A 112,217-nucleotide genomic window follows, 5' to 3' on the forward strand; every position below is an offset into this window, starting at 1 on the left:
GGGCCAGGCCGATCGTGCCGGCCCGGTGCACGCTGCCCTCGTCGGGCGCGATCAGTCCGGCGAGGACGTGCAGGAGCGTCGTCTTGCCCCGGCCGTTCTCGCCGACGACGGCGAGCCGCGCGCGGGCGGGGACGGTGACCGAGACGCCGTGCAGAACGTGCCGGGCTCCGCGGGTGACGGTGACGCCTTCGGCTCGGACGTGTGCGCTGCCGCCCGCCTCGACGGGCAGGGACGGGGTTTCGGGGGTGGGCGTGAGGTTCACGGGGTGCTCCGAGCTCGCAGGGAGCCGGGCAGCGCACAGCGGCCGCCCGGCGGGAACCGGGACGGCGAGCGCGGATTCAACAGAGGGCGCCGCCGTCAGCGGGCGGAGCGGACCTTCTGCGACCAGATGCCTCGTGCCATGTCGATCACGGTAACAAGGGGGGCTCCCCGGTTCATCCGAATGTCCGCCGGTCATGGCGCGGCTCCCCATACGTACGGGTCACGCCGCGGCGCACGCCCGCGGAAACCCGACGAACGGCCGTGGTGGCGCGGGCCCCCGCGCTGCACCCTGGTCGCTGGATCGCCGCATCCGGACGGCGGCCGCGGGTGGAGAGGCAGGCACATGGGGCAGGCATTCGGTTCCTACCAGAACGAGATCTACCTCGAAGGGGCTGGCGGGGTCCTCCCGCGCTTCCCGATGGGCTTCGCGGGGTGGGAGGCCAGGGCAGAAGCGGCGCTGCCGCCCTCGGTGTGGTCGTACGTCGCGGGCGGGGCGGGGGACGAGCGCACCCAGCGCGCCAACGTCACCGCGTTCGACGGCTGGGGGCTGGTCCCGCGCATGCTCGTCGGCGCCGCCGAGCGCGACCTGTCCGTCGAGCTGTTCGGGACGACGCTGCCCTCGCCCGCGCTCATGGCGCCCATCGGCGTGATCGGTCTGTGCGCGCAGGACGGGCACGGTGACGTGGCGACCGCGCGGGCGTCCGCCCGTACCGGCGTGCCGATGATCGCCTCGACGCTGTCCGTCGACCCCATGGAGGACGTGGCCGCCGCGCTCGGGGACACTCCCGGCTTCTTCCAGCTCTACGCCCCGACCGACCGCGATCTTGCGGAGAGCCTCGTCCGCCGTGCGGAGTCGGCCGGGTTCCGGGGCATCGTGGTCACCCTCGACGCCTGGGTGACGGGCTGGCGTCCGCGTGACCTGAGCATCGGCAACATCCCCCCGCTGCGCGGCCACTGCCTCGCCAACTACTTCTCGGACCCGGTCTTCCGCGCGCAGCTGAAGCGGCCGCCGGAGGAGGCCCCGCAGGAGGCCGTCCGCAACTGGGTGCGCGTCTTCGGCAATCCGCTCACGTGGGCGGATCTGCCCTGGCTGCGCTCGCTGACCGAGCTGCCGCTGATCCTCAAGGGCCTCTGCCACCCCGACGACGTGCGCCGGGCGAAGGACGGCGGGGCGGACGCCGTCTACTGCTCCAACCACGGCGGCCGCCAGGCCAACGGCGGGCTGCCCGCCCTGGACGCGCTGCCCGGCGTGGTGGCGGCCGCCGACGGACTGCCGGTGCTCTTCGACTCCGGCGTCCGCAGCGGTGCGGACATCGTCAAGGCGCTCGCCCTGGGCGCCACCGCCGTCGCCATCGGCCGCCCCTACGCGTACGGGCTCGCCCTCGGCGGCACCGACGGCATCGTCCACGTGCTCCGCTCGCTCCTCGCCGAGGCCGATCTGATCATGGCCGTCGACGGCTATCCGACGCTGGGCGACCTCACTCCGGAAGCGCTCCGCCGCGTGGCGTGACACGACCGCGTGTCGAGCCGGGGAAGCGGGGTACTGGGGTTCTCACGCCGTCTCGATGACGACACCGCGCGGTCGCGTCGAGCAGGGCGGCTCCACGTCCGGTGGCCCGCGCCGCCGGACGCCCTCCCCCGACGACACAGCCAGTACGTCGCCCCGGACCAGCCGGTACGGCATGACACCGGCGGGCGCATACTGGAACATATCCGCACATTGGAGGACCCAATGATCGCGATCGGTCTCGTACTGCTCGTCATCGGCCTGGTGGCCGGTGTCTCGATCCTCTGGACGATCGGCGTCATCCTCGTCGCCGTCGGCGCCGTCCTCTGGCTCCTCGGCGCCGTCGGGCACGCGGTGGGCGGGCGACGTCACTACTGGTAGCAGCGCACCGCACGGCCGCCGCGCGCTCCCTGGGGCCGCGGCGGCGCCCGCACCCGGCCCCCGAGGGGAACCGCCATGCAGCGCACCGCAGTTGTCGACGAGTCGTACTGGCTGACCACGACGCCCGAGACCCGCTACCCGGCCCCCGACACCGATCTGACGGCGGACGTCGCGGTCGTCGGCGGCGGCATCGCCGGTCTCTGCACCGCGTGGGAGCTCACCCGCTCCGGCCTCGACGTGGTCGTCCTGGAGGCGGACCGCATCGCCGCGGGCGTGAGCGGCTACACGACCGCCAAGCTCAGCGCCGCGCACGGCCTGCGCTACGCGCGCCTGGAGGCCGAGCACGGCGCCGACGACGCCCGCCGCTACGCCCTCTCCCAGCAGGATGCCGTCGAGCGGACCGCCGACCTGTGCGCGGACCTCGGCATCGACGCGGACCTGGAGGGCGCACCCGCCTTCACCTATCTGCGCGAGCCCGAACGCGTCCACGAGCTCCAGGAGGAGGCCGCGGCGGCGCGCCGGGCCGGGCTCGACGCCTCCTTCGTGACCGACACCGAACTCCCCTTCGCCCTCGCGGGCGCGGTCCGCGTCGAGGGCCAACTCCAGTTCCACCCGCGCAAGTTCCTCCTGGCCCTGGCCGAGCGCCTCACCGCGGCCGGGGGCCGCGTCTTCGAGCGCGCCAGGGTCACCGCGCTGCACGACGGCCACCGCTGCCGCCTGACGACCGAGTCCGGGGTCACCGTGGAGACGCGTGACGTGGTCATCGCCACGCACTACCCGGTCTTCGACCGCACCCTGCTCTTCACCCGCCTCACCCCCCGCCGGGAGCTGGTGCTCGCCGCCCCCGTGCCGACGGCCGCGGCCCCCACGGGCATGTACCTCACGCCCGAGGACGGGGTCCGCTCGCTGCGCAGCGCGCCGTACGACGAGGAGCGGCGCCTGGTCATCGTCACCGGGGAGTCCTTCACGCCGGGGACGGGCGACGTGCGGGAGCGGTACGCCCGGCTCGACGCCTGGGCCCGCGCCCACGTGCCGCACTTCGACCGGGCGGACACCGGCTACCGCTGGGCCGCGCAGGACAACGACTCCCTGGACCACCTTCCGTACGTCGGCCACGCCCACCCCGGCACCCAGCACGTCTACGTGGCCACCGGCTTCGGCGGCTGGGGCATGAGCAACGGCGTCATGGCGGGCGGGCTGCTCGCGGCCCACATCACCGGCGGGCCGCGGCCCGACTGGACCGAGCTGTACGACCCGCGCCGACTGCCGCCGGTGCGCGAAGCGGGCCACCTCGTCGCCCAGCAGGCGGCCGTGGCCAAGCACTTCGTCGGCGACCGGCTGCACACCGCCCACGTCGACTCGGTCGCGGACATCCCGCCCGGCAGCGGAGCCGTCGTCCGCCTGGACGGCCACCGGTGCGCCGTCCACCGCGACGCGAGCGGCCAGGTCAGCGCGGTCTCCGCGCGCTGCACGCACCTCGGCTGCCTGGTGCACTTCAACGACGCGGAACAGGCCTGGGAATGCCCCTGCCACGGCTCCCGCTTCGCGACGGACGGCTCGGTCCTGCACGGCCCCGCCACCCGCCCCCTCGAACCGCGCGAGATCCCGGGCCCGCCCGCCTGACGCCCCTCGCCCCGGGGTCCGGGCCGCTCGCAAGCCGTCCCGGCGAAAGGTTGTACGCGACGCACGTGGCGATCACCACGGTGATGAAGATGTGGTGAAGACCGTAAGGTCACTTCGTTCACATCTATCGCCGGGCAGCGCTCGCGTCCCGGCACCATCCGTGGGGGACCAGTCATGCAACACCGCACTCGCATCGCCGTGTTCGGCTCCGTGCTCGCCGCGGCCGCCGTGGGCTTCACCGCCCCGGGGGCCCAGGCCACCGCGCCCGAGGGCATCTCCATCACGAACGTCACGGTGAACGACGGCAAGCCGGTCGTGCTCGGCACCACCGCCGGCAAGACCTTCAAGGTCTCGGTGACGGCGGACACCGACTCCGCGATCACCGAGTCCGACATCACCCTGTTCGGCCCGAACTCGAGCGTGGCGCAGCCGCAGACCACCCCCAAGTGCGCCACCGAGGGCACGAAGGCGACCTGCACGGGGACGTTCACGATCGACCCCGACGTCGACTTCTTCGACAACACGCCCGCGGGCACGTGGTACGTCAACCCCCTGCTGGTCTCCGACACCGACAGCATCTACGCGGAGAAGGCCGGGAAGTTCAAGCTCCAGCGCGAGGCGAAGCTGACGGCCGACGCCGCGCCCGAGCCGATCAAGAAGGGCAAGACCCTGACCATCACGGGCGCGCTGACCCGTGCCAACTGGGAGACCCACAAGTACTCCGGCTACAGCGGCCAGTCGGTGACCCTGGAGTACAAGAAGAAGGGCGCCAGCGCCTACTCCGCGGTGAAGACCGTCAAGACCGACACCAAGGGCAACCTGAAGACCACGGTCAAGGCCTCGGCCGACGGCTCGTACCGCTACGCCTTCGCGGGCAACTCCACCACCGGGGCCGTCAAGGCCGCCGGTGACGCCGTCGACGTGCGTTGATCGCCACGTCGTAGGCATCGGGTGAGCGGCGGGCGCGCGGGGCACGACGCGCGCCCGCCGCGCCGCTTCACAGGGTCGGCCGCTCCTGAGCCCACGGAGCGGCCGATTCCAGTTGTCCGGCGAGGGCGAGCAGCAGCCCTTCGCTGCCGAGCGGCCCGCCGAACTGCACCCCCAGGGGCAGGCCCTCGGGCGTGCGGTACAGCGGGACCGACATGGCGGGGCGGCCCGTGATGTTGGCGAGCTGGGTGAAGGGGTTGGGCGCGAGGTTCTGGACGACGGCCTGCTTCCACAGCCTGGTCCTGCTGAGCCTGCCCGCCACCCCCGCCTTGAGCAGCGCCTTGCCGACCTGCCGGGTCAGCCAGGGCGTGTCGAGTTCGCCGATCCGCACCGGCGGCCGGGCGAGCGTCGGCGTGAGCAGCACGTCGTACGTTTCGTGGAACGCGGTCAGTTGACGGGCGTAGGTGTTCCAGCGCGCGTGCCGCACCGCGTGCTCGACGGCGCCGACCGCGCGGCCCGCGGCCGCGATGAGGTGGGTGTCGAGCTCGAACCGGTCGTCGCCAGCGCCGGTCCTGTGCTTCAGCTCCGCCAGCGTCGCGGCGTTCTCCACCGCGTACATCGTCATGAAGTCGTCGGCCATGCGCGGGCCGTCGACGGCGGGCTCCGCCTCCTCCACGTCGTGGCCGAGGCCGGTCAGGAGCTTGACCGCCACGTCGACGGCGTCGACCGCCTCGCGCGCCACCGGGGTGCCGATCGGCGAGCGGGTGCTCACGCCGACGCGCAGCCTCGGTGGTGTGCGCCGGGCCAGTTCGGCGTACGGCGCCTCGGGGCGGGCCGCGAGGTAGGGGCCGCCCGGGTCGGGGCGGGCGGTGAGGACGTCGAGCAGGGCCGCGCTGTCGCGCACGGTGCGGGAGACGACGCCGTCACTGGCCGCGCCCGCGAGCAGCTCGCCGTGCGCGGGGCCCGCGGGCACCAGGCCGCGCCCCGGCTTGAGGCCGAAGAGGCCGCAGCACGCGGCGGGTATGCGGATCGAGCCGCCGCCGTCGTTGGCGCCCGCGGCCGGGACGATGCCCGCGGCGACGGCGGCCGCGGAACCGCCGGACGAGCCGCCCGGGGTGTGGCCGAGGTGCCACGGGTTGCGGGTCGCGCCGCCTGCCTCGGGCTCGGTGATGCTCTTGATGCCGAACTCGGGGGTGTTCGTCTGCCCGAACACGACGAGCCCGGCGTCGAGCCACCGCCGCACGGCCTCGCTGTGGCGCGCCGCGACGAGCCCCGCGGCCGCGCGGGAGCCGCGCCCCGTGGGCCGCCCCGCGTAGTCCTGCATCAAGTCCTTGATCAGGAACGGGACTCCGGCGAAGGGTCCTGTGAGCTCGCCCGCGGCGCGCTCGCGCGCGATGCTCGGCATCGGGCGGACGATGGCGTTGATCTTCCCGTTGACGGCCTCGGCGCGCGCGAGTGCCGCGTCGAGGAGCTCCGTCGGTGACGCGTCGCCCCGCGCCACCAGCTCGGCGAGCCCGACCGCGTCGTACTGCTCGTAGTCCTCGTAGTCCACCGCGCACCCCACCCGACTCGGCGTCATGGATCCCCGGGAGGGTAGATCGTCCGCGCCGTGGGCGGCAACGGGGCCGAGCGGGCCCCGGCACGAGGGCCGACCCTTGGGTGCGTCAGCCGGGCACGCCCATGCTCTGCGTACCGATCACCGAGAGCAGCCGCAGCGCCTCCTGTGACGGCGAGCCGGGGACGGCGCTGTAGATGAGGACCCGCTGGTCCCGGTCGGTGATGTCCAGGACGTCGCCGCGTACGGGGACGGGCCCGACGATGGGGTGCGCGAAGGTCCCGCAGAACGTGGGCCGGTCGGCCACGTCGTGCGTGGCCCACAGGCGGGCGAACTCCGCGCTGCCCGCGAGGAGTTCGTCGACCAGGCTCCGCACCTCGGTGTCGTCGGGGTAGCGGGCCGCTGCGGCGCGCAGGTGCCGGGCCGCGGTCCGGGCGAATTCGTCCGCGTCCGAGAGGCCGTACAGCCTGCGGCCGTGCCGGTGCGGGCCGAGGTAGGCGCGCCGGACGAGGTTGCGGTCCCGGCGCGGGAGCGCGGAGAAGTCCTCCATCAGGGCGGCCGCGAGGTCGTTCCAGGCGAGGACCTCGTACGTCGCCGAGAGGACGACCGCCGCCGCGTCCGGCATCCGCCGCAGCAGGTCGACGATGCTCGGCCGCACCTCCCGCGACGGGCCCGGCGGCTGTGGCGGGGCACCCGCGAGCCGCAGGAGGTGGTCGCGCTCGGCCTCCGTCAGCCGCAGCGCGCGGGTGACCTGGGCGAGGACCTCCCGCGAGGGATGCGGGGCGCGGCCCTGTTCGAGGCGCGCGTAGTACTCGGCCGAGATGAACGCGAGCTGCGCCACCTCCTCGCGGCGCAGCCCCGGGGTGCGGCGGCGCGGGCCCGCGGGCAGCCCCACGTCGGCGGGGGTGATGCGCTCCCGCCTGCTGCGCAGGAAGTCGGCGAGCTCTCGTCGTTCACGTTGATCCACACGTCCAGTGTGGACGGTCGGCGAGGTGCTCATCCAGGCACTGCCAGTGCCTGGATGAGGGGGGCGGGCGGCCGCAGGCTCGTCGGCATGAACCACACACCGATGACCTCCACCACCACCACGGGCCTGCTCACCGGCAAGGTCGCCCTCATCACCGGCGCCGGGCGCGGCATCGGCGCCGCGGCGGCCCGCCTCTTCGCCCGGGAGGGCGCCCGGGTGCTCCTCGCGGCCCGCACGGAGACCGAGCTCGAGGCGGTGACCGAGGAGATCGGGGCGGCCGGCGGCACCGCGGCGCACGTGGTGTGCGACCTGGCGGACCCGGCGAGCGTCCGCGCCGCCGTCGACCGGTGCGTGGAGCTGTACGGCAGGCTCGACGCGGCCTTCAACAACGGCGCGACGGGGCAGCGGCCCGGCCCGATGGACCAGCTCCCGGAGGCCGACTTCGACCACGTCTGCGCCGTGAACCTCAAGGGCCCGTGGCTGGCCATGAACGCCGAGGCCGCCGCCATCCGCGCCACCGCGGGGCGCGGCGCCGTCGTCAACACCTCCAGCGTCGGCAGCCTGATGGCCAACCCCGCGCTGCCCGTGTACGCCGCGACGAAGGGGGCCCTCAACAGCCTCACCGCGTCGGCGGCCGCCACGTACGGCCCGGAGGGCATCCGCGTCAACGCCATCGCGCCCGGCACCACGCTCACCGAGATGCTGATGGAGTGGGACGCCGAGTCCCCCGGCACCATCGAGCAGCTCAACTCCCTGACCCCGCTGGGCCGCGCCGCGGCGCCGGAGGAGATCGCCGAGGCCGCCGCCTGGCTCCTCAGCGACCGCTCCTCCTACGTCACCGGCACGGTCCTGCGGGTCGACGGCGGGATGCGGGCCTGAACCGCCGCCGGTCCGGGGCGGCTACGTGCGGTCCGCCGTGGCCCGCGGGCCGTACTCCCGCTTGCCGCGCCGGTAGGCGATCTCGCCCAGCAGGACGTCGACCGCGATGAACGCGGCCAGCGGGATGCCGAGCAGCGGCACGAAGTAGCCGAGCACCGCGATCGCCGCCATCAGCGGGACCAGGACGTACGCCGGGACGTGCTGCCAGGCCCCGCGCGGCAGCGGGCGGCCGAACGCGCCGCCGCTGCCGCGCAGCCACCACATCCGGTAGCCCCACACGATCAGCAGGACCAGGGCGAGCGCGAGGGCGGCGAGCGCGATCTGGTTCGCGAGGCCGAAGAGGGTGCCGGAGTGCGCGTCGATGCCCCAGCGGGTCAGCTTGGCGAGGACCGGGAAGTCGTCGAACCGCAGGACGTCGGTGACCTGACCGGTCTTCGCGTCGACGGCGACGGAGTCCTGCTTCTCGGGCCAGCTGCGCTGGATCTGCTTGACGACGTAGCCGGAGGAGGCGTCGGCGGGCGGCACGATCTCCACCGGGTTCGTGAGGCCCTCGGCGCGGGCCGCCTTGAGGACGGCGTCGAGCCCGACGTCCCCCGCGCCGCCGGAGCCGCCGGTCGCGCCGCTGCCGCCGTGCCCTGCGTGCTCCCCGGCTCCCGCCCCGGCCGCGCTCGCCGACACCGCGGGCGTCGTCTGGCCGAGGGCCTCGCGCAGGTCGCCGATGCTCTCGCCCGCGTACGTCGACCAGGTCAGGCCCGTGGCGGACAGGAAGAAGAGGCCTCCGGCCGCCCACACGCCCACCGAGCCGTGCAGCGCGAGCAGGCGCCGACGGCCCGTGGTGCCCCGCAGCCCGCGCCGGGCCCGGCGGCGCCCGAACCACAGCACGACGCCGCCGCCCGCGATCACCCACAGCCAGCTCGCGGCGAGTTCGCTGTACAGCCGACCCGTCTCGCCCAGGTGCAGATCGCGGTGGAGACCGGAGATCCAGGTGCGCAGCGGCAGCGAGCCGTTGGAGCCGTAGCTCTCCTCGGCGCCGCGCACCTCGCCGGTGTACGGGTTCACGAACACGGCGAGGGTGCGGTCATCGGCGACGCCCGGCACCCCGGCGAGCAGCACGCGGGTCGTCGCGCCGTCCTCCGCCGAGGGCCGCACCGCGGCGACCGTCCCCTCGGGGTGCGCCTTGCGGGCCGCGGCGACCTGCCGCTCGATGGGCAGCTCCCGGTCCCCCACGGGCACCGTCAGCTGATCGGCGTACACGACCTTCTCCGCCGTGTACGAGGCGGCGTACAGGAAGCCCGTCGCGGCGGCCACGAGCAGGAAGGGGGCGATGAGCACCCCGGCGTAGAAGTGCAGCCGCAGGACCAGCGGGCGCAGCAGGGACCGGACGGACCGCCGCGGGGCGGGCTCCGCCGTGGCGGCGGGCCGCCCGTCGGGCGGGGCGGGGGCAGGGGGTGCGGCGGACATGTCGTGCTCTCCTGGTGCCGGTCGGTGGTACGAGGTGCTCCGGTGCTGACCGGACCGGTCCATGGGTCGAGCGGCGCGCAGGCCGAGTTCCCGGATGCCTATGTGATCTATGACACTCCCGTGCGGTTCTGCGGTACGACAACACCGCACGTCATCGGCACGGGCGGGTGACACGGTCCCTCCCCTTCCGCTCGGCCGGGAGGCAGCCATACCCTTGCTGACCTCAGGCGCGACCACGGGCCCCGCCCTCCGCAGGGAATCAGCTTGTGAACAGGGGTAGTTCGCAGGGTGAAATCCACGCGACGATGGGGCGCATGACGGCGGCGCAACGTGCCATGGCCCAGCTGGAGTCATGGCCGAACCTCGTGAGCGGCTCCCCCCGGTGCGCGGTGGGACGCTCCTACGGCACACCCGGCACACCCGCGCGAGCGGGATACGAACTGGTCCACTTCCACTGCGACGACGCCGCGGACGTCTGCCTCACCCGCGCCGCCGTCGACCGGCTGCGGCCGCAGCTGAGACACAGCTCCGCGATCCGGGTGCGGCCCGGGGCGGCCTGGATCACGGTGCTGCTCGACTGCGACATGGACATCGCCCTGCTGCTCACGCTGGTCAGCGTCGGGCTCAAGGCGCACGACGACGCGCTGGCCGTGCTCCGGGGGGAGGAGCAGCGGGGCCGGTCGGCCGACCGCCCCTCTCCCCCGTGCGACTGGGAGGCCCGGGCCCAGCCCGTGCCCCTCGTCCCGCTCGCGCCGGTGGCACCCCCGCCGTCCGCGGAGGCCCACCGCGGCCTGCGCGCGACGTGGCGGGCGGTCGGGCGGCTCATCCCGCACGGACACTGAGCCGCGCGGCGCCGCCCTACGCGTTCTCCTTCCGTGCCCGCCACGCGGGCGCGAGCACCGACCAGATCTCCTCGTCGTGCCGCACGCCCCGGTACAGATAGCTCTCCTTGAGCACACCGTCGCGCGTCATGCCGAGCCGCCGCGCCACGGCGATGCTCGGCGCGTTGCCGGACGAGACCCACCACTCCACGCGGTGGATGCCGCGCTCCTCCACGGCCCAGTCGATGAGGGCGCGCGCGGCGCGGGTCACCAGGCCCCTGCCCGCCGCCGCGGGCTCCAGCCAGCAGCCCGCCTCCGCGGTGCCCTGCTCGACGTCCATCCGGCGCAGGATGACGGCGCCGACGAGCCTGCCGTCCCAGTGGATGCCACAGATCCGCCCGGCGTCGGCGGCGGCCTTGTCCGCGTACGCCTGGAGGTAGGCCCGGCTCGACGCGAGGTCGGTGATGATGTCCGGCAGGCCGTTGTGCCGCCCGATGAACTCCCGTCCCCGGTCCACGTGCGCCAGGAACTCCTCGGCCTGCCACGGCTCCAGCGGGCGCAGCTCCGCGCCGTCGTCGCCCAGGGATATCGCGTACATCGTCACCTTCCGCCGCCGGTCGTGAGGAGGGAGAGGTCCATCGCGTCCGCCATGGCCGCGAAGCCCGCGTCGTTGACGTGGAGGCCGTCGCCGCTGCCCAGGTCCGGGTGGATGCGCTCCGGGTCCCGCGGGTCGGCGACCGCGGCCGCGGTGTCGACGTAGGCGTCGTAGGGGCTGTCCGCGCCGCGGATCCAGGCGTTGACCTCGCGGGCGACGGCCTGGCCCGCCGGGCTGTCGTAGCCGTCGAAGATCGTGCCCTTGTAGGGGCCGATGGTGGTGGCGATGGCGGTGAGCCCGGCCGCGTGCAGCCGGTCGGCGAGGGTCGTCAGGCCCGCGATGAGCGCGGCGGCGGTGGGCGGGGCCGCGGGTTCGGGGTGGGCGAGCTGGCCGGGCGTGCCCAGGTCGTTCACGCCGAGGTGGACCAGGACGTGGGTGACCCCGGGCACGGAGAGCACGTCGCGCTCGAGGCGGTTCAGGGCGCTGTCGCCGACCTCGTCGGTGAGGAGGCGGTTGGCGGACAGGCCCTGGTTGACCACCCAGCCCGCGCCCTCGGGGAGGCGTGCGTTCAGCAGATCGGTGAGGCGGCGGTCGGTGTCGGGCGTGCTGCCGAAGCCTTCGAACCAGGAGTCGCCGAACGCCACGGTGACGGGCGTCCCGGCCGGGGCGAGGACGTCGACGCCGGTGACGTAGTGCCGGGTCACCAGGAGTTCCAGGCCCTCGGCGCTGTCGAGGGACGCGGTGGCCAGGGCGTTCCCGGGGACGGCGTAGCCGGTGGTGTTGGGGACGGCCGCGTAGGTGCTCAGACCGGTCTCCTCGGGCAGGTACAGGCTCAGCGCCCACTCCTCGCCCGCGCGCACCGCGCGCTCGACGGCGTCGCTGATCACTTCCGCGCCCGGCGCGACGACGACCTCGGTGGCGCCGTCGAACAGGACGGGGGTGTCCGTCGCGGTGTCGACGGCGCTGTGCCGGGTGCGCCGCGCGAGACGGGCGCCCGCGACGCGCAGCGGGGTCTTGCCGTACTGGTTGCTCAGGCGTATGCGCAGGGCGCTGCCGCCCCCGGCGACGCGGATGACCTGACGGACGGTCTGGTCGGCGAAACCACGGCGTTCGAAGAGCTCGATGGACTCATAGGGGCTGAGGACCGCGGAGCGGAAGGCGGCGGTCCAGGCCGTCTGCGCGGCGGACGGGTCGAGCGGTGCCGGTGGGGGCGCGGTGGATCGGGGGGTGTGCGGTGCCGGGGTCTCTGCGTTCATGATCGACTGAACCGGAACGGGTGGGGAGTTATTTCCCCACAGGACTCCGTCCACACAACCCGTTCGTATGATCGTCGGTGACTCCTTGATCCGTTCGGCGGTTGGGTACGACGAGGGGGCCGGAGCAGCCGGTCCGCCGGGCCAGGTGGGTCCCCTCGGTTCAGACGAGGCAAGGAGCAGGGTGTGAACGGCAGTCGGGTGAGGAAACTGTCCCGCTGGGCGCTGGTGGCCGCGGTCGCCGTCGGACCGGTCGTCGTGTCGGCCGGTGCGGCGCACGCCGACGAGACGCACCGCGACTCGCACAACGCGCCGGTGGTGGCGCTGATCAACACCGGTCAGATCGACGACCCGATGGAGGACGTCCTGGAGCACACCCTGAACTTCGGGGACGGCTACAAGTGGGACTGACGCCTCACCCCGCAGGGGCGCGGGGAACTGCGCGACCGGCCACGACGGGCGCGCAGACGCCCACCGGCACGGTGCGGCAGATCCAGCGAAGCGCCTAGGGGACGCGCCGCGGGTGAGGGCCGGACGGCAACGCCGTCCGGCCTTCGCGTTCCCCAGGAGCCTCGCGGGCGGTCCGCCCCGTCGGCGCGGTCCGGTGGGCCCGTTCCACCGCCTGCCCCCAGTACGTGCCCACGACCATCAGCCCCGCGCCGAGCGCGGCGAACGGCGTGAAGCGCTCGCCCCCGAGGCCGATGCCGACCGCGACGGCCCACACCGGCTCGGTGCCGAGCAGCAGACTGGCCCGGCTCGCCGAGCTGTGCTGCACCGCCCACGTCTGCGCGAGGAACGCGAACACGCTGCAGAACAGGGCCAGATACACGAGCTGCCCCCACACGGCGGCGTCCGCCGAGCCCAGCGTCGGCAGCCCGTCCGCCGCGGGCACCGCGAACACCGCCGAGCCGACGACGGTCTGGACCGTGGTGAGGTGCAGCGGCCGCACCGCCCGGCCCGCCGTCAACCGCCCCACCAGGGCCACGTGTGCCGCCCGCACCACCGCGGCCGCCAGCATCAACAGGTCGCCACCGCGCAGCCCGTGGAAGCCGCTGCCGGACATCAGGAGCCCGACGGCCACCAGGCACACCCCGGCCGCGGCGAAGAAGCGCGGCGGCAGGCGCCCCGCGCCGGACGTGCGGTCGAGGAACGGCGTGAGCACGATGGTGAGGCTGATGATCAGGCCCGCGTTGGCCGCGCTGGTGTGCGCGACGCCGTACGTCTCCAGGACCAGGACGGCCGCCTGGGTGAGCCCGAGGAGCCCGCCCGCCGTCAACTCGTCCCGGGTGAAGCGCCGGTCCCGGCGTCGCACGGCGACCAGCGGGAGGCAGACGGCCGCGGACAGCACGTACCGCGCGCACAGCACCACCATGACGGGCAGCACGTCGACGGCCGTCTTCGCGGCGAGATAGCTGGAGCCCCACACGAGGGCGACGAGCAGCAGGACGGCGTCGGCGCGACGGGCCGGGAATCCGAGGTTCTGAGGCACCCCGCACACGCTGCCCGCTCGTGATGTTGAAGCCAAGAGCGTGCTTCTTCAGCAACAGTGAAGTAGCGCTACATCGTTGTCTACGATGGGCCGATGAACGAGCGGCAGCTACGGATCCTGCGGGAACTCGGCGAGTTGGGCAGCGTCACCGCCGCCGCCGAGGCCCTCCTGATGACGCCCTCGGCGGTGTCCCAGCAACTGCGGCTGCTCCAGCGCGCGATCCCCGTGCCCCTCACCGAGCGCGCCGGGCGGCGCCTCGTCCTCACCGACGCCGGGCAGGCCCTGGCCGACGCGGCGGCCGGCGTGGAGAGCGCGCTCGCCCACGCCCGGCACACCATCGACGCGTTCCTCAACGAGCCGGACGGACCGGTGTCCGTGGCGGCCTTCCACAGCGCGGCCGGAGCGTTCTTCCCGCTGCTGCTCCGCGATCTCGCGGGCCCCGGCAGCCCCCGGCTCGCCCTCGCCGACGAGGACGTGGCGCAGGACCGCTTCCCGCTGCTCACCCGGGACTACGACCTCGTCCTCGCCCACCGCCTGGACCCCGCGCCGCCGTGGCCGCGCTCGGTCACGGCCACCACGCTGCTGCGCGAACCCCTGGACGTGGCCCTGCCGGTGGACCATCCGCTGGCCGCCAAGCGCCGCCTCACCCCGCACGACGTGGCGGACAAGCCCTGGATCACGGTGCACGACGGCTTCCCGCTGCTCGCCACCATCGAGGCCATCGCCACGGCCGCCAACCGGCGCCTCGACATCGTGCACCGCGTCAATGAGTTCACGGTGGTCGCGGAGGCCGTCGCCGCGGGCGGCGGCCTGGCCCTGATGCCCCGCTGGACCACGCGCCCGCACCCGGCGCTGACCCTCAAGCCGCTCAGCGGCGTGCACGCCCGGCGCCACATCGACGTGCTGCACCGGCCCGAACGCGCGGCGCGCGGTGCTGTGCGCACGGTGCTCGCCGCGCTGCGCCGCGCCGCCGCGACCGTCCGGGACCGCGACACCGCGTCGGCTTCCCCTTCGGGCCCGCGGCACGGTCCTGCCGGGGCCGGAGAAGACCCGGCTCTACCCCCCGGTCTGCGGCGGCACGCTACCGCGCGCCCTTCCAGCCGTACGCGTACGCGGCGACCCAGGTGATCTCCAGCTGAGCGCTGCTGCCGGGGGCCGCCGACGGGCCCTCCAGGGCGCTCTCGTTCTGGAGCACCCAGGACAGCGGGCGGTCCGGCACGTTCCGGGTGTCGCGGCCCACTTGGCGGCCGTCGACGAAGAAGCGGACCTGGCCGGGCGTCCACTCGGTGGACACGGTGTGCCACCGCGTCCAGTCGTCGGCCCCGTGGAACGTGCCCTGTTCGCCGCCGCCGCAGGGGTGGTGGAAGGCGGTCAGGGAGCCCGTCCACTCGCCCTCGGGGTGGTCCATCTCGCAGCCGCCGCCGTAGTGCAGCCACGCCGACTTGTACCCGGCGGCGGGCTTGGTCACCTTGATGCGGGCGCTGTACTTGCCGTACTTCATCTGCATCACGGCGCGCGGGACCACCGCCGCGGCGTGCACGGGCCCGCCGTCGGCGGGCCGCCACATCCGGATGCGCATGCGGCCGTCCCCGTCGGCGGCGGGGCCGACGCTGACGGTGTCCTCCGGGTGGTAGACCCCGGCCACGCTGCGGCCCCGCTGCCGCTCGTTGGCCGTGTCACGCCAACCGGTCGGGTACGCCCACCAGTTGTCGCGGTACGCGCCCCGCAGCCCGCCGCAGTAGGCGGCCGAGGTGTCGACGTGGTGGGCGCAGTCGCTGAACCCGCCGAGCGGCACCCGGTCGCCGTTGAAGTCCTCCGCGAGGACCTGCCAGTAGGGGCCGCAGTCGCCGCGCGGCATGGTGGCACCCGCCGTGCGGCAGGCGTCGGCGGACCGGGGCGCCCCGTCCGCGCGCGGGAGGCCGAGCAGTCCGGCCAGCAGGGCGACGCCCACGGCCGCGAACAGCGCGGGCCTGCGGCGCCGGTGCGGTGCTGCGTGTGTCCCCATGGCAGTGCGCTTCCTCCTGGGCACGGGATGCGGCTCCGGCGCGCTGGTGTCGGTGGTGCGCCGGGGAGAAGGGCATCCTTGCCGGACGGGAGGGAGGGCGCCATCCCCCGAGACGGCTCATTTCACGCCTTGTCCCGCCGCCCTTTTCAGGTGTGGGATACACGCGACGCTCGGGTGCGGACACGGGTGCCGGGCCGTGACCGCGGACGACTGGTGGTGGTTCGCGCCGACACGCACCAGCTCTTCCGCCACCGCGGGGGCACGTGGCGGGCCCGCCGGGGAGACACCGTCCGGCGCGGCGACCCGCTGCGCGTACGCAGGGCGTACAGGCCGCCGTCGACGCCGCTGGCGTACCTCGATCCCCGCGCCGCGCCCGGCCGCGTCCGCACCGAGCTACCGGTCCCGGCCCCCCTCCGCCGCCGTCCGCCGGTCCCGTCGACGGCGTACCCGTCGTGGTCGTTACCGCCGACGTGCGCCACGTCCCGTCACGGGGTGTCCCCGCGCCAGTCCCACAGGCGCTGCGAACCGGCGCGCGGTCCGTACTCGGCGCGGCCGCCCGGGCCGTACCGGCCGATCTCGGTGTCGAGCAGCGCGCCCTCGGCGAGCCGCTCCGCGGTCCAGCCGGTGACGTCCAGGAGCAGGCCGTCGAGCGGGCCGCCGACGAGCTCGCGGTAGTCGTGGCCCGGCTGCGGGCCGGGGTCCGGTGCGTCGTGGTCCGTGCCGTACACGCGGCGACGGCGTATCACCTCGTCCATGCCCCGAGCCTCGCATCCGGCACTGACAATCGCCCGGCCGGGGAGGCGAGGCCCCGGCCGTCACCACCCCCTGTGGGTCAGATCACGATGACCCGCGGGACGCCCGCTCCTACGATGCGTGGCCAAGGCACCTATCCCCGCGCCTTCCCGCCCCGCCCCGCCAAGGAGATGCATCCCGTGACCACCGGCGACGTCGCACGCGAGAGCTACTACGAGCGGACGGGCGAGGACCTCTACAAGCCCACGGCTCACGCGGGCGGCGCGTGGAGCGCGGACGAACAGCACTTCAGCCCGCTCGCGGGGCTCATCGCGCACGCGATCGACCGGCACCTCGCGCGGCACGCGGCGGCCGCGGCGCGGCACGCGCCCCTGGCCCTCGCGCGGATCAGCTACGACATCCTCGGCCGCATCGCCCTCGACGAGTGCCGGGTCACCGTGGAGACCGTGCGGCCCGGCCGGACCATCGAACTCCTGGAAGCGACCGTGGTCATCGGCGGCCGCCCGGTCGTCCGGGCCCGCGCCTGGCTGCTCGCGTCCCTGGACACCTCGGCCGTGGCCGACAGCCCGCACGACCGGATGCCCGCACCGGAGGCGCTCGCTCCGTGGGCGATGAAGGAGGAGTGGCGCGGCGGCTACATCTCGTCCGTCGACGTCCGCCGGACGCCTCCGTCCCGCAGGGGCCGCGCGGCCGCCTGGGTGTCCTCGCGCCTCGACCTGGTCGCGGGCGAGTCGAGCACCGCCCTGGCCTCGTACGTCGCGCTCGTGGACACCGCGAACGGGATCGCCGTGCAGCAGGACCCCGCCGCGTGGATGTTCCCGAACCTCGACCTGACGATCCATCTGCACCGGCAGCCGCGGGGGCCGTGGACCGGCCTGGACACGACCGTCACGTTCGGCCCGTCGGGGCAGGGGCTCACCAGCAGCGTCCTGCACGACCTCCACGGGCCCGTCGGCCACGCCGAGCAGATCCTCACCGTCCGCCCGCAGCCCGGCGGCTAGGGAGACCACACAAATCGGGTGGACCGGTCACAGGCGCGGAACTTACACTCGCGGCGCTGCGGGGAACGACGGTGCCGGTACGGCGCGTCGACCCCGAACCAGGGGCGCCGGATGCCGTGGGGCCGCCCCGTGCGCACAGACGAGGAGGTGTCGCCGTGAAGCGGCGAACCTAGCCGCCCGCCCGGAAGGTCCGGGAGCCCGGGCGGCGGTTCCGATGGGAACACGATGTCCCGCACGGACAAGACCAAACCCCTCTGGGTGCGCCACAAGGAGCACCGCCCCCTGCCGGTCCACGACCACCGCCACGGCCCCTGCGACCTGCCGCCGCGGCCGACGCGCGAGGAGGCGGACACCCGCTGCCGGTGGGAGCACCCCGGCACGCTGCTGTTCGGCCACACCTGCTGCTCGGGGTGCGCCCGGCGCGGCTGCGTCACGGAGCGCCGACGGGAAGCCAGGGCAAGCAACCGCAAGGCGCGCTACGCGGGTCGGCGCGAGGCCCGCCGCCGCGCCGCCGAGGACGACACCGCCCGCTCCGCCGCCCGCCGCGCTCGCCTAGGGTGAACGCATGATCGATCTGCCCCTCTCCGCCCTCGAGGTCTCCCTCGTCGAGGAAGGCGCCACGCCCGCCGACGCGCTGCGCAACTGCCAGTCCGTCGCCGGGGAGTTGGCGCGGCTCGGCTATCACCGCCTGTGGTTCGCCGAGCACCACCACTCCCCCGCCATCGGCGCCTTCCCGCCCGCGCTGCTCGCCGCGGACACCGCCGCGACCACCGCCGTGATGCGGGTCGGCTCGGGCGGCGTGCTCGCCCCCAACCACGCCCCGCTCACCGTCGCCGAGCAGTTCGCCACCCTCGCGGCCCTGCACCCGGGCCGGGTCGACCTCGGCATCGGCCGGGGCCCCGGCACCTTCCACGAGCCGACGGCCCGTGCGCTGCGCCGGGGCGCCGGGCCCGCCACCGACGCGGAGTACCGCGCGGACGTCGAGGCGATCCTCGGCTTCCTGGGCGAGGAGAACTTCGGCGAGCTGCCCGAGCCGTGGCTGCTCGCCTCCAGCGACGCCGGGGCCGAGCTCGCGGCGGCCCTGGGGCTGCCGATCGCCTTCGCCCACCACATCCGCCCCGACAACACCCTGCGGGCCCTCGAGCGCTACCGGTCCGGCTTCCGCCCCTCGCGCTGGAGCGCCGCGCCGCGGGTCCTCGTGTGCGTCGAGGCCGTGTGCGCCGACACCGAGGAGCGGGCCGCCGAGCTCGCGCGGCCGATGGACGTCATCAAGGCGGGGCTGCTCAACGGCCTCGCCGAGACGCCCTTCCCGACCCCCGCCGCCGCGGCCCGCCACGAGCTGGGCGAGCGGGACCGCGAGGCCGTGGCGGGGTTCGTGGCGCAGCAGGCCCGCGGGACGAAGGAGTCGATCGCCCCGCAGCTCACCCGGATCGCCGCGGCCACGGGCGCCGACGAGCTGATGCTGGTCACCCCGGTCTTCGACCCGGCGGCCCGCGTCCGCTCCTTCGAGCTCATTGGGGACCTGCGCACGAGTGGCGCGCATCAGCCCGCCTGAGTACGCAGGCGCGCTGATGCGCTGGACCGGTGGCGGGCCCCGGGGCGCCCGGGTCCCGCCACCGGAGTCATCAGAAGTGGACCTCCGCACAGGCGCGGCCGCGGGACTCCATGCGGCCGCCCATGTGCTCCCAGCCCTCGGCGCACAGCACGGCGCCGTTGGGCAGATCACGGTGGACGGGCACCGTGAACTTCTGGTGGTAGCCCCAGAAGCCGGTGGCGCTGTTCTGGTCGATGCCACCGCCCCAGATGTGGAAGTGCCCGGTGAAGTCACCGTTCCACGTGGTCGCCGCCTGCACCGTCTCCACGCGCAGGCCGCTGCCGTCCACCCGGATGCAGGTCCGCTGGTTGCAGCCCGAAGCCCCGGCGAACGCCGACGGCGCGGCGGCTGTCACAGCCGCCCCCAGGCAGACGAACGTCGTCACCGTCCGTACCAGCCACCGCGCCTTCGCACCCATACCGTTCACGTGCCACCTCTCACAAGTCGTCAGCCATGTCGACAAAGCGTGACGATCTTGGCAGTGACGGCGGGCCGGACCGGCACTCCCGCGCGCCGGTCCACCCTGACGGGGGATCAGGGGCGTTCCGTGTGACTACTGCGGCACGTTCAGGACGAAGTCGAACTCGGCCTCCTTGGTGTTGCCGACGTCCCGTACGTTCATGAGCAGACGGGAGTCGAAGATGGGGTCGGTGTTGTTGCGGGGTTCGTTGGGGAAGTAGAGCTGGGTCGTGAGCACGGGGCGGCCGGGGGCCTGGAGCTTCACGTGGATGTGGCGGGTGCGGCCCGGGTACAGGCCGGGGAACACCGTGGTGAGGGTGAAGGCTCCCTGCGCGTTGGTGAACTGGTGCCCGCGGAGCTTGAAGCCCCTGTTGTCGTACGCGCCCCTGCTGTCGGCCTGCCAGAAGTCGAGGAGCACGTTCCCGATCGGCTTGCACCTGCGGCCGAAGACGTAGCCGGTGACGGTCAGGCGTATGCCCTGGGTGCCGGGCTCGATGAGGTTCGTCCGCAGCGGGGAGTTGGGCTTGAAGTACGGTCCCTCGGTCTGCGGCGGGGTCGGGTCGTCGCCGTCGTCACAGGGCGGGGTCAGCTCCAGGGGCGCGCTGGTGCCCGCCTTGGAGCGGGCGAGGGCGGGGGCCGCCCCCATCGCCACCGGTACCGCGATGCCCGCGGCCAGGGCCGCGCGCAGCACCGTCTTGCGGCTCGGGCCCGGGCGGGGGGTGCCCGCGGCGGCGCCGGGGCCTTCGCCGCCCCTGGGCTCGTCCGCGTCGTGGCCGTTCACGTGGGTCTCGCCGTCCATCGCTCCTCCTGGGGGTGGGGGGATCGGATCGGCTATGAAGCTATGCGGAGGACCGGGCCCGGGCGATGGACGGAAGTCGGTGGTCGTGGTGAATATCACCACCGCCGCGACGGAAGTCGCCGGGGCTGGTCCCGGTCTCGCGGCGGAAGAACCGGCAGAAGTAGGCGGGGTCGGCGAACCCCACCCGGTGCGCGACCTGTCGCACCGTCAGCTCGGTGCGGACGAGCAGCCGCTTGGCCTCGTGGGCGCGGGCCTGGCGCAGGAGTTCGCCCGGCGTGCGGCCCATGGCCGTCTTCACCGCCTCGTTGAGGTAGCTCACGGAGACGCCGAGCCGGGTGGCGCACTCGCGCACCGACCACAGCGGCGTCTCGGCCGTGTCCACGAGCGTGACGAAGTCGGCGGCGACCGAGGCGGGGCGGGCGGGCGCCGCCTGGCGGACGGCCCGTTCGGGGGCGAGGAGGCGGGCGGCGCGTACGACGAGGACGTGCAGCAGCGCCTGCAGCACGCTGGGGAAGCCCTCGGCCCCCGTGCGGTACTCGTGGTCGAGTTCGCCCACGAGGTGGTGCGCCCAGGCGGCCTCCGTGTCGGAGAGTTCGAGCCAGGAGCGGCGGCCGAGTCTGCGCAGGGTCTCCTGATCCCCCGGGTTCTCCAGGAGGAAGTCGTCGGTGAACAGGATCAGACAGCCTTCGAGGTCCCGGACGCCGTCCCAGTAGTGCACCTGCCCCGGGGCGATGAAGCACAGGTGGGGCGGGCGCAGCGTGAACCGGGCCAGGTCCACGACGTGGCTGCCGGTGCCGCCGGTGACGTACACGATCTCGTGGAAGGTGTGCCGGTGCGGGAAGGAGGCGCGCGACATGGGGCCGATGGTGTCGAAGGTGCCGATCGCGAAGGGCAGCGCGTTCGGTCTCGGCACCTCGAGGCGGTGGATCGGCAGCCCTCCCCTCTCCGGCTCGCTGCCGTTCGTCCGGCCGCCGGGCAAGATGGTGGTCCCGCGCATGGTTACGCTCCTCACCCTGACGCGGCCCGTCGCGATCACACGACCCTTGTCAGGTCCAGACCAATCGATAGGTCCACGATGACACGCGGGACGGAGCGCCTCCCACGCATCTCAGGCCAATTTGCGGCTCAACGAGCTTGACTGCCGCGGCCACGGCCGTACCCCCGTACCGGTCGTGGCCGCAAGCAGCCGCCCGTGTCCGCGCGGTCGGCGCGACGGATCAGTGCCGTCGCGGCGACCGCGCGGGGTCTCAGTGCCCCATGCCCGCGCCGCCGTCGACCGGGATGACGGCCCCGGTGATGTACGCGGCGTCCGGCGAGGCCACGAACGCCACCGCCGCCGCGACCTCCTCGGGGCGGGCGAGGCGGCCCAGGGGGATCTGCCGCACCAGGCTCTCGCGCTGCTCCTCGGTCAGGGCCTCGCTCATGGCGGTCTCGGTGAGCCCCGGCGCCACCACGTTCACCGTGATGGAGCGCGAGCCGAGCTCGCGGGCCAGGGAGCGGGCGAAGCCGACGAGGCCCGCCTTGGACGCGGCGTAGTTGGCCTGGCCCGCCTCGCCGCGCAGGCCCACGGCCGAGGAGATCACCACGATGCGGCCGCCGCGGGCGCGGAGCATGCCGCGGGTGGCCCGCTTCGCGACGCGGAAGACCCCGGTGAGGTTCGTGTCGATGACGGAGGTGAAGTCCTCCTCCGTCATCCGCATGAGGAGCTTGTCGTTGGCCACGCCCGCGCAGGCCACCAGGACCTCGACGGGCCCCTGCTCCTCCTCGACCCGCTGGAACGCGAGGTCGACCTGGTCGGCGTCCGTGACGTCGCAGCGCACCGCGAGCAGGCCCTCGGGGGGCTCGCCCGAGCGGTGGGTGACGGCGACGCGGTCACCGGCGGCCTGCATGGCGCGGGCGATGGCCAGGCCGATGCCGCGGCTGCCGCCGGTGATCAGTACGGAGCGGGACACGGAGTACCTCTCTGGTCGTGGTGGGGGGACGTGCGGTGGGCGACGGCGTCCCGTGGGGCGGACGCCGACCGCGGATCAGCCCGCGTGCCGGACCCGGGTCCGGGTGAGCAGGCCGCTCATGGAGGCCGCCGTGTCCATCACCGCGTGGACACAGCGGGTGCGGGTGACCGCGCCGCGCAGCTGCCGCCGCGGTGCGACCAGGGCCACGGCCCCCGCGAGCACGGAGCCGCGCCACACGGGGGCGGCTATCGACTCCCACTCCGGGAGCGGCGAAGGACCCACCGCGTGACCTTGCTCACGGATGCGGTCGAGCGGCGCACCCGGCGCCGAGGCGCCGTCGAGACAGGCCAGGATGGCCAGCCCCGCGGCGTCGGCGTCCAGGGGCGCGCTCCACAGCCGTCGCAGCGCCGCCCGGGGCGCCGCCTCGAGCGTCGCGGCGTGCGCGCCGACCGCCCGGTCGATGCAGAACCGCAGTGCGGCACCCACCAGCAACGGAGCGTACAGGAGCGACACTTGCCCGGTACGTGACTGTAGAGTGACGAGTTCAGCACGCAACGCAGGCGAGGTCTGACCGACTTTAGTATCCGTGACCTCATCGACGAGGTGGGTGGATCGGTGCGGTGTCTCCGTCAGCGCGTAGTGGCCCCGAGGACCGCGCTGCTCGACGGCCCCTTCCCTGGCGAGGGCCCGCACATAGCGGTGGGCGGTGGGCGCGGGCAGCTCCGCGCGCGCGGCGACGACCGCCAACGGATGCGCTCCCGGGCCCAGTTCCCGCAGCGCGCGGAGCACGGCCAGTGTGCGGGCCACCGCACTGCCGGCGGGTTCCCGCACCGCCGTGGTGGCCACCGGTCGCAGCACCGCGCCGTCCTCCTCACTGGCACGGCTCGTCGCCGCGCCCCGCCTGCTCAGGTCCTGACGCCATTCTCGCGGCCGGACCGGGAGGATCACCAGGCCGTGATTTTTCCGGTCCGCATTTTTCAGGAAGTTCAACTTCCGATGAAAATGCTTCCTACGGAACGGCGCGAGCGACCACCCCGCACAGCGCGGAGAAAGGTTGGAAATTGAACAACAAGGAGGCGCTGCAGCAATTGCTGCAGTTCAAGCGCAGCCAGATCAGCCCCACCGAACTGGGTTCGCCGCGCCGCACCGGGCGCGGCCGGCGCTCGCGCGGACTCTCGCAGGCCAGGGTGGCGCAGGAGCTGTTCGTCTCCGAGCGGACGTACGCGCTCCTGGAGCGCGGAGAGATGGCACAGCCGTCGGCCGAGTTCCTCGACAACGTGGCCACGGTGCTGCGGATGGAGGAGCCCGAACGCACGGCGCTGTATGTCTACGCGCTCGGATATGAGCCGCCCTTCCCGATGGACCCGCTGGCGGGCACGCACGTGGGCCCCGCGTGGCTGACGGCCGTGAATCGGGTCAAGGGCCAGCCGTGTTACATCAACGACGTGGCCTGGAACGTCCTGGCGTGCAACGACGATTTCATCCGCATGTTCCCCCAGGTCCCGGGGACGACGCCCCAGTTGCCCGAGCGCAATCTGATGCGGTGGATGCTTCTGTGCGAGGCGGCGCGGGAGTGTCACCTCGTCGACTGGGAGGAGAACTGGGCGGTCAAGGTGTCGGCGCAGCTGCGCACCGCGATCGCCGCGCACCCGCACAACAAGGACCTCCAGCAGATCGACGAGGAGGTCAACGACGACCCCGTGGCGGGCCCCATCTACCGTCGGCACGACGTGGCCTACGTCCACCCCGACGGGGACGCGCGCCCCATGCGGCACGCGGGGATAGCGTCGCTCGGCGTCGACCGGGGCGACGCCAGCCGGTGCTGCGCGCGGCACGAGCCGTCCGTCCTCGGCTCGGTGACGATGTGCACCGCCCAGCCGCTGAAGTCCCCGGGGTCCCGCTTCTTCTTCCTCGTCTTCGCTCCCACGCTGCCGGGTGAGAATGCATGACCATGGAATCTGATCCGCGCCTCGTCCCCCTGGCCACCGGCGTCCACGTGTGGTCGCCCGACGCGGCGGGCGCCTGGGGGCTCGCCAACTGCGGCCTGCTCACGGCCGCCGGGGAAGCGGCCCTGGTGGACACGCCGTACACCCTGGACCGCACCGACGACTTCCTCGCCGCGGCGCGCGCGGCGACCGGGCCCGGCACCCGGATCTCCACCGTGCTCACCACGCACGGCAACGGCGACCACGGCTGGGGCAACCAGCGGGTGACCGGCGCGGAGATCGTCTCCACCCGGCGCACCCTGGAGCACCAGTGCTTCGAGCCGACGCCCGAGCAGCTGCGCTTCCTGGTGGAGGACACGGACCCGGGCGAGCCGCTCGGCTGGTACTTCCGGCGCCACTTCGGCCGGTTCGACTTCCGCGGCATCACCGTCCAGGAGCCCACGCGGACCTTCGAGGGCCGCCTCGACCTCCGGGTCGGTGACATGCCGGTGGAGCTGCACGACGTGGGTCCTGCGCACACCGTCGGCGACATGGTCGTGCATCTGCCGAAGGAGCGGATCGTCTTCGCCGGTGACGTGGTGTTCGCAGGTGACCACGTGTGCCACTGGGCCGGTCCGCTTCAGCGGGTCATCCTCGCCTGCGAGCGCGTGCTCGGCTGGAACCCCGAGCTCGTCGTCCCGGGCCACGGTCCGGTGCTCGACCAGGAAGGCCTGCGGGGGCACGTCGCCTATCTGCGGGACCTGGCCGAGCAGGCGCGGTCCCTGCACGCGCGCGGCCTCACGCCGACCGAGGCCGCGCGGCACCTCATCGCGGAGGACCGCTATCCGGATCTGCATCTGCCCGAGCGCATGGTGATCACCCTGGCGTCGGAGTTCCGGCATCTGGACCGGGCCGACGCGGAGCCCGACATCCTGGCCCTGATGACCGACTGCTCGCGGATCGCCTGGCAGCGGGGCGGCGGCGAGCAGGCCCTGTCCGCCGCTCCGGCGAGCTGAGGTCGTACGGTGGCGGACGCGCCGCGGGAAGGCCCTTGGATTCCGGCTGCCGGAATCCAAGGGCCTTCCCTTCCGTCACGTGAAACGCGCGGGCGTCCGGCGGGGCCGCGGTGTTGCGCGGTGGCGCGCGGCGGGATGGGGTGAGGCTGTCGGCAGGCCGCTACAGGTTCCAGCGGGCGCCGACCGGCACACCGGGCAACGGTTCTCCCCCACGTCCGGTGTGCGCAGGGGCGGCGGGACGCCGTCGGCCCTGCGTGAGAATGCCGTCGCCGATCCCCCGGCGGCGGCATTCGTGCGTACCGGCACGTGCCCGTCCCCTCCCGTGCGGGAGGGGACGGGCATGCCAGGCCGCGCGCTGGTTCACCGGCCCGCCATGGGCCGTACCACTGACCTAAGTGCTGGGCGCCGCACCCGGCCCCGGGGGTCGGGTGCGGTGTGCTCCTGGTGTCGGATTCGGTGTCGGGACAGGATCCGGTCGGCTCGGTCCTCTCTCCGCACGGGGTGGCGCCCCCGTGTGCGCCGCTCAACCGGCGGCCGCGTGGCGGTGGTTCACACCTCGACTTCGAGGCAGACCAGTCGCTTCTCCTGGCGGGCGGCCAGGGCGGCCTCCCACATGGGTTTGACGAACGGCGAGACCAGTGACGCGTCGACGCGCTGGGGCGGGGCGAAGCGGTAGCAGACGTCCCCGTCCTCGCACCGGGTGAGGGTGCGCCGCTGTTCGGCGTCCACCTCGCCCGCGTCGAAGATGTAGCAGACACGGGGCATGGGCCCGCCGGAGTCGACCCAGGCGACCACGAGCAGGTCCCCCATCGTCACGTCCAGGCCCAGCTCCGCGCGGATCTCACGAGCGCACGCGGCGCTCGGATCCTCCCCTCCCTCGACATGCCCCCCGGGCAGATTCCAGTACGCCGTGTAGAGCGGCTTCACCATCAGCACATCACCGTGCTCATCGGTGATGATCGCCCCGGCCGATGCGGCCAGGGTCGTAGCAGTAGCATCCATGGCATCTTCCTGAATTAGCCCCGTCATGATCTGAGCACCGGCTCATCAGGAACGGGCAGCTCGGCGAGCGGAGTCCCCAACTCCCCCCGACGGGTACGCGCGCAGACGTCGCGTGCACCCCCCGGCAGCGGCTCGGCTCTCCGGGCCAAGGCGCCCCCGCGCCCCGGAGGGAACCATGACCGCGGCCGTGTCCAAGGCCGTACTGCCAAGGAGCGCGCCGACGGCAAGCGGTGTCGCCACCAGTCCATCGCTCCTCCCCTGCACCACCGCGGTCCGGGTCGGGCCGCAGCAGCCCCTGGCATCACCTGATAGAACGCTCGTTCCATTCGCAGGGGCCAACCAGTCCCCGGGGGTTGACTCCGCGGCGTCGGGTGGGCAACCCGTGGCCACCGCGGGGCGGCATCGCTGCCTTCCGGGGCATGAGCAGGACCGTCGGCCGCTTACCGAGCACTCCCGCCCCCACGGGAGAAGTCACGACAGCGACCATACGGACGAATGGAACATCCGGGCAGGTTTCCTTCCCCGTCAGAGCCAACCTGCCCCTGGCTCTGGCGTAGACAGATCCTGATGCACTATCACAGGCGGTGTCAACGATTGAGAACGACGCATGTCATGGCGCTGGCGACTGAGGCAAGTCGGTACAGAGCACCGCACAGTGTTCGGTGCGGAGCGCCGCACGGTGTACGGTGCCGCGCGGCAACGCGCGTAGCGCCCCGCCCGGCGAACCCCGACCCGGCCCGGGCGGACCCGCCGCCCGGACCCGGGCGAGCCGGTCCACCGGGCCTACGCGGACCCGTCGCCCGAGCCGTGACCCTCGTCGGGCTTCCGCTCCTGGATCGCCCTGACCAGCTCGTCCAGGGCGGGCAGCAGGTCCCGCAGCGTGTCGATCTGCGCCCCGTCCGCGGTGCTGCGCAGGGCGACCGACCGGGCACCGAGCTCCTGGAGCACCGCGTGCGTCGCCAGCTTGGGCAGGTCCTCGTGCACCATGCGCCGTAAGTAGGCGACCAGGGCGGCGCCTTCGGTGCGGGAGCAGAAGCCCTCCGGCACGCGGAAGAACAGTTCGAGGCGGGCGGCGTGGTCGTGGTTCGCGCCGCGCTCGCCGTTCAGGAGGTTGGACACGTGCTGGGCGGAGATGCCGGTCGCGCGCGAGATCTCCCTGAGCCCGTACGGCTCCCTGCCCGCCGGGGTCTCCTTGAGCCGGGTGCGCTGCAGGAAGCGCAGCCGCTGCTGGAAGAGCGCCTTGCGGAACGTCTCGCGCGCGTACTTCTCGTGCGGCTCGTCCTCGGGGGGCTCGCCGTTCAACAGGGCCCGCACCCGCTCGGGTTCGATCCCCGTCGCGCGGGAGATGAGCGTGAGGTCGAGGAGCCGCCCGCGCGTGGTCCCCAGGCGCGCGGCATAGGCGTCGACGTCATCGAGGAGACGGGCGATCACGTGTCCGGGCGCCGCTTGGTGGTCGGCTGCGTTCACCTGAGGGTCTCCATGGGCCACGGAACTCGTTGGGCGCCCTGAGAGTATCCGTCCGAACCATCCCCGGCCAGCACTGTCTTCAATTGTTGACACCATAACCGGCCGTAAAGCGTTCGACTTTCGGTCAAAACTGGCAGTCGCACGGCAGCAGCTTCCGTTTCGTGCTCTCCCCCGTGTCCTGCCGGCCGTACAAACGGGCGCCCCGTACGCGTCACCGCGCGGCCGATACCCACCAGCGCACTCGCTACTCAACTCACCTCCGCACCACGGGAAAACACCACATTCGTACTGTCGCAACGCCAGCCGACGCCGCCGTACGAAATCAGCCTGATAATGTCCCAGCGCAGGTCAGCGGGCACACGTCTGTCACAGGGGCGGAACGGGGAGTGTGAAGGGCCTATGAGAACCGCCAGCGCACGGGCACCGCGCCCGCGTCTCGCGACGCGCCCACGAAGAACCGTGCCCGGGCCGGGAATCGGCCCCGTGCCGCACCCCTCACGGCCGACCCGGGAGCGCTGACCCGTGCTGTTCGCGGGCGCCTCCACATCCTGGCGCCACACCGGCGAGGTCCGCGTCACCGACGCCCCGGCCCGCATCCTCGACGCCGTCCGCAGGCGCCGCGCCTGGGGCCGCGCGCGGCGGCGGGCCGTCCGCATCATCCACGACGACCTCGGGCTGCGCCCCGGCCAGGGCCTGCAGGAGCTCCTCCAGGCCGTCGTCCGGCGGCGCCGCAGGCCCCTCACCGTCCTGCGGGTGCCCCTGCCCCCGCACGTCAGCGGCTTCTGTGTGCGCGGCGACGCGGAGGACACCATCGTCGTCACCGCCCTCACCAGCGAGCGGCAAGGGCTGCACGTCCTGCTCCACGAGCTCTACCACCTGCTGTGCGGCCGACCGCCCGCCCCGAACCCGTACGCCGTCGCGGCCTGCGACCTGCTCGATCTGGGCGCCGTGAGCGCGCAGATGCCCTCCCTGCCTCCCGCCGTGGTCGAGGAGGTGCTCTTCCGGCCCGCCCGGCCGCGCACCGGGACGCCGGTGGTGCGCGAGGACGCCGCGGCGCCCGCGGAGCACGGGGAGGACGAGGAGTGGGCCGCCGAAGTCTTCGCCACCGTGGGCCTGTTGATGCTGTGCCTCGACCCCGCGGTGAGCTATGCCGGCGCCCTGACCTCGTCCTTCGCCCACCGGCGCGCCGACGTCTGATGTGGCACGCCCTGCTGTCCTCGGTCAGCCTCACCGTCGCCGCCGTCAGCCTGGCCCTCGGCACCGTCAAGGCGCTCGCGGCCCGGCGCGAACCGGCCCTGGTCCTCAAGCTCACCGCGTCGTCCCTGTTCCACTCGGCGGCGCTCTTCCTCCTCGTCACGCCCGCCGTCTACCACGCCGTCGGCGAGCTCACCGGCGTGCCCCACCTGGCCGCCCTGCTCATCGACTGCGCGGCCCTGCTGCGCGTCGGCCACGCCCATCTCCTGGCGCACCTGTGGCATCCGCCGGACCCTGGCGGCGTGCCGCTGCGGCACAAGGTGCGGGCCTGGGCGCCGCTGTACGGGGGCACGCTCGTCGTCCTCACGGGCCTGTTCGCCCTGACGGACTTCGACGGGCCCGCCCGCCCCTTGCTGTTAGCAACCGACCACGCGCGCGTGCCCCAGATCGTGGCGCTGCACGTGGTGTACTTCCTCGCCCTGTCGGCGGCCGTGACCGCCACCGTGCTCAAGTGCCGCGCGCTCCTGGCCCTCGGCGCCCCCGGGCTCACGCCCGAACTCGACCGGTCCGTACGGGGTTTCGCGGTGGCCGTCGCCCTGGACCTGGTGCACGCCGTCTGTCTGCTCGTGGCCATGGCGGGCGCCGCGCACGGCCGCGGTCTCGACGCGCTCGCCGAGGGCGCCTGGCTGACCACGGCGGCCAGCGCGCTCGTCGCCACCCACAGCCTCGTCCGCCTCTCGGTGCACGCCCGCCGCCAGGAGCGGCGCGACTACTTCGCGCTGCGGCCGCTGTGGCAGACCGTGGTGGGCGGCGATCCCCGGCTGGTGCTCACGCCGGGCCTCGCCTGGGACGGCTGGGACACGCGCATCGCCCTGTCCCGCAGGCTCGTCGAGATCCGGGACGGCGCCCGCGGCCTGAGGCCGTGGATGAGCGCGGCGCCCGCCCACGCCGTGGCCCAGCTGGCCCGCGGGGGCGCGCACCCCGGCGTCGACGTCGTCGCGGCGCAGGCGGCCGCCACGCTCCTGTACGCCGCCGGGCGGCGCGGCGCGGGCCAGCCGCCCGCCCCGGCCGACTCCGGCTTCCCCGAGCTGCCGGGCGAGGACGTCCCGGCCGCCGGGGAACGGGCCCATCTCGTCCTGGTCGCCCGGTACCTCGACCATCCGATCGTGCGGGAGGCCCTGACGCTGCCGTGCCGTCGGCCCCGGGCGATGTGCGACAGCGGGCACGCGTAGCCGGACGTCCTGAGTCCCTTACGTCCTAAGTCCCTTACGTCCCTTCGGTGACCGCCGCGTCGAGGAGCGGGCCGAGTTCGGCGACCGCCGCCGTCAGGGCCCGCGCGTCCCGTTCGGCGCGGGCGATGAGCAGGGCGCCCTCCAGGGTGCTGATCATGAGGGTCGCGAGGGGCTCGGCGCGCGCGGCGGGCACGCCCATGTCCGTGAGCGCCCCGGCCACCGCCCCGCTCCAGCGGCCGAACGCGGCAGCGGCGGCGGCCCGGGTGGACTCCGTGGAGCCCCCGCGGTCGACGACGGCCGCGGCGACCGGGCAGCCGGTGGCGTCCGGGGCGGACTCCAGCTCATCGGTCCACTGGCGGACCATCGCGGCGAACAGGCCGCTGGGCGAGGGCGCGGCGAGGTCGGCGACGAACCGCCGCACGCGCCCCGCCGCATAGCCGCCGCCCCACTCGACGGCCTCGTTGACCAACTGCTCCTTGCCGCCGGGGAAGTAGTGCTGGAGCGAGCCCCGCGGCGCGTTCGCGCGCGCGGCGACGTCCCGCATCCCGGCGGCGGCGACGCCACCGCCGCGCAGCAGCTGGGCCGCGCTGAACACCATCCGCTCGCGCGGCCCCCGCTCGGACCCCATCGCCGCTCTCCTCTTCTCGTTCTCGTACCGCCTGCCGACCGCCCCCGCGCGGGACTACTATGACAGCCGTCATAGCTATGACGGCTGTCATAACCGTGGCCGCGAGGCCGGAGTACGGGGGTGCGCGCGTGGACGTGGGATTCGTGGGACTCGGCGTCATGGGGCAGCCCATGGCACTCCGCCTCGCCGGCTCCGGCGCCGAGCTGATCGTGTGGAGCCGCACCGCGGCGAAGTGCGAGCCGCTGCGCGCCGCCGGGGCGCACGTCGCGGCGGACCCCGACGAGGTCTTCCGGAAGGCGCCCGTCGTGATCCTGATGCTCGCGAACGGCGACGCGATCGACGCCGTCCTCGGGCGGGGCGCGCCGGACTTCGCCGCGCGCGTCGCCGACCGGACCGTCGTCCACATGGGCACGACGTCGCCCGAGTACTCCCAGGGCCTGGCGGCCGACGTCCGCGCGGCGGGCGGGCGGTACGTGGAGGCCCCGGTCTCCGGCTCCCGCGCGCCCGCCGAGGCCGGGCGGCTCGTCGCGATGCTCGCCGGGGAGCCGACGGACGTGGCGCGGGTGCGCCCGCTGCTCGCACCGCTGTGCCACGAGGCGTTCGTGTGCGGGCCCGTCCCGAACGCGCTGGTGATGAAGCTTTCGGTGAACCTCTTCCTGATCACCACGGTCACCGGGCTCGCGGAGTCCTTCCACTTCGCCGAGCGGCACGGCCTGGACACCCGGCAGTTCCTGGAGGTCCTCGACGCCGGGCCGATGGCCAGCGGCGTCTCGCGGATGAAGGCGCCCAAGCTGCTCGCCCGGGACTTCGGCGTCCAGGCTGCGGCCCTCGACGTCCTGAAGAACAATCAGCTCGTCGCGGCCGCCGCCCGCGCGACCGGTGTGGCCTCGCCGCTCCTCGACGTCTGCCACGAGCTGTACGCGGACACCGTGGCGCTGGGCCACGGGGGCGCTGACATGGTCGCCGTGCTGCACGCCATCGAGGCACGGACCGAGCGGGGCGGGGCGGCCCCGCCGCTCTCCGACGGGCACCGGGCCGCGTTCTGAGCGTATAAGAGTTGCCTTATATAAGGCAGGGGTGGCATGCTGGGGCCGTGCACGCATTCGACGTGCTGGGCGATCCGGTCCGGCGCCGCATCCTGGAGCTGCTCGCCGAGGGCGAGCAGAGCTCCGGCGCGGTGACGGCCGCGATCCGGGAGGAGTTCTCGATCTCCCAGCCCGCCGTGTCCCAGCATCTGCGCGTCCTGCGCGAGAGCGGGTTCGCCACGGTGCGCGCCGACGGCGCCCGCCGGCTCTACGCCGTGGACGCGGCGCCGCTGCGCGAGGTGGACGCCTGGCTCGGGCGCTTCCGCGGCTTCTGGGAGCAGCGCCTGGACGCGCTCGGTACGGAACTGGCCCGGGGCAAGCGGGCCCGGCGGTCGCACGGCAGCACACCAGGGGGTGGTGAGCGCGGTACGGAACCTCGTACCGCCACGGAAGAGAGCGAGGAGACCTCCGATGGCTGACATCGTCGACCTGATCAACGCCATGCACCGCCAGGTGCACGACACCGAGACCCCCCAGGGCACCGGCCGCGGCATCGTCATGCGCCGCACGTACGACGCGCCCGTCCACGACGTCTGGGAGGCCTGCACGGACGCGGAGCGCCTGGGGCGCTGGTTCCTGCCCGTCACGGGTGAGCTGAAGCCCGGCGGGCACTACCAGCTGGAGGGCAACGCGGGCGGCGAGGTGCTGCGCTGCGAACCGCCCCGCCTGCTGCGGGTCAGCTGGATCTTCGGCGAGCCCCAGGAGGACGGATTCAGCGAGGTCGAGGTGCGCCTGACGCCCGAGGGCCAGGAGCGCACCCGCTTCGAGCTGGAGCACGTGGCCGTCGTCGACCCGGCGTTCTGGAACACCTACGGCCCCGGCGCCACCGGCGTCGGCTGGGACCTCGGCCTGGTCAGCCTCGGCAGGTACCTCGCCGAGGGCGAGGCCTTCGACCGCGAGGCGACGCAGGCCTGGAGCGAGTCCGAGGAGGCGCGCGCGTTCCTGACGGCCAGCAGCGAGGCCTGGGGGAAGGCGAACGCGGCCTACGGCACGCCCGCGGCGACCGTCGCGGCGATGACGTCGGCCACCACGGACTTCTACGTGCCGCCCGCCTCCGGCTCCTGAGCGCGCCCCGGGATCAGTACGGCCGGTCGCCCGCGATCGCCACGCGCTCGGCGACCCGGCGGGCGGCCCCGTAGTCGGCGACGGCGTAGTGCTGGGTGGCGCGGTTGTCCCAGAACGCGACGTCACCCGCCCGCCAGCGGAACCGCACCTGGTACTCGGGCACATGGGCCTGCTGGAACAGCAGCCGCAGCAGCCGGTCGCTCTCCGTCCGCTCCACGCCGAGGATCCGGGTGGTGAAGGAGGCGTTCACGAACAGCGTGCGCCGACCGGTCCCGGGGTGCCTGCGCACGACCGGGTGGCGCACGGGCGGGAAGGCCTCCTGCCACCGGGCGAGCCGCTCGGGCCCGTAGAACCGCCGGAAGCCGGGCAGGAAGTCGTGCTCGGCGACGGCGCCCTCGACGCGCTCCTTCACCTCGTCCGCGAGGTTGTCGTACGCGGCGGCCATGTCGGCCCACAGGGTGTCGCCGCCGAACGGCGGGACCTCGCGCAGCTGGAGGACGGCGCCCAGCGCGGGGCGTTCGCGGAAGGTCACGTCCGCGTGCCAGACGTTCTCGAAGGTGGGCACGGACGACGCGCCCTTGTCGAACCGCGCCACCTCGTCGCTGTCGCCGCGCTCCAGCAGCGGATTGGTCTCCAACTCGCCCCAGTGGCGGGCGAACGCGCGCTGCCGCTCGCCGCTCAGGTGCTGCCCCCGGAAGAACAGGACCTTCCATTCGAGCAGGGCCCGGTCCACCTCCTCGCGCAGGGCGGGCGACAGCGGCCGGGCGAGGTCGACACCGTGGATCTCGGCGCCGATGGTGGCGGCCTGCGGTACGACCTCGAACAGCTCGTAGGGCCGGTCCTGCCAGCCCTGCGGGGTGCGGCGCAGCACGCGCCGCCCCTCGTACAGGCCGTCGGCGGGAATCCGCGCGGGGCGCAGCGGACCGGGGTCGGCGGGGTGCGGGGCTTCCGCGACGGACATGGGGCACCTCCGGAGCGCAGGGGGCCCGCACGGCGGACGGCGTACGGGGGCGGGCGGCGAGGGACCTGGGGTCCGCTACAAGCCGCCGCGCGCGCAACCACATCGGTCCGGCACGGTGGCCGGTCCGAACGCGTGGGCGCGGTGCGTGGGCATGCCCTCATCATGCGCCCCGTGCAGCACCGGATCAAGGCCGGGGCCCGAGCCGTGCGGACGCGACCTCAGGAGACCAGGGTGCCCAGGACCGCCACGCCCTCGCGGATGTCGGTCGGCGTGCTCGCCGCGTAGCCGAGGACGAGACCCGGCGGCTGGGGGCGCTGGGCGTGCCAGGACAGGGGCTGCACCTTCACGCCACGCTCCAGGGCCGCCGCGGCGAGCTCGGTGTCGGCGCGGTCCGCGGCCCCGCGCGGGAAGGTCACCATCAGGTGCAGGCCCGCGGCGGCGCCGTGCACGACGGCGCCCGGCAGCCGCGTGCGGATGGCCTCGATCATGGCGTCGCGGCGGGCGCGGTGCCGTCGGCGCAGCAGCCGCAGGTGGCGCTCCAGGTCCCCGGACTCCATCAGATGGGCGAGGACCAGCTGCGGCAGCGCCGCGTTGCCGAGGTCCGCGAAGCGCTTGGCGTCCACGAGCGCGGCGTGGTGTGCCCGGGGCGCGAGCAGCCAGCCCACGCGCAGGGCGGGCGCGAGGAGCTTGGACACGCTGCCCGCGTACGCGACGCGGTCGGGGAGCGTGGACCGCAGGGCGGGGACGGGCGGCCGGTCGTAGCGGTGCTCGGCGTCGTAGTCGTCCTCGATGATCAGGCCGCCGTCGCGGGTCCACCGGGCGAGTTCGCGCCGCCGTCCGCCGCCGAGGACCACGCCGGTGGGGAACTGGTGGGCCGGGGTCAGCAGGACGGCCGGGGCGCCGGTGTCCCGCAGCGCGTCCACGCGGATGCCGTCGGCGTCCACGGACACGGGCGGCGCCTGGAGGCCGGACACGCGCAGGTGCTGGCGGAGCCCGAGCGAGCAGGGGTCCTCCACCGCGACGCGGGAGATCCCCACGCCCTGGAGCACGGTGGCGAGCAGGCCGAGCGCCTGGGCGGTGCCCGCGACGATCAGCACCTCGTCCGGGTCGGCCGCGATGCCCCGGTTGCGGGCCAGCCACCGGGCGACGGCGCGGCGCAGGGCCGGGGTGCCGCGCGGGTCGCCGTAGCCGAAGTCGGAGGGCACGAGCCCGGCGAGCACGGACCGCTCGGCGCGCAGCCAGGCGGCGCGCGGAAACGCGGCGAGGTCCGGCAGGCCGGGCGACAGGTCGATCCGGGCGGGCGCGGCCCGCAGCGCGTCGAAGACGTCCGTTCCGGGCGGCCGCCTGAACAGCGGGCTACTGCCTGACGGTACGTCAAACCCCTTGGTGCTGGGCACCGTTGGCGAGGCCAGTGGCGCGGCCACGACCACGGTGCCGCCCCTCCCCCGCCCGGCCACGTGCCCGTCCTCCGTCAGCCTGCGGTACGCCTCTGTGATCACGCCGCGGGAGACGCCGAGCTCCGCGGCGAGCACCCGGGTCGCGGGCAGTCGGCTGCCGACCGGAAGCAGGCCGTCGGCGACCGCGCGCCGGACTTGGCGGGCCAGCCAGTCGGCCATGCCGCCCCGCGGGGCCTCGGCGGTGTTCAGCTGGAGGAAGTCGGAGGCGGCGGTGGGCTCGGGCGCGCCGACCGCTTTGGACCTGTCAGGGGGAGATCCATTGGACCTGTTCACCGAACCATTGTGACGACAGAGTCAAGCCATGGAATTTCTGCTCACCACGCTCGTGATGACCGTGACGCCCGGCACCGGGGTCCTCTACACCGTCTCGGCGGGCCTCTCGCGCGGCCCGCGCGCCAGCGTCGTCGCGGCCGTCGGCTGCACCCTGGGCATCGTTCCGCACCTGCTGGCGGCGATCACGGGCCTGGCCGCGCTGCTGCACACCAGCGCGCTGGCGTTCCAGACGCTCAAGTACCTCGGTGTCGCGTACCTCCTCTTCATGGCGTGGAAGACGCTCCGCGACCGCAGCGCGCTCACCGCGGAGCGGGACGACGCGCCGCGCTCCTCGGCCCGGGTGATCGTCGACGCGGTGCTGCTCAATCTCCTCAACCCCAAGCTCACCCTGTTCTTCTTCGCGTTCCTGCCGCAGTTCGTGCCCGACGGCCATCCGCACGCGGTGCTCCGCATGCTCGAACTCAGCGGCTACTTCATGCTCCTGACGTTCGTCGTGTTCGCCGCGTACGGACGGTTCGCGGCCGCTATGCGCGACCACGTCATCGCGCGGCCCGCAGTGGTGACGTGGCTGCGGCGCGTCTTCGCGGGCGCGTTCGCCGCGCTGGGCGCGAAGCTCGCGCTCTCCTAGCGGGCCCTCGCCTTCCCCCTTTCACCCTCTCCTGATCGGAATCACCGTGTACTTCCAGCATGATCCCGGCCTGTGGCGGGACTTCCCGGCCCTGGTCCCCGGCGTGCTCCACGCCCGTGGCATCACCCCGGACGTCCCGGTCGACGAGCCGGTCGCCCGGTACGGCGCGGCGGCGGCCGAGCGGCTCGCGGCCGCGCCGGAGAGCCAGTTCCCCGAAGTCCAGGCCTGGCGGCGGGCGTTCGCCACGCTCGGGATCAAACCCACCCAGTACCGCTGCGCTTCGGAGTCCCTGCTGCGGCGCTTCCGCAAGGACGGCTCGCTGCCGCGCATCCACCCGCTCATCGACCTGTGCAACGCCGTGTCCCTCGCGTACGGCATCCCGGTCGGCGTCTTCGACCTCTCCCGCATCAGCGGGGACCTCGACGTCCGGTACGCCACGGGGGACGAGGCCTACGAGACGTTCTCCGGCGGCGTCGAGCGGCCCGACGCGGGCGAGGTCGTCTTCGCCGACGGCCGGGGCCGGGCCCACGCCCGCCGCTGGACCAACCGCCAGAGCGGTCACTCGGCCGTGCGGGCCACCACGTCCGACGTCCTGATCATCGCGGAGGCCCTGCACGGCACCGCCGCCCAGGACGTGCCGAAGCTGGTCTCCTCGCTCGCCGACGAGCTGCGCGCGGCGTGGTCGGTCGAGCCGACGACGGGGGTGCTGACCCGGGAGGCCCCCGGGTTCACTTGCTGAGCGCGTACGACCGGCTCCCTGGGGTCAGTCGCCGTACTCGACCAGCTCGGTGGGGAGCACCACCCGTCGCGCGGCCGTGACCGGGCCGTCGGCCGGGGCGCGCTCGCGCATGCGGTGGCGGAGCAACCGGCCCGCCTCGCGGCCCAGTTCGTCGCTGTCATAGGCGACGAGGGTGAGGGGCAGGCCGAGGGCGTCGGCGAGTTCGAAGTCGTCGAAGCCCGCGAGGGCGGTGTCGGTGCGGCGCGCGCGCAGGGCCCGGAACGCCCCTATGGTGTTGCGGTTGTTGGAGCAGAACAGGGCCGTGGGCGGATCGGGCAGGCCCAGGAGTTCGGTGGCCGCGCGCTCCGCCTGGCGGGGCCGGGTCTGCCCCTGGCGGACGTGCCGCTCGTCGCCGGTCAGGCCCGCGTCCGCGAGGGCGGAGCGGTAGCCGCGCAGCCGCTCGGTCCCGGTGTAGACGGTCGGCGGCGAGCCGAGGAAGCCGATGCGGCGGTGGCCGCGTGCGATCAGGCGCGCGGTGGCGGCGCGGGCGCCGCCGAAGTCGTCGACCAGGACGCAGTCCGCGGCGAAGCCCTCGGGCGGGCGGCTGGCGAGGACCACGGGGACGCCCTCGGCGGCCGCGGCGGCGAGGTGGCGCTGGTCGTCCCCCGCGGGCACGGCGATGATGCCGTCCACGCGGCGGCCCACCAGGTCCTCGACCAGGTCCCGTTCGGCGTCCAGGTCCTGCCCCGTGTTGCCTATCACCGTCTTGAGGCCGTCCGGGGCGAGCACGGAGTCGACGCCGAGGGCGAGCCGGGAGTAGAAGGGGTTGGCGAGGTTGGTGACCACCAGGCCGACGAGGCCCGTCCCCCGGCCCAGGCGCAGGCGGCGGGCCAGTTCGTTGGGCCGGTAGCCGAGCGCGGCGGCGGCCGCGCGGACCCGGTCGCGGGTGGCCGGGTGGACCCGGGGGTCGTCGCGCAGCACCCGCGACGCGGTCATCGCGCTGACCCCGGCGCGTTCGGCGACGTCCCGGAGGGTGGCCTTGCCGCTCCTGGACTCGCGCGGGGCGGGGCCGCGCGCGGGCGCTCCCGTCCCGCCCTCGGACTCGGGCTCCCGCGGAGTTCCGGGCATCCGGGCCTTCCTTTCCTCTCTCCCCGCCGCACGGTGTCTCCTGTGGCCGCGCGGTGTCCCCCGGCGCGGCGCGGCCGCTAGCGCTGGCGCGCGTACAGCGCCGCCCCCACGAGTGCCGCGTCCTCGCCGAGCGCGGCCGCGCGCAGCGCGACCGGGGTGTCCCCGAGGCCGTCGCGCAGCGCGGGGCCGACGAGGTCCCAGGACGCGGCCATGCCGCCGCCCACGATAAGCGCCGTGGCCCCGAAGTCCCGCACGTACGGGGCGAGGACGGCGCCGAGGGGGCGCAGGGACGCGTACAGGACGCGGGCGGCCCGGCCCTCGCCCGCGCGGGCGCGGGCGGCGATGTCCCGCACGTCCGCGGCGCGGTCGCCGTAGCGGGCGATGACGGCACGGCGCGAGACGGTGTCCTCCAGCGGGCGGCCCTCGCACCGGATCAGGTCGACGCGGCCCAGCGGCGGCACGCCGGGCCCTTCGCGGCACACGGTGCCGTCGGCGAGGAAGGCCGAGCCGACGCCCGTGCCGAGGGTGATGCCGACGCATCTGCGGTGGCCGCGCGCGGCGCCCGCGTGCCACTCGCCGAGCGCGAAGGCGTGCGCGTCGTTGAGGAACGCCACGCCCGCGGGCCGGGGCCAGACGCCGTCGAGCAGGACGGAGCCCACGTCGATCCCGTACAGGTCGTCGAACTTGCCGACGCCCTCGTAGCGGGCCACGCCCTTGTCGTAGTCGAAGGGGCCCGGCAAGGCGACGCCCCACACCTCGCCCGGCGCCGCGTCCAGGTCGGTGGCGCAGCGCACCACGGCGCTAAGGACGTGCTCGGCGCTGCCACGCGCCTCGACACCGCGGCGCACCCGGCGCACGACGCGGGCGGCCTCGACGAGGGCCGCCGTCACATGGGTGCCGCCCAGTTCGAGGACGGCCCTCACGAGCGGCCCGCGGCGGGCGGCCGGACCAGCGCCTTGACGACCCGCGCGGGCCCGCCGCGCGCGGCGACGCGGTACGGGCCGACCGCCGCGGGCACCGTCAGGGTCTCCGCGTACGACAGCGGATGCGCGGCGCCCGCCGCCGTGCGGATCTCCACGCCCTCGCCCTCCACCACGTTCAGGACGTGGAAGCGCCCGGCGGTGTCGTCGGTGGCCTCGGCACCGGCGTCCAGGGTGAAGCGCCGCACCTCGTAGAACATCTCGTCGAGGGCGCCGATGAGGTCCTCGCGCCAGCCCGGGCCCGTGCGCAGGGCGCGCGGCTCCTGGACGAGGTCGCGGGCGACGGCGTCGCCGCGCCGGTCGGTGTCCAGGTTCGCCAGGCCGTGTTCGTAGGGCAGCGCGCGCGGTCTGCCGTCGGCGTCGGGGCGCAGCCAGTCGTAGAAGCGCAGGCTGTACAGGTACGGCGTGGCGCTGATCTCCAGGACGAGGTTGCCCGCGCCGCTGGCGTGCGGGGTGCCCGCGGGGATGAGGAAGAGACGGCCCTGCTCGGCGGGGAAGGTGAGGACGTGGTCCTCGGGGTCCATGGGCACGCCGTCCCGGGCGGCCTCCTCGACCTCCTTGCGGAACAGGACGGGGTCGGCGTCCTCGCGCAGGCCGAGGAACACGCGCGTGTCGGGGCCGCCGAGCGTCAAGTAGTACGACTCGTGCTGGGTGTAGGGCCAGCCGAACCGCTCCCGCATGTACCGCTCGCGGGGGTGGCAGTGCACGGAGAGGTCGCCGCCGTCGACGGTGTCCAGGTAGTCGAAGCGGATCGGGAAGGAGGTGCCGAAGCGGGCGTGCGCGTCGGCGCCGAGCATCTCTTCCGGGTGCAGGACGCACAGGAGCTGGAAGGGCACTTCGGCCTGGCGGTCGGGGCCGGTCCCGATGAGGACGCCCGATTCGGGGGCGATGAGTTCGTAGCCCAGTGCCGTGTTGCGGGCACCCGCGGCGAAGCCGAGCCGCCGCTGCGCCCAATGCCCGCCCCAGGGCGTGGAGTTGAAGTACGGGCGGGTGCGCACAGGACCGCGGGCGAGGCGGGCCAGGGTGGCGCGCAGGCCGTCGCCGTCGAGGTGGACGGGCCGGTCGGGGTCCTGGACGTCGAGCCAGGCGTCGACGCGCGGGGCGAGCGCGTCGCGGTGCCGGTCGAGCACGGGCCAGTCGACGTAGAAGAGCCGCCGCAGGTCGCCCGGTGCGTGCGGCAGGCCCAGGTTGCGGCCGGTGCCCGCGGCGACGGCGGCCTCCGCGTACCGCTTGGGCACGTCGGCGTACCACAGGACGTCGTGCGGGACGAGGGAGGCGCCCGGGCCGTACACGAGGCACAGGGTGTCCGGCGCCCCGGCCACGTGCGGCAGGGTGTCGAAGAGGTCGCTGAGGGGGTTGGCGGCGAGCTTGCAGTAGTACGGGTCACCGGCGCCGTCCTCGGTGCGCTCGCGGACCGAGGACGGCGGCGCGTAGTGCGCGCGCACGTCCAGGGTCCGCACGGGCGCGGCGAGGTGTGCGGCGAGCCGGGCGGCAAGCCGGTCGAAGTCCACGGACGGGGGCCCCTCCACGGCCACCGTCCGCGGACCGCTGGGCAGTTGTGCGGCCACGGCGGGCCAGCCGGTGGCCAGGACGGCCCCGGGCGCGGGGCCGTAGCGCGGATCGAGCCGGTACACACCATCTCCTTACCGCTGCGACAGCGACGTGCCAGCTCTCACTGGCGCACGAACAGCACCGCCGCCGTGCCGAGGGCGGGCACGTCGACGCTCACCTCCCCGTCCTCCAGGGGGAGTTCGGGTCCCTTGCCGCCCAGGTAGCCCGCCCGGTGGGCGGTGCGCGCGGGGAAGCCGATCCGCACGCGGCACGCCACCGGCTCCTCGGCGAAGGACTGCAGCCGCAGCAGCGTCTCGCCCGCCCGGGGCGTGGTGGCGCCGACCAGGCGCACCCGCGGGTCGTCCAGGGCGGCGAAGCAGTGCGTGGCCGGGGCGTCCCCCGTCGCGCCCCGGGCCCGCACCGCCCGCAGCGGCCTGCTCCACGCCGCCGCCGTCCGGGTCCCGAGCCCGGCCGCCGACGGACCGCAGGCGACGCTGTAGCGGAAGGTGAACGCGAAGCCCTGCTCGCTGGGGAAGTTGGTGTCCCACAGGTTGTTGTGGATCCAGGAGAAGACGGTGGCGGGCTCGTCGTGCCCGAGGGTCTTCGGGAACGGCGCGTACGGCAGCGCGATGTTGCCGAACTGCACCAGCGGCGCGTCCTGCGTGGACCAGGCGACCGCGAGCCCGTCGTCGGCGAGGGTCACCCAGCGGCGCACGGCCCGCATGTGCCGCGCCGAGCCCGGCACCACCGGGAGGCCGGTGCCGGTGGCGCCGCCGGAGGCCTCCATGCGCACGACGGGGTGGTCGAAGGCGAAGGGGAAGGCGAAGTAGGCGCTCTCCTTGCCGAGGGTCCGGTCCTTGTCGAGGCGGTTCTCGACGTCGAGCCGGGGCACGCCGCGCGGCAGCGTGAGGGTGACCCGGAGGCGGTTCGCGCCCGCCGGACGGGTCTCGTACGTGACCGACTCCGCGGTCGCCGTGGAGGTGCGGTCGATGAGCGCGGCGGGCGGGGCGACGGCGCGCCGCCCGAGGTGCTCCAGGCGCTCGGACGCCGTGGTGCGGCTGGAGTTGTGGTTGAAGGCCCCGGCGGTGGTGTAGCTGTCGTGGACGTATCCGTTGAAGCCGACGATCGCGTCGGCGCGCACGAGCTCGCGGCCGGTCGACTTGTCGATGACGGAGGCGACGCAGGCCTGGGCCAGGTCGACGCGGACCGCCAGGTACTCGTTCTCCAGGAGCGTCGGTTCGGGGTGGGCCGCGGCGCGCGCGGCCCGCTCGGCGGGGTCCTCGCGCTCGGTGCCGCCGGTGGGGTTCCAGCCGGTGGCGGCCTTGACGACGGGGTGCGCGTCGCGTCGCCCGGCCCGCCCGGCGTCGGCCCGTACGTCCAGGCGCACCGAACCCGCGGACGGCACCTCGTCCACGCGGGCCAGCAGGAAGCGGCCCGCGTCGCGGTGGTCGTCGTTGGTCTGGGGCCGCTCCTCGTGCGCCAGCGCACGGCCGTCGCGGGCGTCGTGGACGGTGACCCGCTCCTCGAGCGGCACCGTGCTCTCCGGCAGGAAGATCCGTACGACGTCGGTGCGCGGCCAGGAGCAGGTGTTCACCACGTGGTACGAGGCCAGGGCGCCGGGCGCGGCGGCGAGCCGCTGGCCGAGCCGGGCCGAGGCCCGGCGCAGCAGCGAGGCGCCGTCGTCGTGGGCGCGCAGGGCCTGTCCGTACTTCCAGTGCCACTGGTGCTCGCCGGAGTGGCCGCCCTCGTCGCCGTGCGTCCACGGGTCGCCGGCGCCCCAGGTGTGCTCGTCGAAGAGCGACACCGCCTCGTACACCCCGGCGGCGTCCCGCGTGTCGTCCTCGGCCCCCGTGGCGTCGAGGAGAGCGGCGAACGTGCCGATGGTCTGGGCGTCGGCGACCGTGGACTGGGCGGTGCGGGCGAGCGACAGCGGGCGCGCGCCCGCGCCCACGCCGTCCACCCACCAGTCGGTCCAGTCGCCCTCGAAGGTGCGGATCTCCCCGCCGATCCGGGCCTCGGCGTCGCGGAAGAAGTCCTCGTTGCGGGAGAGCCTGAGGCGCGGGTACGCCCAGGTCTCGTTCCAGCGGCGCACGGTGTCGGCGATGACGCGGCGCGGCGGCGCGTTGTCGCCGAACTTGCCCTGTACGCGCAGGTGGAGCACGTCCCACGGGTACGGCTCGCGCTTGACGTCGACGTGGTCCATGGCCCAGCCGAAGATGCCGCCCCGGTAGGGGTAGGGGTGGGTGGCCAGCGAGGTGAGGTAGGCGGGCAGCAGGTCGTCCACGTCCGCGTACGAGGTGTCGAAGCCGAGCAGCGGGCCCTCCATGTAGGCCAGGCCGTGCGGGGTGTCGGTGACCCACACCAGGACGCTCGCGCCGCTCGGAGCGCGCCAGCGGAACAGCCGGGGCAGCCGCTCGCCGCCGACGAGGTGCGGCACGGAGCGGCCCGCCCAGTTGTGCGCGACGGACAGGTAGCGCACGCCCGCCTGGGCGAGGGCGTCGACGAGCCCGACGACCGCGCCCGGCACGTCGGTCTGCATCGCGGCGGTGAGGGTGACGCCGTGGGCCTCGCGGATCTCGTGGGCCGGGCGCAGGAGTTCGTGGAGCTCGTCCGTGGAGCAGGTCTCGGTGTGCAGGTTGAAGGGCATCGCCGTCAGCTCGATGCGGCCCTCCCGCACGCGGCGCATCAGCTCCTCGACCTGCTCGGCGGGCCGGGCGGCGGCCCACTGCCGCAGCGACCACAGGGACTCGACGCACCAGCGGAACCGGGACTCGGACGGCCAGTCGTCGGTGGCCCGGGTCAGCTCCAGACAGGAGTCGAGGAACGACAGGTGTTCGTTCAGGACCTGGCCCTGGGGGTCGGTGTAGCCGATGTCGAGGTGCGAGTGGTGCACCAGGTGGATGGTCCAGCGGCGCTGCGGGGTCAGCTGGACGGTGATGCCGTGGTCCCCCTGCGGCAGGCCGACGGTGAGGCGCGTCGCGGTGTCCACGGCGGGCACGAGCAGCCGGGCGCCGCCGCCGGGCCCGGCCACGCGCTCGGCGCGTACCGCCGTGCCCGCGCCGGTGCGCACGGCCAGTTCGGCGGGGACCCGGGAGCCGCCCACGGGGTCGATCCGCAGCGACTGGAGCAGGGTGCCGTCGGCCGCCTCCCGCAGCAGGGGTTCCTCGCTGAGCCGCAGCGCGGCGCCGTCGAGGGTGCCCTCGGCGCCGACCACGCCGGAGCGCAGGCTGGCGCGGACGCGGTCGTTGTCCCAGTCGGCGGTGCGGACCAGGGCCCGTGTGGTCATGCGGATCTCCCCGGGTGGCGGGCGGTCAGCGGACGGACGCGGCCATGCCGCGCAGGAACAGGCCGCGGAACACCAGGAACAGCAGCAGCGTGGGCACGGACACGACGAGGGCGCCCGCGAGGATCACGGGCGGCCCGCTGGAGGCGTAGGTGGCGCGCAGGGTGGCGAGCGACGCCATGACCGGCTGGACGTCGTGGCTGCGGCTGAGGGTGAGCCCGAGCAGCAGGTCGTTCCAGACGGCGGTGAACTGGAAGAGGAAGGCGGCGCCGAGCCCGGACCGCATCAGCGGCACGTGGACGCGCCAGAAGATGCGGGTGAAGGAGGCCCCGTCGATGAGTGCCGCCTCCGTCAACTCGGGGGGCATCGTGGTCATCTGATTGCGGATCAGGAAGAAGGCGAACGGCACCGCCCAGGCGACGTACACGAGCATGAGGCCGAGCCGGGTGTCGTACAGGTTGGCGTCCGCGTACAGGCCGAACAGCGGCGCGAGGAAGATCTGGAGCGGGAACAGCGTCCCGGAGTAGATCAGCCAGAACCAGAGGGCGGGCCGCGGGATCGGCAGGACGACCACCGCGAACGCCGCCATGGCCGCGACGAGCACCGCGAGGAGGCCGCACACGACGGCGTACAGGAGCGAGGCCTGGAAGCTGTCGCCGATGCCCGCCTCGTCCCAGGCGGTCCTCACGTTGTCCACGAGCGCGAAGCCCTGGAACGTCCAGTCGGGCTTGCCCTCGTACGCGGCCACGGGGGTCAGCGCGTTGACGACGAGCAGGTACAGCGGGAGCAGCCAGAGCGCGACGCACCCGGCGACGAAGGCGTGCAGTCCTATGCGGCTAAACCGCCGCCGCTCTCGCGGACCCCACTCCCACCATCGTGGTTCCTCAATTGATGGTTGCGGCGCATCCGCCATGAAAAATCCCTCCCTCAGGCCCTCGACCAACCCGTGTCGGGCATCTGACGGCTCAGGTAGAGCCAGGACGAGGCGACGACGACCACGGAGAGCACGAGGGCGATCGCCGAGCCGTAGCCGACGTGGAAGAGGCGGAACGTCTCGCGGTACATGGTCAGGGCGAGGGTCTCGGAGGAGCGGGAGGGGCCGCCCTGGGTGAGGATCCAGATCATGTCGAAGGCCTTCAGACTGTTGACGATGGCCATGCCGACCACGACGACGGTCACGGCGCGCAGCTGCGGCACCGTGATGTACCGGAACATGCGCCAGCCGCTTGCGCCGTCCAGCTGGGCCGCCTCGACGGTGTCCCGGGGGATGGCGCGCAGGCCGATGGCGAAGAGCACCACGTTCAGGCCGGTCGCCTGCCAGGTGCTCGCGACGATCAGCGCCAGGGTGTTCTGCGGCCACTCCAGGAGCCAGGTCTGCGCCCACGCGTCGAGGCCGACGGCGCGCAGGGCCTGGTTGACGGCGCCGTCGGAGGTCAGCATGAAGTACCACAGGGCCGCGGTGGCGGTCCCGGAGATCGCGAAGGGCAGCACGATCACCAGCTGGGCGACGCCGCCCCAGCGCAGGCGGTGCGTGGCCAGGGCGATGACGAGCCCGGCGAGCACCGGCAGGAGCAGCGTCCCGGCCACCCACATCAGGGTGTTGAGCAGGGAGCGGCCGAAGATGGGGTCGTCGGCGAGCCGGGTGTAATTGTCGAGGCCGGTGTAGCTGCTGGTGAAGCCGTTGTCCTCGAAGAAGCTGCCGTACACGCTGCGCAGGAAGGGGTAGACGAGCAGGACGCCCACGAACGCGAAGGCGGGCAGGGCCCAGGGCAGCGCGGTCAGAGGCCCGCCGAGCCGGGCGCCGGGGCGCGCGGCGTGGTGCGGGGTGCGCAGGGGCACGCGCCGCCGGACGCGGCGCTCGCGGGCGCCGGGCGCGGGCGCCCCCGCGGGGGTCACGGTCCCGGTCATGTCTCGCCCGCCTCCCGCCACACCTTCCAGGCCTCGTCGGCGCGGTCCTGCATGGTGCGCAGGACCTTCCGGTACGAGGAGGGGTCGAGCAGGAATCCGGCGAGGTCGTCGACGGTGGCCTCGACGAGTTCGGGCGGGCCCTGCTCCCAGAAGCGGTTGAGGAGCCACAGGCGGTCGCCGCGCACCTTCTTCTGGAGTGCGGCGATCACCGGGTTGGCGGGCGGGACCCGGGGGTTGGGGCAGCCGTCCTGGAGGGTGTGCGAGAAGGCCTTCATCACGGCCGGGTGCAGCCAGGCGCCGGTCGCCTGCACGGCCTCGTCGTGGTCGGGTCCCTTGACGGTGGCGACGAGGGCGCTGGACTCGAAGACGACGCTGGGACGGGCCCCGGGCTCGGCCATGGGCAGGACGAAGGCGCTCATGTTCCGGCCGGGCTCGGCGCCCGCGGCCACGAGCGTGGAGCCGAGCCAGGTGCCGCAGGGCACCATGCCGACCTTGCCGTGCACGAGCGCCGCGGCGGCGTCGACGTGGTTCATGTCCATCGGTGTGAACCAGTCCCGGTCGAAGAAGGACACCAGGGTGCGCAGGGCGCGCTCGGCACGCGGGTCGGTGTAGCGCGCGCGGCCGTTCATCAAGTCGTCGTAGAAGCGCGGGTCCTGGCGGCTGAGGACCTCCTGGAACCAGATGAAGGCGGGCCAGCGGCCGTCGGCGGTGCCGTGCAGCGGCGTCACCTTGTTGCGCTTGAGGCGGGTGCAGGCGGCCAGGAAGTCGTCCCAGGTGCGCGGCGGCTTCAGACCGTGCTCGGCGAACACCTCGGGGTTGTGGAACACCACCCAGTACGCGAGGTTCATCGGCAGGCCGTAGACGCGGCCCCGCTCGGTGAACGCGGAGCGCAGCGCGGGGTCGGCCCAGCCCTTGCGCTCGGCGCGGTCCCAGGTCGCGGAGAGGTCGACGATGCCGCCGGTGCGGGCCAGGTCCTTCAGGCGGTAGCCGGACCAGTACTTGAGCATGTCCGGGGTCTTGCGGGTGCGCAGCGAGGACTTGACGACCTGCTCGAAGGATTCGAGGAGCGGGTTGACCTCGGGGACGAGCCGCAGCCCCGCGACGTCCTGCATGGCCTTGCCCGCGGCCGTCATCGGCGCGGCCCAGGCGGCGCTGTCCCCGAACACGCCCACCTTGCCCCGGGGTTGGCCGGTGGCGGTGGAGCAGGCCGTGGCGAGGGCTCCGGTGGCGGCCGCGGCGGCGCCGGTGATCAGCGTGCGGCGTGCCAGAGCGGGTGGCGCGGTGGGCGTGGTACCTGACATGGGCGGCCCCCAGGTGGGTCCCGTGCGTCCCGGGTCGTCTCCCGGGTTGTACCGGCGTGTACCGAGCGGCACCGGGTGCGCCCGGGGCGTGCCCCGGCCCGGTGTTAGCGTTAACACGAGCGAGTTGGAGCGTCGCGGCGGCGGGGGCGGATGTCAAGGCCCCGCGTACCGTTCAGGCCACGCGCAGGCCGTCGGCGCGCCGTCGCGCGAGGCCGCGCCCGGGCGTGAACGGACTGCGCCCGCACCCTCGTGGCCTGACGGCTTTCCCGCGGTCCGGCTCTTCCGGTAGCTCCTCGCGGCGCGGGCGAAAAACGGTTGCCCGGCCCCCGGTCGGGGCCGCAAGCTCGGCGCATGTCCTTCGCATCGACACCCACCCCGCTGCCGCTCGCCCCCGCCGACCGTTCGGCGCGTGGCCAGCAGCAGCCCGGCTGTCCGTGGAGGTCCGCGCCGCCGCTGCGGTGAGGGGGCACCTGGTCGCGGGGCTCGTCGCCGGGTATGGCATCGCCATGCCGGTGGGGGCGGTCGCGACGTATCTGGTGGGGCTCACCGCCCGGACGTCGTGGCGGGTGGGGGCGTGCGCCGCCCTCGGGGTGGCGACAGCGGACGGGCTGTACGCCCTGGTCGCCACCGTCGCGGGGGCCGCCGCGGCCCCTGTCGTCGCTCCAGTGATGGGCCCGCTGCGCTGGGTCTCCGCCTGCGTCCTGGTCGTCCTCGCGGTGCGCGCGGCCACGGCGGCCGTCCGGCGGCACCGCGCCCCGCACACGGCCGCGCCCCGCGACGGCGGCCCGCCGAGCCCGGCCCGCGCGTACACCGCCTTCCTCGGCATCACCCTGCTCAACCCCACCACCGTCGTGTACTTCGCGGCGCTCGTGGTGGGCAGCGGGTCCGGCGCGGACGCGGACCGCCTCGGGCAGGCCGTGTTCGCCCTCGCCGCCTTCGCGGCCTCCGCCAGCTGGCAACTGCTGCTCGCCGGGGGCGGGGCGCTCCTGGGCCGCGCCCTGACGGGCCGCCGGGGCCGCCTCGTCACGGCACTGACGTCCAGCGCGGTGATCACGGCGCTGGCGGTGCGTCTGCTGGTGGCGGGGTGAGTCCCGCTCCCGCCCGCGGGCCCAAGGCCCGTCATGGCCGGGCGGGAGCCGGATGGTTGTACCTACTAGTATGTACACACATCCGGCCCCGCCCCGGGCGCCCCGCACCTCCACAAGGAGTCCCGCCATGCCCCTCGTCCGCATTGACGCCCTGCGCGCCGACGGCGCGCGCCTCGACGCGCTCGGACGGGCCGTCCACGACGCGCTGGTGGAGACGATCGGCATTCCGCCCGAGGACCACTTCCAGATCCTGACCAGCCACGACGGCACCAGCAGCACACTGCGGCACGGCACCTATCTGGGCGTGCGCCGCGACGACGGGATCGTCTACGTCGCGATCACCATGCGGGCCGGACGCACGCCCGACCAGAAGCGCGCCCTGTACCGGCGGATCGCCGAACTCGCCGAGGAGTACGCGGGCACCGAGCCGCGGAACGTGTTCGTCACCGTGCTCGAGAACGCGTCGCCCGACTGGTCGCTCGGCCACGGCGAAGCCCAGTACGCCCCGGCCGATTAGCCCCGCCCCGAGGCGCCCCGCCTCACCAGAAGCGCGCCAGCGCACCCTCCGCGTAGGGCTCCGGGCTCACGCTGATCCCACCCGCGAACGGGCGGTCGAGGACCAGGACGAGCAGCAGGCTGAAGCCGATGAGGGCGGTGATGGCGCCGACGAACAGTAACCGGACCTTGCGGCTCCGGTTGCCGTACAGAAAGGTCAGCGGGATGATCACCAGCGCGCCGCCGTACACCAACACCTGGAGCAGCAGGGGCAGTTCCTGGTGGGACTGGGTGAGCCGGGCCCGGCGCTGGGCCACCACGTCGTTGAGGTGCGTGATGGACTCGCGGTAGAAGGCCCGCCGCGGCCCGTCGTCCGGCTCGTACGCCTGGAGGACGGCGTAGATCCCGTCGATCTGGCGCTGGGTGACGGAGTGCTCGGCCTTCCCAGCGCGCATGAGCGGCCACTGCCGCTCCACCACCGCGTGGACGTACACGCTGACGGCGGCCTCCATCTGGCTGCGTTCGGCGGGCGGGAAGGCCCGTACGTTCCGCACGACCTGCTCCAGGTCCGACGCCTCGGTGGAGACGACCGCCTCGGCCTCCTCCAGCTGCGTCCAGAGCGTCACCACGACGAACGCGAGGATGATGCCGTAGATCGCGCCGAAGACGCTGAGCACCACGCCGACCATGTCGTTGTGCGCGCCCTCGGCGAGGGAGGGCCAGCGGCGGTGCGCCAGTTCGCTGCCGACGAGCGACAGGGCCAGGATTCCGCCGACGACCATCGCCACGAGCGACAGCATGGAGAAGTTGTTCAGGAGCCAGACTCCCACGGGCGCTCCCACGCGGCAGGCAACGGTGGACGTCCCGTTGTTCTGCGCCGGGCCCGCCGCCGGTATGCGCCGCCCGCCCCGCACCACCCGTACGGGGACGGCGCGCGCGGGGCGGGCCCGCGCCGGGGTGGCGCCGGGTCAGTGGACGCGGGGGGCGCCCCGGTGCGTCGGGCCGTGGCCGCTCAGGCAGTGCGGGGCGGCGGAGGCGGGCGGCGTCGCGGCGGCGTTCGGGTCCTCGTGGTCGATCTGGAGCGTGGTGTGCGTGAGCCCGTACGTGTCGGCGAGGCGCTTGTCCAGCTCGCGCCGCACGGCGTGGCAGTCGCCGCCGGGGTGCACCAGGACGTGGGCCGACAGGGCGGGTTCGCCGGACGTGATGGTCCAGATGTGCAGGTCGTGGACCTCGGCCACGGAGGGCATCCCGGCGAGTTCGTCCCCGATCGCGTCCGGGTCGAGGCCCGCGGGCGCCGCCTCCAGGAGGATGCGGCCGGAGTCGCGGAGCAGCCCGCAGCCCGCCTTGACCATGAGGGCCACGACGAAGAGCGTGGCGATGGTGTCGGCGCGGGCGAAGCCCGTGGTCATGACGATGACGCCCGCGACGGCGGTGCCGATGAAGGCGTACAGGTCGTTGAGGATGTGCTGGTAGGCGCCCTCGACGTTCAGCGAGGAGCGGTTGGCCTTGGACAGGCACCAGGTGGCGGCGAGGTTGACGGCCACGCCGGAGAGCGCGGTGGCGAGCACCATCCAGCCGGTGACCTCCGGCGGGTGCAGCAGCCGCTGCACGGCCTCGAAGCCGAGCCAGGCGGCGGCGAGCAGCAGCGTGAGCCCGTTGGCCTGGGCGGAGAGTATCTCCGCCCGCTTCAGGCCGAAGGTGTACGTGCCCTTGGCGGGCCGCGCGGCGAGCCGCATCGCGACGAGCGCGAGCACGATGGAGAAGGCGTCCGTGAGCATGTGGACGGCGTCGGATATCAGCGCGAGGGAACCGGCCAGGAAAGCGATGACCGTCTCGACGGCAATGAAAACGCCAATCAACACGAGTGCGAGCGAAAGCCATCGCCGGTCGGCGTCGGCGGAGACGCCGTGACTGTGTCCGGCATGGCCTCCGCCGTCATGGCCGTGTCCGTGCTGATGCGTATGAGCGTGCCCCACGGAGTTTCCCCCCACGTGTGCCGACGGTGGCTGCCGCAGGGGAGTCAAGCGCAATTCCGCCACCACCGCAAAGGCTGCATCGGTGACCGTTTTCAATTCCGCTTCGCGCCCTGCTTCTTGGCGCCCGGTGTCTGGAATTGCGGGCCGGGGTCGGCTCAATTCAGCGCGTTTGGCCGCGAGAACGGGCGCGTGCGGCCCAGCCCTCCACCGCCTCGCCACCCGCCCTTCCCCGGCGCGCCGTCTGGACTTCGCATCGACTGTCCGATCCAGCTGTCCGATCCAGCTGGAGAGGAAGTGGGGCAAGTGGACTCAAAATGCCTGAAGAGGAGAAAGCGGCGCTATGTACCCCACTTCCCCCCATCGCACTCCTCAACTTGTGACTCACGCCACGCCGAATGGTTAAAGGATCTTGTTCCGCGTATCCACACGGCGGGATCCCGTGTGCCACGATGCCAGCGTGATGCTCGACCACTCAGGAAATCGACCACTGAATCAGTGGCGAATCCACTGATGACTTCTTGAACGTTCGGCTGGCCGTCATACGGGGGACGAGAATGCCGACCATCATCACCATCGGGTATCGGGACGACCTCGATCGGGCGCTGCGGCGCCGGGGCCTCGATCCCTTCTACATCGTGCAGCAGCCGACGCGTTCGCTCCGCGGCGTCGACTTCACCCGCGTCACGGACATCGAGAACGCCCAGGAAATCCTGCGGGCGGTGCTCTCCGCACGCGTCCGCGATGCCGCGGGAGTGCTCACCGTCCATGAAATGGGCGTGTTCGGAGCCACCTTTCTGCGGCAGCAGTTGAGCCTACCGGGAAACACGGACTCCAGGACGGTCCCCTACTTCCGGGACAAGTACCTGCAGAAGAGCAGACTTCCCGCGGGCATCGCGCGGGCGCGCTGTCGATACGCCACCCCGGACACCACGTTCGCGGAACTCGTCGACGATCTGGGCGACACCTTCGTCGTCAAACCCGCGACGGGAGCCGGGTCCCTGCGCACCAGCGTGGTCCGCTCTCCCGAAGAATACGCACGCGCTCTGGAACCGTTACCCGGCGACTCGGACGTCGCCGTCGTCGCGGAGTCGTTCATCGCGGCGCCGGAAGTCTACATCGACGGCATCTGGGAGAACGGCGGCCTTCGGTGGTCGTCGATGACGCGCTATCACGACTCGCCGCTGCGCGCCGCGCGAGGCGGCGTCCTGGCCGCGCACCTCCTGGACAAAAGGCGGCACGAAACCCTGTTCTCCCAGGCGGAGACGCTCGCCCGGCAGGTGCTCACCCACCTGGACGCGCCGTCCTGCGTGTTCCATCTGGAGGCGTTCGTCCAGGAGTCGGGGCTGACGTTCGGCGAGTGCGCCATCCGCCTCCCGGGGGCGCTCTCCCCGCAGATCAACCAATTGACCTACGGCGTCGACCTCTTCGACGCCGAGATCAGCCTCGCGCTCGGGGAGGGAGTCACCCAGACCCTCGACGACCGTACGCCGGACCGCTTTCACGGCTATCTGCTGCTGCGCCGCCCGAAGCGGGGAAGACTCACCCGCGAGGACTTCGAGCGGAGCTTCCTCTTCGACGAGATCGAGTACTCTTCCGCGCCCGATACGCCGCTCGGACCGTACGGCAAAGTGGGCCACGCCATCGTGTCCGACCACGACGAGCTGAAACTGCGGCAGACGATCGAGGAAATCGTCCACTTCAACGAGGGCGCCTGACACCGTTCCGCTTGGAAGCCTCGGCTTCGCGGGCGCTTCCGCGCACAGCCCAGCGCACCCCGACCACGTCATCCGTGCGGAGCACACGTCATCCGTGCGGTGCCGTCGCGGCTACGCCCTTCCCCTTTTCCTTCTCATTCCTTCTCACCGCATGCGCTCACGGCTCTTCCGCGCTGTTTTGGCTGGAGGTTCGTTCCGATGCTGGATCAACGTTCTTCTGTGACTGCTTCGTATGTGACTGTTGCTCATGTGCTCGAGCGTGCGGCTCATGACACGACTCGTGGTGTCACCTTCGTCGGCGGCTCCTTCCTCTCCTACGCCGAACTGTGGGAGTCCGGCCGCCGGATCGCGCGGGGGCTGCGCGGTCTCGGCGTCGCTGCGGGCGACCGGGCGCTGCTCGCCGCCCAGGACCCGGAGAGCTTCGTCCGTGCCTTCTGGGGGTGCGTGCTCAGCGGTGTCGTACCGTGTCCGGTCGCGCCGCCCGCCGACCCCGCACGCCGCCACGCCCACCTCGCGCAGCTGCGCGCGCTCCTGGGCGATCCGCTGTTCCTCGTGCCCAAGGCCGCCCACGGGGACCTGCCCGAGACCGGGCTGCGGACCGTCGCCGTGGAGGAGCTGAGCCAGGCCTCCCCCGAGGACGGCCGGGCGCACTCCCCCGCCGCCGACCCCGCCCCCGACGACCTCGCCCTGCTGATGCTCACCTCCGGGTCCACCGGCGCGAGCAAGGCGGTCGAGCTCACCCACGCCAACCTCCTCGCGGCGGTGGCGGGCAAGGCCGAGGCGCTCGGCCTCGGGCCCGACGACACGATGATGAACTGGATCTCGGCCGACCACATCGCCGCGGTCGAGGCGCACCTGCTGCCCATGTCCCTGGGCGCGGAGCAGGTCATCGCGACGCCGGAGACGGTCCTCGCCGACCCGGTGGAGTTCCTCAGGCTGCTCACGGCACACCGGGTGCGCGTGGCCTTCACCCCCAACTTCCTGTTCGGGCAGATCAATCAGGCCCTCGCGCAGGGACCCGCCGAGCGGCGGGACATCGACCTGTCGCAGGTACGGCACATCATTTCCGGCGGCGAGGCGACGGTGACCGCCACCGTGCGGACCTTCCTGGACACCCTCGCCCGCCACGGGCTGCGCGAGGACGCCGTCGTGCCCGCCTTCGGCATGACGGAGACCTGCGCGGGCAGCGTGTTCAACCGTGACTTCGCCGCCCGCGACCAGGATCCGGAGTTCCCTCCGCTCGGGCGTCCGGTACGGGGGCTGCGCATACGGATCGTGGACGGCGAAGTGCAGCTGCGCGGCACCATGGTCACCTCGGGCTACTTCGGCGACGAGCAGGCCACCGCGCGGGCGTTCACCGCCGACGGCTGGTTCCGCACCGGCGACCTGGGGCACCTCGACGCCGAGGGACGGCTGACGCTGGTCGGCCGCGCCAAGGACTCCATCATCGTCAACGGCGTCACCTACTACAGCCACGACCTGGAAGCGGTCCTGGACGAACTCGGCGAGGTGCGGCGCGGCGAGGTCGCCGCCTTCCCGGTGCGGCCCGAGGGGGCGGACTCCGAGCAGCTCGCCGTCGCGTTCGTACCAGTCGGCGCCCCCGACGACGAGGCGGCCGACGCGGCCCTGTACCGGGCGATCGTGGCGATCCGCAGCTCCACGGTGCTGCACTGGGGGTTCCGCCCCCAGCTGATCCTCCCCGTCACCGCGGCCGACATCCCGCGCGGCAACCTCGGCAAGGTCCAGCGCGCGCGGCTGCGCGCCGCCGTCGAGGCCGGGCGGCTGGACGGCGCGGCCCGCCGGGCCGAGGAGGTCAGCGCCCGGTTCCTCGGCGCCCACGCGGCCCCGGAGTCAGAGGCCGAGTCGACGCTCGCCGCCCTGTACGCCCGCGTCCTGCACACCAGCGAGGTGTCCGCGACCGCGAGCTTCTTCGACCTGGGCGGCACCTCCCTCGACGTGCTGCGGCTCAAGCTGGAGATCCAGACCGCGTTCGGCATCGACGACGTACCGATGGCGACGCTCCTCCAGGCCCCGACGGTACGGGCCCTCGCCGCGCGCCTGGCCGCCGGGCGGGGCGGCGGCGACGCGGCCTACGACCCGCTGGTGCCGCTCCAGGTGACCGGGGACGGCACCCCGCTGTTCTGTGTGCACCCCGGCCTCGGCGAGGTCCTGGTCTTCGTCAACCTCGCCAAGTACTTCACCGGCGAGCGGCCCTTCTACGCGCTGCGGGCGCGCGGGTTCGGGCAGGGCGAGACCCACTTCGCGTCGTTCGCCGAGATGGTCTCCACCTACGTGGCGGCGATCCGGCGGGCCCAGCCGCGCGGCCCGTACGCCGTCGCGGGCTACTCCTACGGCGGCGCGGTCGCCTTCGAGATCGCCAAGCGCCTCGAGGCCGAGGGCGAGGAGGTCGGCTTCGTGGGCGTCTTCAATCTGCCGCCGCACATCTCCGGCCGCATGAACGAGATCACCTTCACCGACGGCGCGATCAACCTGGCGCTCTTCCTGGAACTGATCGGCGCCGCCGACGTGGAGCGGCTCACCGCGACCCTCCGCCCCCTGCCCGAGGCCGACCAGCTCGCCTACCTCGTCGCGCACGCGCCGCGGCGCCGTCTGACCGAACTCGACCTCACCGTCGAGCGGTTCACGGCGTGGGTGCACCTCGCCCAGAGCATGGTGCGCCTCGGCCGCACGTACGAACCGTCGGGGTCGGTCGGCCAGGTGCGGGTCTTCTACTGCACGCCACTGCGCGGCACCAAGCAGGAGTGGCTCGACGACCAGCTGCGCCACTGGGACGACTTCACCCGCGGCCCCAACGAGTACATCGAGGTCGCCGGGGAGCACTACACCCTGATGAGCCCGCAGCACGTGCGGACCTTCCAGGCGACCTTGCGGCAGGAACTGACCCGCGCGCTCGGCCGATGAGCCCGGCCCCGACCCCCGCCACCGCCGACACGAGCAGGAGCCACTGACCATGCGAGGCAAGAAGATCCTCATCACCGGGGGGACCGGGCAGGTCGCCCGGCCCGTCGCCGAGGCGCTCGCCCCCGACAACGAGGTGTGGTGCCTGGGCCGCTTCGGCGACCGGACCGCCCGCGAGGAGCTGGAGGGACGCGGCGCCCGCACCTTCACCTGGGACATGGACTCCGGCGACCTGGACGGGCTGCCGCACGACTTCACCCACGTCCTGCACTCGGCGGTGCACCGGGGCGAGAGCGGGGACTTCGACGGCACCGTACGCGTCAACTCCGTGGGCACCGCGCGCCTGATGACGCACTGCTCCACGGCGGAGGCGTTCCTGTACGTGTCGTCAGGGGTGGTCTACGACCGGACCGACCCCGCCCACCGCTACCGCGAGAGCGACCCCCTCGGCACGGGGGCGCCGTGGCTGCCGACGTACCCCGTCGCCAAGCTCGCCACCGAGGGCCTGGTGCGGGGCCTGGCCGAGGCGCTCGCGCTGCCCGCGGTCATCGCCCGGCTCAACATCGCCTACGGCCCGTACGGGCACGGCGGCGTGCCCATGATCATGTTCCGGGAGATGCTGCGGGGCCTGCCGTGCGCGGTGCCGCGCGAGGGCCAGAACTACTGCAACCCGCTGCACACCGACGACATCGTGCGCCAGGTCCCGCTCCTGTGGCAGACGGCGCGGACGCGCGCGCGGGTCGTCAACTGGGGCGGCGACGAGGAGGTCGGCATGACCGACCTCCTGGAGTACATGTCCGCGCTGACCGGCGTGCCGCTCACGCTGGACCGCGGGGACCGCAGCCGGGGCACGGCGGTCTTCGACCACACCCTGCGCCGCAGTCTCATCGGCGACTGCGCGGTCGGCTGGAAGGCGGGCATCGCCCGCACCCTGGCCGAGCTGTTCGGGGAGTACCGCGACCGCGTCGACGCGTACGTCGGCACGGGCGCGGCCCGGTGAGGGAAGTCGGGGCGTCCCGGCCGCCGGGACGCCCGGTCGAGCGGGAGAAGGACGTGCCCCCGGTGACGAAGAGGAGTGCCTAGCGTGCGCAGGACCGCAGACATCGACGCGCTTCAGGACGTGCTGTGCGCCGCCCTCGGCTCCCGCGAGCCCGTGTGCTCGCTGGGGCACCTCGCCCAGGACACCGCCGCGTTCGCCACCCTGGACCCGGCGGTCGTGGAGCGTCCCACCCTGGTCAGCGGCGGGGTGCCGTACGCCCCGACCGGCCCGGTGCCCGCGCTCCCCGCGCTGGATGAGCTGCTCGGGCGGGCCAAGGCGCTGGGCGTGCCCCAGGTCCTGGTGGCCCAGGTGCGCCGCGGCGACGACACGAGCGGGCTGCGGCGGGCCGGTTTCGTCCCCGTCGCCGTGGACCCCGAGTGCGTCTTCCGCGTCGCCGGGGACGTGGACGAGGCGCTGCGGACCCGCGTCGGCGCCGACCGGCTCGGCGAGCTGCGCCGCCGCCGCGCCGAGGCGGCCCGCGAGGTCCGCTGGGAGCGGGTGCCGCTGCGGGGGCTCGGCGGACGTGCCGGGGTGCGCGAGGCCTTCGTGGCGCTGCACGAGGACACCGGCCTGTACACGGCCGACGCCCTCGACGCGCTGGCCCGCGGCCCGTTGGCGGAGCGCACCGAGATGCTCGTGGCCCGCCGCGGGAGCACCGTCGTCCAAGCCGGTCTCCTGACGCGGTCCCACAACGGCCGGGGCGTCTACTGCCTGGCCCTGGCCACGCACGACGACGCTCCCGGTGCGGCCCGCGACCTCCAGGAGGCGGGCCTGTACGGGGTGTACCTCGACGCCCAGCGGTCCGGTCTGGCCTGGGTGCACCTCGGCCGGGGCGACGCCGGGCGCATGCGCGGCCTCGGGGCCGATCTGTTCGTGCCCGTCGACCACTGGCTGCGGGCCCCGGGCCTCGCCCCCGCCGAGGCGGACGCGGACGCGGGCGAAGCGACCCTTTCGGCCTTCGCGGCGCCGCAGGTGGCCGCGGTGCCGGTGCCGGGCCCGGCCCGGTTCCGGCGGCAGCCGCGGTTCGACGTGGTCGACCTGTCGAGCAACACCAATCCGTTCCTGGGGGCCGCGAGCCACTACCCCGAGCTCGACACGGCGGAGCTGGCCCGGACGTATCTGTCGACGGTGGCGCGGCTGCCCGGCCACCCTGGGGTCGGCGCGCTCACCGCGGACCACGTGCTGTTCTCCAGCGGGGCGGTCGACGGCGCCCTGCTGCTCCTCTCCGCGCTCGCCTCGCCCGGCGAGCGCGTCTGCGTCACGTCGCCGACGTTCCCGCTCTACGACCACTTCGCGCGCGTGCTGCGGCTGCCGGTCGTCGACGTGCCGCTGCGCGGCGAGGACCTGGACGAGCTGGACGTCGAGCGGATCCTGGCGGCCGAGCCGCGGGTGACCCTCCTGTGCGATCCGAACAACCCGGTCGGGACCAGGCTCGACCCGGCGCGGGTGCACGCCCTGGTGGCGGGCGGCCGAGGGCTCGTGGTGATCGACGAGGCGTACGTCGAGTTCAGCGAGAAGCCCTCGTACGCCGGACTCGTCGCGCGCTACGACAACCTCGTCGTGCTCAGGACGCTGTCGAAGGCGTGGGGTCTCGCCAGCGCGCGCTGCGGTGTCGTCCTGGCCCGGCCGGGCGTCGTCGAGGCGCTGCGGCGGGTGCAGGTGCCCTTCGGGTTCACCGACGCGTCGCAGCGGGCGGTGCGGGACCGGCTGACCGACGCGGCGCGCGTGCTCTACAGCGTCCGGCGCGTCCGCGCCGAGCGGGAGTGGATGGCGGCCGCCCTGGCCGACCACCCCGCGGTGGAGCGGGTCTTCCCCTCGGAGACCAACTTCCTGCTGGTGCGGCTGCACAAGCACGAGCGGGTCATGGACCGGCTGCGCGACGCGGGAATTCTCGTCGCGGACACCGGGCGCGCGATTCCCGACACCTGCCGCGTCTCCATCGGCGAACGGCGCGCCAACCATTCCCTCCTCGCCGCGCTCACCGCCGCTCTGTGAAGAGGTCTTCTATGACTCGGTGAGTTCCAGGGGTTCGTTGGGCCCGTCCTTTTCCTCTATCACCAGGAAGGACAGGACTTCGTCGCCGATATTCCTCATGTCGTGGAGGTGGGACGCGCCTTCGGCGATACGGAAACGCTGGGTGTGACCCCGTTCGTACGCGATCTCGCGGCTGGACCCGTCGCCCAGGTGCTGACGGGCCCGGCCGCTGGTCAGGGCTATCCAGACGTAGTCGAGGACGTGCCGGTGGACGGGGATCCGCTCGCCGGGACCGAGGCGGGTCTCCCAGATCCGTACGGATTCCGTCTCGGCCAGGAGCGAGGAGCCGACGCGGCCGTTGTGGGCATTCCTCTTGAAGTCCTCGTGCAGCGGCGGACTCCAGCGGTCGAACGCCTCGGCCACCACGGTGCTCGCCAAGGGGAGAACGGCGGGATTTCCTTGACCCATGAACCGGATCCTTTCGGTTTCGGGCGTGCGCCGGTATTCCTGGAACGGGCGGCCGACGGTCCGGCCCAGGCTATCCCCGGTGGAATTGCGGCGACAAGAATCAGTCGGGGAACACATACAGGACCTGTGGCTCGCCCCAGGCCACGAAGTGGTCGGCGGGGGTGGCGCCCAGGCTGTCCAGGAGGTGCCGGGAGCGGGTGTTGGCGCGCTGGGTGACGGCAACGACGCCGGGGACGGCGGAGCGCATCGCCTGCCGGGCCCAGCCGACGACCGCGTGGACCGCCTCGCGGGCGTAGCCCTGGCCCCAGTGCTCGGGCAGGAGCTGGTAGGAGACCTCGGTGCGGCCGTCGTGGCCGTCGGGCTCGGCCACGACCAGGCCGAGCACGGCCCCGTCGTGCCGCTCGACGGTGAACGCCCCGGGCACGCCCACGCAGTGCTGCTCGCGGGCGCGGACGACGTCGGCGGTCACGGGCCCGCCGAGGTGCCGCCGGACCTGTGGGTCCGTCCACAGCCGGACGGCGTGCGGCACGTCCGGCTCCGCGACCGGGCGCAGGGTCAGGCGCGCGGTCGCGAGCGTCGTCGGCCAGTCGGGCACCGGGCGCTCCGGGGCCTCGTCCGGTGCTGTGGGTCGTTCCGCTGTCGTGCCCCCATCGGATGTCATGAGCCCATCGAAGCAGAGGCAAGATCGTGGTTCACAGGGGCGGTGTCGCCGGGGCCGGGCCCAGGGTGGTCGTCCCGGGTGCGGCGCGGTGGCCGAGGCCCGTGCGGTAGGCGTCGAGGGCGGCCTCGACGCGCCCGGTGCGCCGCAGCAGGTCGCCGAGCAGCCGGCACAGGTCGGCCAGGTCCCCGGCCGCGCTGGAGCGCTCCAGGAGGGACAGGGCCGCGCAGTAGTGCTCCTCGGCGGAGTCGGTGTCGCCGCGCTCCTCCGCGATCAGGCCGAGCAGGCGGTGCGCGCCACCCGCGTGCACGGCCCCGCGCTCGGCGCCCAGCGGCCCGGTGTCGGCGCCGTCCGCGCCGACGACGAGCAGCGGCCTCAGCAGGGCCTCCGCCTCGTCCGCCCGGCCGCGCCGCCGCAGCACGTCGGCGAGCTCGACCTCGACCTGCTCGGTGAAGAGCGCGGCCCGCTTGGAGGCGAGCATGTCGCGGGCCGTGCGCAACTCGCTCTCGGCGCGGTCGAGATCGCCGTCCTGGGCGTGGACGTAGCCGCGCATCCAGTGGCAGTGGGCGAGTTCGGTGCGGATGTGCAGCTGGCGGTAGAGCTCCTGCGCCTTGGCGAGGGACGCGTCGGCCTCGGCGGTGCGGCCCTCGGCGATGAGCGTACGGGCGACGCCGCGGTGCATGTGGGCGACGAGCGCGGGGTCGCTGACGCTCGGGGCGAGGGCGAGGGCCAGCTCGGCGGCGTGGGCGGCGCGGGCGTGCGCGCCCATGTCCATGTACGGCGCGATGGACGCCGTGTAGAGGAGCAGCAGCGCGTCGGGGTCGTGCAGGCCCGCGGCGTTGAGCTCGTCGAGGGTGGTCTCCAGGAGGTAGCAGGCGTAGCGCAGTTCGCCGGTGAGCAGGTGCGCGGTGGCGCGGCCGCGGATGGCGGGGACGCGGCGCGGCAGCGGCTCGTCGGCGAGGAGGCGCTCCACGGCGGCGAAGCAGTCGCGGGCGTCGGTCAGCTCGCCGGACTCCAGGAGGCAGTCGCCGAGGCCCTGGAGGGCGGTGGCCTGCTCGGGCGGCAGGGCGTGGGCGACGGCCTCCTCGTGCAGGGCACGGAAGAGGGCGGCGGCGTCCTCGGGCGCGCCGGTGGCGAGGGCGCGCCGGGCGTCGGTGAGCCGCAGCCGCAGATCGGTGGCCAGGCGGGCGGGCCGCCCGGTGGCCAGCTCCTCATAGCCGACGCCGAGGCGTCCCGCGAGGTGTCTGAGGGCGGCTTCGGAGGGCCGTACCTTGCCGGACTCCAGGGTGGACACGTACGCGGGCGTGTAGGCCGGTTCGGCCAGCTGCCGCTGGGTGAGCCCCCGTTCGGTGCGCAGCCGCAGCACGCGGCGGCCGATCTCGGCCGGGTCGTCGAGCCGCGCCCCCTCGGGGCTGTTCTCCGCCACCTCTCCCCCTCCGTGGATCCTCCGTAGGTCCGTGACCTGAGCTAAGTCGATGGGCGCGGGGGTTGGATAGGGGCCGGACGGGTTTGCCCGGTGGCGTGAAGTCACCCTCAACCCAACCGCCTCAAGTGGAACTTCACGTACGCATTGCCTCTTCCGTCACGGCCCCCTACGTTGAGCGGCGCGTTAATCCTACTTAACTCGCCGCTTAACGCGCGGCCTTGAGGAGGCCCCCACATGACCAGCGACACATCCGGCATATCAAGCCGAACCAGGAGAAAGCGGCTTCGAGTCGCCCTCGCAGCGGGCGTCACGCTCGCGGCGACCCTCTCCGCCACGGGCGGGGCGGTCGCCCACCCGGAGCCCTCCGCCGCCGAACCCTCCCGGAGCGTCGAGTACTTCGGCAAGGACGGCCACCCGCGCCACACCGAGGTGTCCGCGCCCGCGCCGCTCACGCGCGAGGAGCGGTCCCGGATCGCGGGCGGCGCCGACGGCGACGTCGTGCCGATCGTGCAGAACGGCCCCGTCGGCACCAAGGCCGACGTCGTCTTCATCGGCGACGGCTACACCGCCGCCCAGCAGGAGGACTTCCACGCCGACGTCCGCACCAAGTGGGCGGAGGTCTCCAAGGTCGAGCCGTACGCCTCGTACAAGAACCTCTTCAACGTGTGGGCGGTGGACGCCCACTCACGGCAGTCGGGCGTCTCGGGCGACCCGACGAGCGACGTCCGCAAGGACACCGCGCTCGGCTCGTCCTTCTACTGCGACAACATCGAACGCCTGCTGTGCGTCGACACCAACAAGGTCGAGGCGTACGCCCGCAAGGCCGCCGACCCCGACGTGGTGATCGTGCTCGCGAACTCCACGAAGTACGGCGGCGCGGGCTACAACGACATCACCTCGCCCTCCGGCTACGACGGCATCGCCACCGGCTCCTCCGACAACGCCCAGTCCTCGCAGGTCGTCGTGCACGAGCTCGGCCACTCCCTGGGCAAGCTCGCGGACGAGTACTGGTACGACGAGTACGGCACCTACACGGGCGCCGAGCCCTCGTGGCTGAACAGCAGCAAGCTCACGGCCGCCCAGCTCACCGCGCAGAAGAAGAAGTGGTACCGCTGGATCGGCCAGGCGTCCCCCGACGGCGGCACCGTCGGCGCGTACGAGGGCGGCAACTACTACCCGCGCGGCCTGTACCGGCCCACCGACAACTCGATCATGCGCACGCTGGGGCGGCAGTTCAACCTGCCCGGGCGCGAGGCGATGATCGCGGGCTTCCACCGGCACGCGTCGGTGGCGACCAGCACGACGCCCACCGGCAGCGAGGTGCGCCGCAAGCAGCGCGTCACCGTCGAGGCGGGCGACGGCGTCCGCCTGCGGTGGTACGTCGACGGCCGCCCGGCCAAGAAGGGCGACGACGCGCGGGCCGTCACGCCGCGCTCCCTCGGCGTGCCCGCCGACGGCCGCGCGCACACGATCTCCGTGCGCGCCAAGGACACCACGAAGGCGGTCCGTGACCCCGCCCTGCGCAAGCTCCTGACGACCGAGCTGACCTGGCACGTCACCCGCTGAGCCGTGGGCTCCGCATGACGGCCCCCCGGGCGGGGCAGCCTTCTGGCCCGCCCGGGGCGGCCACCTGCCGCCCCGCCCCGTTCACCGGAGGTGGCACGTCATGACCGCCGACGACCCGCGGCCCCTGCTGACCCAGGCCCGTGAGCTGCTGCCCGGCCTCGTGGCCACGCGGCGCGCCCTGCACCGCGCGCCGGAGCTCGGCCTGCGCCTTCCGCGTACGCAAGCCACGGTCCTGGCCGCCCTGGAGGGCCTGCCCCTGACGGTCACCACGGGGCGGGCCCTCAGCTCCGTCGTGGCCACCCTGGAGGGCGCGCACCCGGGCCGGACGGTGCTGCTGCGCGGCGACATGGACGCGCTGCCGCAACACGAGGACACCGGCCTGGAGTTCGCCTCCGAACTGCCGGACGCCATGCACGCCTGCGGGCACGACCTGCACACGGCGATGCTGATCGGCGCCGCCCGGCTGCTCGCCGGGCGCCAGGAGGAGCTGCGCGGCCGCGTCGTGTTCATGTTCCAGCCGGGCGAGGAGGGCGACGGCGGCGCCCGGCACATGATCGACGAAGGCGTCCTCGGGACCCGTGGAGAGGGCGGTGTGGACGCGGCCTTCGCCCTGCACGTGTCGACCCGGCTCGCATCCGGCACCGTGCACCTGCGGCCCGGACCCGCGCTCGCCGCCCACGACACGCTGCACGTGACCGTCCACGGCCGCGGCGGCCACGCCTCGGCGCCGCACCGGGCCCTGGACCCCGTGCCGGTCGCCTGCGAGATCGTGCAGGCCCTGCAGACGATGGTGACGCGCACGGTCCACGTCTTCGACCCCGCCGTGGTGACCATCGGCAGGATCGAGGCGGGCACCACCACCAACATCATCCCGGAGACCGCCGAACTCCACGGCACCCTCCGTACGCTGACCCCCGCCACGCGACAGCTCCTGCGCGAGAACGTGGCCCGCGTCGCGCACCACGTCGCGGCCGCGCACGGCGCCACGGCCGAGGTGGAGCTGCCGGAGGGCTATCCGCCCGTCGTCAACGACCCGGACCGGACCGCGGCCGCGCGCGCCGCCGCGACCGCGCTGCTCGGGCCCGACCGGGTCCACGAGCTCGCCGAGCCCGTCATGGGCGCCGAGGACTTCTCCTACGTCCTCGAACGGGTCCCCGGCGCCATGGCGTTCCTCGGCGCCTGCCCGCCGGGGACGTCGCCCGAGGAGGCACCCGACATCCACTGCAACCGGGTCGTGTTCGACGAGGACGCCATGGCTGTCGGCAGCGCCGTCCACGCGGCAGTCGCCCTGCGCTTCCTGGGCGACTGACCGCGCGGACGGCCGGTTCGACGGGCCTCAGACCACCGCGCCGTCACCGCTCCCGCGGCGCCTCGCCTCCAGCGGGCTGCGCGGACGGGGGCCTGCCGAAGGGCGTGCCGGGCGCCGGGGCGCCGGGCTCCGCCGCTCCAGGAGGACCGCCGCGGGCACCGCGACGGACACCGTCGAGGCCATGCCGAGGACGACACCGGCGATCAGCGCGAGCGAGAAGTCCGCGAGCGAGTCACCGCCGAGGACGGCGAGGGCGGCCAGGACGAACAGCGCGCCCATGCCGGTGTTCACCGTGCGCGGCAGGGTGCGGATGACGGCCTTGTTGGCGAGGTCCGCGAGATCGGCCCGCGGGTCGCGGCGCCGCGCCTCGCGCACCCGGTCGAACACGACCACCGTGTCGTTGACGGAGTAGCCGATGACCGTGAGCACGGCCGCGAGGAAGACGCTGTCGACGGTCTTGCCCAGCCAGGCGAACAGGCCGACCACCAGGAGCACGTCGTGGACCATCGCGGTGACGGCGGCCGTCGCGAACGTCCACCGGAACCGTACGCTCAGATAGATCAGCTGGGCGGCGACGGCGATGCCGAGCGCCACCAGCGCCTTCTGGCGCAGCTCGGCGCCGAGGCTCGGGCCGATGCGTTCGTCGCGTTCGACGGTCACCTCGCCGCCGGGGCCCGCCAGGGCCTTCTTGATGCGCTCCTGCTCGCCGTCGCTGAGGTCCCCGGTGCGGACCGTGATGTCGTCCTCGCCCGACTCCTGCACCACGGCGCGCGGGAAGCCCGCGTCCGCGACGGCCTCGCGGGCGGTGTCGGCGTCCAGGCGCTGGCTGGTGCTGTACTCCACGAGGCGTCCGCCCGTGAACTCGACGCCCAGGTCGAGCCCGCGCACCACGATCCCGGCGACCGCCACGGCCACCAGGAGCGCGCTGACGCCGAGCCAGCGGCCCCCGTGGCGCACCAGGCGGGGGTTGCGCCGCGCCAGCAGGGTGCGCACGCGGCCCGTGGTGGCCAGGCCGGTGAGCCGGGGCCGGGCGCGGACGGAGCGCCGGCGCACGGCCGCCTCGGCGAGCGCCCTCGTGACGACGAAGGACGCGACCATCGACACGAGGACGCCGATCGACAGGGTCACCCCGAAGCCCTTGACCGGGCCGGTGGCGAAGAAGAACAGCAGTCCCGCGGCGAGCAGCGTCGTGACGTTCGAGTCGACGACGGCGCTCCAGGCCTTGGTGAAGCCGGTGTGCAGCGCCTTGGCCATGCTGCGCGGGGCCTCGGCGGTGCGGGGCCCTCCGTCGGGACGGAGCGCGCGCGGGCCCAGGTACTCCTCCCGCGCGCGTTCGAAGACGAGGACGTTGGCGTCCACCGCCATGCCGATGGCCAGCACGAACCCGGCGAGGCCGGGCAGCGTGAGGGTGGCCCCCACCGCGAGGAGCGCGGCGTACGACATGAGTCCGTACAGGGCGAGCGCGAGGGTGGCGAGGGCGCCGAGGAGCCGGTAGACGACGATGATGAACAGGCCGGTCAGGACGAGGCCGATGACCGCGGCCTGGGTGCTCGCGTCGATGGCGGCGGCGCCGAGCGTCGGGCCGACGGTGCGCTGTTCCACCACGTCGACGGGGACCGGCAGGGCGCCGCCCTTGACGAGGGCGGCCAGGTCGCGCGCCTCGCCCTCGTCGAAGCCGCCGGTGATCTGGGTGCTGCCGCCGGTGATGCCGGTGCCGCAGCGCACGTCGGCGTTGACGCCCGGCGCGGAGATGACCTTGCCGTCGAGGACGATGGCGACGCGCCGCTGCGGGGCGTCCTGCGGCGCACAGGCCGCCTCGCCGGTGACGCGGGCCCAGTCGCCCGCGGCCTTCGAGCGGAAGTCGAGGGTGACGTACCAGCCGTTGAGGGTCTGCTGGTCCAGGACCGCGTCGGCGTCCTTCACTCCGTCGCCGGTCAGCGCGGTCGGGCCGAGCCTCAGCTGGCCGCCGGGCCGGTCGGGGTCGGGCAGGGTGCGGGAGCCGTCGGCGGCGGGCGCGGCCTTGCCGGGCCGGTCGGCCGCGCCGGTCACGGGGTGCACGGTCAGCTGCGCGGTGCGGCCGATGACTTCGGCGGCCTCGCGGGGGTCGCGTACGCCGGGCAGCTCGACGACGATCCGCCGGGCGCCCGCCTGGGCGAGGCTCGGCTCGGCCACGCCGAGGGCGTCGACGCGCTGGCGCAGGACCTCGACGGCCCTGCGGGTGGCGGCCTCGTCGGCCTTGACGGTGGGTGAGTCCTTGGTCTCCAGGACGATCTGGGTGCCGCCCCGCAGATCGAGGCCGAGGCGGGGCGACTGGGTGAGGGCGAGGAACAGCGAGGCGGCGACGGCGACTAGCGCGACGATCGCCCGCCACAGAGGTGCGCGGGGCATGGGTGTACTCCACATCCACGATGAGGGCATGACGAAGGGGGACGGCGCGGCGGCCGGGCGCGCGAAGCGCCCGTCAGGCGGCGTCCTGAACGGCGTCGTTGCTCATCCGTGGCGGTGGGCCGCGCGGCCGGGGCCCGGCGTCGGCGTGCCGCCGGGCCGGGGCCGTGCCTCCCACGGCCGCCGTGGGCCCGCCGACGGGCCGGTGCGGCGCGCGGTCGGCGGCCGTGGTGCCCGGGTACGGCGGGTGCGGGAGGTGCGCGTGGTGCGGGTGCGCGACCGTCGCGTGGACGACGCGCGGCAGGTCCGGGGCGCGGGGGCCCACGCTGTCGCTGTGGGAGCGGTCCGGGGCAGCGGCCATCGCCGTCGGGACCGCGGGGACGGCCCCCGGGGCGCGCGACGGCACGGCGAACGCCAGCACCGCGACGACCACGGAGAGGACCGAGGCGGCAAGCCGGGCGGACCGGGCGCGGTACTGCACGCGGGCCTCCTGGCCGGGTCGGCGATCATCGGGGCCCGCGGCCGGGGCGGCCGCGTTCGGGGTGCCAATCGCTCAACGCGGAGGGGGGCGAGCAGGTTCCCGCCCGGGGGGGGCGGGGGTCGCGGGGCTCGGGCCACGCGGGGTTCACGGGGCTCGGGCCACCCAGGCTCACGAGGCTCGGACCACCCAGGGGCCCGGGGCCCGGGCTTCTGGGGCTCACGAAGCCGAGGCCACTTGGGACTCACAGACTCGGGCCTCCCAGGGCGCACGGGGCCGGGGCCTCCCAGGGCCCACAGGGCTGGGACGCCCCGGGACTCATGGACTCGGGACCTTCCGGAACCCACCAGGCCGGGGCCTCCCGGGACCCACGGACTCGGGCCCCGCGGGGCTCAAGACACGCTCCTCGGCGGAGCCGGGCCCCCGTCGAGGGCCTCGGGCGACACCAGCTACGCGCTACGCCAGCCGCAGACGGCCTCCTCCCGCGCGCAGCCCCGGGCGGCGCCAGCCCCCTCCGCTTCGCCAGCGGCAGAACGTACTTCGCCCATGGCAGAACGTCGCCCCCGCGACCCCCCGCGCTCCTACGCTGAGGCCGTGACCAGCCATGCGACGAACGCCTCGCCCCCTCCGCCGCGGCCGGACCGGGACGCCCGCGTCATTCCCCTGCGCCCGGCCGCGCCCGCTCCCGCCGCCAAGGAGCCCCTGTGGCGTGACGTCGTCGGGGCCGTGCTGCGGCGGGAACGCCTGGCGCAGGAGCGCACGTTGAAGGACGTAGCGGACGCGGCGCGGATCTCGGTGCCGTATCTCTCGGAGGTCGAGCGGGGCCGCAAGGAGGCGTCGTCGGAGGTCCTCGCGGCGGCGGCGCACGCGCTCGGCCTCGGCCTCGGCGACCTGCTGGGTCTCGCGCACCACGAGCTGACGTCCGCCGGGCGGCGGGCCCGCAGCGGCCTGCGCGGCGCGGGAGCGTCCGTGGTGTCGCGCACCGCCATGCCGCAGGCGTCCGTGGCACAAGCCTCCATGTCGCGGCTCAGCAGCGGCGCACCGCTCGGCGGCGGTGGCCCGCACCAGGGCCAACTGAGGCTGGCCGCCTGACGCGAAAGGGCCCGTGGGGGCCCGCGTCCCGCCGTCGGGACGCGGGCCCCCACGGGCCCGGAAAAGGGCTAGGCCTTGGGCCACCACGGAGCGCTGGTGTCCCGCAGCGTGTTGGTGCCGCAGTGCACCTCGCCCATGCCGATGTGGTACGTGTACCAGTCATCGATGTAGGTCGTGGTGAATCCGGCCTTGGCGTACACGGAGTTCACGGCCTCGGTGAAGATGTCCTTGCCGCCGATGACCGGGCCCCACTGCTGGGGCGCGAGGTAGCGGGTCGGGCTGAGCAGGACGCCGTTGACCGCGCCGGGGATGTAGGCGCTGTTCTGCCAGGCCGCGGCGGCCGTGCGGGCCTTGCCGCCCGCGTCGGCGCGGTTGTCGTCGCCGCGCAGCTGGTTGAACTTGCGCAGCGAGTCCGGGCCGAGGCGCCGCAGCTTCCGGCTGTTGCTCAGGCCGCTGCCTCCCTGGCCGTCGCGCACGTACAGGCCCGGCACCCGCACGATCTCGGCGTCGGTGACGCCGGTCTCGCGCTTGAGGGTCGCCAGGTTGGCCTCGATGCGCTCGGCGGCCAGCTTGTTGTCCGCCTTGAACTTGGCGGAGCCGAGGACCTTGTCGATGGTCTCCTTGGGCGCCGGGACGTCGGCGCCGCGCGGCACCGAGAACATCTTCTTCGCGCCGTGGCCCTCGCGCTGGGCCTTGCGGAGGAGCTCCACACCGGCCTTCGGGTCGGCCACGCCGACGCGCCAGCCGCGCTCGGTGTCGGCGGGCAGGAACTGGACGAACTCGTCCACGTGCCCGACCGACAGCCAGGACGTGTCGAGCAGCAGCGGGTCCTGGGCGCCCTGCGACTTCAGGAACGTACGCATGGACTTGGCGGGCTTGGAGCCGTTGTCCTTGCGGTAGCCCTGGATGATGCGCCCGGCGGGGTAGTCCTTGTTCCCCAGCTTGTACGGCGGAATGGTCTCCAGGTTGCCCATGGAGTTGAGCGTCCACTCCTCGTTGGCGCCCGCCTTGGCGACCTGCACCACGCCGACGTCGGGGCCGCGCAGCTTCTCGAACAGCTCGCGGCCCGCCGGGCGGTCGAGCTGCGCGGAGCGGATCAGCACCCGCATCGTGCGCGGCTTGCCGTCCGGGCCCGGCATGCTGGCGTAGCCCGGCTCCACGAAGTCCTGCGCCCAGATGTCGCCGTACTTGGTGAAGGTGGTCAGCGGCTTGCTGATCCCGGCGTCCTTGACCTGCTTCGCCAGGTTCTTGACGAACTTCTGCTGGGCCTTGCTGTAGGGGTCGCGGCCCGACACCTTGGTCACCAGGACTTCCTGGGCCTTCTGCAGGTGGTGCTGGGTGAGCACGGGCGCGGTGCGCAGCACGACGTCGTCGGAGCGGGACGGGCCATCGCCGCCGACGGTGAACCGTACGGTGATGTCGCCGTTCCACTGGGCGGCGTCCCGCACCACGTCGGTCGCCTCGACGCCCAGCTCGACGCCGGAGCGCAGCTCCTTCGCGGTGAGCTTGTCGGTGGGCTTCAGCAGGACCCAGCGGCCGTCGCGGTGGAGGAACAGGCGGGCCTTCTTGGCGCCCGCGCCCACCGCCTTCACGGTGCCGTGGCTGCTCGCGGTCGCGTCGGGCAGGGGCACGGTCCGCAGCCGGGCCAGGTCGAGGGCGTCCTTGGCGCCGTTGACCTTGGTGTCGGACGCGTCGTTGCACTGGGCGAGCTTGGCGTTCGACAGCGGCCGTCCGTTGCCGTCCTTGACGGGACAGCGCTTGGCGTCGTCGTCGATGTTCGGCAGGACGATCGCGCCGCGCTCCCGCGTCCAGGTGTCCTCGCCGTCGCTGTCGCTGTCGCCCTCGACGTCCACGCGCCCGTCGCGGTTGACGTCCGCGCGCAGGTCGGGCTTGTTCGCCGGGGCCGGGGTCGCGGCGTCGGCCATGGCCGTGGCCCCCGTCGCCACGAGGACCCCGGCCGCGCCGGCCGCCAGGGCTATCTTTCTCCAGCTGTGCGTGTGCACAGTTCCCCTCTCCTTGTCAGGGCCCTCTGGTCGGTTGGTCGGTCGGCGAGGGCCACTGCTGGAGAAGAGTCCGCGCGGGGGCGGCGGGTTGCCCGGAACCGGAGGGCATCGGGCGTGACCCGTGCGCTCACTTCCCCCGACAGCCGGACCAACAGGCTGATATCAGGCACCGGGAATCCCCGGGTGGCCGTCGGGCGTCCCCGACAGCGGCCAACCGGGCATCCCGCACAGCGGCCGTCAGATGGACCCGAGGTCCGAGGAGATCCACCGCTGCGGGCGCAGCCGGACGACGATCTGCTCGCCGTGCGCCTTCCAGGCCTCCTCCACATAGCCGTCGACCTTGTCGGCGGGGAGGTAGCGGGCGGAGATCTCGTGCAGCTGCTCGCGGGTCGCGGGCTCCGTCGCCACGACCGGGCCCTCCACCGACACGTACCGGACGGACGGCTCCACGCGCTCGACCATGAGCGTGAACCGCCCCGCCGCAGCGATCAGTTGCGCCTTGCGCGACTCCTTGCCCGTCATGATCCAGATCTCGCCGCCGGGCTCGTACTGGTACCAGATCGGGACGGTGACCGGCGCCCGCCCCTCCTCTCCCGCGTCCACGGACAGTGCCGCGATGTGCGCCTGCGCCAGGAACTCCTCGCGCTCCTCGGGTGTGAGGGCCATCTGCGTCTCCTTCGTACGTACGTCAGGACCGTGCGGTCGGCGCCCCGGACGGCGGGGCGTGCCGCGACATCCCTACCCCGGCGAAAGCCCGTTTGATTCCCTCTCCGGCCGGTGTTCGCGAGGACGGCGCGGCGGAGCGCGGCCGTCAGCGCTTGGGCGGGGTGAGGCCGTAGCGCCGTACGACGTCGTCGAACCAGTCGGGGTGGCCGTAGGTCAGGCCGTACTTCTCGGCGAGCGCGTCGAAGGCGCCGCGGTCGCTCGTGCTGGCGGCCACGAGGTCGGCGAGTTCCTGGAAGTAGCGCTCGAAGCCGCCCGGGGTGATGATCTCGATGATGCGGCCGGGGGTGTCACCGGCGTTCCACATGGCGTGCATCTGGCCGCGGGGCTTGATGATGTAGCCGCCCGGGCCGATCACGGTCTCGGCGTCGTCGGAGCGGAAGCCGATCTCGCCCTCCAGGACGATGGAGTACTCGTCCTCCCTGGTGTGCAGGTGGGCCGGGGTGATCACACCCACGCCGAAGGGGTGCTCGACGATGGACAGCGGGCCCCCGGAGGCCGCGCTGCTCAGCTTGAAGTCGGCGCCGAAGCCGGGGAGGGGCGCGTGGTGGCCCTCCCCCGGCTGCACGACCGTGAGGCGCGGGACGCTGGTGCTCATGGGGGCCTTCCTCCTTGACCGGGTGCGGGGTGCGGCTCGGGACTCAAGTCGCCGCTCGCGAGGGGACTTCGGGCCACCCTGCCCTACAGGTTTCGTTACAGTCAATGATTCAAACTCCCTCACGGGGCATGTGAGGGGCGCCGGTTAGGGTGAGCCCGGACAGGAGGAGCACGTCATGAGCAGCAAGGACGCGGGCGCGCCCGCGCCGCGCCCCGGCGGCAGGCCCCGGGAGCCGGCGATCGAGGAGGCGATCCTCAAGGCCACCCGGGCGCGGCTCGCCACCGACGGCTACTCGCGCCTGACGATCGGCGACGTCGTCGCCGACGCCGGGGTCACGCGCCCGACCCTCTACCGGCGCTGGCCGAACAAGTACGAACTCGTCGTGGACGCCCTCCACTACGGCCTGCGCAAGCAGCGCGAGGCCTATCCGCCCATGGACCTGGAGCGGATGACGCCGCTGGAGGCGTTCACCGAGGCCGTGCGGCGCCTCGACCCGCGCTACCACAACGAGCGGGCCATGGCCCTGCACGGCAACTTCATGGGCGAGGCCGAGCGCGAGCCGGAGCTGTTCACGCAGCTGCGCGAGCACGGGAACAAGCCGCGCTGCGCCGAACTCGCGCGCACCCTGCGCCATCTCCAGGACGCGGGCGCCCTGCGCGCGGACGCCGATCTCGACACCGTGGTGACCCTCTGCTTCGGCAGCTACTTCGGCGACTACCTGCGCACGGGGCAGAGCACCCCGGCCGACCTCGCCGACCGGGTCGTCGCCGTACTGTGGCCCACCCTGCGGGCACCCGAGCCGCCCGAGGCGTAGCCGCAGGCGCCGAACCTCCCTTTGGCAAAGGGAAATCCGGCCGATGATGCGGCTGAGGTGCCGTTGTCATGCCGACCGGCCGTGTGCGGCGCCTCATGCCTCGGCGCGCTCCCGGCGGGGTCGCTGCCCGCCGTCGCCTCGCTGGCGGTCGGCGGCGACGCGGCGACGCCCGAGGGGGCGCTTCGTCGCCTGTCCGTACGGCGCGCCCGGCCGCCGCATGGACCGCACCGGGGACGTGGTGACCCGGCGCCACGACGGCCAGCTCGTCGTCCACGGGCGGGCCGACGACCAGGCCCAGATCCGTGGCTTCCGCGTCGAATCCGGCGAGGTGCAGGCCGCGTTGAGCGAACACCCGGGTGTGGCGCGGGCGGCCCGATCCGGGCGGTGTTCGAGGCGAAGCTGTTCCACGCCCTCGGCGGGGTGTGCCCGCCGAGGGCGGTCTTCGCGACGGGGACCTCGGCCATCCCGGTCGAGCGGCTCGCCGCGCGAACGGGGCGGCCGGGCTTCCACCGCTATCCGGCGCGCGGCGCCTTCGTGCGGGTGTGGGCTCGCCCTACGGGGCGAGCCGGTACGCGTTGCTGATCGTCTCGGTCATGGTGTTGCCCGAGGTGTCCTTGAGGTACACCCGGAACGACACGGCCTTGGCCGTCGCCGGGTGCCGCACGCTCGCCGTGCGCGCGCCCGAGGCGTCGGTCGTGACGGGGGCGGACTTCCAGGTCCTGCCGCCGTCGTAGGAGACCTTGACGGTCAGCTCGGCGACCTTGTCCCGGCCCGCGGCGGCCCCGGCCACCTTCAGCGGCACGGTCAGCGTGCCGCCCGCGGGGGCCGTGCCGTTCAGCGCCAGCTTCGGCGCGAGGCGGACGGTGGAGAGCGGCAGGTCGGTGGGCTGCTCGTCGGGGGTCCTGGCCGAGGTGAAGGTCCAGGCCACGGACACCTTCGTGCTGGTCGTGGTGGCCTTCGCCGGGCGGCTCGCCTCCATGGTCAGCTTGTAGGGCGCGGAGGCGGCGGGGAGATCGGCGTTGACCGCGCCGGGCTCGCCCTCGGCGACGGTCCGGCCGCCGGACTCCAGGCGGGTGAAGCCGCCGGTGGTGAGCGAGTCGCCCGCGTGTCCCGCGCCGTCGTTGAACAGCCGGACGTAGGCGTCCATGGAGTTGCCCGCGCGGCGCGCGCCCTGACCCGCCTCGGCCTTGAGGTCGGGGCCGACCACGCCGGTGTTGAAGTTCAGCGTGTAGCGCTTGCCCGCCTTGTACGCGACCGGGTCCGTGCCGTAGTTGATGACCGGCGCCCCCGCGTCGTCGAGCTGCGCAACGGACCACATCCAGTGCAGGCCCTTGGTGTTGACGTAGGTCGTGCCCGAGGCCGGGAGGTTCAGGGTGGTCTGCGACGGGAGCGGCGAGCCGTAGTCGTTGGCGCCGATCGGCGTGACGGAGAGCGTGCCCTTGCGCCGGGCGGCGGAGGAGCCGATGCCGTACGTCACCTCGGCGACCTCGGCCTTGGTGGTGGCGTGCTTCAGGCCGGTGAACCAGCTGCCGGTGCGGCTGAAGGCGAGGCGGTAGTCGACCTTCTTGGCGGAGCTGCCCGGCACCTTCCACACCCCGTTGTACTGGGCGTTCAGCGTGGTGGAAGAGGCGCCGAGCCCGGCCGTGCGGAGGGTGGTCGCACGGCCCAGGCTGAAGCTGCCCGCGATCCCGGCCGCCGGGTCGTCGTAGCTGAGGTCCGACTCCGTGAGGCGCGCGGCCCGGTCCGGGGCGGTGACGGCGATCGGCTTGGCCTTGCGGGAGTCCAGCGTGAGCGTCGAGTCCGCGGCGACCTTCAGCTTCGGCTGCACGAAGACCGCGAACTCCGGGGTCTGCCCGTAGACGGAACTCTCCAGGCCGTACGTGCCCTTGGGGAGGCGCACCGTGGCCGTGCCGCTGCTGTGGTAGGGAACCGTGATCTTCGTCTGGGTGGCGCGCTCGGTGAGCGTGGTGGTGTAGGTCGACGCGCTCCGGCCGTTGACGTCCAGGTGCTTCAGCGTGACGTCGTAGGACTCGACCTCGCGGTCGACGACGAGGCCGGTGCGGACCGACTGCCCGTCACCGGCGGCCAGGACGGTGCCGCCGTAGACGCCGTCGGCGGAGCCGGGCTTGGTGTCGGCGGTGACGGTGGTCTTCGCGGTGCCCTGGGCCGGGACGGTGAGCTTGGTGTCCTTGAGGGTGAACATGCCCGCCGGGGCCGGGCGCCCCGCCGGGTCCACGGCCGTGGTGGACAGCGTGAGGGTGACCGGCTGGGTGCCGTGGTTGCGGTAGGTGAGCGTCTTCTTGACCGGCTTGTCGTCGGTGTGCGGCCAGGCCTGCGTGCCGAACGTGAGCGTGCCGGGCTCGGAGGAGACGGACGCGGACACCGCGCGCGTCAGGTCCACGCGGCCCGCCCCCTGCTCATAGGCGTTGAGCTTGGGGTTGGCCTTGGCGGAGCCGGTCAGGACGGCCTTGAGCCGCGGCCCCGACCAGGTGGGGTGCTGCTGCAGGAGCAGGGCGGCGGCTCCGGCCACGTGCGGAGTCGCCATCGAGGTGCCCGACAGGGAGGTGTAGCCGTCGCCCTCGTCGTCGGACAGCTCGGTGGAGCGCGCGGCGGTGATGTCCTCGCCGGGCGCGGTGAGGTCGGGCTTGGCGGCCCCGTCGGCCGTCGGGCCCCGGCTGGAGGTCTCCGCGATCTTGTCCCGCTTGTCGACCGAGCCGACGGTGAGGGCCTCGGGGGCGCTGCCGGGCGCGTTCAGAGTGTGCGGGCCGGGGCCGTCGTTGCCCGCCGCGATGACGAACAGGGCCTTGCCGGAGAGCCGCGCGACGGCCGCCTCCAGCGGCTCGGTGCCCGGGGTGTCCAGGCTGCCGAGGCTCATGTTGACGACCTTGGCACCGCTGTCGACGGCCCACTGCATGCCCGCGGCGATGTCGGAGTCGTAGCCCGCGCCCACCTCCTCGGAGATGACCTTGCCGTCGAGGAGCTTGGCGCCGGGCGCCACGCCCTTGCGCTTGCCGCCCGACTTGGCGCCGGAGCCCGCGAGGATGGAGGCGACGTGGGTGCCGTGGCCCATGCGGTCCTTGGCGTCGGGCGCCGCGGTGAAGTTCTTCTCGACGACCTCGACGCCCTTGAGGTCCGGGTGCTTCTGGTCGACCCCGGTGTCCAGGACGGCGACCTTGACGCCCTTGCCGGTGTATCCGGCGTTCCACATGGTGGGAGCGCCGATCTGCGGCACGCTCTTGTCGAGCGCGGGGCGCACCTTGGCGTCCAGCCAGACGTGCGCGACGGCCGGGGCGACGGTGGCGCGGACGTTCGTCCGCCCGCCCGTGCCGCGGGTGAGCGTCGACCACAGGTCCGTCGCGGCGGACTTGGGCGTGGAGAACGCCTCACCGCCGACGGCGGGCAGGGCGCGGCGGTCGCGGGCGTGGCCCTTGAACGTGTCGGCCGCCTTGAGGGCGTTGACCCGGCCCGGCCGGTATCCGACGATCAGCGGGAGCGAGGTGGTGTGCGCGTCGTCGTACTCGTCGGCGACCAGGCGCGTGACGTCGAACAGCCGCCGGTCGAGCCTGCCCGCGGCGATCAGCGACTCGGCGTCCTGCGGTACGACGTACACGTGCCCGGCCTCGCGCCGCACCGAGATCGCCATCTGCTCGCGGCCCTCGCCGCGGATCAGCTTGACGACCCGGCCACCCTTCGCCGCGACGACCACCCGGTCTCCGGTGATCAACGTGACCGTGGCCGTCTTCCCCGGCCGGGCCCCCTTGGCGCCCGCGGCCTCACTCGTGCCCGTAGTGCGGTCCGGCCGCGTCCCGGTGTCGGCTGCCGCCGCCCCCGTGAGCAGTGCGCCGGACACCACGGCGGCCATCGCCGCCGCCCCCACCCTCGATATGCCTGTCACCCTAATTGCCCGTCCTTTGAGCGTGTTGATGCGACCCCCCGTGAGACGCGATCATGACACGGGTGGTTCTCGGGAAGCGGAAGAGATGTCGGGGAACACCGGAACGCCAGGCGTCGACGAGCGGACTCAGGGGCGGTACGTGTCCGTCGCGATCCGGACGAACGAGCGGATCAGCGGGTTCGCGTCGCCCGCGCGCCAGGCCACCAGGACGCGGCTGGGCTCCATGTCGGCCAGCGGCACCACCGTGAGTCCGCGGCCCGGCTCGTGGCCCAGGGGCGTCATGCCGACCGTGCCGTTCCACAGGACGGCCTGTCGGCACTCCTGGACGGCGCGCACCACCGGGCCCTCGCGCGGTGCGCCGCCGTTCCAGTACGTCTGCCAGACGCCGTCGGTGCCCCGCGGGAAGAGGAACCAGCGGCGGTCGGCCAGGTCGGCCAGGCGCAGGCGGTCGCCGCGGGCCAGCGGGTCGTCGGCGCGCAGCAGCGCGCCCACCGGGTCGGCCCGCAGCTCCCGGGCGGCAAGACCTGTGGTGTCGAACGGCCCGCGGGTCAGGGCGACGTCGACGAGCCCGGCGTGCAGCCCGCAGGTGGGATCGGTCAGGTCGGTCTCGCGGACGCGGACCTCGACGTGCGGGTGCCGTGCGCGGAAGGCCTCGGCCAGGCGGGCCGCGTCCGGGTCGGCGCCGTCGCCCAGGATGCCGACGGTGAGGGTCGCGGCACCGGCCGCCGCGGCCACCCGGGCGTGCACCCGCTCGGCCTGCTCCAGCAGGGCGCGCGCCTCGTCCAGGAGCACCGACCCGGCGCCGGTGAGCCGGACACCGGCGGACGACCGGTCGAACAGGGCGGCGCCGAACCCGGCCTCCAACTGCCTGATCGCCCGGCTCAGCGGCGGCTGGCTCATGTGCAGCCGGGCGGCGGCCCGGCCGAAGTGCAACTCCTCGGCCACCGCCACGAAGTACCGCAGCGTGCGCAGCTCCATGGCGGCACGATACCCGTGGGGTATCGAGGGGGCGGAAGGGGTCTTGGACACCCCCGGCGCACCGGCGGTGGAATCGACGCATGACAGACACACCGAAGAGCGCTGACACACCGAACACCGGCGCGCCGGACGCCGACCCCGCCGTGACCGTGGTCGGTCCCGACGAGGGCGAGGTCATCGTCCTGGGCACCACGCGCATGCGCGTCCTGGAGGACGGCACCGCCACCGGCAACCGCCTCGGCTGCACCGAGTCCGTCCTCGCACCGCACACGCCCGGACCGCCCCAGCACCGCCACGCCCTGCACGACGAGGGCTTCTACGTCGTCTCCGGCTCGGTGCGCTTCACGGTCGGCAGGCAGCACCACGACGTGCCCGCGGGCGCGTTCGTGACGGTCCCGCCCGGGGCCCCGCACACCTTCGCCAACGTGACCGACGAACCGGCCGTCATGCTCAGTACGTTCACGCCGTCCCTGTACGTGCAGTACTTCCGGGACCTCCAGGAGGCGGCCGCCGAGGGCCGGGGGCTGACTCCGCAGGAGCACCTGCGGACGATGAGCCGCTACGCCACCGAACCGGCCACCGACGTCGTCTCGTGAACGTCGCGCCGGGGCGCCCCCGGGTCACGGCGTCGAGCACAGGTCGGCGCGCGGGTTGGTGACGCCGACCTCGCCGGTCAGGATGTGCAGGGAGAACTGGAGGTCGCGCAGGCCGCCCAGGGAGCCGAGGTCCCGGGCCATATGGCCTTCGAGGGCGCGCAGGTGGGAGCGGACGGTGAACTCGGAGAGGCCGAGGGCGCGGGCGGTGGGCTCGATGTGCGCGTCGTGCGCGAGCCAGACCGCCGCGGTGGTGAGCAGGTTCCTGCGGTCGCCGCGCGCGCCGCACAGCAGGTTGTCCGCCCAGGCCCTGGCCTCGGGCGAGGCGAGCAGCGACTTTAGGGTGGGCGGCGCGCCGCCCACCAGGGTGAGGGAGCGCTCGGGCCGGTGCCGGTCGGCGAGCAGGTCCAGGGCGAGCCCGACGGTGGCCCGGTCCCGCACGGTCGCGAAGTCCATGTCCAGGAGTTCGGCCGCCTTGGCCACGCGGCGCCTGACGGTGTTGCGGTGCACGCGCAGCCGACGGGCGGCCACCGCGTAGGGGTAGGCGAGGGCGGTGGGCAGGGTGTCCCGCATCTGCTCCCCCTGCGCGTCGGGCCGCAGGAGCGGGTCGAGCAGCCCGCGGGCCCAGCGCCGCGCCGCGTCCCGTGGCAACACGCTGACCAGGTCGGTGCTCTGCGCGGACAGCGCCACCGCGTCCGGGCGGCGCAGCGCGAACCGCTGGGCGGTGATGGCCTCCTGGAGGGCGTCGGCGAGCATCACCATCGGGTACGTGCCGCTGCCGCCCAGCGAGGCGTCGGCGCCCAGCTCGGCGACGAGCCGGGTGAGCGCGGTGGCCACCGCGTCGCCGGTGCGGCGCGGCCGGATCGGCTCGACGACCAGGATCCGGCGGTCCTCGCGCGGATCGGCGACGACCAGGGCCCGGCCCGCCGTCCCCGCTTCGCAGCGGAGCAGGACGGCGTCGCGCCGGTCCTGGGGCGTCTCGACGACGAAGACGCGGACGGCGTCCGGGGTGAGCAGCCCCGGCGCCTGGGTGGCCATGACCCGGCGCGCCTTGTCGACCTCGGCGTCAAGGAGCAGTTCCACGGCCGCCGTACGGGTCGCGTGCGCGGCGTCGGCGGCGGCCCGGTGCTCGCGGCGCGCCTGGTCGAGCAGGCCGAGCAGGCGCGCCGCGTGCCGCATGAGCCGGAGGTCGGCGTCGTCGAAGGGGGGCGAGCGGCGGGCGACGGCCAGTACCGCGTTCCCGGCGTCCGCGGCGGAGACGGCGCCGACCGCGGCGAGGTCGCCGACCGCGGCGACCCGACCGCCCCACGAGGCGTCGTCGACGGGGGCGGGAGGCGCCGACGAGAGGGGGACGAGCCGCGTGTGCGGACCCTGGGACCGGTCGCGCGCGAGGCCTTCGCGGTGGCCGCGCAGGAACGCCTCCGCCAGGGCCTCGGCCGCGGTCTCGGGCGACGCGGCGAGGACGCTGCCCGGCTCGCTGACGAGGACCTGTGCCCGCAGGGCGCGCGCCAGCCAGTCCGCGATGGGCTGCATGGCCTCGGGGTCGGCGGCCCGGGTGGGCAGCTGCTGGACGAGGGTGGTGAGCTGACCGGCGCGGGCCTCGGCGTCGGCGAGCCGTCGCTCGGTGAGGTCGCGGCCCGCCCGGGCCCACTGGCGCGGCGGCGCGGTGGTGATGAGCAGGGGGACGCCGAGCGCGGCGGACACCTCCCGCACCGCCAGGGAGAACGGCTGGTGGGCGCCGGACAGGACGCTCACCGCGAGGCCCGCGCACCCGTCGAGGGCCAGCTGTTCCAGGAGCGTCTCCAGGGCGACTTCCGCACGCCCCCGAAGCCGGAACGGCATCTCGGTGAGCAGGACGAGCGAGCCGGGTTCGAGGCGACGCTGCGGCTCGCCCTCCAGGAGCTGGGGCAGGGTCAGGGTCGCCAGTCCGGCGACCCTGACCGCCTCGTGCGGTGTGGCGGGGACGCCTCCGGCGAAGGCAAGTTCGAGTTCGACCCTGCCGACCAGTGCGCCCAGCGTCAGCACGTCATCTCCCCCGTCATTCCCCCGTGCGTACGACGTGTTGTCCGCCCCGGTTGTCCCGGCCGCTTCACCACTGCGCCTACTCAACGGGTTGCGTCCAGGGATTGCAAGCGACAAGGTGTGCACTGTCCACAAGTTGCGGAGTCTGTCGCAAGGAGGGGTGCGTGGCTCGCGAACGATCCGGTCGGACCGTCGCGCACCTCGTGCTCGCCACCCGGCTCAAGGTCCTCCGCGAGGCCGCCGGGCTTTCGCTCAAGCAAGCCGCGTCGGCCCTCGGCGCGCACCCCGCCACGGTCCGCCGGATCGAGCAGGCCCAGACGTCCCTGGACGTGGGTCAGGTGTCCGCGCTCCTCGCGGCGTACGGAGCGGCGCGGGCGGAGACCGAGGAGTTCCTGGGCAAGTTGGCGAGTGCCAACGCCCCGGGGTGGTGGCACCCCTGGCGCGCCGTGATGGACCCGTGGCAGCTCGACCTGATGAGCGTGGAGTCCGCGGCCGGAATCGTGCGCACCTGGGAGCCCGCACTCGTTCCGGCTCTGCTGCGCACGCCGTCGTACGCGCGCGCCGTCGACGACGTGCTGCGCCCGGACCTGTCCCCCGCGGCCAAGGACCGCAGAACCGATCTGCTGGTCCAGCGCCAGGAGCGGCTGCGCACCCAGCAGACCCGCATCTGGGCCGTGATGTCGGCCGCGGCCCTGCACACCCGCGTCGGGCTCCCGGGGGTGCTGGCCGAACAGCTGGAGGTGTTGCGCGCCACGGCCGAGCGGCCCGACGTCACATTGCAGATCCACCCCCTGGACGGGCCCCCGCACGCGCTGACCGGCAAGCCGCCGCTGACCCTGTTCCGCGTCGAGGTGCCGGAGATCTCCGACCACGTGGTCAGGGAGGGCGGCCTGGCCGGGACCGCCGACGTCTGGGACGCGCCCGACACGGTGACGGCCTACCGTCTGCTCCTCGACTACTCCTGCGCCACCGCACTCCACCCCGACAAGTCGAAAGAGGTACTGGACCTGTCATGACCGAACCGATGAGGCTCCCCCCGCGGTTGGACGAGATCGACAGTTCCGTCGCCCACAGCGCGCGCGTGTGGAACTACTGGCTGGGCGGCAAGGACTGGTACGAGGCCGACAGGGCCGCCGGTGACGCCTACCGCGACAAGTACCCCCTGATCGAGCCGTTCGCCCAGGAGTCACGGGGCTTCCTGGTGCGCACCGTCACCTGGCTGGCCAAGGAGGCAGGGATCCGGCAGTTCCTGGACGTGGGCGCGGGCCTTCCCACGGCCAACAACACCCACGAGGTGGCCCAGCGCATCGCCCCGGAGAGCCGGGTGGTGTACGTCGACCACGACCCGCTCGTGCTCCTGCACGTCCAGGCGATGGGCAAGAGCACTCCTGAGGGGGCCATGGACTACGTGCTCGCGGACATGCGCGACACGGAGGCGATCCTCACGGGCGCGGCCAAGACGCTGGACATGACCCGGCCCGTCGCCCTGGTGATCAACGACGTCCTCGGGCACATCGTGGACTGGGAGGAGGCCCTGGGGCTGGTGCGGCGCCTGGTGGCCCGGCTGCCCTCGGGGAGCCATCTGTCCCTGAGCCACTCCACGGCATCGGACGACAGGCACCGCGAGGTGCAGGAGGAGTACAACAACTCGGGCGCGATTCCGTACGTCTTCCGTGAGCCGGAGGTGACCGTCGCGTTCTTCGAGGGCCTGGAGATGGTCGAGCCCGGCTATGTGTCCTGGCCCCACTGGCGGCCCGAAGCGACCACCGGCACCCTCACCGCACGCGCGGGGTGGGGTGGCGTCGCGCGGATACCGTGACGACGCGCGGCGCGGGCCGTGAGCCGCACCCCGCACGGCCCCCGGCCCCGTCCGCCGTGGAGCACGCGCAGGTGGTGCGGCGGCTGACGCGCGCGGCGGCCCGCTCCGGCGCGCTCCTCGTCGCCGAGGTCGCCGCCCTGGCCGAGGGCTGGGCGGCGCTCGTGGACCCGGCGGCCGGACTCGTGCACGCCACGCCGGACTCCGCGGGGCCCACGGCGCTGCGGGCCGCCGCGCACCCGCAGGCGCACCCGCACGTGGCCGTCCACCAGGTGCCGGGGGCGCAGGGCACCGTCCTCGTGGTCTGCCCCGGCGTGGCGGCGTCCCCGCCCCTGACGGCGCTCGTCACGCAGTGCGCCGTCGACCTGCTGCGGCTGCGGGCCCGGCACGCGGAGGAGACGCGCGGCACCGAGCAGCGCGTGCACACCGCCGTGCTGCGGCTGCTGCTGCGCGGCCAGCACCGGCTCGCCGCCGAGGTCCTCGGCGGGGAGACCGCCACGCACGCCACCGTGTACCGCCTCACCGGGCGGGCCCTGCACACCGCCCACCACGCGCTGTGGCGGGCGACGCAGCCCGACCTGTCGAACGGCACCCGCACGCTGGTCAGTCTGGACGGGGCGGAGCTGACCGTCGTCGCCCTGCACGGCGCCCGCGACCTGCCCCGCGCCGACGGCGGCCACCCGACGCTCTCCCTCGTCGCGCGCGTCGCCGACCGGCACCAGCTGACCGGGGGCGCGGCGGCCCCCGCGCCCCTGGACATGTTCGTCACCGCGTGGGCCGAGGCCGGGAGCACCCGCAACAGCACCTCCATCGGCCGCCTCACCTCGGTGACCGGGCTGGGGGCGCACGGGCTGCTCCGCGTGATACCGACGGACCGCCTCGTCACCTGGTCCGCGGCCGTGCTCCAGCCGCTCGACGGCAGGGAGCGGCGCACCCTGGAGGCCTGGCTGCGCTCGGGCTCCGCGCAGGCCGCCGCCCCCGCGCTCGACGTGTCCGAGGGCACGGTCCGCTCGCGGCTCCGCTCCATCGGCGTGCTGCTCGCGGTCGACCTCGACCACCCCACCGTGCAGGCCCAGTCGCTGCTCGCGCTGCGCGCCCCGGCCTCGCCCGTCCCGGCCGCGGTGGCGCAACCCCTGCTGCCGAGCCCGCCGTTGCCCGCCGCCCTGCTCAGCGCCGAGCGGGCGGGGCGGTGGGCGTCGGGTCTGCTCCAGCCGCTCGACCCGCGGCTGCGCATCGCGCTCCGCTGCTGGCTCGCGCACCGCGGCCGCACCGCGCCCGCCGCCACGGAGCTGGCCCTGCACCGGACCACCCTCAGCACCTGGCTGAGCGAGTGCGGCCGCCTCCTGGACCTGGACCTGTCGTCCGCGACCGTCCGGGCGGAGCTGCGCCTGGCCGTGGAGACGGCCGCGACCGCCGACGACGTACCGGCCGCGCTGCCGCGCCGGGGCGGCCGGACGTACCGCGAGCCGGGGCGGTAGCCGCCCGCGCACACGCCGTACCGGCGGCCCCTGACGGCCCCTGACGGCAACAGAATTCGCCATGACGCTTCTCGTGGTTCACACGGGGCTGGTGGGCTGACCGCGCCCACATCACCCAGCACAGGAGGCGCGCGTGAATCTCGTCGTCAACGGCGACGCGGAGAGCGGGGCGGGCGGCAGTGCCGATCCCGTCACCACCGTCCGCGGCTGGAAAGTCGTCCAAGGAGCCCCGGCGCTCGTGCCGTACAGCCTGGGCGGCGGCTATCCGACCCCCTCGGACCCCGGCCCCGCGCGGCGCGGCAGCCGCTTCTTCTCGGGCGGCGACAGCCCGCGTACCGCCCTGGTGCAGGACGTCACCCTGCCCAGGAGCGGGCCGACCGGACGCGGGGCCGTCGACGCCGGGAAGGTGCGCTACACCGTGACCGCCTGGCTCGGCGGCTACGCGGGCCAGGAGGACGGCGCCCGTCTCTCCGTGGAGTTCCGCGACGCCAAGGGCACCCCGGTGGCCCTCAGCGTGCTCGGTCCGGTGAGCGCCGCCGAGCGCGAGGGCCGCACGGCGCTGCTCGAACGCGCGGCGGCGGCCCAGGTGCCGCCCGGCGCGCGCACGGCGCGGGTCCTGCTGGTGTTCACGCGCAGCGGCGGCGGCACCTCCAACGACGGCTACGCCGACGCCGTCTCCCTCACCCTCGAGCCCACCGGAGGCCGCTGATGACCGTGAACCGCCGTGACCTCCTCAAGGCCGCCGCGGCCGCGGGCGCGCTGAACCTCGCCTGGCCGCTCGCCCCCGGCCTGACCCCCGCACAGGCCCGCGAGGCCGCCGAGCGGCTCGGCGCGGAGTACGACCGCGCGCCGTTCACCCTCGGCGTCGCCTCCGGCGATCCACAGCCGCACTCGGTGCTCCTGTGGACCAGACTCGCGCCCGAGCCGCTGGCCGCCGAGCAGAAGCTCCCCGAGGTCGTCGAGGTCGAGTGGGTCGTCGCCAAGGACGCCCGCCTGCGCCACGTCGTCGCGCGCGGGACGGCTCCGGCGTCGGCCACGCTCGGGCACAGCGTGCACGTGCCGGTGAGCGGGCTCGCCCCGGGGCGCCCCTACTGGTACGCGTTCAAGGCGCTCGGCCGGACCAGCCGGGTCGGCCGCACGCGGACCGCGCCGCGCGGCCGGGTGCGGAAGGTGACCTTCGCCGCCGCCAACTGCCAGGCGTTCCACGACGGCTTCTACGCCGCGCACCGGGGCATCGCCCGCGAGAACGTGGACTTCGTGATCCACCTCGGCGACTACATCTACGAGCACGGGCAGGTCGGCGGCGTCCCCGAGAAGCACGTGCGCGACCACGACGGCCCGGAGATCCTCACGCTCGCCGACTACCGCAAGCGGCACGCCCTGTACAAGGGCGACAAGTCGCTGCGCGAGGCGCACGCCGCGCACCCGTGGTTCCTGACGTGGGACGACCACGAGGTCGTCAACGACTACAGCGGCACCGGCGGCGGCGCGCCGTTCATGCGGCGCCGCGCGGCCGCGTACCAGGCGTGGTTCGAGCACATGCCGCACCGCGACTCCTTCGGCGGGTCGTCCCTGCCGGACCCGGAGATCCACCGGGTGCGCCGCTGGGGCGACCTGCTCGAACTCACCGTCCTGGACCTGAGGTCGTACCGTTCGGCGCAGAACCTCCCCGACGGCACGATCCTCGGCGCCGAGCAGAAGGCGTGGCTGAAGAAGACCGTCGACAGGGCCCCGGACTCCTGGCACGTGTGGGCCAACTCGATCATGCTGAGCCAGCTGCGCGGCAGGCCCGGCGGCCCGTACATGTTCACCGACCAGTGGGACGGCTTCCTCGCCGAGCGCGAGGAGGTCCTCCAGCACGTGCACGGCAGCGGCCTGGAGGACCTGGTGGTCATCACCGGCGACTGGCACTCGGCGTTCGTCGACGACATCCGCACCGACTTCGACGCGCCCGAATCCCCCTTGGTCGGCACGGAGTTCACCGCGCACTCGGTGACGTCGGGCGCGTACTCCCCGGAGTGGAACGCCGCCAACGGCCCCGTGATGGGCAAGGCCAACCCGCACCTGAAGTACTTCGAGGGCAACCGGTACGGCTACGACGTGTACGAGGTGACTCCGGAGCGCTTCAGCGCGCACATGCGGGTCATCGGCGACCGCCGCGACCCGCGCTCCCCCGTCACCACGCTGACCACCTTCCACGTGGACCGGGGCAAGGCGGGCTCGTACGAGGACGACGCCACGAAGACGTCGCCCGCGCAGTACCGCAGGGATACGGCGGATTAGCCTCCGCACCGCCCCCGCGTGGTCCGGAACACGCCATGATCACGTCGTTGGCCGTGCAACGCCTGTTTCAAGAGCGGGTGTTGGTGCCACGATGAGTGTAAGTGGAGGAAGTACGGAGTAACGGGGGGATTTTCGTGAAGAGACATCAGGCGTGGGTGGTGGCGGGGGCCCTCGCCGCGGTCGTGGTGCCGTCGGCGACGGCGGCCGGACCGGCAGCCGCGGCACCTCGGGCGGCGGGGGCGGTGGCGCAGGTGCTGCCGCCGCTGCCGGGCGACACGGGGGCCAGCGCCAGCCTGATCAACGACGCCGGTCAGGTCGTCGGCTCCAGCCACGACGGGCGCGGGCACTACCGCCCGGTGCGGTGGGAGCCCGACCTCACGCCGACCCGGCTCGGCCTACTGGAGGGCGGGACGCAGGCCGACCCCAAGGTGATCGTCACGGACGGCTCCATCGCGGGCCAGGCCGAGGGCGCCGACAAGCAGTGGCACGCGGCTGTCTGGGGGACGTCGGGCGCGGTGCGCCGGTTGCCGGAACCCACCGGATACCTCACGAGCGCCGCGGAGGACCTCAACGACGACGGCGTCGCGGTCGGCACGGCCAGCGACAACTGGGTGACCCGCGCCGTCCGCTGGAACCGCCAGGGGCAGCCCGAACTGCTCCCGGTGGAGCCGAACATGCGGTACAGCAAGGCGCTGTTCGTCGACAAGCAGGGCAACGCGTACGGCTGGATGAGCTCCACGGCGACCCCAGGGGACGTCGTACGCTGGGACCGGTCCGGGAACATCACCAGGCTCAAGTCCCCCGACGACCCCTACTACACCCGCGCCGAGCTCCGCGACGTCAACGACCGCGGCACCGCCGTCGGCTCGAACGGCACCAGCGACGACTGGCTGGCCTCCCTGGCCCTGCCCGGCGGCACCTTCACGGCCCTGCCCGGCGCGCGGCACAGTAGCACCACGATCGACGTCAACGCCTCCGACACGGTCGCCGGCTACATCAACAGCGACCCCACCCTCTGGAAGGGCCGCGAGGCGGTCCGCCTGCGGCCCCTGCCCGACACCACGAGCGTGCAGCTCCGGTCCCTCAGGGACGTCCTCAACGACGCAGGTACGGTCACCGGTTCCTCCGGGAAGCACGCCGTGACCTGGGACGCCACCGGCCAGCCCACCAAACTGCCCGTCGCCCCGGACGTGACCTCCTCCTACGGCCTGGTCATCAACGGCCCCGGCCAGGTCCTCGGATACATCGACACGTGGTCCGCCTCAAGGATCCCCGTGGTCTGGCGCTGACCCGACCGGCTCACCGCGTCACGGGCAGGCACTCGGCGAGCAGGTCGACGACGTCCCGCCACGCTCGCCGCGCGTGCTGCGGGTGGTAGCCGACCCCGGGGCGCGTGGTGTGGTCGACCGGTGGGTGGTGGAAGGCGTGCAGGGCGCCGCCGTAGACCGTGAGGCGCCAGTCGACGCCCGCGGCCTGCATCTCGGCGGTGAACGCGTCCCGTTGCGCGGGCGGCATGATCGGGTCTTGTGACCCGACTCCGGCCCACACCGGGCAGGGAATGCGCGCCGCCTCGCCCGGTCGGCCCGTGGTCAGGGCGTTGACTGTCGCGATCGCGCGCAGGTCGGCGCCGTCGCGCCCGAGTTCCAGCGCGATGGCGCCCCCGGTGCCGTAGCCGACGGCGGCGACCCGGTCCGGGTCGGTCCGCGGTTCGGCGTGGAGCACGTCGAGCGCCGCGCGGCCGATGCCTCGCATCCGGTCGGGGTCGTCGAGCAGCGGCAGGCAACGGGCCAGCATCTCCTCGGGGTCGCCCAAGTAGCGCCCGCCGTGGAGGTCGAAGGCCAGCGCCACGTATCCCAGCTCGGCGAGCGCGTCGGCCCGGCGGCGCTCGACGTCGCTGAGCCCCACCCCCTCGGGCCCGACCAGGACCGCGGGCCGGCGGTCGGCCCCGGCCGGGAGCGCGAGGTGCCCGACCATCGTCAGGCCGTCTGCCGCGTAGGTGATCGTGCGCGTGGTAACCGTCGTCATGAGTCTGGACTGTAGTGATCGTCGAGGCCGGTCGGGCCGGTGTTCTGCCACGGGCAGACGGCAGGTCTCCGGCGTGGGACGTGCCGTGGGCGCTGATCGTCGTGCCGGGGCCGGTGCTGGCTGATCGGCTGACGCCCCGGGAGCCGGGGAGCCATCACCCGGATGTTATGACGACGTGTTAGTAGGCACGGGGTGCCCGGGTCAGTAGCTTCGATGAGTGACGGGCGGTGCGGGCGCCCGTTCGCGCGATCCCCCCACAACCGCTTCGAGACGAGGTCCTCGTGAGCCGTAGACACCTCCCCCGTCTGCTGACCGCATCCGTCGTCCTGGCCCTCGGCGCCGGGACCCTGGCCGCCTCCGGCCCCACCGTGGCCGCCACCCCTTCCGCCACCGGCACCGGCACCCCACAGAGCCGCGCCACCGCCCCCTACTGCTACGACGAACCGTCGCAGCCGAACGCCGACGTGAGCGACCTCAAGGCGTCCTTCACCTCCGCGAACTGGATGCGCACCCTCCAGGCCATGTACAAGCGGCGCTGGCCCAGCGGTGAGGCGCTGGCGATCGCCCAGGCCAAGGACAAGTACTGGGACCAGTTCGTGAACAAGCAGAGCTTCGAGGGATTCACCGAGTCGATGATGGTGGCGATCCACGAGGAGACCCACATGTGGGACCTCGACCCGTCCCGGACCAAGTGGGACGTCCACATCGCGGCCTGGGTCAACGCCGGTCAGCAGGCGCTGACGGTCCCCGTGCACGGCGGCTTCCCCCGCAAGGAGATCCTGCCCCTGATCAAGGACAGCCTCAGCTCCTCCATGGATGACATCTACCTGCGGGACAGGACGCAGGGCGAGTACCGCCTCCAAGGAGTGTTGGCGGAGCAGAACGCCGGTCTGACCGGACTGCCCGCGGTGACGGTGGTCCAGGAGTACATCAAGGGCGTCGGCGCCAGCAACGCCCGGGACATCGCCGCCACCAACCTGCGGTACCTACTGCTCTACTTGCGCGTCGCCAAGGACAAACACCCCGACTACTGGGCCACGATCAAGGCCGAGCCCAAGCTGCGCGACCTGGTCCTGACCCAGTTCCTGCGTACCGCGTACTGGCTGGAGAAGTCCGCGCCCTACACCGGCAAGCTCGGCAGCCGCGACGCCGACAAGATCACGGCGGCGAACTACGCGCCGGAGAACATCGCCGTCCTGGAGGAGTTCACCGGCCGTAAGGTGCGCGTCGACGCGCAGAAGCACTGCACCGCCTGAGCGCGGGCCACGGGGAGGCCGGGCCTCCCCGTGGCAGCGGGGGGCCGCTCACCCACACGCTCGCCGCGGACGAGAAAAGTACAGCGATCCGGTCCATAAGTGACATGACATCAGAAACGACGCTGCCTACGCTGGCCCCACCGCACGAATCCGCTGGCCCCACCGCACGAACACCACTCTCGCGCCACGGAACTCCAGCGTCCCCCAGCATCCTCGGGAGCCTCCAGTGAGAAGTGCACGCATCGCGCTCTTCGCTCTGCTCGTCACCGGAGCCGTCGGACTCTCGCCCACCGCCGCTTCGTCGGCCTCCCCGGCGCCGTCGGCGCCCCGGAACGCGTTCACCCTCTCCAGCTCCGCGTTCGCCGACGGCGGCGTCATCCCCAAGGTCCACGAGTGCACCAGCGGCGGCGGAAGCGACCCCGCCAAGCGAAACGAATCGCCTCCCCTGACCTGGTCGGGCGCTCCGACCGCCGCCAAGAGCTACGCGATCGTCATGCGCGACCTCGACAACTCCAACCTCATCCACTGGGTCATCTACGACATCCCGGCGACCACGACCTCCCTCCCCCAGAACGTCGACCACGCCTACCGGCCCTCGGTCCCGGCGGGAGCCAGGCAGGTCTACTACCGCGGCAGCGCGAGCCTCTACGGCTACCAGGGGCCGTGCTCGCCCTCGACGGTGAACACCTACGAGTTCGTCGTCCACGCGCTCAACCAGGCATCGCTCACCAACCTGAACGCCAACTCCTCGACCCGGACCGCCGCCAGGGAGATCGCCGCGGCGACGATCGGCTCGGCCAGGATCACCGGCGAGTCCTAGCGTCCGTGCCGTGCCGCAGGCGGCCCGGCCGGTCAGGGACCGGCCGGGAGCCCGGGGCCGGTCAGGGGCGCCAGTCGAAGGGGAAGTGCTTGCTCGATCCGCCCCGGTACGCGTGGGAGAAGTCGAAGCCTTCCGCGTGGTCGCTCTCGACCACGCCCCAGGTGGCGATCTGGCCGGGTCCGACCTCGGCGCCCGGTGCGTTGACGAGCTGCACGCGGCGGTTGGGGTCGGCGGTCGGGCCGGTCAGGGCGACGGCCCCGACGGAGACCTTGTCGCCGACGTCGGCCCGCCAGTACGAGAGGTCCTCGGCCGCGTCGAAGCGGACGGGGGCGTACTGGACGTCGCGCAGTTCGCTGATGAGGGAGCCGAACTCGCCCGGCCAGCCCCCGACGTGCCCGGCGAAGATCTGCTGGAGCGCGTCCCGCTGGGCCTGGTCACCCTTGGCGTCTATGTAGAGCATCACCTTCATCGTGGCGTTCGGGTCACCGACCCACATGTTGCCGGTGAACTCGCCGAGCGCGACGACGCCGAGGCCGTCCAGGCGCACGTCCCCGAAGTGCCCTTCGTGGATCTGCCAGACGAGCGTGAACAGGCAGTCCCCGTGGGTCGGTGCCTGCGCGAAGGTGCAGGGGCAGGGCAGGGAGCAGCTACAGACGTCGAACCACTCGCCCCGCAGGTGCCAGTCGGGCAGCGAACCGTCGCCACCGGCGCGGACGACGGTGGGCGTGGCGGACGCGGTCGGCGAAGTCGAGGACGTGGTGCACATGGTGGGACCTCCTGAAGGGACGCGAGCGGATACCCGGAGGGGGTATCCGCCGTCGATGGGGAGGACGCTACGGGGCGGGGTTCGCGCTCGTCAAGTACCCCTGGGGGGTATTCAGTTCCAGGGGTTCGGATGCGCCTCGACGAGCCGCTGCGGCGCCCGCTGCCGCCAGGCGTCCGCGAGGACGTCGGCGCGGTGCTTCCGGTGGAGCGCGACCGCCATTCGCCCACTGGCTCAAAACAGTTCATCCGCCGGTGACTTACCGCCCCGGCGCGGCGGCCCTACTGTCCACGGCGTTCCCGTCCCCCGTGCGACGAAGGAGTCGACATGGAACGCCGTACCGTGCTGCGCGCCGCCGTTCTCAGCGCCGGAGCCGCAGCCTTCTCCGGTTCGTTGTGGCGGCAGGCCGCCGCGTATCCCGCCCTGCCGGGACCCAGCCCCTACGGGGCGCTCCAAGCCGCCGACGCCAACGGCATCAGGCTCCCCGCGGGCTTCACCAGCCGGGTCATCGCCCGCTCCTCCCAGCAGGTGTCCGGCACCGGGTACACCTGGCACGGAGCACCCGACGGCGGCGCCTGCTTCGCCGACGGCTCGGGCTGGATCTATGTGTCCAACGCCGAGCTCAGCGGCGGCCAGGGCGGCGCGAGCGCGGTGAAGTTCAACAGCGCCGCCCAGATCACCGGCGCCTACTCCGTCCTGTCCGGCACGCAGCGCAACTGCGCGGGCGGCGCCACCCCGTGGAACACCTGGCTGTCGTGCGAGGAGACCGACACCGGCTACGTCCACGAGACCGACCCGTGGGGTGTGAACCCGGCGGTGCGGCGGGCGGCGATGGGCCGCTTCAACCACGAGGCAGCGGCCGCCGACCCGGTCCGCAGGGTGATCTATCTGACCGAGGACAAGACCGACGGCCGCTTCTACCGGTTCGTGCCCACCACCTGGGGCAACCTGTCCTCCGGCACCCTCCAGGTGCTCAAGGAGACCGGCGGGACGCTGTCCTGGGCCACCGTGCCCGACCCGGACGGCAGCCCCACCGCGACGCGCTACCAGGTGTCCGGCGCCAAGGTCTTCAACGGCGGCGAGGGCTGCCACTACCGCGCCGAAATCTGCTACTTCACCACCAAGGGGGACAACCGCGTCTGGGCCTACCACGCGGCGAACAACACCCTGGCCGTCGTGTACGACGACAACGTCGGCGGCGCCCCGCTGACCGGCGTGGACAACGTCACCGCCGCCGCGGTCGGCGACCTCTACGTGGCCGAGGACGGCGGCAACATGGAGATCTGCATCATCACGCCCTCCGACGTCGTGGCCCCGTTCCTGCAGGTGACCGGCCAGTCCTCGTCGGAGATCACCGGGCCCGCGTTCAACCCCGCGGGCAACCGCCTGTACTTCTCCTCGCAGCGGGGCACGTCCGGCTCCAGCAGCGGCGGCATCACCTACGAGGTGACAGGCCCGTTCCGCAACAGCCTGTGACCTAGACCGGAGGCGACGGCACGGACGGCGTCCCTCCCCGCGCGGGCGGGGCTCCGTCCGGTCAGCCCTCGGCCGCCGCCTCGATGAGGCAGAACGCGTTCTCCTCGCCGAGCCCGGTCACCGAGGTCAGGGCGAGCCCCGCCCGGTCGCAGAGCTCCGCGAACTCCTCGCGGGTGCGCTCCCTTCCGCCCACGTTCAGGAGCATGTTGAGGTCGGTCAGATAGAGGTGGGTGCTCTCGGGGGTGACCGCGGCGGGCAGCAGGTGTTCGACGATCAGCACGCGTCCGCCCGGCGGGAGCACCGCGCGGCAGTGGCCGAGGATGGTGACGACCTGGTCGTCGTTCCAGTCGTGCAGGATGCTCTTGAGCAGATAGAGGTCGGCGCCCTCGGGGACCGAGCGGAAGAAGTCCCCCACCACCAGGGAGCAGCGGTCCTCGACGCCGTGCCGCCGCAGCGTCGTGGGCGCCTGCGCCAGGCCCTCCTCGGTGTCGCAGAGGATGCCGGAGAGCGCCGGGTGGGCGCGCAGCACCGGGGACAGCAGGGTGCCGTCGCCGCCGCCGATGTCGGCGACCGTGGTGAAGCGGCCGAAGTCGTAGGCGTGCGGGAGCTGGGCCGCGGTGAGCGAAGTGCCTTGGCTCATCGCCGTGTTGAACAGCGTGGACAGCTCCGGGTGCTCCTTGAGGTAGGGGAAGAAGTCCGTGCCGAAGACCGAGGCGAAGGTGGTCTCGCCGGTCCGTACGCCCTCGTCCAGGCGCTCCCAGGCACGCAGCATCGTCGGTTCGGCGAACATGCCGGCGAGCGCCGCGAGCGAGTCGGGCCGCGTCGGGTCGAGGAGGGCGCCCGCGGAGGTCACCGCGTAGGAGTCCGGGGCGCGCTCCTGGAGGATGCCGAGGCTCGCGAGGGCGCGCAGCAGCCGGGCGGTGGCCTGCGGCTGCGTTCCGGCCTCCGCGGCCACGTCGGCGGCGTGCCGCTCCTTGGCGCCGATGATCTCGACCACGCGCAGCCGGACGGCCGCCCGCAGGGTCTGGGCCGCCACGCTCCCCAGGATGAGTTCGACCACGCGCCCGCGGTCCTCGGCGCTCGCCACCGGGGTCTCGTCGTTCGTGTCCGCCACCGTCACTCCCCTTCCGGTCGGGTCGCGCGTGCTCGCCGCACGGACGACCAAGCAACTTAGGTAACCCTAACTTGAAGGGCGGGGGCGGGGGTCGCGATCCGGCCAACCGGGCGCCGCCGGTACTCGTGGACGCCACCCCGGGGCGAGGCAGGCCTACACGCCGCGGGTGCGCCACTCCGAGGCGAGGACGGACCACTGCTGGGCGTCGTACCGCACGCCTTCGTACGGCCACGACTCGCGGCGCACGCCCTCCAGCGTCATGCCGAGCCGCTTGGCGACCGCGGCGCTGCGCTCGTTGTCCGCGCGGCAGACCCACTCCGCGCGGTGCATGCCCCGGACGGTGAACGCCCAGTCGAGGAGGGTCTCGCAGGCCTGGGTGATCAGGCCGTGCCCCTCGGCCGCGGGCTCCAGCCAGCAGCCGACCTCGCACGCGCCCGACGCGGCGTCGAAGCTCACGAACATCACGCCGCCGACCAGCACGCCGTCGCGCCGGATGCCGTAGAGGCGGGCCCCGTCCGCGGCCTGCCGCTCGGCGTACCGGCCGAGCGTGGCCCGGGCGCCGTCGAGGCCTTCGGTGACGAAGGCCGCCCCGACCCATGGCCGGATGTGCTCGCGGGCCCGGTCCAGATGGGCGGCGAACTCCTCGGCGTGCCACGGCTCGAGCGGGCTCAGCTGGGCGTCGTCCCGCAGCGGAAGGGCGAACATGGAGACCTCGCATTCACACAACAGACGTTATGACTATGTACGGTAGCAGCATGCCACGCACCAAGGGAGATCACGAAGCCCGCCGCCGCGACGTGTCCGAGGCCGTCTGGCGGGTCCTCGCCGCGCACGGCTTCGGCGGCCTGACCCTGCGCGCCGTCGCCGCGGAGCTCGGCGCGACCACCGGCCTGCTCACCCACTACTTCCCGGCCAAGCGCGACCTGGTCGCGCACGCCCTCGACCTGCTCGACCGGCGCACCGCGTCACGCCCCCGGCGCGCCGGGGGGACCGGGCTCCCGGCCGTGCGCGCCGCGCTGCTCGACGTGCTGCCGCTGACCGCCGAGGCCACCGACAGCAACCGCATCTGGGTCTCCTCCTGGGACACCGCGCTCGCCGACCCCGGCCTGAGCGACGAGTACGCCCGCAAGTACGCGCGCAGCCGCGACAAGCTGCGCGACCTGGTCGCCGCGGCGCAGGAGTTGGGCGAGCTGCCCGCCGGAGACCCCGCGCGCATCGCCGCCGCCGCGCAGTCCTTCGTGCTCGGCCTGGTCGTGCAGGCCCTCTTCGCCCCGGCGGCGTTCCCGCCGCAGCACCAGGTGGAGCTCCTGGACGACTACCTCGCCGGGCTCGCGGCGACATCCTGACGTCCCCCTGGGGCGCCCTCCCTCCGGAGAGCTACGGACGATCTCGCCCCAGGGCGGGACGCCGACCCCGCCCCCGGCCCCCTAGCCTCACTTCCGGGTACGCCGACAGCCGTGCTCACGCCCTCCCTTCCGCACGGTGACCACCGAGGACGCCCGGCATGACCAGCCACCACCCCCCGCCCACGAGCCCCGCCCCGGCGCGGGTCAGGACCGCGCTCCGCGGCGTGCGCGCCGACCTGGCGAGCTCGCGGGCCCTGCCGCTGCCGCCCTGGTCCTGGCCGCGCGGCCTGGGGTGGCTGCGTCGGCTCCCCCACGTCCTGGTCGTCCTCGCGGCCGCGGCGGTGGCGGCGACCGGCGCGGACCCGCCCGCCCGGCTCCTGGCCGTCGGGCACGCGGCCTGCTGGCCGGTGGCGCTGCGCCGCCCCGTGCCCGCGTGGTGGCTGTCGACGGCGTTCTTCGTCGTCATCCCCCTCGCGCATCCGCCCACGCCCGCCAACGAGTTGTGGACCTGGACCGTGCAGGCGGGCGTGCTCTTCCTGCTCGCGCTGCGGGTGCCAGCCGTGTCGGCGGCCGTGGCGGCGGGCCTGAGCGGCGCGGCCGGGACGGCACTGAAAGCGGCCGGGGGCGCCGTCGGCTCCTGGGACCTCGTGCTCTTCGGGCTCGTCCTGTTCGCCCTCGCGGTGCTGGTCGGCGGGGTGGCCCGGGGCCGCAGGGAGGACCGCGCCCGGCTCACCGCGCAGATCGCCGCCACCGCGCAGGAGCGTGCCGTGCGCACGGTCCTGGAGGAGCGCGCCCGGATCGCCCGCGAGCTGCACGACGTCGTGGCCCATCACATGTCGCTCATCTCCCTCCAGGCGGACGCGGCGCCCTACCGCGTCCCCGACCCGCCGCCCCAGCTCGCCGCCGAGTTCGCCTCGATCCGCGCCAACGCCCTGGAGGGCCTCGCCGAACTGCGGCGCTTGCTGGGCCTGTTGCGGGCCGACGCCCCCGGCGCGAGCACGGCCGCCACCGCCCCGCAGCCCTCGCTCGACTCGCTCGACACCCTGCTGGCACACGTGCGCGCCGCGGGGCTCCCCGTCGCCGTACGCGTCGACGGCGACCGCAGGCCGCTGCCGCCGGGGGTGGAGCTGTCGGCGTACCGCATCATCCAGGAGGCGCTCAGCAACGCCCTGCGCCACGCCCCCGGCGCCGAGGCGGCCGTCGAACTCGCCTACGCGCCGCGCGCGTTGCGGCTGTGCGTCACGAACGGGCCCGCCGCCAGGGCCTCCGCGCCCGCGCCGGGCGGCGGCCACGGCCTCACCGGGATGCGCGAGCGCGCTGCCATGCTGGAGGGCGACCTCGCCGCGGGCCCGCTGCCGGACGGGGGCTGGGAGGTCACCGCCGTCCTCCCGGCGCGCCCCGCCCCGCGCGACCTCCCCGGCCCGGACCCCACCACGGACAAGGACTCCCCCGCATGACGATCCGCGTACTGATCGCCGACGACCAGGCCATGGTGCGCGAGGCCCTCTCCGTCCTGCTCGGCGCCCAGCCCGACCTCGACGTCGTCGCCACGGCCGAGGACGGCGCCGCGGCCGTGGCCCGCGCCGCCGCACTGCGGCCCGACGTCGTCGTCATGGACATCCGCATGCCCGGCCTCGACGGCATCGAGGCGACCCGCCGGATCACCGCCGACCCCGCGTCACCGACGAAGGTCCTGGCCCTGACCACCTTCAACCTCGACGCGTACGTGTACGAGGCGCTGCGCGCCGGAGCGAGCGGCTTCCTCCTCAAGGAGGCCTCCGGCAGCCAGCTCGCCGACGGGATCAGGGTGGTGGCCCGGGGTGAGGCGCTGCTCTCGCCGGAGCTCACCAAGCGGCTCATCACCGAGTTCGCCCGCACCGGCCCGGCGGCGAAGCGGCCCACCGGCGTGGTCGTCGACCGGCTCACCGCACGCGAGACCGAGGTCCTCGTCCAGGTCGCCCAGGGCCTGTCCAACGCGGAGATCGCCGCGGCCCTCACCGTCGCCGAGGAGACCGTCAAGACGCACGTCGGCCGGATCCTGCACAAGCTGGCCCTGCGCGACCGCACCCAGGCCGCCGTCTTCGCCTACGAGTCGGGCCTCGTCACACCGGGCGCCACGACCTGACGCCGGGCCGCCCGCCCGTACAAAGCACTTGCTTCAAGTGCACTCGAACGCTTTAGCGTGATCGGCATGACGGTGACCGACAACGCCCCCTTGACAGCGCCGCGCCCGGACATCTGCGTGTCCCCGACGCTGCGGCATCCGCGCCCCGACGGCCAGGACCGCTACACGATCAGCGAGGTCGCGGCGTTCACCGGGCTCCGGGCCCACACCCTGCGCTGGTACGAGCAGATCGGTCTGATGCCGCACGTGGAGCGGTCCCACACCGGGCAGCGCCGCTTCAGCAACAGGGACCTGGAGTGGCTCGACTTCGTGGGCAAGCTGCGACTGACCGGGATGCCGGTCGCCGCCATGGTCCACTTCGCGGACCTGGTCCGCGGGGGCGAGGTCACCCACGCCGAGCGGCGGGAGATCCTGGAGCGGACCCGGCACGACGTCGTCGCGCGCCTCGCGGAGCTGCGGGAAGCCCTCACCGTCCTCGACGCCAAGATCACCTTCTACGCGGGCGCCGACCGGGCGCCGGAAGGGGCCTGAACGCCCTCATGAACACCTCCATCGAACCGATCCCCACGGTCCGCCTCGGCACCGAAGGACCCCTCGTCGGCGTCCAGGGCTTCGGCGCCATGGGCATCAGCGCCGCCTACGGACAGACCGACGACGCGGCGGCCCGCGACACCCTGGAGGCGACCGTCGAGGCGGGCGTCACCCTCATCGACACCGCCGACATGTACGGCAGCGGCGCCAACGAGGAGTTCCTCGCGCCGTTCGTCGCCGCGCACCGCGACGACATCACCCTGGCCACCAAGTTCGGCATCGAGACCCGCGCCGACGACCCCGGCCACCGGGCCATCCGCAACGATCCCGCGTACGTACGCCGGGCCGTCGAGGGAAGCCTGCGCCGCCTGGGCGTCGAGGTCATCGACCTGTACTACATGCACCGCAGGGACCCCGGGGTCCCGCTCGCCGAGTCCGTCGGCGCGATGGCCGAACTGGTGCGGGAGGGCAAGGTCAAGCACCTCGGCCTGAGCGAGGTCACCGGGGCCGAGCTGCGCGAGGCGTACGCGGTGCACCCCATCGCCGCCGTGCAGTCGGAGTGGTCGCTCTTCAGCCGGGACGTCGAGTACAGCGTGGTGGGCGCGGCCGCCGACCTCGGGGTCGCCTTCGTGCCGTACTCGCCGCTCGGGCGCGGCTTCCTCACCGGCGCCTTCACCGACGCGAGCGCCGAGCTCTCCAGCGACGACTTCCGCCAGTCGATGCCGCGCCTGAGCGGCGACAACGCCGTGGCGAACGCCGCCCTCCTGACACCCCTGCGCGCCATCGCGGCCGACCGCGGCGCCACCCCGGCGCAGATCGCCCTGGCCTGGGTGCAGCAGCGGGCCCAGGTGCACGGCCTTGCGGTGGTGCCGATCCCCGGCACCCGCAAGCGCGGGCGCCTCCTGGAGAACGCCGCGGCCACCAGGGTCACGCTGACCGCGGCCGAGCTCGCGCTCCTGGAGCCGATCGCGGGCCACGTCACGGGCGACCGCTACCCGGACATGTCCCTCACCTCCGCCGCGCGGGAGGCTCAGGCCTGACGGCGGGCCGTCAGGAGCCGACCGGTGCCGAGCAGCCGCAGGCCGTCCTCGGTCTCGTGCCGCCTCAGCCGCTCGGTGAGGCGGGTGTGGGCGAGCGCCCGCGCGTCGGCGTCGACCCGCTCCAGGAGGTGGCGGCCGGGGCCGGAGTCCAGCATGAAGCGGGCCGCGTCCTCGGCGTCGCGGCCCCAGGTCCCGTACGCCTGGACGCGTTCGGCCCGTACGTCGTGGAACCCGGCCGCCGTGAGCAGCCCCGCGGCGGTCTCGGCGTCGGCCAGGGAGAACATGCCGGGCCCTCCGGGCGCGCCGAACCCCCGCAGCGGCAGGACGTCGTCGAGCGCGCCGAAGGCCCGCAGCCACTCGGTGGTCTCCGGCTCGGCGGCGGTGAGGAAGGCGATCCGGCCGCCGGGCCGCAGCGCGCGGGCGACGTTGGCGAACGCGGCGACGGGGTCGGTGAAGAACATGACGCCGAAGCGGCTGATCGCCACGTCGAAGGCGGCGGGCGCGAGGGGGTGCACCTGGGCGTCGCCGTGCGTGAAGGAGACGTTGGCGATGCCCTCCGCCGCCGCCCGCTCCCGGGCGCGCTCCAGCATGGGCGCGGAGAGGTCGAGGCCGAGCGCGCGGCCGGGGCCGACGGCCCGGGCGGCCAGGCGGGTGGTGGCTCCGGCGCCGCAGCCGACGTCCAGGACCTCGTCACCGGCGCGGAGGGCGGCGGCGTCGAGCAGCGGCTGGTCGAACCCGCCGTTGACGGCGTTCCAGCGGTCCTGGTGGGCGGCCCAGTGGGCGCCCTCGTAGCCGTTCCATGCCTGTGCCTGGGCGGTGTTAGCGATGCCGTGCATACGGGATGACCTCCAGCGGTGGGAGCCGGGCACCCTAGAATGGGCGCGTGCCCAAATAGTATGGGCGCGCGCCCATACTGGCAATCGCCGTGTCCTGGGAGGGACTTGATGTCACCGCGCGGAGTTGCGATCCCCGATCTGCGAGAGCGGCTGTTCGACGCCGCGGAGCGCGTGCTCGCGCGGGACGGCGCCGCCGCCCTGACCAGCCGGGCCGTCACCGAGGAGGCGGGCTGCGCCAAGGGGGTGCTGCACACGCACTTCGCGGGCCTCGACCAGTTCGTCGCCGAACTCTGCCTGGACCGCTTCGCCCGCACCGCGGCGCGGGCGAAGGACCTGCCGGAGCGGGCGGGCACGGCCACCGTGGCCGAGCACCTCACCGCCGTGGCCGCGGCGGTCCTCTCCCTGGACCCGGGCGTCGTGGAGCTGGCCGTGACCCGCCCGGCCGCCACCCTGCGGATCCGCGAGGCCTGGCGCGCGGGCGCACCCGGCTTCGGCGCGGTGCAGGAGTCGATCGGCGCCTATCTCCGCGAGGAGCAGCGCCTGGAGCGCGTACCACGGGAACTGGACACGGCGTCCGTCGCCCTCGCCCTGGTCGGGACGCTGCACCATCTGCTGATGACGGGGTGGATGGGCACGGCGGATCCGCGAGGCGAGGTGGAGCGGCTCATCCGCGCGCTGGTCGGCGGGGCCTGAGGCCGGGCCCGCGGCTCCACCGACTCCGTCGTCGGCGGGTGCCGTCACCAGCCCATCGGCAGACCGGCGAGGTACGACGTGAGCCGGTCGGCGATGAGGCGGTCGTCGTGCGCCGAGTAGTGCCAGTGGCAGCCCTGGAAGTCCAGTCCCGAGTCGTCGAGGTACCAGTGGCGGACCCGGCTGTCACCGGCGTCGTTGCGCGCCTTGACCGCCTGCTGGACATGGGCGGCGTACGATCCGGTGCCGACGGCCACGAGGGTGGTGGTGGCTCCGTAGCGCGTCCGCAGCTTCTGGAGGAAGTCGCCGTAGGCGGTGCGGTAGGCGGCCGCGAGGCTGTCGGGTGTCCACGGCTCGCCGGGGTTGATGGCGGTCGAGAAGTCGTTGGTGCCGAGGTTGACCACCACGAGCTGAGGACGCCAGGTGCCCGGGTTCTGCCAGACGTCACCGGGCACGTTCAGCAGGGCGCGGTCGTAGAAGGTCCGGTACGTGGTGCCCGGCGAGTGCCCGTTGTAGTTGCGTACCATGCCTAGGCCCGAATAGGCGTTGAGCTGGTAGTCGGCGTTCAGTCGCCGGGCGGTGAGGGCGCCGTAGCTCACGTCGGCGTCGGTGGTCCGCCGGACCTGGTCCGAGGTGCAGTCGCGGGACGTCGACCGGTTGCCGTAGCCCACCGTGAGGGAGTCCCCGATGAACTCGATCTGTCGGCTGCGGGCCGTCGGTTTGCTCAGCACGGCACCGCCGGGCGCCGCGACGAAGCCTCCGAATGTGCTGGTGTCCCCCGGGCTGTCGTTGCGCTTGACGAGCCGGACGGAGTGTGTGCCCTCCCGCAGGCCATTGATCCAGTGCGTGGTCCGGCCGGGCGTGACCAGCGTGGCGACGGTGGCTCCGTCGACCTGGACGTCGTAGTCGGCGGCCCAGTCGTCCAGCACGATGCCCACGCCGGTGCCCCTGACGGTGCCCTCGAAGTACACGCCGGGCCAGCTGTACCGCACCGCGTCTCCGTCGTCCCTGACCCGCCCGGCGGTGTGCGCCTGCGCCAACACCCCTGTCACACGGGCCGGTTGCCACCGCTGGCGGGCCTCGACGGCCTTGCCTCCGCTCCGATTGGCCGACTCGTACCGCGCGTCCGGATCCACGGTGGCCGCCTGTGCCGTCCCGGCGGCACCGATGCCCGTCAGTTGCGCCGTCAGCAAAGCGGTCACCGCGGCGAGGAGCGCCGTGGGCCTTCCGCGTCTGCGCCACGCCTTTCTGAACGTCATAGGCACGCTCTTCATTCGCGTCTCCTTCACTGAGTGCGGTGCTGAACCGACCGCAAGCGAGTACGGCCCGCTCGGCCACGACCCCGGTCAAGCCGCGGTGGAAGGTGAAGCCGCTGCCCGCCCGGGGAGACTCCCGGGCGGGCAGCGCGCTCAGCGGTCGACGAGACGTCTCGGACTTCCGTTCACCGGACGTCGCGCGTGGGCGGGGTGGAGGTCTGGAACTGGGTGAAGAACTTCCACACCTCTCCCGGTAGCCAGGTTCGGGAGCCGCTGTCACCCGCGGCTCCGTCCTGCGGCGCGGCGATGTGTCCTTCGTCGAACGCGGCCCAGACCACCGGATGCCCGGCCGAGCAGCCCGAGTAGGCGGTGACCCGGTGCGTCAGGCTGCCCTGCGGCGGTTCCGGCGGGTTCTGCGGGGTGCAGCCGTTGTTCCTGACGAACCTGTCCCGCAGCGCCCGCCCGCCGGAGATGCCGAGGACGTTGTCCCGAAGGCCGTGCACTCCGAGGTAGGCGATGGGCCGGGTGCCGCCACTGCATCCGCTGAGCTGCCCGCCGCTCTGGACCGCGACCACGGCGGGCCACAAGAGCGATCTGGTCCTTGTCGTCATGCGACTCCCCTTCTGCCGTGTTCCGCTCAGGTGCGGGTCCACTTCTGGTTGGCCTGGCCGTTGCACGTCCACAGGACCAGCGGGGTCCCGTTGGCGGTACCGGCCCCGTTGACGTCGAGGCAGAGCCCGGCGTGGACGTTGCGGATCGACCCGTCGGAGCCGACGGTCCACTTCTGGTTGTTCTGGCCGTTGCAGGGCCAGGTGACCACGCGGGTGCCGTTGGTGGTGCCCTGGTTGTAGGCGTCCAGGCACTTGTCGCCGAAGACCCGGATCTCCCCGCCCGCCCACGTGGTCCACAGCTGGTTGGCGGCCGTGTGGCAGTCCCAGATCAGGGCCGTGGCCCCGGCGGCGGTGGAGGCGTTGTCCACGTCCACGCAGCGGCCGGACGCGCTGCCCCGCAGCCGCGAGGTGGTGGCCGCCTGCGGGCTGCCGCCGCTCACCCGGAACACGGCCACGCCGTGCGCGGGGACGCTCGCCGAGATCTGCCCGGAGGTGCTCGACGTACCGCCGGTCCACAGGTCGGTGAGGGTGAACGACCCACCGGACAAGCCGACTTGTGCGGCCGTGGTGGTCACGGTCTCGGTGCCGCCTCCTCTGTTGAACAGGCCCACCGCGACCGAGCCGTCGGACAGGGGCTTGGCGAACACCTCCGTACTGCCGTCGTCGCGCACCCTGCGCCCGCCCGCGCCCAGCCGATCCTGATTCACCGCCAGCAGCCTCGGGTTGCGCAGGATGGCGCTGACGTCGGCGGACATGGTGCGGATGTCGTTTCCGGCCATGAGCGGGGCGCCCATCAGCGCCCACAGGGCGAAGTGGGAGCGGGACTCGGTCAGCGACAGACCGGGACGGCCGACGACCAGCATGTCGGGGTCGTTCCAGTGTCCGGGACCTGACTGCGCCGCCAGCGGCGCGGTGACATCCAGGACGTTCCCGACGCCCATCGGATAGCTGTTGGTGTTGCCGTTCTGCCAGATGTCGAGCAGGTCCTCGGTCGTCCGCCACAGGTCGGCGACCTCGCCCCAGTTGTACGAGGCGCCGGTGGGAGTGTGGAAGCTGTTGGGGTTGATGCTGTAGACGATGGGCCGCCCGGTGGCGCGCAGGGCGTCGCGCATCAGCGTGAAGCGTTTGACCTGCTCGTCTCGGGTACCGCTGGAGGAACACCAGTCGTACTTGAGGTAGTCGACGCCCCACGAAGCGAACGTGGCGGCGTCCTGGGCCTCGTGCCCGAGGCTGCCCGTCGACCCCGGGTAGGTTCCCACGGTCTGCGCGCAGGTGCGTTCGCCCGGCACCTGATAGATGCCGAACTTCAGCCCCTTGCCGTGGATGTAGTCCCCGAGCGCCTTCATCCCGCTCGGGAACTTGGTGGGATTGGCCCGCAGATTTCCGGCCGCGTCGCGCTGCGGGTCGAACCAGCAGTCGTCGACCACCACGTACCGGTAGCCGGCCTCGCGCATGCCCGAGGACACCATCGCGTCGGCGGCCTGGCGGACCTGGGCCTCGGTGATCCCGCACCCGAAGCTGTTCCAGCTGTTCCAGCCCAGCGGCGGGGTCAGCGCCGGGCTGCCCGGCGCGGCCGATGCGGGGGATGGGGCGGAGGCCGTCACGGACGCGGTGACCGTCAGCGCAGCGGCCGCGAGGAGACGGAGCAGTCGCCCGCGTGAACGTCTGAGCACCAGGAACTCCTTTGGCGGAAGAGCGACATGGGGGGTGGTCTCTTCCCAGCGCCACGTCCATGACACTTCAAGAAAGAGTGATGAGCGTTCGAAATCTCGGATGCCATTCGAGGTCTCGACGTTCCACGGATACTAGAGAGGCGGCTGAGCATGTCAACACCTCCGGACGATTCGGCCCTGTCGGGCGACCACGCAGGGCCGGAAGGGCTGCGCATCTGCGCCCCCGCCCGCTCAACTGACCTGCGGCGCCTCGGCGTTATACGCGACGAATGTTTCGATGCCGTTCAGGAATCATGTGCAAAGTATTGACGAGGGACACCGACTCCTTAGTATCCAGAATGCTCGACCGGTCAACCTTTGTTCGACATCCCGAACGTAGAGCCGCTCCGCACACACGAATCTCCGCACGCACGAACCTCCGCACGTAACGCATCAAGGCACCTCCAGGCAACGCCAACCCCCACGGGCCGGGCCACACAAGGAGACCGCCACGCATGGATCTGTCATGCCCTCATCAATACCCGTCCCGTCGCCGTGCCCTCGCGACGGCCACCGGCCTCGCCGGCGGCGCGGTCCTCGCCCTGGCCGGAGCCTCCTCGGCCGCCGCCTCCGCTCCCGACCAGGGCGCCGCCCTCGCGGCCGACCAGTACCAGAACCCGGTGATCTGGCAGGACTTCGCGGACATCGACGTCATCCGCGTCGGCGACACCTACTACGCCTCGGCCTCGACGATGCACTACTCGCCGGGCGCGCCCGTCCTGCGGTCGTACGACCTGGTGAACTGGGAGATCGCCGGTCACTCGGTGCCGGTCCTCGACTTCGGCGCCAAGTACGACCTGAACGGCGCCCGCGGCTACGTCAGAGGGATCTGGGCATCGTCCCTGGCGTACCGCCCGAGCAACAGGACCTTCTACTGGCTCGGCCAGATCGACTTCGCCCGGACGTACCTCTACACCGCCACCGCCGTCGAGGGGCCGTGGAGCAGGCTGACGACGATCAGCACCCCCTACTACGACGCCGGGCTGCTCGTCGACAGCGACGACTCCCTGTATGTGGCGTACGGCAACACCACCATCAGCGTGGCCCAGCTCTCGCCCGACGGCCGCCAACAGGTCCGCACGCGGGAGGTGTTCACCACACCGCCGAGCGTCGGCACCCTTGAGGGCTCCCGCTTCTACAAGATCGACGGGCAGTACTACATCTTCCTGACCCGCCCCGCGAACGGCCAGTACATCCTGAAGTCGTCGGGCGGTCCCTTCGGTCCGTACACGATGCGGCAGGTGCTCCTCGACCTGCGCGGGCCGATCCCCGGCGGCGGCGTCCCGCACCAGGGCGGGCTGGTCCGGACCCAGCAGGGCGCCTGGTACTACATGGCCTTCGTCGACGCGTACCCCGGCGGCCGGATGCCCGTACTGGCGCCGGTCACCTGGACCCCGGACGGCTGGCCCGTCGTCCAGCTGGTGAACGGCGCGTGGGGCACCTCGTACCCCAGCCCGGCCGTGCCCCCTCCGCCCCGCCAGGTCACCCCCATGATCGGCGTCGACACCTTCGACGGCACCACCCTCAAGCCGAGATGGGAGTGGAACCACAACCCGGACAACACCAAGTGGTCGGTCGGCGACGGCCTGACCCTGCGGACCGCGACCGTCACCCAAGACCTGTACGGGGCCCGCAACACCCTCACGCACCGCATCCAGGGGCCCACCTCCACCGCCACCGTCCAGCTCGACCACTCCGCGATGCGGGACGGCGACCGGGCCGGACTCGCGCTGTTGCGCGACTCCTCCGCGTGGATCGGCATCACACGCGACAGAGGCGCGACGCGGGTGGTGATGGTCAACGGGCTGGCCATGGACGGCAACTGGAACACCACCCACACCGGCACCGAGGCCGCGAGCGCGCCCGCCCCGGGCGGCCGCGTCTGGCTCCGCGCGCACGCGGACATCCGCCCCGGTGCGCCACGCCCCGGGACCTTCTCCTACAGCACCGACGGCACCACCTTCACCCGCCTCGGCCCCGCCTTCACCATGGGCAACGACTGGCGGTTCTTCATGGGCTACCGATTCGCCCTCTTCAACCACGCCACGCAGGCGCTCGGCGGCGCGATCCGCGTCCTGCGCTTCGAGCTGTCCACCCCCTGACCCGTCCCCATCGATCGGACCCCCACCCCCACCCCCACCCGACGAGGAGCACCATGAGCCCCTTCAAGCTCGGCCGCCGCCGGGCCTCGGTCCTAGGCCTGCTGGCCGCGGCCGTCCTGGTGACGCCCGGGACCGCGACCGGCGCACCCGACGCCGCCGAGGCGAAGGCATCCACTCTGGGCGCCCAGGCGGCCCAGTCCGGACGGTACTTCGGAACCGCCGTGGCCGCCGGACGGCTCGGCGACAGCACGTACACCACGATCCTGCGCCGCGAGTTCAATTCGGTCACGCCCGAGAACGAGATGAAGTGGGACGCCACCGAGCCGTCCCGCGGCCAGTTCACCTTCGGCGCGGCCGACCGCATCGTCAACGAGGCGACGGCCCGCGGCCAGCGCGTCCGCGGCCACACCCTGGTCTGGCACTCCCAGCTGCCCGGCTGGGTCAGCTCCATCAGGGACGCGAACACACTGCGCGGCGTGATGAACAACCACATCACCACCGTCGCGAACCGCTACAAGGGCCGGATCCACTCCTGGGACGTCGTCAACGAGGCCTTCGCCGACGGCCCCAGCGGCCAGCTCCGCAGCTCGGTCTTCCGGGACGTGCTGGGCAACGGCTTCATCGAGCAGGCCTTCCGCACCGCGCGCTCGGCCGACCCGGCGGCCAAGCTCTGCTACAACGACTACAACATCGAGAACTGGAGCGACGCCAAGACCCAGGGCGTCTACCGCATGGTGCGCGACTTCAAGGCGCGCGGCGTGCCCGTCGACTGCGTCGGCCTCCAGGCCCACTTCGGCACCGGCGGCCCGCCCGCCAGCTTCCAGACGACCCTGTCGAACTTCGCCGCCCTGGGAGTGGACGTCCAGATCACCGAGCTGGACATCGCCCAGGCGTCACCGACCGCGTACGCGAACACGGTCAGGGCCTGCATGAACGTCGCGCGCTGCACCGGCATCACCGTCTGGGGCATCCGCGACAGCGACTCCTGGCGGGCCTCGGAGAACCCGCTCCTTTTCGACCGCAACGGCAACAAGAAGCCCGCGTACAACGCGGTCCTTACGACGCTGGGCGGCACGCCCGCCGCTCCCTCAAGGAGCAGGCCCGCCACCGCCCCCGCTGACACGCCCGCACCTCCCTCCAGCGGCACCCCCGCCGCCGCCCGCAGCGGCCCCAAGGCCGCCGCCCTGCCCAGCAGTTACTCGTGGAGCTCCAGTGGCCGGCTGATCTCACCGAAGTCGGACTCGACCCACAACATCGCCGGGATCAAGGATCCGACGGTCGTCCGGTACAACGGCAAGTACCACGTGTTCGCGAGCGTCGCCAGCTCGTCCGGATACAACCTGGTCTACCTGAACTTCAGCGACTGGTCACAGGCAGGCTCGGCCACGCACCACTATCTGGACCGCAGCGCCATCGGGTCCGGATACCGGGCCGCTCCACAGGTCTTCTACTACGCGCCCCAACGCCTGTGGTACCTCGTGTACCAGACCGGCAACGCCTCCTACTCCACCAACCCCGACATCAGCAACCCGAACGGGTGGAGCGCGCCGCGCAACTTCTACGCGTCGATGCCGGACATCATCAAGCAGAACATCGGCAACGGCCACTGGGTCGACATGTGGGTGATCTGCGACAGCGCCAACTGCTTCCTCTTCTCCTCCGACGACAACGGACACCTGTACCGCTCGCAGACGACCGTCGGCCAGTTCCCCCGCGGCTTCGCCAACACCGTCATCGCGGCCCAGGACTCCAACAAGTACGCCCTGTTCGAAGCGAGCAACGTGTACAAGGTGCAAGGCAGCAACCAGTATCTCCTCCTCGTCGAAGCCATCGGATCGGACGGCCGGCGCTACTTCCGCTCGTGGACCTCGGGCAGCCTGGCCGGTTCCTGGACGCCCCTCGCCGCGTCCGAGGGCAACCCGTTCGCGCGGGCCAACAACGTCGCCTTCCCCTCGGGCGCCTGGACCCGTGACATCAGCCACGGCGAGATGATCCGCGCGGGCTACGACCAGACACTCACCATTCCCGCATGCCGGCTCCAGTACCTCTACCAGGGCATGAACCCCAGCGCGGGCGGCGACTACAACCTACTGCCGTGGCGGCTCGGCCTCCTCACCCAGACCAACTCGACCTGCTGACCGACGGAACTGCGGGGAGTGCTCCTCATGAGCGTTATGGGAGCGCTCCCACTCTCACTGCCGACCTTCGCACGCATCCCTGTCAGGAAACCGAGGTACCGTCATGCGCCGCACACTCCGCACCCTGGCGGCAGCGCTCTGCGCTCTGCCACTGGCGCTCACCGTGGCACCGTCCGCCCACGCGACCGACCCGACGACCATGACCACGGGGTTCTACGTGGACCCCGACTCCAGCGCGAAGCGGTGGGTCGCCGCCAACCCCGGCGACGGCCGGGCGCCAGCGATCAACACCGCCCTCGCCAACACCCCGATGGCCCGCTGGTTCGGCTCCTGGAGCGGCGCCATCGGCACCGCGACGGGTGCGTACACGGGGGCCGCGGACCACGTGGACAAGCTCCCCCTCCTCGTCGCGTACAACATCTACAACCGCGACTACTGCGGCGGGCACTCCTCGGGCGGAGCCGCCTCGCCGTCCGCCTACGCGACGTGGATCGCCCAGTTCGCCGGCGGGATCGCCAAGCGCCCGGCCGTCGTCATCCTCGAACCGGACTCCCTGGGGGACTACGGCTGCATGACCCAGGACCAGATCGCCGAGCGCCAGGGCATGCTCACCGGCGCTCTGGCACAGTTCAACCGCCAGGCCCCCAACGCCTGGGTCTACCTCGACGCCGGCAACCCGGGCTGGGCGAACGCGGCGACCATGGCCCGGCGCCTCCACGAAGCCGGGCTCCGTCAGGCTCACGGCTTCTCGCTCAACATCTCCAACTACCACACCACCGCCGAGAACACCGCCTACGGCAACGCCGTCAACAGTGAACTGCGCGCCCGCTACGGCTACACCAAGCCGTTCGTCGTGGACACCAGCCGCAACGGCAACGGCTCCAACGGCCAGTGGTGCAACCCCGCAGGCCGACGCATCGGCACCCCCACCCAGACGGGCGGAGGCGCCGAGATGCTCCTGTGGATCAAGGCTCCGGGCGAGTCCGACGGCGACTGCGGCGTCGGAACCGGCTCCACGGCCGGACAGTTCCTCCCCGAGGTCGCCTACAAGATGATCTACGGCTACTGACCCAGGACGCCCGTGGCCCGGCCCGCCCCCACACGGCGACCGGGCCACGGGCATCACCGCCTACGACGTGGTCGCCGTGAGCGCCTTGCGGAGCGCGTCGTAGGCGGGCTTGTGCCGGAGGTTCTCGTCCCAGGGCAGGGCCGCGCCCTCACCGGGGAAGGTGGCGGGGATCCAGGAGTGGCGGTCGGAGTAACCCCACAGGGTGATGCCGACGCAGCGGCGCACGGCGAGGCAGGCGCTGGTCACCTGCCCGTACCAGTCGGCCTGTTGGGCCAGCTCGGTCGCGTCGGAGGGCAGGATCATGCGGATGTCGAGCTCGGTGATGGCGACGTCGACACCGAGGTCGGCGAACCGCTGGATGTTCTGCCGCATCTGGTACGGGAAGCCGTACTGCAGCGCCAGGTGGGCCTGCATGCCGAAGCCGTCGATGGGCACGCGGTCGGCCTTGAGCCGCTTGATGAGGGTGTAGTACGCGTCCGACTTCGCACCCGTGCCCTCGACGTTGTAGTCGTTGAGGTAGAGCTTGACCCTGGGGTCGGCGGCGCGGGCCCAGCGCAGGGCGTCGGCGATGTAGCCGGGGCCGAGGGTCTTGTAGAAGATGTTCTCCCGGTACGTGCCGTCCTCGTTCATGATCTCGTTGGCGACGTCCCAGGCGAAGACCTTGCCCCGGTAGTGCTTGACCACCTTCGTGATGTGGTTCTTGAGGATCGAGCGCAGCTCGTCCGCGGTCCAGGTGCCGGAGGTGAGCCAGCTCGGGAGCTGGTTGTGCCACAGCAGGGTGTGGCCGCGCACCTTCAGGCCCTTGGCCTTCGCGTAGTTCACGATCTCGTCGCCCGCGGTGAAGTCGAAGACGCCGCGCCGGGGTTCGGTGGCGTCCCACTTCATGCCGTTGCCGGGCGTGGTCTGGCCGAACTCGGTGCCGAGCAGGTCGGCGTACGGAGTGTCGGCGAGCTCCGGGTTGTCGACGGCGGAGCCGAAGTACCGGCCGTGCTGCCGGGCCAGGTCGTCGAGGGTGGCCGCCCGGTCCCGGTGCGGGCTCGCCGCGTCGGCGGCCGGGGCGACGGTGAGGCCGAGCAGCAGGGCCGCGGACGCGGCGAGCGCGGCGGCTGTGACGCGGGGACTGCGGGTGCGGGTACGCATGGGTGTCTCTCCTCGGTTGGTGGGTCTCACCTACGGGGTAGGGCGTGCGGTCGGCCTTGCGCCTGCCTGCCTGCCCGGCTGGCTGCCCGACTGGCTGGCTGGCTGGCTGGCTGCGCGGTCCTACTTCACGCGCATCTCGCACCACATCCGGCGCTCGTGCCCCACCTGCCGCACCGCCCCCGTCAGAGTGAGCGACACCGTGTGGTGGACCTGCTCACTGGAGGCGGCGACCCGCAGTTCGAGGGCTCCCGGTTCGACGAGGCGACGGCCATCGGCTCCGGTGTACGCGGCGAGGTCGGCGGGGAACGTGGCATGGACCTCGGCCGAGGCACCGGCGTCGAGCGGGACGCGGGCGTAGCCGACGAGCCGGACCTCGGGGCGGGCGACGGTCCCGACCGGGTCGTGGAGGTAGAGCTGAACGACCTCGGTGCCTGCCCGGCCGCCCGTGTTGCGTACGGTCAGGCGCAGCGTGGTGTGGCCGTCGGTGGCGAACTCCGGGGCGTCGCACTGCGGTTGGCCCCAGTCGAACGTGGTGTAGCCAAGGCCGTGCCCGAACGGGTACAGGGGGGTGGGGTCCACGGTGCTGGGGAAGCCGTCCCGGCCGAGCGGCGGGGCCAGATACGGGGCGGGCTGGCCGCCGGGGCCGCGCGGCACGGCGACGGGGAGGCGCCCGGACGGGGCGACGCGACCGGACAGGACCCCCGCGACGGCGCCGCCGCCCTCCTGCCCGGGGAAGAACGCCTGCACGACGGCGGCGGCCCGGTCGGCCCAGCGGCCGAGTGCGTAGGGCCTTCCGCTGAGCACGACGATGACGACCGGCACACCGGAGGCCATCGCCTCGTCCAGCAACTCCGCCTGGCCGTACGGCAGGCTCAGATCCTCCGCGTCACAGCCCTCGCCCGACGAGCCACGCCCGAACAGGCCCGAGCGGTCCCCGACCACGGCCAGGCAGACGTCCGCACCTGCCGGATCCTCGACGAACTCGGCGCCCGGCAGCTCGGTGCGCAGCGCCTGCGCGAGCGTCGGCACCTCGACCCCCGTCGGCAGGCCGGGGTGGTGGACGCCGACGTGCCGGGGGAACGTGTAGCAGCCGAGCATGGCGGCCTGCTCGTGGGCGAGCGGGCCGAGGAGCGCGATGCGCAGCCCGTCGTCGAGGGGCAGCACCCGAGAGTCGTTGGCGAGCAGCACGACCGATTCCTCCGCCACCCTGCGCGCCAGCTCCCGCATGTGCGGAGGGTTCAGGTCGGCGGGCACGCCACCGGTGGCGGGTTCCCCTTCGGGGTCGAACAGGCCCAGTTCGCACTTCTGGGTGAGGACGCGCAGCGCGGCCCGGTCGAGCAGGTCCTCGGGGAGCGGGTCCGCGGGGCTGAAGCAGCGGGCCGCGGGGAGTTCCACGTCGACCCCCGCCGCGAGGGCGAGCCGCGCCGCGGCGCCTTCCCCGTCGGCGACCCGGTGCGCTTCCTCGAGGAGCGAGACGCCGTAGTAGTCCGAGACCACGGTCCCGGTGAACCCCCATTGGTGACGCAGGAGCTCCGTGAGCAGCCGGGCGTGGGCATGGGCGGGCAGGCCGTCGATGTCGTTGTAGGCGGGCATCACGGAGCGGGCGCCGCCGTCGCGCACCGCCATCTCGAACGGCGGCAGGATCACGTCGGCCAGTTCGCGCGGGCCGAGAGAGGCGGGGGCGTGGTTGCGGGCGGCGCGCGAGGCCGAGTACCCGGCGAAGTGCTTGAGCGTGGCGACGATGCCCGCCGCCTCAAGGCCTCGTACGTACGCGGTGCCGATGGTGCCGACCAGGTACGGGTCCTCCCCGATGGCCTCCTCGGTGCGGCCCCACCGCGGGTCCCGTACGACGTCCAGGACCGGGGCGAGTCCCTGGTGGATGCCGACCGCGCGCATCGACGCACCGATGGCCTGTGCCATCTCCGTGATCAGCTCAGGGTCGAAGGAGGCGCCCCAGGCGAGCGGAGTGGGAAAGACGGTGGCCTGCCAGGCGGTGAAGCCGGTCAGGCACTCCTCGTGAGCGAGCGCGGGCAGTCCGAAGCGGTTGCCGGCGCGGATGGTGCGCTGTAGCTCGGCGAGGCGGGCAGCGCCCTCGGCGGGTTCGACGGGGACGGTGCCGAAGGGGCGGGTGAGGTGGCCGACCCCGTGCGGGAGCAGGGCGTCGAGGGCGGCGCTGCGGGCCGCGTAGGTGTGCTGTCCGGGGGCGACGTCCGCGCCCTCGGTGTCGGCGCCGATCCATACGCTGGACAGCTGGGCGGTCTTCTCCTCGGTGGTCATTCGGGCGAGCAGGTCCGCCGCCCGGACGTGGGCGGGCAGGGTGGTGTCCTGCCATGGCTCGGCCATGGAACTCCTCACATGAGTACGAGTCGGGGGATGTCGGTGCGCGCGGGCTCAGCCCTTGGTGGCGCCCAGCGTGATGCCGCCGATCAACTGCCGTTCGGCCACCGCGTAGAAGGCGAGCGCGGGCACCATGGCGAGGATCAGGTACGCGAAGACGCGGGCGATGTCGGAGGCGTACTGGCCCTGGAACTGCTGGACGCCGATGGGGATCGTCCACCAGGTGGGTTCACTGAAGACGAGCAGGGGCAGCAGGAAGTTGTTCCAACTCCCCACCACGGCGAGGACGGAGACCGTGCCGAGGGCGGGCCGGGCCATCGGCAGCAGGATCCGCCAGAAGAAGCCGAACGGGGAGCAGCCGTCGAGGGTGGCGGCCTCCTCCAGCTCGCCGGGGATCTCCCGGAAGAAGCCGCGCAGGATGACGATGGTCACCGGAAGGCCGAACGCGGCCTGCGGCAGGACCACGCCCCACGGGTCGTCGAGCAGCCCGAAGGTGCGCAGCAGGATGAACAGCGGAAGGATCGCCACCGCGAACGGGAACATCAGGCCGATGGTGAAGAACGTGAACACCACCTCCCGTCCGCGGAAGGCGAATCGGGCGAGTGCGAACGCCGCGAGCGCCGCCGTGCCGACCGTCAGCAGGGTCGTCCCCACGGCGATCAGGGTGGAGGAGCCGAGCATCCGCCAGAACGAGCCGGAGGCCAGTACGTCCGTGTAGTTGGACGTGACCCACGGCGAGGGCAGGCCGAAGGCGTTCTGTGAGAGCTGGTCGGTGGACTTGAACCCGGAGACGAGCGCGTAGAGGAGCGGCGTGATCATGACCACGCCGACCACCCACACGGTCACGTACACGGGCAGGGAGCGCAGCCTGCGCCGCAGGGTCGGGGTCATCGGTTGCCTCGCATCGTGGTGAGGGCTCCTTCGGTGTCGCGGCGCAGCACGAACCGCTGGTAGG

100 protein-coding genes and 2 pseudogenes (2 of these 102 cut by a window edge) are annotated in these 112,217 nt (G+C 73.4%); 50 read left to right on the forward strand and 52 right to left on the reverse strand.

Annotation, left to right across the window (positions count from 1 at the left end):
- Positions 1-262: the 5' end (the start) of an ABC-F family ATP-binding cassette domain-containing protein gene (locus ACIG3E_RS33795; protein ID WP_399623515.1), read on the reverse strand. It extends 1,400 nt beyond the left edge of the window; the window shows 262 of its 1,662 coding nt (coding positions 1-262); its start codon is at positions 260-262; its stop codon lies beyond the left edge, outside the window.
- Positions 263-604: 342 nt separating this feature from the next.
- Here ACIG3E_RS33795 and ACIG3E_RS33800 point away from each other — a divergent pair, with 342 nt between their 5' ends.
- Positions 605-1,771, forward strand: a complete 1,167-nt coding sequence (locus tag ACIG3E_RS33800) for a lactate 2-monooxygenase (protein WP_399623517.1) — start codon at positions 605-607, stop codon at positions 1,769-1,771.
- A gap of 42 nt (positions 1,772-1,813) precedes the next feature.
- On the opposite strand, the gene ACIG3E_RS33805 is transcribed toward ACIG3E_RS33800, so the two are convergent.
- The gene (locus tag ACIG3E_RS33805; protein ID WP_399623519.1) at positions 1,814-1,972 is read right to left on the reverse strand and encodes a hypothetical protein; all 159 of its coding nucleotides are present in this window, start codon (positions 1,970-1,972) and stop codon (positions 1,814-1,816) included.
- 21 nt (positions 1,973-1,993) lie between these two features.
- Between ACIG3E_RS33805 and ACIG3E_RS33810 the strand changes: the two genes are divergently transcribed.
- The 3 genes from ACIG3E_RS33810 (at position 1,994) to ACIG3E_RS33820 (ending at position 4,702) form a co-directional block, all read left to right on the forward strand.
- Positions 1,994-2,149: a DUF6131 family protein gene (locus ACIG3E_RS33810; protein WP_399623520.1), complete on the forward strand. Its 156-nt coding sequence runs from the start codon at positions 1,994-1,996 to the stop codon at positions 2,147-2,149.
- Positions 2,150-2,224: 75 nt separating this feature from the next.
- Entirely contained in the window at positions 2,225-3,772 is a 1,548-nt protein-coding gene (locus tag ACIG3E_RS33815; protein WP_399623522.1) for an FAD-dependent oxidoreductase, read from the forward strand.
- A gap of 174 nt (positions 3,773-3,946) precedes the next feature.
- Entirely contained in the window at positions 3,947-4,702 is a 756-nt protein-coding gene (locus ACIG3E_RS33820; RefSeq protein WP_399623524.1) for a calcium-binding protein, read from the forward strand.
- 67 nt (positions 4,703-4,769) lie between these two features.
- On the opposite strand, the gene ACIG3E_RS33825 is transcribed toward ACIG3E_RS33820, so the two are convergent.
- Both ACIG3E_RS33825 and ACIG3E_RS33830 read right to left on the reverse strand, forming a co-directional pair.
- A complete protein-coding gene (locus ACIG3E_RS33825; RefSeq protein WP_399623526.1) occupies positions 4,770-6,278 on the reverse strand; it encodes an amidase in 1,509 nt (502 codons plus the stop codon).
- Positions 6,279-6,363: 85 nt separating this feature from the next.
- Positions 6,364-7,221: a helix-turn-helix transcriptional regulator gene (locus ACIG3E_RS33830; protein WP_399623528.1), complete on the reverse strand. Its 858-nt coding sequence runs from the start codon at positions 7,219-7,221 to the stop codon at positions 6,364-6,366.
- Between the two features lie 87 nt (positions 7,222-7,308).
- Between ACIG3E_RS33830 and ACIG3E_RS33835 the strand changes: the two genes are divergently transcribed.
- A complete protein-coding gene (locus ACIG3E_RS33835) occupies positions 7,309-8,100 on the forward strand; it encodes an SDR family NAD(P)-dependent oxidoreductase (protein WP_399623530.1) in 792 nt (263 codons plus the stop codon).
- Between the two features lie 21 nt (positions 8,101-8,121).
- Here the strand turns inward: ACIG3E_RS33835 and ACIG3E_RS33840 are convergent, their stop codons facing one another.
- Complete coding sequence (locus tag ACIG3E_RS33840) at positions 8,122-9,561, reverse strand: PepSY-associated TM helix domain-containing protein (protein WP_399623532.1); 1,440 nt, start codon at positions 9,559-9,561, stop codon at positions 8,122-8,124.
- 314 nt (positions 9,562-9,875) lie between these two features.
- On the opposite strand from ACIG3E_RS33840, the gene ACIG3E_RS33845 reads away from it, so the two are divergent.
- The gene (locus ACIG3E_RS33845) at positions 9,876-10,403 is read left to right on the forward strand and encodes a luciferase family protein (protein WP_399623534.1); all 528 of its coding nucleotides are present in this window, start codon (positions 9,876-9,878) and stop codon (positions 10,401-10,403) included.
- Positions 10,404-10,419: 16 nt separating this feature from the next.
- Here the strand turns inward: ACIG3E_RS33845 and ACIG3E_RS33850 are convergent, their stop codons facing one another.
- On the reverse strand, positions 10,420-10,980 hold the full coding sequence (locus ACIG3E_RS33850) for a GNAT family N-acetyltransferase (protein WP_399623536.1): 561 nt from the start codon (positions 10,978-10,980) through the stop codon (positions 10,420-10,422).
- A 2-nt stretch (positions 10,981-10,982) separates the two neighbouring features.
- Positions 10,983-12,233 (reverse strand): GDSL-type esterase/lipase family protein, encoded by a 1,251-nt coding sequence (locus ACIG3E_RS33855; protein ID WP_399623538.1) that lies wholly within the window; start codon positions 12,231-12,233, stop codon positions 10,983-10,985.
- Between the two features lie 207 nt (positions 12,234-12,440).
- Between ACIG3E_RS33855 and ACIG3E_RS33860 the strand changes: the two genes are divergently transcribed.
- Positions 12,441-12,641, forward strand: coding sequence for a hypothetical protein (locus ACIG3E_RS33860; protein ID WP_399623736.1), 201 nt, complete (start codon positions 12,441-12,443; stop codon positions 12,639-12,641).
- 94 nt (positions 12,642-12,735) lie between these two features.
- Here the strand turns inward: ACIG3E_RS33860 and ACIG3E_RS33865 are convergent, their stop codons facing one another.
- Positions 12,736-13,719 (reverse strand): DMT family transporter, encoded by a 984-nt coding sequence (locus tag ACIG3E_RS33865; RefSeq protein WP_399623541.1) that lies wholly within the window; start codon positions 13,717-13,719, stop codon positions 12,736-12,738.
- A gap of 93 nt (positions 13,720-13,812) precedes the next feature.
- On the opposite strand from ACIG3E_RS33865, the gene ACIG3E_RS33870 reads away from it, so the two are divergent.
- The gene (locus tag ACIG3E_RS33870) at positions 13,813-14,847 is read left to right on the forward strand and encodes a LysR family transcriptional regulator (RefSeq protein WP_399623543.1); all 1,035 of its coding nucleotides are present in this window, start codon (positions 13,813-13,815) and stop codon (positions 14,845-14,847) included.
- Here ACIG3E_RS33870 and ACIG3E_RS33875 read toward each other — a convergent pair.
- Positions 14,801-15,724, reverse strand: a complete 924-nt coding sequence (locus ACIG3E_RS33875; RefSeq protein ID WP_399623545.1) for a glycoside hydrolase family 16 protein — start codon at positions 15,722-15,724, stop codon at positions 14,801-14,803. The two genes, ACIG3E_RS33870 and ACIG3E_RS33875, sit on opposite strands and share 47 nt — an antisense overlap.
- Positions 15,725-16,209: 485 nt before the next feature.
- The gene (locus ACIG3E_RS33880; RefSeq protein WP_399623547.1) at positions 16,210-16,479 is read right to left on the reverse strand and encodes a hypothetical protein; all 270 of its coding nucleotides are present in this window, start codon (positions 16,477-16,479) and stop codon (positions 16,210-16,212) included.
- A gap of 168 nt (positions 16,480-16,647) precedes the next feature.
- On the opposite strand from ACIG3E_RS33880, the gene ACIG3E_RS33885 reads away from it, so the two are divergent.
- The 3 genes from ACIG3E_RS33885 to ACIG3E_RS33895 all read left to right on the forward strand — a co-directional run bounded on the left by ACIG3E_RS33885 (position 16,648) and on the right by ACIG3E_RS33895 (position 19,033).
- Complete coding sequence (locus tag ACIG3E_RS33885) at positions 16,648-17,478, forward strand: thioesterase family protein (protein ID WP_399623549.1); 831 nt, start codon at positions 16,648-16,650, stop codon at positions 17,476-17,478.
- Positions 17,479-17,703: 225 nt separating this feature from the next.
- On the forward strand, positions 17,704-18,039 hold the full coding sequence (locus tag ACIG3E_RS33890) for a hypothetical protein (protein ID WP_399623551.1): 336 nt from the start codon (positions 17,704-17,706) through the stop codon (positions 18,037-18,039).
- 4 nt (positions 18,040-18,043) lie between these two features.
- Entirely contained in the window at positions 18,044-19,033 is a 990-nt protein-coding gene (locus ACIG3E_RS33895) for an MsnO8 family LLM class oxidoreductase (RefSeq protein WP_399623553.1), read from the forward strand.
- A 70-nt stretch (positions 19,034-19,103) separates the two neighbouring features.
- Here ACIG3E_RS33895 and ACIG3E_RS33900 read toward each other — a convergent pair whose 3' ends face one another.
- From ACIG3E_RS33900 to ACIG3E_RS33920, 5 genes and pseudogenes are all read right to left on the reverse strand, one after another.
- Positions 19,104-19,499 carry a hypothetical protein gene (locus tag ACIG3E_RS33900; RefSeq protein ID WP_399623555.1) on the reverse strand — a complete coding sequence of 132 codons (396 nt, stop codon included), beginning with the start codon at positions 19,497-19,499 and terminating at the stop codon, positions 19,104-19,106.
- A gap of 129 nt (positions 19,500-19,628) precedes the next feature.
- Positions 19,629-20,330: pseudogene (locus ACIG3E_RS33905) on the reverse strand (dioxygenase); the annotation flags it as partial.
- A gap of 40 nt (positions 20,331-20,370) precedes the next feature.
- Positions 20,371-21,327 carry an AraC family transcriptional regulator gene (locus ACIG3E_RS33910; protein WP_399623556.1) on the reverse strand — a complete coding sequence of 319 codons (957 nt, stop codon included), beginning with the start codon at positions 21,325-21,327 and terminating at the stop codon, positions 20,371-20,373.
- A gap of 250 nt (positions 21,328-21,577) precedes the next feature.
- Complete coding sequence (fabG, locus tag ACIG3E_RS33915) at positions 21,578-22,282, reverse strand: 3-oxoacyl-ACP reductase FabG (RefSeq protein WP_399623558.1); 705 nt, start codon at positions 22,280-22,282, stop codon at positions 21,578-21,580.
- A gap of 75 nt (positions 22,283-22,357) precedes the next feature.
- Positions 22,358-23,140 carry a helix-turn-helix domain-containing protein gene (locus ACIG3E_RS33920; RefSeq protein WP_399623560.1) on the reverse strand — a complete coding sequence of 261 codons (783 nt, stop codon included), beginning with the start codon at positions 23,138-23,140 and terminating at the stop codon, positions 22,358-22,360.
- Between the two features lie 203 nt (positions 23,141-23,343).
- Here ACIG3E_RS33920 and ACIG3E_RS33925 point away from each other — a divergent pair, with 203 nt between their 5' ends.
- A complete protein-coding gene (locus ACIG3E_RS33925) occupies positions 23,344-24,231 on the forward strand; it encodes a helix-turn-helix domain-containing protein (RefSeq protein WP_399623562.1) in 888 nt (295 codons plus the stop codon).
- A gap of 2 nt (positions 24,232-24,233) precedes the next feature.
- Positions 24,234-25,223 carry an MBL fold metallo-hydrolase gene (locus tag ACIG3E_RS33930; protein WP_399623565.1) on the forward strand — a complete coding sequence of 330 codons (990 nt, stop codon included), beginning with the start codon at positions 24,234-24,236 and terminating at the stop codon, positions 25,221-25,223.
- Positions 25,224-25,772: 549 nt separating this feature from the next.
- Here the strand turns inward: ACIG3E_RS33930 and ACIG3E_RS33935 are convergent.
- Positions 25,773-26,225 (reverse strand): NUDIX domain-containing protein, encoded by a 453-nt coding sequence (locus ACIG3E_RS33935; protein WP_399623567.1) that lies wholly within the window; start codon positions 26,223-26,225, stop codon positions 25,773-25,775.
- A 783-nt stretch (positions 26,226-27,008) separates the two neighbouring features.
- Positions 27,009-27,692 (reverse strand): transcriptional regulator, encoded by a 684-nt coding sequence (locus ACIG3E_RS33940; protein WP_399623568.1) that lies wholly within the window; start codon positions 27,690-27,692, stop codon positions 27,009-27,011.
- A gap of 522 nt (positions 27,693-28,214) precedes the next feature.
- Here ACIG3E_RS33940 and ACIG3E_RS33945 point away from each other — a divergent pair.
- Positions 28,215-28,889 (forward strand): hypothetical protein, encoded by a 675-nt coding sequence (locus ACIG3E_RS33945; protein WP_399623570.1) that lies wholly within the window; start codon positions 28,215-28,217, stop codon positions 28,887-28,889.
- Complete coding sequence (locus ACIG3E_RS33950; protein ID WP_399623572.1) at positions 28,889-30,118, forward strand: MAB_1171c family putative transporter; 1,230 nt, start codon at positions 28,889-28,891, stop codon at positions 30,116-30,118. The genes ACIG3E_RS33945 and ACIG3E_RS33950 overlap by 1 nt, the downstream gene beginning before the upstream one ends.
- A 34-nt stretch (positions 30,119-30,152) precedes the next feature.
- On the opposite strand, the gene ACIG3E_RS33955 is transcribed toward ACIG3E_RS33950, so the two are convergent.
- Positions 30,153-30,746, reverse strand: coding sequence for a TetR/AcrR family transcriptional regulator (locus ACIG3E_RS33955; protein ID WP_399623574.1), 594 nt, complete (start codon positions 30,744-30,746; stop codon positions 30,153-30,155).
- Positions 30,747-30,823: 77 nt separating this feature from the next.
- On the opposite strand from ACIG3E_RS33955, the gene ACIG3E_RS33960 reads away from it, so the two are divergent.
- From ACIG3E_RS33960 to ACIG3E_RS33970, 3 genes are read left to right on the forward strand one after another with little or no spacing between them, the layout of a single operon-like run.
- Positions 30,824-31,792, forward strand: coding sequence for an NAD(P)-dependent oxidoreductase (locus ACIG3E_RS33960; RefSeq protein ID WP_399623576.1), 969 nt, complete (start codon positions 30,824-30,826; stop codon positions 31,790-31,792).
- Between the two features lie 47 nt (positions 31,793-31,839).
- Positions 31,840-32,250, forward strand: a complete 411-nt coding sequence (locus tag ACIG3E_RS33965; RefSeq protein WP_399623579.1) for an ArsR/SmtB family transcription factor — start codon at positions 31,840-31,842, stop codon at positions 32,248-32,250.
- Positions 32,243-32,896: an SRPBCC family protein gene (locus tag ACIG3E_RS33970; protein ID WP_399623581.1), complete on the forward strand. Its 654-nt coding sequence runs from the start codon at positions 32,243-32,245 to the stop codon at positions 32,894-32,896. Before ACIG3E_RS33965 ends, ACIG3E_RS33970 begins: the two co-directional genes overlap by 8 nt.
- Positions 32,897-32,909: 13 nt before the next feature.
- Here the strand turns inward: ACIG3E_RS33970 and ACIG3E_RS33975 are convergent, their stop codons facing one another.
- Entirely contained in the window at positions 32,910-33,857 is a 948-nt protein-coding gene (locus tag ACIG3E_RS33975) for a TauD/TfdA dioxygenase family protein (protein ID WP_399623583.1), read from the reverse strand.
- A 218-nt stretch (positions 33,858-34,075) separates the two neighbouring features.
- Positions 34,076-35,587, reverse strand: a complete 1,512-nt coding sequence (locus ACIG3E_RS33980) for a PLP-dependent aminotransferase family protein (RefSeq protein WP_399623585.1) — start codon at positions 35,585-35,587, stop codon at positions 34,076-34,078.
- Between the two features lie 28 nt (positions 35,588-35,615).
- Here ACIG3E_RS33980 and ACIG3E_RS33985 point away from each other — a divergent pair, with 28 nt between their 5' ends.
- Positions 35,616-36,215 carry a LysE family translocator gene (locus ACIG3E_RS33985; protein ID WP_399623587.1) on the forward strand — a complete coding sequence of 200 codons (600 nt, stop codon included), beginning with the start codon at positions 35,616-35,618 and terminating at the stop codon, positions 36,213-36,215.
- Positions 36,216-36,261: 46 nt separating this feature from the next.
- Positions 36,262-36,954, forward strand: coding sequence for a B3/4 domain-containing protein (locus ACIG3E_RS33990; protein ID WP_399623588.1), 693 nt, complete (start codon positions 36,262-36,264; stop codon positions 36,952-36,954).
- Positions 36,955-36,978: 24 nt separating this feature from the next.
- On the opposite strand, the gene ACIG3E_RS33995 is transcribed toward ACIG3E_RS33990, so the two are convergent.
- The 7 genes from ACIG3E_RS33995 to ACIG3E_RS34025 form a co-directional block, all read right to left on the reverse strand.
- Positions 36,979-38,061, reverse strand: coding sequence for a LacI family DNA-binding transcriptional regulator (locus ACIG3E_RS33995; protein ID WP_399623591.1), 1,083 nt, complete (start codon positions 38,059-38,061; stop codon positions 36,979-36,981).
- Between the two features lie 77 nt (positions 38,062-38,138).
- Positions 38,139-38,984, reverse strand: coding sequence for an ROK family protein (locus tag ACIG3E_RS34000; RefSeq protein WP_399623593.1), 846 nt, complete (start codon positions 38,982-38,984; stop codon positions 38,139-38,141).
- Entirely contained in the window at positions 38,981-40,675 is a 1,695-nt protein-coding gene (locus tag ACIG3E_RS34005) for a class I mannose-6-phosphate isomerase (RefSeq protein ID WP_399623595.1), read from the reverse strand. Before ACIG3E_RS34005 ends, ACIG3E_RS34000 begins: the two co-directional genes overlap by 4 nt.
- A 38-nt stretch (positions 40,676-40,713) precedes the next feature.
- A complete protein-coding gene (locus ACIG3E_RS34010) occupies positions 40,714-43,878 on the reverse strand; it encodes an alpha-mannosidase (RefSeq protein WP_399623597.1) in 3,165 nt (1,054 codons plus the stop codon).
- Positions 43,879-43,903: 25 nt separating this feature from the next.
- Positions 43,904-44,788, reverse strand: a complete 885-nt coding sequence (locus ACIG3E_RS34015; RefSeq protein WP_399623599.1) for a carbohydrate ABC transporter permease — start codon at positions 44,786-44,788, stop codon at positions 43,904-43,906.
- 14 nt (positions 44,789-44,802) lie between these two features.
- Positions 44,803-45,783 (reverse strand): carbohydrate ABC transporter permease, encoded by a 981-nt coding sequence (locus tag ACIG3E_RS34020; RefSeq protein ID WP_399623601.1) that lies wholly within the window; start codon positions 45,781-45,783, stop codon positions 44,803-44,805.
- Positions 45,780-47,084, reverse strand: a complete 1,305-nt coding sequence (locus ACIG3E_RS34025) for an ABC transporter substrate-binding protein (RefSeq protein ID WP_399623602.1) — start codon at positions 47,082-47,084, stop codon at positions 45,780-45,782. The genes ACIG3E_RS34020 and ACIG3E_RS34025 overlap by 4 nt, the downstream gene beginning before the upstream one ends.
- A 458-nt stretch (positions 47,085-47,542) precedes the next feature.
- Between ACIG3E_RS34025 and ACIG3E_RS34030 the strand changes: the two genes are divergently transcribed.
- The gene (locus tag ACIG3E_RS34030) at positions 47,543-48,172 is read left to right on the forward strand and encodes a LysE family transporter (protein ID WP_399623738.1); all 630 of its coding nucleotides are present in this window, start codon (positions 47,543-47,545) and stop codon (positions 48,170-48,172) included.
- Positions 48,173-48,299: 127 nt separating this feature from the next.
- Entirely contained in the window at positions 48,300-48,689 is a 390-nt protein-coding gene (locus tag ACIG3E_RS34035) for a tautomerase family protein (protein ID WP_399623604.1), read from the forward strand.
- Positions 48,690-48,711: 22 nt separating this feature from the next.
- On the opposite strand, the gene ACIG3E_RS34040 is transcribed toward ACIG3E_RS34035, so the two are convergent.
- Together ACIG3E_RS34040 and ACIG3E_RS34045 are read right to left on the reverse strand one after the other, a co-directional pair.
- Positions 48,712-49,497, reverse strand: coding sequence for a DUF4239 domain-containing protein (locus tag ACIG3E_RS34040; protein ID WP_399623606.1), 786 nt, complete (start codon positions 49,495-49,497; stop codon positions 48,712-48,714).
- Between the two features lie 138 nt (positions 49,498-49,635).
- Positions 49,636-50,658 carry a cation diffusion facilitator family transporter gene (locus ACIG3E_RS34045; protein WP_399623608.1) on the reverse strand — a complete coding sequence of 341 codons (1,023 nt, stop codon included), beginning with the start codon at positions 50,656-50,658 and terminating at the stop codon, positions 49,636-49,638.
- Between the two features lie 539 nt (positions 50,659-51,197).
- Here ACIG3E_RS34045 and ACIG3E_RS34050 point away from each other — a divergent pair.
- From ACIG3E_RS34050 to ACIG3E_RS34065, 4 genes are all read left to right on the forward strand, one after another.
- Entirely contained in the window at positions 51,198-52,358 is a 1,161-nt protein-coding gene (locus ACIG3E_RS34050; protein ID WP_399623610.1) for an acetyl-CoA carboxylase biotin carboxylase subunit family protein, read from the forward strand.
- Between the two features lie 198 nt (positions 52,359-52,556).
- Positions 52,557-55,280 carry an alpha/beta fold hydrolase gene (locus tag ACIG3E_RS34055; protein ID WP_399623613.1) on the forward strand — a complete coding sequence of 908 codons (2,724 nt, stop codon included), beginning with the start codon at positions 52,557-52,559 and terminating at the stop codon, positions 55,278-55,280.
- A gap of 49 nt (positions 55,281-55,329) precedes the next feature.
- Positions 55,330-56,277 (forward strand): NAD-dependent epimerase/dehydratase family protein, encoded by a 948-nt coding sequence (locus tag ACIG3E_RS34060; RefSeq protein WP_399623616.1) that lies wholly within the window; start codon positions 55,330-55,332, stop codon positions 56,275-56,277.
- Positions 56,278-56,361: 84 nt separating this feature from the next.
- Positions 56,362-58,311: an aminotransferase class I/II-fold pyridoxal phosphate-dependent enzyme gene (locus ACIG3E_RS34065; RefSeq protein ID WP_399623618.1), complete on the forward strand. Its 1,950-nt coding sequence runs from the start codon at positions 56,362-56,364 to the stop codon at positions 58,309-58,311.
- Positions 58,312-58,320: 9 nt separating this feature from the next.
- On the opposite strand, the gene ACIG3E_RS34070 is transcribed toward ACIG3E_RS34065, so the two are convergent.
- The 3 genes from ACIG3E_RS34070 to ACIG3E_RS34080 form a co-directional block, all read right to left on the reverse strand.
- Positions 58,321-58,758 (reverse strand): hypothetical protein, encoded by a 438-nt coding sequence (locus tag ACIG3E_RS34070; protein ID WP_399623620.1) that lies wholly within the window; start codon positions 58,756-58,758, stop codon positions 58,321-58,323.
- 100 nt (positions 58,759-58,858) lie between these two features.
- Positions 58,859-59,419, reverse strand: a complete 561-nt coding sequence (locus ACIG3E_RS34075) for a GNAT family N-acetyltransferase (protein WP_399623622.1) — start codon at positions 59,417-59,419, stop codon at positions 58,859-58,861.
- A 31-nt stretch (positions 59,420-59,450) separates the two neighbouring features.
- Positions 59,451-60,842, reverse strand: coding sequence for a tetratricopeptide repeat protein (locus ACIG3E_RS34080; RefSeq protein ID WP_399623624.1), 1,392 nt, complete (start codon positions 60,840-60,842; stop codon positions 59,451-59,453).
- A gap of 234 nt (positions 60,843-61,076) precedes the next feature.
- Between ACIG3E_RS34080 and ACIG3E_RS34085 the strand changes: the two genes are divergently transcribed.
- Both ACIG3E_RS34085 and ACIG3E_RS34090 read left to right on the forward strand, forming a co-directional pair.
- Positions 61,077-62,408 carry a M64 family metallopeptidase gene (locus ACIG3E_RS34085; protein ID WP_399623627.1) on the forward strand — a complete coding sequence of 444 codons (1,332 nt, stop codon included), beginning with the start codon at positions 61,077-61,079 and terminating at the stop codon, positions 62,406-62,408.
- A gap of 100 nt (positions 62,409-62,508) precedes the next feature.
- On the forward strand, positions 62,509-63,717 hold the full coding sequence (locus ACIG3E_RS34090; protein ID WP_399623629.1) for a M20 family metallopeptidase: 1,209 nt from the start codon (positions 62,509-62,511) through the stop codon (positions 63,715-63,717).
- A 27-nt stretch (positions 63,718-63,744) separates the two neighbouring features.
- Here ACIG3E_RS34090 and secD read toward each other — a convergent pair whose 3' ends face one another.
- Both secD and ACIG3E_RS34100 read right to left on the reverse strand, forming a co-directional pair.
- A complete protein-coding gene (gene secD, locus ACIG3E_RS34095) occupies positions 63,745-66,105 on the reverse strand; it encodes a protein translocase subunit SecD (protein WP_399623631.1) in 2,361 nt (786 codons plus the stop codon).
- 73 nt (positions 66,106-66,178) lie between these two features.
- Positions 66,179-66,583, reverse strand: a complete 405-nt coding sequence (locus ACIG3E_RS34100; RefSeq protein ID WP_399623633.1) for a hypothetical protein — start codon at positions 66,581-66,583, stop codon at positions 66,179-66,181.
- 543 nt (positions 66,584-67,126) lie between these two features.
- On the opposite strand from ACIG3E_RS34100, the gene ACIG3E_RS34105 reads away from it, so the two are divergent.
- Entirely contained in the window at positions 67,127-67,672 is a 546-nt protein-coding gene (locus ACIG3E_RS34105) for a helix-turn-helix domain-containing protein (RefSeq protein WP_399623635.1), read from the forward strand.
- A gap of 68 nt (positions 67,673-67,740) precedes the next feature.
- On the opposite strand, the gene ACIG3E_RS34110 is transcribed toward ACIG3E_RS34105, so the two are convergent.
- The 3 genes from ACIG3E_RS34110 to ACIG3E_RS34120 all read right to left on the reverse strand — a co-directional run bounded on the left by ACIG3E_RS34110 (position 67,741) and on the right by ACIG3E_RS34120 (position 70,996).
- The gene (locus ACIG3E_RS34110; RefSeq protein WP_399623740.1) at positions 67,741-69,597 is read right to left on the reverse strand and encodes a protein-arginine deiminase domain-containing protein; all 1,857 of its coding nucleotides are present in this window, start codon (positions 69,595-69,597) and stop codon (positions 67,741-67,743) included.
- 315 nt (positions 69,598-69,912) lie between these two features.
- The gene (locus ACIG3E_RS34115) at positions 69,913-70,341 is read right to left on the reverse strand and encodes a pyridoxamine 5'-phosphate oxidase family protein (RefSeq protein ID WP_399623638.1); all 429 of its coding nucleotides are present in this window, start codon (positions 70,339-70,341) and stop codon (positions 69,913-69,915) included.
- Between the two features lie 145 nt (positions 70,342-70,486).
- The gene (locus ACIG3E_RS34120) at positions 70,487-70,996 is read right to left on the reverse strand and encodes a cupin domain-containing protein (RefSeq protein WP_399623641.1); all 510 of its coding nucleotides are present in this window, start codon (positions 70,994-70,996) and stop codon (positions 70,487-70,489) included.
- 175 nt (positions 70,997-71,171) lie between these two features.
- On the opposite strand from ACIG3E_RS34120, the gene ACIG3E_RS34125 reads away from it, so the two are divergent.
- Positions 71,172-71,810, forward strand: coding sequence for a TetR/AcrR family transcriptional regulator (locus ACIG3E_RS34125; protein ID WP_399623643.1), 639 nt, complete (start codon positions 71,172-71,174; stop codon positions 71,808-71,810).
- Between the two features lie 420 nt (positions 71,811-72,230).
- The gene (locus ACIG3E_RS34130) at positions 72,231-72,392 is read left to right on the forward strand and encodes a hypothetical protein (protein ID WP_399623742.1); all 162 of its coding nucleotides are present in this window, start codon (positions 72,231-72,233) and stop codon (positions 72,390-72,392) included.
- Here ACIG3E_RS34130 and ACIG3E_RS34135 read toward each other — a convergent pair.
- Positions 72,364-75,705: a S8 family serine peptidase gene (locus tag ACIG3E_RS34135; protein ID WP_399623645.1), complete on the reverse strand. Its 3,342-nt coding sequence runs from the start codon at positions 75,703-75,705 to the stop codon at positions 72,364-72,366. The genes ACIG3E_RS34130 and ACIG3E_RS34135 overlap by 29 nt on opposite strands.
- Before the next feature lie 126 nt (positions 75,706-75,831).
- On the reverse strand, positions 75,832-76,683 hold the full coding sequence (locus tag ACIG3E_RS34140) for a LysR family transcriptional regulator (protein WP_399623647.1): 852 nt from the start codon (positions 76,681-76,683) through the stop codon (positions 75,832-75,834).
- 80 nt (positions 76,684-76,763) lie between these two features.
- Here ACIG3E_RS34140 and ACIG3E_RS34145 point away from each other — a divergent pair, with 80 nt between their 5' ends.
- Complete coding sequence (locus ACIG3E_RS34145) at positions 76,764-77,279, forward strand: cupin domain-containing protein (RefSeq protein WP_399623649.1); 516 nt, start codon at positions 76,764-76,766, stop codon at positions 77,277-77,279.
- A gap of 24 nt (positions 77,280-77,303) precedes the next feature.
- On the opposite strand, the gene ACIG3E_RS34150 is transcribed toward ACIG3E_RS34145, so the two are convergent.
- On the reverse strand, positions 77,304-79,301 hold the full coding sequence (locus tag ACIG3E_RS34150; RefSeq protein ID WP_399623651.1) for a helix-turn-helix domain-containing protein: 1,998 nt from the start codon (positions 79,299-79,301) through the stop codon (positions 77,304-77,306).
- Between the two features lie 161 nt (positions 79,302-79,462).
- Between ACIG3E_RS34150 and ACIG3E_RS34155 the strand changes: the two genes are divergently transcribed.
- From ACIG3E_RS34155 to ACIG3E_RS34180, 6 genes are all read left to right on the forward strand, one after another.
- Positions 79,463-80,314 carry a helix-turn-helix domain-containing protein gene (locus ACIG3E_RS34155; protein WP_399623653.1) on the forward strand — a complete coding sequence of 284 codons (852 nt, stop codon included), beginning with the start codon at positions 79,463-79,465 and terminating at the stop codon, positions 80,312-80,314.
- Positions 80,311-81,117 carry an SAM-dependent methyltransferase gene (locus tag ACIG3E_RS34160; protein ID WP_399623654.1) on the forward strand — a complete coding sequence of 269 codons (807 nt, stop codon included), beginning with the start codon at positions 80,311-80,313 and terminating at the stop codon, positions 81,115-81,117. Before ACIG3E_RS34155 ends, ACIG3E_RS34160 begins: the two co-directional genes overlap by 4 nt.
- Positions 81,114-82,592, forward strand: a complete 1,479-nt coding sequence (locus ACIG3E_RS34165) for a helix-turn-helix domain-containing protein (protein ID WP_399623656.1) — start codon at positions 81,114-81,116, stop codon at positions 82,590-82,592. Before ACIG3E_RS34160 ends, ACIG3E_RS34165 begins: the two co-directional genes overlap by 4 nt.
- 133 nt (positions 82,593-82,725) lie before the next feature.
- Positions 82,726-83,301 (forward strand): phosphoesterase, encoded by a 576-nt coding sequence (locus ACIG3E_RS34170; protein ID WP_399623658.1) that lies wholly within the window; start codon positions 82,726-82,728, stop codon positions 83,299-83,301.
- Complete coding sequence (locus tag ACIG3E_RS34175) at positions 83,301-84,875, forward strand: alkaline phosphatase D family protein (RefSeq protein ID WP_399623660.1); 1,575 nt, start codon at positions 83,301-83,303, stop codon at positions 84,873-84,875. Before ACIG3E_RS34170 ends, ACIG3E_RS34175 begins: the two co-directional genes overlap by 1 nt.
- Positions 84,876-85,009: 134 nt before the next feature.
- Positions 85,010-86,164: a hypothetical protein gene (locus ACIG3E_RS34180; RefSeq protein WP_399623662.1), complete on the forward strand. Its 1,155-nt coding sequence runs from the start codon at positions 85,010-85,012 to the stop codon at positions 86,162-86,164.
- 10 nt (positions 86,165-86,174) lie between these two features.
- On the opposite strand, the gene ACIG3E_RS34185 is transcribed toward ACIG3E_RS34180, so the two are convergent.
- Positions 86,175-86,900: a dienelactone hydrolase family protein gene (locus ACIG3E_RS34185; RefSeq protein ID WP_399623665.1), complete on the reverse strand. Its 726-nt coding sequence runs from the start codon at positions 86,898-86,900 to the stop codon at positions 86,175-86,177.
- Between the two features lie 281 nt (positions 86,901-87,181).
- On the opposite strand from ACIG3E_RS34185, the gene ACIG3E_RS34190 reads away from it, so the two are divergent.
- Together ACIG3E_RS34190 and ACIG3E_RS34195 are read left to right on the forward strand one after the other, a co-directional pair.
- Positions 87,182-88,156 carry a hypothetical protein gene (locus tag ACIG3E_RS34190; RefSeq protein WP_399623668.1) on the forward strand — a complete coding sequence of 325 codons (975 nt, stop codon included), beginning with the start codon at positions 87,182-87,184 and terminating at the stop codon, positions 88,154-88,156.
- A 226-nt stretch (positions 88,157-88,382) separates the two neighbouring features.
- The gene (locus ACIG3E_RS34195) at positions 88,383-88,976 is read left to right on the forward strand and encodes a YbhB/YbcL family Raf kinase inhibitor-like protein (RefSeq protein WP_399623670.1); all 594 of its coding nucleotides are present in this window, start codon (positions 88,383-88,385) and stop codon (positions 88,974-88,976) included.
- Positions 88,977-89,037: 61 nt separating this feature from the next.
- On the opposite strand, the gene ACIG3E_RS34200 is transcribed toward ACIG3E_RS34195, so the two are convergent.
- On the reverse strand, positions 89,038-89,742 hold the full coding sequence (locus tag ACIG3E_RS34200) for a DUF1326 domain-containing protein (RefSeq protein WP_399623672.1): 705 nt from the start codon (positions 89,740-89,742) through the stop codon (positions 89,038-89,040).
- 324 nt (positions 89,743-90,066) lie between these two features.
- On the opposite strand from ACIG3E_RS34200, the gene ACIG3E_RS34205 reads away from it, so the two are divergent.
- A complete protein-coding gene (locus ACIG3E_RS34205; protein WP_399623674.1) occupies positions 90,067-91,215 on the forward strand; it encodes an alkaline phosphatase PhoX in 1,149 nt (382 codons plus the stop codon).
- A gap of 61 nt (positions 91,216-91,276) precedes the next feature.
- On the opposite strand, the gene ACIG3E_RS34210 is transcribed toward ACIG3E_RS34205, so the two are convergent.
- Together ACIG3E_RS34210 and ACIG3E_RS34215 are read right to left on the reverse strand one after the other, a co-directional pair.
- The gene (locus tag ACIG3E_RS34210) at positions 91,277-92,329 is read right to left on the reverse strand and encodes a methyltransferase (RefSeq protein WP_399623676.1); all 1,053 of its coding nucleotides are present in this window, start codon (positions 92,327-92,329) and stop codon (positions 91,277-91,279) included.
- Between the two features lie 153 nt (positions 92,330-92,482).
- Entirely contained in the window at positions 92,483-93,034 is a 552-nt protein-coding gene (locus ACIG3E_RS34215; protein WP_399623678.1) for a GNAT family N-acetyltransferase, read from the reverse strand.
- Between the two features lie 50 nt (positions 93,035-93,084).
- On the opposite strand from ACIG3E_RS34215, the gene ACIG3E_RS34220 reads away from it, so the two are divergent.
- The 5 genes from ACIG3E_RS34220 to ACIG3E_RS34240 all read left to right on the forward strand — a co-directional run bounded on the left by ACIG3E_RS34220 (position 93,085) and on the right by ACIG3E_RS34240 (position 97,371).
- Positions 93,085-93,675, forward strand: coding sequence for a TetR/AcrR family transcriptional regulator (locus ACIG3E_RS34220; protein WP_399623680.1), 591 nt, complete (start codon positions 93,085-93,087; stop codon positions 93,673-93,675).
- A 158-nt stretch (positions 93,676-93,833) separates the two neighbouring features.
- Positions 93,834-95,132 (forward strand): sensor histidine kinase, encoded by a 1,299-nt coding sequence (locus tag ACIG3E_RS34225; protein WP_399623682.1) that lies wholly within the window; start codon positions 93,834-93,836, stop codon positions 95,130-95,132.
- Entirely contained in the window at positions 95,129-95,800 is a 672-nt protein-coding gene (locus tag ACIG3E_RS34230) for a response regulator (protein WP_399623686.1), read from the forward strand. The genes ACIG3E_RS34225 and ACIG3E_RS34230 overlap by 4 nt, the downstream gene beginning before the upstream one ends.
- Positions 95,801-95,866: 66 nt before the next feature.
- Positions 95,867-96,331, forward strand: coding sequence for a MerR family transcriptional regulator (locus ACIG3E_RS34235; RefSeq protein ID WP_399623688.1), 465 nt, complete (start codon positions 95,867-95,869; stop codon positions 96,329-96,331).
- Positions 96,332-96,339: 8 nt separating this feature from the next.
- Positions 96,340-97,371 (forward strand): aldo/keto reductase, encoded by a 1,032-nt coding sequence (locus ACIG3E_RS34240; protein WP_399623691.1) that lies wholly within the window; start codon positions 96,340-96,342, stop codon positions 97,369-97,371.
- Here the strand turns inward: ACIG3E_RS34240 and ACIG3E_RS34245 are convergent.
- Positions 97,362-98,207 (reverse strand): class I SAM-dependent methyltransferase, encoded by an 846-nt coding sequence (locus ACIG3E_RS34245; protein ID WP_399623694.1) that lies wholly within the window; start codon positions 98,205-98,207, stop codon positions 97,362-97,364. The genes ACIG3E_RS34240 and ACIG3E_RS34245 overlap by 10 nt on opposite strands.
- 108 nt (positions 98,208-98,315) lie before the next feature.
- Here ACIG3E_RS34245 and ACIG3E_RS34250 point away from each other — a divergent pair, with 108 nt between their 5' ends.
- A complete protein-coding gene (locus ACIG3E_RS34250) occupies positions 98,316-98,900 on the forward strand; it encodes a TetR family transcriptional regulator (RefSeq protein WP_399623697.1) in 585 nt (194 codons plus the stop codon).
- Between the two features lie 44 nt (positions 98,901-98,944).
- On the opposite strand, the gene ACIG3E_RS34255 is transcribed toward ACIG3E_RS34250, so the two are convergent.
- From ACIG3E_RS34255 to ACIG3E_RS34265, 3 genes and pseudogenes are all read right to left on the reverse strand, one after another.
- Complete coding sequence (locus ACIG3E_RS34255) at positions 98,945-100,171, reverse strand: SGNH/GDSL hydrolase family protein (protein WP_399623699.1); 1,227 nt, start codon at positions 100,169-100,171, stop codon at positions 98,945-98,947.
- Between the two features lie 167 nt (positions 100,172-100,338).
- Positions 100,339-100,725 (reverse strand): annotated as a pseudogene (locus ACIG3E_RS34260) (cellulose-binding protein); the annotation flags it as partial.
- A gap of 65 nt (positions 100,726-100,790) precedes the next feature.
- Positions 100,791-102,437 (reverse strand): glycoside hydrolase family 27 protein, encoded by a 1,647-nt coding sequence (locus tag ACIG3E_RS34265; protein ID WP_399623701.1) that lies wholly within the window; start codon positions 102,435-102,437, stop codon positions 100,791-100,793.
- 494 nt (positions 102,438-102,931) lie between these two features.
- On the opposite strand from ACIG3E_RS34265, the gene ACIG3E_RS34270 reads away from it, so the two are divergent.
- From ACIG3E_RS34270 to ACIG3E_RS34280, 3 genes are all read left to right on the forward strand, one after another.
- Positions 102,932-104,578: a glycoside hydrolase 43 family protein gene (locus ACIG3E_RS34270; protein WP_399623703.1), complete on the forward strand. Its 1,647-nt coding sequence runs from the start codon at positions 102,932-102,934 to the stop codon at positions 104,576-104,578.
- 53 nt (positions 104,579-104,631) lie between these two features.
- Positions 104,632-106,716 (forward strand): non-reducing end alpha-L-arabinofuranosidase family hydrolase, encoded by a 2,085-nt coding sequence (locus ACIG3E_RS34275; RefSeq protein ID WP_399623706.1) that lies wholly within the window; start codon positions 104,632-104,634, stop codon positions 106,714-106,716.
- Between the two features lie 103 nt (positions 106,717-106,819).
- Positions 106,820-107,785, forward strand: coding sequence for a glycoside hydrolase family 6 protein (locus ACIG3E_RS34280; RefSeq protein ID WP_399623708.1), 966 nt, complete (start codon positions 106,820-106,822; stop codon positions 107,783-107,785).
- A 60-nt stretch (positions 107,786-107,845) separates the two neighbouring features.
- On the opposite strand, the gene ACIG3E_RS34285 is transcribed toward ACIG3E_RS34280, so the two are convergent.
- The 4 genes from ACIG3E_RS34285 to ACIG3E_RS34300 all read right to left on the reverse strand — a co-directional run.
- Positions 107,846-108,925, reverse strand: a complete 1,080-nt coding sequence (locus ACIG3E_RS34285; RefSeq protein ID WP_399623710.1) for an endo-1,4-beta-xylanase — start codon at positions 108,923-108,925, stop codon at positions 107,846-107,848.
- A gap of 120 nt (positions 108,926-109,045) precedes the next feature.
- Positions 109,046-111,268, reverse strand: a complete 2,223-nt coding sequence (locus ACIG3E_RS34290; protein WP_399623711.1) for a glycoside hydrolase family 3 N-terminal domain-containing protein — start codon at positions 111,266-111,268, stop codon at positions 109,046-109,048.
- Positions 111,269-111,316: 48 nt separating this feature from the next.
- Positions 111,317-112,153 carry a carbohydrate ABC transporter permease gene (locus ACIG3E_RS34295; RefSeq protein WP_399623714.1) on the reverse strand — a complete coding sequence of 279 codons (837 nt, stop codon included), beginning with the start codon at positions 112,151-112,153 and terminating at the stop codon, positions 111,317-111,319.
- Positions 112,150-112,217, reverse strand: partial view of a carbohydrate ABC transporter permease gene (locus tag ACIG3E_RS34300; RefSeq protein ID WP_399623715.1) — the final stretch only. Its footprint extends 925 nt past the window's final position; the window shows 68 of its 993 coding nt (coding positions 926-993); its start codon lies beyond the right edge, outside the window — the gene reads right to left on this strand; it ends in the stop codon at positions 112,150-112,152. Before ACIG3E_RS34300 ends, ACIG3E_RS34295 begins: the two co-directional genes overlap by 4 nt.

Origin of the sequence: Streptomyces sp. NPDC053474, assembly GCF_044544845.1 — a bacterium.
GTDB lineage: Bacteria > Actinomycetota > Actinomycetes > Streptomycetales > Streptomycetaceae > Streptomyces.

Excerpts from the sequence above, each read along its gene's own strand:
- ACIG3E_RS34205 (WP_399623674.1), top strand. The coding sequence starts at position 90,067 with ATGGAACGCCGTACCGTGCTGCGCGCCGCCGTTCTCAGCGCCGGAGCC.
- ACIG3E_RS34280 (WP_399623708.1), top strand. The coding sequence starts at position 106,820 with ATGCGCCGCACACTCCGCACCCTGGCGGCAGCGCTCTGCGCTCTGCCA.
- ACIG3E_RS34145 (WP_399623649.1), top strand. The coding sequence starts at position 76,764 with ATGACAGACACACCGAAGAGCGCTGACACACCGAACACCGGCGCGCCG.
- ACIG3E_RS33880 (WP_399623547.1), bottom strand. The coding sequence starts at position 16,479 with ATGGACGAGGTGATACGCCGTCGCCGCGTGTACGGCACGGACCACGAC.
- ACIG3E_RS33805 (WP_399623519.1), bottom strand. The coding sequence starts at position 1,972 with ATGTTCCAGTATGCGCCCGCCGGTGTCATGCCGTACCGGCTGGTCCGG.
- ACIG3E_RS33890 (WP_399623551.1), top strand. The coding sequence starts at position 17,704 with ATGTCCCGCACGGACAAGACCAAACCCCTCTGGGTGCGCCACAAGGAG.
- ACIG3E_RS34200 (WP_399623672.1), bottom strand. The coding sequence starts at position 89,742 with ATGTGCACCACGTCCTCGACTTCGCCGACCGCGTCCGCCACGCCCACC.
- ACIG3E_RS33870 (WP_399623543.1), top strand. The coding sequence starts at position 13,813 with ATGAACGAGCGGCAGCTACGGATCCTGCGGGAACTCGGCGAGTTGGGC.
- ACIG3E_RS34060 (WP_399623616.1), top strand. The coding sequence starts at position 55,330 with ATGCGAGGCAAGAAGATCCTCATCACCGGGGGGACCGGGCAGGTCGCC.
- ACIG3E_RS34055 (WP_399623613.1), top strand. The coding sequence starts at position 52,557 with ATGCTGGATCAACGTTCTTCTGTGACTGCTTCGTATGTGACTGTTGCT.
- ACIG3E_RS34235 (WP_399623688.1), top strand. The coding sequence starts at position 95,867 with ATGACGGTGACCGACAACGCCCCCTTGACAGCGCCGCGCCCGGACATC.
- ACIG3E_RS33985 (WP_399623587.1), top strand. The coding sequence starts at position 35,616 with ATGGAATTTCTGCTCACCACGCTCGTGATGACCGTGACGCCCGGCACC.
- ACIG3E_RS33855 (WP_399623538.1), bottom strand. The coding sequence starts at position 12,233 with ATGAACGCAGAGACCCCGGCACCGCACACCCCCCGATCCACCGCGCCC.
- ACIG3E_RS34285 (WP_399623710.1), bottom strand. The coding sequence starts at position 108,925 with ATGCGTACCCGCACCCGCAGTCCCCGCGTCACAGCCGCCGCGCTCGCC.
- ACIG3E_RS33825 (WP_399623526.1), bottom strand. The coding sequence starts at position 6,278 with ATGACGCCGAGTCGGGTGGGGTGCGCGGTGGACTACGAGGACTACGAG.
- ACIG3E_RS34185 (WP_399623665.1), bottom strand. The coding sequence starts at position 86,900 with ATGACGACGGTTACCACGCGCACGATCACCTACGCGGCAGACGGCCTG.
- ACIG3E_RS34295 (WP_399623714.1), bottom strand. The coding sequence starts at position 112,153 with ATGACCCCGACCCTGCGGCGCAGGCTGCGCTCCCTGCCCGTGTACGTG.
- ACIG3E_RS34010 (WP_399623597.1), bottom strand. The coding sequence starts at position 43,878 with ATGACCACACGGGCCCTGGTCCGCACCGCCGACTGGGACAACGACCGC.
- ACIG3E_RS34110 (WP_399623740.1), bottom strand. The coding sequence starts at position 69,597 with ATGGCCGACGCCGCGACCCCGGCCCCGGCGAACAAGCCCGACCTGCGC.
- ACIG3E_RS34120 (WP_399623641.1), bottom strand. The coding sequence starts at position 70,996 with ATGAGCACCAGCGTCCCGCGCCTCACGGTCGTGCAGCCGGGGGAGGGC.
- ACIG3E_RS33875 (WP_399623545.1), bottom strand. The coding sequence starts at position 15,724 with ATGGGGACACACGCAGCACCGCACCGGCGCCGCAGGCCCGCGCTGTTC.
- ACIG3E_RS34050 (WP_399623610.1), top strand. The coding sequence starts at position 51,198 with ATGCCGACCATCATCACCATCGGGTATCGGGACGACCTCGATCGGGCG.
- ACIG3E_RS34290 (WP_399623711.1), bottom strand. The coding sequence starts at position 111,268 with ATGGCCGAGCCATGGCAGGACACCACCCTGCCCGCCCACGTCCGGGCG.
- ACIG3E_RS34215 (WP_399623678.1), bottom strand. The coding sequence starts at position 93,034 with ATGTTCGCCCTTCCGCTGCGGGACGACGCCCAGCTGAGCCCGCTCGAG.
- ACIG3E_RS33815 (WP_399623522.1), top strand. The coding sequence starts at position 2,225 with ATGCAGCGCACCGCAGTTGTCGACGAGTCGTACTGGCTGACCACGACG.
- ACIG3E_RS34270 (WP_399623703.1), top strand. The coding sequence starts at position 102,932 with ATGGATCTGTCATGCCCTCATCAATACCCGTCCCGTCGCCGTGCCCTC.
- ACIG3E_RS33845 (WP_399623534.1), top strand. The coding sequence starts at position 9,876 with ATGACGGCGGCGCAACGTGCCATGGCCCAGCTGGAGTCATGGCCGAAC.
- ACIG3E_RS33930 (WP_399623565.1), top strand. The coding sequence starts at position 24,234 with ATGGAATCTGATCCGCGCCTCGTCCCCCTGGCCACCGGCGTCCACGTG.
- ACIG3E_RS33995 (WP_399623591.1), bottom strand. The coding sequence starts at position 38,061 with ATGCCCGGAACTCCGCGGGAGCCCGAGTCCGAGGGCGGGACGGGAGCG.
- ACIG3E_RS33935 (WP_399623567.1), bottom strand. The coding sequence starts at position 26,225 with ATGGATGCTACTGCTACGACCCTGGCCGCATCGGCCGGGGCGATCATC.
- ACIG3E_RS33885 (WP_399623549.1), top strand. The coding sequence starts at position 16,648 with ATGCATCCCGTGACCACCGGCGACGTCGCACGCGAGAGCTACTACGAG.
- ACIG3E_RS34230 (WP_399623686.1), top strand. The coding sequence starts at position 95,129 with ATGACGATCCGCGTACTGATCGCCGACGACCAGGCCATGGTGCGCGAG.
- ACIG3E_RS34255 (WP_399623699.1), bottom strand. The coding sequence starts at position 100,171 with ATGAAGAGCGTGCCTATGACGTTCAGAAAGGCGTGGCGCAGACGCGGA.
- ACIG3E_RS34160 (WP_399623654.1), top strand. The coding sequence starts at position 80,311 with ATGACCGAACCGATGAGGCTCCCCCCGCGGTTGGACGAGATCGACAGT.
- ACIG3E_RS34250 (WP_399623697.1), top strand. The coding sequence starts at position 98,316 with ATGTCACCGCGCGGAGTTGCGATCCCCGATCTGCGAGAGCGGCTGTTC.
- ACIG3E_RS33910 (WP_399623556.1), bottom strand. The coding sequence starts at position 21,327 with ATGCGCGGGACCACCATCTTGCCCGGCGGCCGGACGAACGGCAGCGAG.
- ACIG3E_RS33810 (WP_399623520.1), top strand. The coding sequence starts at position 1,994 with ATGATCGCGATCGGTCTCGTACTGCTCGTCATCGGCCTGGTGGCCGGT.
- ACIG3E_RS34025 (WP_399623602.1), bottom strand. The coding sequence starts at position 47,084 with ATGTCAGGTACCACGCCCACCGCGCCACCCGCTCTGGCACGCCGCACG.
- ACIG3E_RS34115 (WP_399623638.1), bottom strand. The coding sequence starts at position 70,341 with ATGGCCCTCACACCCGAGGAGCGCGAGGAGTTCCTGGCGCAGGCGCAC.
- ACIG3E_RS33850 (WP_399623536.1), bottom strand. The coding sequence starts at position 10,980 with ATGTACGCGATATCCCTGGGCGACGACGGCGCGGAGCTGCGCCCGCTG.
- ACIG3E_RS34075 (WP_399623622.1), bottom strand. The coding sequence starts at position 59,419 with ATGACATCCGATGGGGGCACGACAGCGGAACGACCCACAGCACCGGAC.
- ACIG3E_RS33960 (WP_399623576.1), top strand. The coding sequence starts at position 30,824 with ATGACGGCTGTCATAACCGTGGCCGCGAGGCCGGAGTACGGGGGTGCG.
- ACIG3E_RS34105 (WP_399623635.1), top strand. The coding sequence starts at position 67,127 with ATGGCAGAACGTCGCCCCCGCGACCCCCCGCGCTCCTACGCTGAGGCC.
- ACIG3E_RS33950 (WP_399623572.1), top strand. The coding sequence starts at position 28,889 with ATGTGGCACGCCCTGCTGTCCTCGGTCAGCCTCACCGTCGCCGCCGTC.
- ACIG3E_RS34070 (WP_399623620.1), bottom strand. The coding sequence starts at position 58,758 with ATGGGTCAAGGAAATCCCGCCGTTCTCCCCTTGGCGAGCACCGTGGTG.
- ACIG3E_RS34225 (WP_399623682.1), top strand. The coding sequence starts at position 93,834 with ATGACCAGCCACCACCCCCCGCCCACGAGCCCCGCCCCGGCGCGGGTC.
- ACIG3E_RS33895 (WP_399623553.1), top strand. The coding sequence starts at position 18,044 with ATGATCGATCTGCCCCTCTCCGCCCTCGAGGTCTCCCTCGTCGAGGAA.
- secD (WP_399623631.1), bottom strand. The coding sequence starts at position 66,105 with ATGCCCCGCGCACCTCTGTGGCGGGCGATCGTCGCGCTAGTCGCCGTC.
- ACIG3E_RS34240 (WP_399623691.1), top strand. The coding sequence starts at position 96,340 with ATGAACACCTCCATCGAACCGATCCCCACGGTCCGCCTCGGCACCGAA.
- ACIG3E_RS33820 (WP_399623524.1), top strand. The coding sequence starts at position 3,947 with ATGCAACACCGCACTCGCATCGCCGTGTTCGGCTCCGTGCTCGCCGCG.
- ACIG3E_RS33970 (WP_399623581.1), top strand. The coding sequence starts at position 32,243 with ATGGCTGACATCGTCGACCTGATCAACGCCATGCACCGCCAGGTGCAC.
- ACIG3E_RS33955 (WP_399623574.1), bottom strand. The coding sequence starts at position 30,746 with ATGGGGTCCGAGCGGGGGCCGCGCGAGCGGATGGTGTTCAGCGCGGCC.
- ACIG3E_RS34035 (WP_399623604.1), top strand. The coding sequence starts at position 48,300 with ATGCCCCTCGTCCGCATTGACGCCCTGCGCGCCGACGGCGCGCGCCTC.
- ACIG3E_RS34020 (WP_399623601.1), bottom strand. The coding sequence starts at position 45,783 with ATGACCGGGACCGTGACCCCCGCGGGGGCGCCCGCGCCCGGCGCCCGC.
- ACIG3E_RS34015 (WP_399623599.1), bottom strand. The coding sequence starts at position 44,788 with ATGGCGGATGCGCCGCAACCATCAATTGAGGAACCACGATGGTGGGAG.
- ACIG3E_RS34085 (WP_399623627.1), top strand. The coding sequence starts at position 61,077 with ATGACCAGCGACACATCCGGCATATCAAGCCGAACCAGGAGAAAGCGG.
- ACIG3E_RS34175 (WP_399623660.1), top strand. The coding sequence starts at position 83,301 with ATGACCGTGAACCGCCGTGACCTCCTCAAGGCCGCCGCGGCCGCGGGC.
- ACIG3E_RS34125 (WP_399623643.1), top strand. The coding sequence starts at position 71,172 with ATGAGCAGCAAGGACGCGGGCGCGCCCGCGCCGCGCCCCGGCGGCAGG.
- ACIG3E_RS33975 (WP_399623583.1), bottom strand. The coding sequence starts at position 33,857 with ATGTCCGTCGCGGAAGCCCCGCACCCCGCCGACCCCGGTCCGCTGCGC.
- ACIG3E_RS34220 (WP_399623680.1), top strand. The coding sequence starts at position 93,085 with ATGCCACGCACCAAGGGAGATCACGAAGCCCGCCGCCGCGACGTGTCC.
- ACIG3E_RS33840 (WP_399623532.1), bottom strand. The coding sequence starts at position 9,561 with ATGTCCGCCGCACCCCCTGCCCCCGCCCCGCCCGACGGGCGGCCCGCC.
- ACIG3E_RS34275 (WP_399623706.1), top strand. The coding sequence starts at position 104,632 with ATGAGCCCCTTCAAGCTCGGCCGCCGCCGGGCCTCGGTCCTAGGCCTG.
- ACIG3E_RS34090 (WP_399623629.1), top strand. The coding sequence starts at position 62,509 with ATGACCGCCGACGACCCGCGGCCCCTGCTGACCCAGGCCCGTGAGCTG.
- ACIG3E_RS34140 (WP_399623647.1), bottom strand. The coding sequence starts at position 76,683 with ATGGAGCTGCGCACGCTGCGGTACTTCGTGGCGGTGGCCGAGGAGTTG.
- ACIG3E_RS34245 (WP_399623694.1), bottom strand. The coding sequence starts at position 98,207 with ATGCACGGCATCGCTAACACCGCCCAGGCACAGGCATGGAACGGCTAC.
- ACIG3E_RS33835 (WP_399623530.1), top strand. The coding sequence starts at position 7,309 with ATGAACCACACACCGATGACCTCCACCACCACCACGGGCCTGCTCACC.
- ACIG3E_RS33800 (WP_399623517.1), top strand. The coding sequence starts at position 605 with ATGGGGCAGGCATTCGGTTCCTACCAGAACGAGATCTACCTCGAAGGG.